Source organism: Sphingosinicella sp. YJ22 (assembly GCF_011320075.1).
GTDB lineage: Bacteria > Pseudomonadota > Alphaproteobacteria > Sphingomonadales > Sphingomonadaceae > Allosphingosinicella.
This window is the reverse complement of sequence record NZ_JAANPA010000001.1, coordinates 109,338-222,336: the sequence shown is the minus strand read 5'-3', so window position 1 is coordinate 222,336 and position 112,999 is coordinate 109,338. Positions and strand designations below refer to the sequence as shown.

Here is a 112,999-nt window from a genome sequence, read left to right as displayed (position 1 = left end):
GGTCGGCGAGCGCGGCCTGGGCCACGTTGACGATGCGGCCTTGGCGGATCATCTCCTCGCGGGTCAGCCGCGGCGCATTGCTCTTCTTGAAGCGGTTCATCGCGCAGCCTCCGACGTCTCGCCGCCGGGCGCCCGTGCGATGCGCGGTGGCAACGGAAGAGCGGCGCAGACTTCGCCGGTCGGCGTCGCGCCGGCGCTCTGCGCGGCCATGATGCTGTAGAGCCCCGCCATCTCGTAATGGACAAGCCGCGTTTCCGCGGCCTCGGCGCCGCGCGCCATGCCGAGCGCCAATCGCTGGCGCTTCAGCCAATATTTCTGTTCCATGGGGTACACCTTCTCTGTGCAGGCGAGAGCACGGAGGTCTCTCTGTCACAGGCGGCCTGCCGACCAAGTTCAGGTGATGACCTGAATATAGGCGCTGGGATCGTAAATAACCACCAATGGCGGCGTCCGACCCTGGCGGCGATGCGGTCGCATTCCGGCCGCCGCATCGCTCAGCCGCCGCATTCATTGCTTTTTCACCCACAATCCCCCATATCCCTCCTGCTGACGTCGCTGGCGACGGGTCCCGCGCGCCTCTTTTCCGAGGCCGCTCTTCCCCACTCATGGCTGACGGCTCCGCGCCGCATCTGCGTGCGCGGACATATTCATCGCGCCGTATGGCGCGCCGCAAACGGGAGCCAAAGATGGCCAAGGAAGAATTGCTCACGCTCGAGGGGCAGATCGACGAGATCTATCCCGACGGCCGCTTCGGTGTGATGCTCGACAACGACCATCGCATCATCGCCTACACCGCCGGCAGGATGCGGCGTTTCCGCATCCGCTCGGTCGTGGGCGACCGAGTCCATGTCGAGATGACTCCCTACGACCTCAGCAAGGGCCGGATCATCTTCCGCGAGCGCACGCCGGGCCAAGGGCCCGCTCCGCGCCGCCCCGGAGCGAAACGATAGACCCTTTTTTTGAAACAAATAGCGCCGCCATCCCTTCTATGAAGGGGCCGTGCGCCTTCAGGACTGACATGCAAACGACACAACGACCCGCACTCCATCCGCCTCTCGCGCTGCTTCGGCCGGCGCCGGTATCGAGGTCCACGCTTTCGCGGCACGAGCTGCGCCGCATCGTCGCCGACCTGATCGGCTGAACACCGCCCTCTCCGGTCCGCCGGGGAGGGTTGCTACATTTCGGAGACCGCCCATGAGCAGAGAAATCCCGAGCCCCTTCCTGATCGCCAAGAAGGATGACGGCGAATTCCACCTCACCGTTCGCACCACCCGCTACAACAGCTGGGGCTATCCGCTGACCGATTCCAAGCCGGTCGGTGAAAGCTTCAAGACCGCCGCCGCCGCCCGCGCTTATGCCAAGGAGCATTACGGCGCCGAAGCCGGCCAGTTCGCGTCCAAATAAAAACCCTCGCCCGACGGGAGAGGGAACGTCGTCGCTCGGCGGCGACCGGGTCAGGGCGCGGCCCGTGGGCCCTCGGTCAGCCCTTCCCGCGCGCACGGGGCCGCACCACGCGCGGCCCCGGCTCTCGCACCTTCTTTCTCGGTCTCAGCATTCCCCCCCTCCTGTGGCAATTGAAGACCGGCGCCGCCCTCTCCCCAGCTGACGGCGCCGGTTCCCCCCTTCCCGCGTCGTGGGGTCAGCGCGAAGCGAGGCTGACGCCGTCGGCCTGGGCCTGGGCGATCGCCACCCGGGCGCGGCCGCGGGCGAGATACATCGACTCGCGGAAGCAGCGGCGCTGCCGGACCCACTCACCGAGGTCGCTGTTCTGGCCGCTGACCTGGCAGATGCGGCGCGCCGCCGCCCGGATACGACCGTCGAGCGCGGCCTGGCCCGACGGCGTCCGCAAATTGAGATCGGCGTAGCTGACCGGCTCGCTGACATGAGTCGACTGGGCCTGCGCATTGCTGGCAGTGAAGAAAATGGCGGCGCTCAAGATGGCGACCGGCACGATAGTCCTGTTCATGACATTCTCCCGTTTCGTCTGTGCCGGCCGGCGTCCGCGAACCCCCGCATCGGCGGACCGACTTCCTCTCATCTATGCCGATTCGTTTTGGTCCACATCGGACGTTTGTCCGACATCTTCGTCGTACGTTCGTCGGTATTCGTCGCACGCCCAACGGGTTATCCGCGTTTTTGAGCTATCGGCGGGAGCGACAGGTGGCGCCGAGCGACGGCCGCATGCTATGCACGAAGGCACGGCTCGCGGTCGCGTACGGTTTGTCAAAGGGGAATGCCCCGATGCACGGCGACGGACAGGACAAGGTCGTATCCCTGATCTACGAGGCGGCGCTCAACGGCGAGCGCTGGACCGATGCGGTGCGCGCGGTGGCGGCGATCACCGGCTCGTCGCAATGCGTGCTCCACTTCTTCGACCAGACCGGCCTCAACGGCGGCCTCGCCCCGATGATGGATCCGGAAGCGGTCGCGTCCTACAAGGAGCGGTGGCGGCAATATTCGCCGCACTGGCGCCACGCCGTGCTCTATCCGGTCGGCCGGATCTTCGATTTCGACGACCGCGAGGAACGCGAGACGATCCGCCACACCGCCATCTACAATGAATGGTGGGCGCCGCAGGGGCTCGGCTTCGGAATGCGCGGCGCCAATCTCGTCGCTGACGACGAAGGCACGGTCATGGCCTCGGTCTACAAGCCGCGCGGCGAGGAGTTTTCAGGCGACGAGCGCCGCCGCTTCGACGGTCTCGTCGACCATCTCGTCCGCGCCGTCGAAATCCACCGCCGCCTCCGCCTCGCCCAGCTCGCCGCGGCGCAGGGGGCCGACTCGGCGCAGTCGGGCTTCCTCGTCGTCGACCGGCGCGGGCGGCTGCTGTCGGACGACGGCCCGACCTGCGCCAGCCTCGCCGAAGCGGGCTTGCTGGTATCCGACGGAGCGCGCCGGCGGCTGCGCACCTTCGACCGCTCGCTGGAGCGCCTCATCGCCGGCAACGGCCATGTCTCCGGTGGCAGCTGCGAGTTGATGGGCGACGACGGCGTGCTTCTCCGCTTCACCGTCGTCCCGGTCCATGGCGAAGCCGAGGCCGCGCCGCACTGGCTGCAGATCGACCAGCCCGCCGCGCTCGTCCATGTCGCAGTGCCCGAGGCGCAGCGCCGCACCCGTATCCAGCGCCTGATCGAGTTCCACCGCCTGACCCGCGCCGAAGCCGACGTCGCGGTCGAGATTGCCCGCGGCGACGGCCGCGCCGCGGTCGCCGAACGGCTCGGAATCCGCGAGACGACAGTGCGCAGCCACTTGACCGCGATCTTCGACAAGCTCGGAGTCCACCGCCAGTCGGAGCTGGTCAACCTCGTCGCCGGCCCGCTTTGACGCTTCCGTTCCGGGCTCGGCAAAGGCACAGGGAGCCATGAGCGTAGCCTTCCGCCGCGAGAGCGATGAGGAGCATCTCGAGCCCAAGTTCGAGCTGCCGATCCCGCCCGGTCCCAATTTCGTCACCCCGCGCGGCCTCGCGCTGATCCGCGCCCGCCTCGGCGAGCTCGAGACCGCCGCCTCGACTGAGGCGGACGACGAGGCGCGCAAGGTCATCGAGCGCGACGTGCGTTACTGGCGCACCCGCCTCGCCACGGCGGAGCCGGCGCCGCCGCCAGCCGCGGGCGAAGCCGGCATCGGCAGCCAAGTCACCTTCCGCCTTGCCGGAAAGGAACGCCACGTCGCTATCACCGGCCATGACGAGGCCGATCCCGACGCCGGCCTGATCGCCTTCTCCGCTCCGCTCGCACGCGCCTTGATGGGCGCAGCCGCCGGCGACTTCGCCGACTTCAACGGCCGCGAGGAGGCGATCGAAATCATTTCGGTCGAGCCGGACGAGCGTGTAGGCACGACGGCATGAGCGAACGCTTCGAACGACACCGCCAGCCCTGGAAGCAGGAAGAGATCGCCAAGCTTCACGCCCTCGCCAAGAAGGGCCAGTCGCTGAAGAGCATCGCCAAGGCCCTCACGCGAAGCGAGGAATCGGTGAAGGACCGGGCCAAGGCCGACGGCCTCTCGATCTCCAAGCTGCGCTAGTCCGCGCCCGCTCGATGCCCCGCATCCTGGTCGACGCAGACGCCTGCCCGGTGAAGGAGGAGATCTACAAGGTCGCCTTCCGCCGCGAGGTGCCGGTCGCGATCGTCAGCAACCAGCGCATCCGCATACCCGACCATCCGCTGATCGAGCGGATCACCGTTTCCGACGCCTTCGACGCGGCGGACGACTGGATCGCCGAGGCCGCAGGCCCGGACACTCTCGTGATCACCGCCGACATCCTGCTCGCCGACCGCGCGCTCAAGGCCGGCGCGACGGTGATCGCGCCGAATGGCAAGGCCTTCACGACCAGCTCGATCGGCGCCGCCATCGCCACCCGCGCGATCATGGCCGACCTGCGCGCCGGCGGCGACCAGATCGGCGGCCCGGCACCCTTCGCCAAGGCCGACCGCTCGCGCTTCCTGTCGGCGCTCGACGAAGCCCTGGTGCGGATCGGGCGGCGGCGGTGACCCTGGCGGCGCGCGGTTGGACCGACTAATTCGGCGCCATGACCGTTCGCGAGCTGATCCGTTCACACGCTGCCTATCGCGACGACATCGGCGATCTCGTCACCCGCCGCCCGCTGCCCGGCCCCAACCTGCCGCTGCTCGACCCGTTCCTGTTCCTCAACCACCACGGCCCGCAGCGCTATCTGCCCAACAATGAAGGCCTGCCGTTCGGCCCGCATCCGCATCGCGGCTTCGAGACGGTGACGTTCATCCTGGACGGCAGTCTCGCCCACAGCGACACCGGCGTCCATGAGAGCGTGATCGACGCCGGCGGAGTCCAGTGGATGACCGCCGGCTCGGGCCTCATCCATGCCGAGCTCTCCCCCGCTTCATTCAAGCGCGACGGCGGCGACATGGAGATCCTCCAGCTCTGGCTGAACCTGCCCGCGCGCCTCAAGATGACCGCGCCGCGCTACACCGGCGTGCAGCGACCCGACATCCCCGCGATCGAGCTGGCCCCGGGCGCGACCGTCGACCTCATCTCCGGCGCGCTCGGCGGCACGAGCGGTCCGATCGCCTCGCTGACCGATACCTTCATGAGCGTCGTTCGCCTCGCGCCGGGGGCGGAGGCCGTCCTCCCCGCCCCGGCCGGGCGGACGGTCTTCCTCTATGTCGTCCGCGGCGAGGCTAAGGTTGCGGGGTCGCTGGTCCCGCAATGGCATCTCGCCCAGCTCGGCGACGGCGACGAGGTCCAGCTGACGAGCCGGGACGGCGCGACGCTCCTCTACGGCCATTCCGCGCCGCTGGGCGAGCCGGTCGTCGCCCACGGCCCGTTCGTCATGAACACTCGGGAAGAGATCGCCCAAGCGATCCAGGACTATCAGGACGGCCGGTTCGGCGATCCGGCCGCGCTTGGCTGACCGCTAGAGCGGGAACGCCGCGCCGACGGTGACGCGCAAGCTGCCGGACGCGCGCGGCGGCGCTTGAGACTGGTCGAGGCTCACCAGTGACAGCTGGCCGCTGCGCTCCCCATGCCGCGAGCATGCGCGCGCATCTGCGGCCAGCCCGGCAAGCGCCGGAACGGCAACGAGGCCAAGGCACAGGGCAGGCAGTCGCAGGCGCATCTTCAATCCCCTTTTGGAGTCGCGCCAACCTCTAGACAGCCGCGAACAGGCGCGGGCCTGCGCTTCGGCGAACCACCGCAGAGCTTCGACAAGTGGCTGGATGGCTGCCCCAAAAGGAAAACGGCGCCCGGTTTCCCGGACGCCGCTCTCATTCTCGCCTTGTGTGCTTAGCCGCGTTCGCCGGAGCGGCGCGGCGGCTGCGCCGGCTGGGTCGTGCCGGTCGGAAAGCCGCGCTTGCGCAGAAGCGCCGCCACGTCCGGGTCGCGGCCACGGAACTGGCGGTAGGCCTCGGCGCGGTCGATCACGTTGCCGGTCGACAGCAGGGTGCGGGCGAAGCGCTGAGCGGTCGCCGGATCCCACACGTTGCCGGCCTCCTCGAACGCGGCCCAGGTGTCGGCGTCCATCGTCTCCGACCACAGGTAGGAATAATAGCCGGCCGAGTAGGCGTCGCTCGAGAACAGGTGATTGAACTGCGGCAGGCGGTGCCGCATCACCAGCTCGCGCGGCATGCCGAGGCTCGCCAGCGTCTCCCGCTCGAACGCGTCAGGATCGGTCACCCCGTCGGGCCGGGTGTGCATCGCCATGTCGACCAGCGCCGACGACAGATATTCGACCGTCGCGAAGCCCTGGTTGAAGGTGCTCGCCTGCTGGATGCGGTCGACCAGAGCCTGCGGCATCGGCGCGCCGGTCTGGTAGTGACGCGCGAAGCGGGTCAGGATCTCCGGAGTCAGCAGCCAGTTCTCGTGCACCTGGCTCGGATATTCGACGAAGTCGCGCGGTGTGCCGCCAAGGCTCGGATAGCGCACGTCCGACAGGAAATAGTGGATGGCGTGGCCGAACTCGTGGAACAGCGTCTCCGCGTCGTCGATGCTGAGCAGCGCGGGCTGCCCGGCTTCCGGCTTGGCGAAATTGTTGTTGTTCGAGCCGAGCACGATGTCGTTGCCGAGCAGGCCCGAGCGCGAGCGGTAGGTCGTCGCCCACGCGCCGGAGCGCTTGCCGGTGCGGGCATAATTGTCGGCATAGAACACGCCGACATCCTCGCCCGCCTGGTTGGTGACGTGATAGGCCTTCACGTCCGGATGCCAGGTCGGCACCTGCCCGGTGATCTCGCGGAACTGGAGCCCGTAGAGCTGCCCCGCCATGTGGAACATGGCCTGGGTCATGTTGTTGAGCTCGAAATAGGGCTTGATCTCTTCCTGGCTGAGATTGAACCGCTGCTTGCGGATCTTCTCCATATAGTAGCGATAGTCCCACGGCTCGATCGTGATGTCGTGACCGAGGCTGCGCGCCATCGCCTGCTGCTCGGCGACCTCCTCGTTGACCCGGGCGACCGCGGCCGGCCACACGCGCATCATCAGCTCCTGGGCGCGCGCCGGGGTGCCCGCCATCGTGTCCTGCATGCGCCACTCGGCATGGTTGGCGAAGCCGAGCAGGCGGGCGCGCTCGGCGCGCAGCCGAACAATCTCGCGGATCGTGGCGTTGGTGTCGTTGGCGCCATTATTGTCGCCGCGATTGACGAAGGCCTGCCACACGCGCTGGCGAAGCTCGCGGTTGTCGGCGAAGGTCAGCACCGGATCGACCGCCGAGCGCGTGTTGATGATCGCAAACTGGCCGGCCGGCAGGCCGCGCTCGCGCGCCGCCGCCGCGGCGGCCGCCTTCACGTCGGCGGGGACGCCGGTGAGGTCGGCTTCGGTCACCGCGATATGGGTGCTCTCGTCGGCGAGAACCTTCTCGCTGAACTGGGCGAACAGGGTCGCGAGCTGCTGGTTGTAAGCCGTCAGCTGCTGCTTCTGCTCGGGATTGAGGTTGGCGCCGCGGCGGACCATCGACTCGTAGAGCCGGGTGACGACTCGCTGCTGCTCGGCGCTGAGGCCGGCGCTCTGGCGGCCGTCATAGACCGCCTTCACGCGGTTGAAGAATTGCGGGTTGAGGACGATCTCGTCCGACGCCGCGGACAGGCGCGGGCCCCATTCACGCTCGAGCCGCTGATAGTCCGGGGTCGTCATGTTGCTGGTCATGACTCCGAACACCGCCTGGACTCGGCCGAGCCGCTCGCCGGAGCGCTCATAGGCCTCGATGGTGTTGGCGAAGGTCGGCGCGGCGCGGTTGTTGACGATCGCGGCGATTTCGGCGCGGCGCTCCGCGATCGCGGCCTCGAAGGCCGGCGGGAACATGTCGGGACGGACGCTTCCGAACGGCGGCACGCCGGCATAGGGACCGGTCCAGTCGGCGAGCAGCGGATTCTGAGCCGGCTGCGCGGCGCTTCCGGAGGTCTGCGCGGTGGCGGGGAGAAGGGTCACGACGCCGCTGATGGCGATCGCAGCGGCACTGGCGAGAAGAATGGGCTTCAATTCAGGCTCCGCAATTTGAAGGGGGAATGTGGCCATTTCCTACACAGACGCGCCTGAACCTCAAGCAACTGTTGTGTTCAGCTAAACCACAGGATGCGGGTCAGGCGGCCTTGAGGCTCCCGACGAAGCTCTGGGTTCGGCTGAGCAGCTTCTGGGCGTCGCCGACTAGGACCGCGGTCGCCTCGCTGAGCCCGTCGGCGGCGTCCGACGCCTGGTCCGAGGCGCCGGCGACGCTGGCGGCGCTGCCCTGGAGGTCGGTGGCGAGCGAGGCGGCGACGCCGGCATAATGCTGGATCGACCCGATCGCCGCGCCCTGGCTGGCGACAGCCTGCTCGACCGCGAGGGCGACCTCGTCGACCGACTTGAAGCTGTCGCGCATGCTGGCGACGATGGCCGCGGTATTGGCCACGGCGCCGGTGATGTCGCCGATCTGCTGGCGCACCCGCTCGGTGGCGTCGGTGGTCTGCTGGGCGAGCGCCTTCACTTCGCCGGCGACGACCGCGAAGCCGCGGCCGGCCTCGCCCGCGCGCGCCGCCTCAATGGTGGCGTTGAGGGCGAGCAGATTGGTGCGCGATGCGATCTCGGCGATGGTCTGCACGACCGATTCGATTCCGGCGACGCTGTGGACGAGCGCAGCGAAGCGGTCGTCGGCGCTGCGCGACAGCTGCTGCACCTGGCCGGTGATCTCCTCCTGCTCGCGGATTCGCGATTCGACGGCGGCGAGCGATCGTCCGAGCGCCTCGCTGTGGCCGATCAGCTCGGCGGCGCCGGTATCGGCCTTGCCCGCCCGCGCGACCAGCTCGGCCACTTCCTGGTGGCTCGCCTGGCTGCTCTCGGCGAGGGTCGCGGCGGCGATCCTCGCCTGCTCCGCCGCGGCGGCGAGACCGGTGATCATCTCGACCACGGTCGATTCGAACTGGCTGGCGATCGCGCGCATCGCGGCGCGGCGCTCGCGCTCGCTCTCGGTCCGCTGCGCGCTGGCTGCTTCCTCGCGTTCGGCCCGCGCGCGCAGCTCCTCGGCCTGCTTCTCGGCAGCCGCCCGCTCGCGCTCGGCGGCGGCATTGGCGAGCGCGACGCCGGCGTCGAACTGGGCGGTGAAGACATGCGCCTGGGCCATCACCGACCGCCCGAGAAGGACGGCGTAGATCGACAGGAACGCGAAAACTTCGACCGGGACCGACGACTCGAAGGAATAGAGCCCGCACACCACCACGCTCGAAGCGAGAAATGCGAGGCTCGCGCCGGGAATGGCGGCGTAACGCAGCGCGCCGACCGCCATCACCGCCGCCATGATCGCGATGATCAGGATCACCTGGTCGCGGTCGGCATAAAGACCGGCGACCGACAGGAACAGGAACCAGCCGAGCGCCACCATCGCCGCCTCAACGATGATTCCGCGGGCATAGGCGGCCGGGCGGTCGATCTTCCAGCCGTCGCGGAGCAGCCGATACCAGCGCCACATCACCGCGCTGGCGATCGAGACGTGCACCGCCCCGGCGGCGGCTATCATGGCGAAGTTCGCATTGTGTCGAAGCGAGAAGCTCATGCTGCCGATCACCAGCAAAGTGACCGCCCAGGTCAGCGGATAGGCGCGGAAGATGAAGCGGAGCTGCGCGAGGACGAGGTCCGCGGGCGCTTCCTGGCGCCTCGCCTCTCCCTCCCGCCTCAATCCGATCCTGTCCAAAAGCTTCATCAACACGCCCGTCGCAATCATCTGCGAGAATCGGCTAGTCCTTTCTGGTTAAAGCGGATTTAACCCACGACCGGGAAATCCGCGCGGCTGCCTGCCGGGCGCGACGGCCAGCCGCAGCCCGGCATCTCGTTGCGGACGCCGCCATGACGTCATTCCGAGCGTGCCGCCGCACGGCAATCCGGCCTTCCTGATCATGGCGGGTTGACGCCGCCGCCATTGCCGCCATTTTATGGGGGCATGACCAACCGCGCCGCCTTCACCGATCGCGCTGCCGCTTCCGCGGCCGCCCCGGCGCGCGTCCATGGTCAGGCCTGGCATTGGTGGTGGAACGACTCCCCCCGGGCGGCCTTGCTCGAGCGATGGTGAACGCGGCTCTCTAAGAACCGTATCGACACCCGCAAAAGGCCCGCCCCCGGCGGGTTTTTTTGTGCCTTTTTCCGCGCTCTTCCAAGGACTTCCACCATGTATATCGATACCCGCATCAGCGCCGGCGTCGCGCTCCTCGATGCTCCCCAGCCCGCCGCCCTCCTCGCCCGGCTGTGCGGCGGACACTCGCTCGCTGCCGACGAATGCCAGGCCTTGTTCGAGGCACTGGTCGCCGGCGACCTCGGCGACACCGACATCGCGGCTCTCCTCATCGCGCTCAAGGTCAAGGGCGAGACCGGCGACGAGCTGATCGGCGCCGCCCGCGCGCTCCGCGCCGCCGCGCTGCCGTTCGAGCGGCCCGATTATCTGTTCGCCGACAGCTGCGGCACCGGCGGCGATTCCTCCGGCACGATCAACCTGTCGACCGCCGTCGCCTTCGTCGCGGCCGCCGCCGGCCTCCCCGTCGCCAAGCATGGCAACCGCTCGGTGACGTCGAAATGCGGCTCGGCCGACGTGCTCGAGCGGCTCGGAGTCCGGCTCGACGTCGATCCCTGCGTCTCCCGCCGGGCGCTCGACCAGATCGGCATCTGCTTCCTGTTCGCGCCGCATTACCATCCCGGCCTGCGCCATGCCGGGCCGGTGCGCCGGGCGCTCAAGGTGCGCACGGTGATGAACATGCTCGGGCCATGCGTGAACCCGGCCCGGCCGGGGGTGCAGCTGCTCGGAGTCGCCGATCCCGCCTTGCTCGAGCCGGTCGCCACCACCTTGATCGGCCTGGGGGTCACCCGCGCGATGGTCGTGCACGGCGCCGGGCTCGACGAAGTCGCCCTTCACGGCGACACGGACGCCGTCCACGTCCGCCAGGGTGTCGCCACCCGCGTGACTTTGAGCCCCGAGCAGGCCGGCATTGCGCGCGCGCCGCTGCAGGCGCTGGCTGGCGGCGGGCCCGAGGAGAATGCCGAGCGGCTGAAGGCTCTGCTGATGGGCTACGGCACCGCCGCCGAGAATGACGCGGTCGCGCTGAACGCCGGCGCGCTCCTGATGACGGCCGGTCTCGCCGCAACCCTGGCCGAAGGCGCCGACCTCGCCCGCCAGGAGCTCGCCTCGGGCCAGCCCTACCAACGTCTCAAAGCTCTCGTGGACATCACCAATGACTGACACCGTCTCCGTTCTCGACACCATCGTCGCCCGCAAGCGCGCGGACGTCGCCGCGCGCCTTTCGGGCACGTCGCTTTCCGATCTCCGCGCCCAAGCCGCGCCAACCAGCCGAAGCCTCGCCGCCGCCCTCACGCGGCCGGGCGCGCGCTTCATCATGGAGGTGAAGCGCGCCTCGCCCTCCGAAGGCCTGCTTCGCGGCGATGCCGACCCCGCTGCGCTGGCCCGCGCCTATGCCCCCGCCGCCGACGCGATCAGCGTGCTGGTCGACGAGCCCTTCTTCCGCGGATCCTACCGCGATCTGGAGGCGGTCCGCGCGGCCTATGACGGCCCGATCCTCGCCAAGGACTTCGTCATCGACCCGCGCCAGGTGCCGGAGGCGCGGATCCACGGCGCCGACGCCGTGCTTGTCATGCTGTCCGTGCTCCCGGATGAGGCCGCCCGAGCGATCATCGCCGAGGCCGAACGGCTCCGAATGGACGTTCTGGTCGAGGCGCACAACGAGATGGAGGTCCGCCGCGCGGTCGCCCTGGGCGCCCCGATCATCGGCATCAACAACCGCGACCTGAAGACCCTGCGAGTCGACCTCGCGACCACCGAGCGGCTCGCCCGGCTGGTGCCGCCAGACCGCCTGCTCGTCGCGGAATCCGGCATCGCCAACCGCACCGACGTGCAGCGCCTCGCCCCCTATGCCGACGCCTTCCTCGTCGGATCGTCGCTGATGAAGGCGCGCTGCCCCGCCCGCGCCGCCCGGGCCCTCGCCTTCGGCCGGGTCAAGGTCTGCGGGCTCACCCGTACCGCCGACGTCACCGCTGCGCTCGCCGCCGGCGCCACCTATGCCGGCTTCATCTTCGTCCCCGGCACGCCGCGAGCGATCACGCCGGGCCGCGCGCTTCCGCTCGCCGAGCTTGCCCAAGAGGCCGGCGGACGCACCGTCGGCGTGTTCCGCAACGCGCGGCTGATGGACGTCGCCCGAACCGCGCTCGACCTCGATCTCAGCGCCGTCCAACTCCATGGCGAGGAGGAGCGCCGCTACCTGCTCGGACTGCGCAACCTGCTGCCCGATGACGTCGAGATCTGGGCCGCCTGCGGTGTCGGCGTCGAGCTTCCGGAACGGATCGGCGCCGATCGCCTGCTGTTCGACACCGTCAGCGGCGGCCGCTCGGGCGGCACCGGCCGCGTGTTCGACTGGGGCCGGGTCGAGCGCCGCCCGGACCTGTCGCGCTCGCTCCTCGCCGGCGGCCTCAATCCCGGCAACGCCCGCGCCGCGGCTCGGCTCGGCGCCTGGGCGCTCGACGTCGGCTCCGGGGTCGAGGTCACTCCAGGACGGAAGGACCCGGCGCGGCTCGCGGCCTTCTTCGAGGCGCTACGCCCCGCCGCACGGATGGAGCTGGTATGCGCCTAGACGGCCGCTTCGGCGCCTTTGGCGGCGCCTATGTCCCCGAGATCCTGATGCCGGCGCTCGAGCAGCTCGAGGTCGCCTTTCTCGATGCGCAGGAGGATGAGGCGTTCGCCGCCGAGCTCGGCGCCCTCCTCGCCACCTATGCGGGGCGCCCGACGCCGCTGACTTTGTGCCGCAACCTCGGCACCGACAAGGCGCGCATCTATCTCAAGCGCGAGGACCTGCTCCACGGCGGCGCCCACAAGACCAACCAGGTGCTTGGCCAGGCCCTGCTCGCCCGGCGGATGGGCAAGACCCGGCTGATCGCCGAGACCGGCGCCGGGCAGCATGGCGTGGCGACCGCCCTTGCCGGGGCGCTGTTCGGTCTGGAGACGCGAATCTACATGGGCGCTCATGACGTCGAGCGGCAGAAGCTCAACGTCTTCCGGATGGAACTGATGGGCGCCGAGGTGGTGCCGGTCGAGAGCGGCCAGCGCGGCCTCAAGGACGCGATCAACGAGGCGCTGCGCGACTGGACCGCCAGCTTCGCCGACACCCATTACCTGCTCGGCACCGTCGCAGGTCCCCACCCCTTCCCGCTCATGGTCCGCGAATATCAGCGGGTCATCGGCCGCGAGGCGCGGGCTCAGATCCTGGCCGCTGAGGGCCGGCTCCCCGACGTGGCGATCGCCGCGGTCGGGGGCGGCTCCAACGCGATCGGCCTGTTCGCCGATTTCGTCGACGACGAAGGCGTGCGGCTGGTCGGCGTCGAGGCCGCCGGCAAGGGCCTCGACGGCGGCGAGCATGGCGCGACCCTGCTTCGCGGCCGGCCCGGAATCCTCCACGGGTCGGAGACCTACGTCCTCCAGGACGAGCACGGACAGATCAGCGAGAGTTGGTCGGTCTCGGCCGGCCTCGACTACCCAGCCGTCGGCCCCGAACATGCCTTCCTCAAGGACAGCGGCCGCGCTGACTATGTCGGGGTCACCGACCGCGAGGCGCTCGACGCCTTCGCCCTGCTCGCCCGCTCCGAAGGCATCATCTGCGCCTTCGAATCCGCCCATGCGCTCGCACATGCGCTCAAGGTCGCGGACCAAGTCACTGAGGAAACGATATTCGTGGTCAACCTCTCCGGCCGCGGCGACAAGGACATGGAGCAGGCCCAGCGGCTCCTCGGAGCCCTCGCATGACCGCCCGCTATGCCGCCATGTTCCACCGCCTCCGCCAGCGCGGCGAAGGCGCTTTCGGTGCGTTCGTGATGCTCGGCGATCCGGACCTTGAAACCAGCGCCCGCATCTTGGACCTGCTCGTCGACGCCGACGCGGACATGATCGAGGTCGGTATCCCCTTCTCCGATCCCGTCGCCGACGGGCCGACGATCCAGGCCGCTGCCGAGCGCGCGCTGAGCCAAGGCGTCACGCCGTCGCAATGCTTCACGGTGCTCGCCGCGTTCCGCCGACGCCACCCGGAGGTCCCGGTAGGAATCCTCACCTACGCCAACATCGTCTCAGCGCCCGGTCGCGACGCCTTCTACCGCGCCGCGGCCGAGGCCGGGGTCGACAGCGTGCTGGTGGCCGACGTTCCGGAGATGGAAGCGGCGCCGTTTGTCGCCTCGGCGATCGGCTCCGGCATCGCCCCGGTCCTGATCGCCGCCCCCAACACGCCGCGCCGGGCGCTAGCGCGCATCGCCCGAATGGGCCGCGGCTACACCTATTGCGTGGCCCGCAGCGGAGTGACCGGCGCCGAGCGCGCCATGGAGCTCGACCACGGCGCATTGCTCGGCGCACTCGCCGAACTGGGCGCGCCGCCCGCCGTGCTCGGCTTCGGCATCTCCACGCCCGACCATGTCCGAGACGCGCTTGGCGCCGGCGCCGCGGGAGTCATCAGCGGCTCGGCAATCGTGAAACTGGTGGAGTCAGGCGATTTGCCCGCGGTCAGCGCCTTCGTGGGCGAGATGAAGGCCGCCACCAGGGCCTAGCCGCTTCGGTTTCCTTTCGCTACGCAGCCGTCATGAGCTTGCCACCGATCTTCGATCGCCTGCGCCTGCCCGCGGTCGGCGCGCCCCTGTTCATCGTGTCGAATCCCGACCTCGTCATCGCCCAGTGCAAGGCGGGCATCGTCGGCAGCTTCCCGGCCTTGAACGCGCGGCCGCAGAGCCTCGTCGACGAGTGGCTCCACCGCATCACCGAGGAGCTCGCCGCGTGGGACCGCGACCATCCGGACACGCCCGCCGCGCCGTTCGCGGTCAACCAGATCGTCCACCGCTCCAACGACCGGCTCGAACAGGACATGGCGACCTGCGCCAAATGGAAGGTGCCGATCGTCATCACCTCGCTGGGCGCGATCCCGGAGATCAACGATGGCGTGCACTCGTGGGGCGGCATCACCCTTCACGACATCATCCACGACCGCTTCGCCCGCAAGGCGGTGGACAAGGGCGCCGGCGGCCTGATCGCCGTCGCGGCCGGCGCCGGCGGCCACGCTGGCACCCTGTCGCCCTTCGCTCTGGTCCAGGAGATCCGCGAATGGTTCGACGGGCCGCTGCTGCTGTCCGGCTCCATCTCCACCGGCCGCTCGATCCTCGCCGCCCAGGCGATGGGCGCCGACCTCGCCTATATCGGCTCGCCCTTTGTCGCGACCCGCGAGGCCCACGCCGCCGACGCCTACAAGCAGGGCATCGTCGAGGCCCGCGCCTCGGACATCGTCTATTCCAACCTGTTCACCGGGATTCACGGCAACTATTTGCGCGCGTCGATCGCGGCGGCGGGCATGGACCCCGACAATCTGCCCCAGGGCGACGTCAAGACGATGAACTTCGAAAGCGCGACGGGGGCCAAGGCCTGGCGCGACATCTGGGGCTCGGGCCAGGGCATCGGCGCGGTCAAGGAAGTCCTCCCCGCCGGCGAGTTCGTCGCCAAGCTCGCCGCCGAATATGAGGAAGCGAAGCGCGAGCTGCTGGCGAAATTCTAGTTCCCCCCCTTTCGCCGAAGGCGATGGGGAGGAACCGGGCTTATGCCGCCTTCTGGAGGTGGCGCCTTCCGAGCAGCTCGGCGATCTGCACCGCGTTGAGCGCCGCGCCCTTGCGCAGGTTATCCGAGACGCACCACAGGCTGAGGCCGTTCTCGACGGTCGGGTCCTCGCGCACTCGGCTGACATAGGTGGCATATTCGCCGACCGCCTCGACCGGCGTCACGTAGCCGCCATCCTCGCGCTTATCGACGAGCATGATTCCGGGCGCCTCGCGCAGGATTTCCTGGGCCTGCTGCGCGGAAATCTCGTCCTCGAACTCGATGTTGATCGCTTCCGAATGGCCGACGAACACCGGCACGCGCACGCAGGTCGCGGTCACCTTGATCCTGGGGTCGAGGATCTTCTTGGTCTCGACGACCATCTTCCACTCCTCCTTGGTCGAGCCGTCGTCGAGGAAGGAGTCGATGTGGGGGATGACGTTGAAGGCGATCTGCTTGGTGAACTTCTTCGCCTCGGCGCTGTCGCCGACGAAGATGTTGCGGCTCTGCTCGAACAGCTCGTCCATGCCCTGCTTGCCGGCGCCGGAGACCGACTGGTAGGTCGCGACGACCACCCGCTTGATGCGCGCGAAATCGTGGAGCGGCTTCAGCGCCACCACCATCTGCGCGGTCGAGCAGTTCGGGTTGGCGATGATGTTCTTCGCGCGGTAGCCGTCGATCGCCTCCGGGTTCACCTCCGGCACGATCAGGGGCACGTCGGGGTCCATGCGGTAGAGCGAGCTGTTGTCGATCACGGTGCAGCCGGAGGCGGCCGCGCGCGGGGCATGGGCCTTGGACGCCGCCGATCCGGCCGCGAACAGGGCCATGTCCCAGCCCTCGAAGTCGAAATGGTCGATATTCTGGACCTTCAGCAGCTTGCCGCTGTCGCCGAAGTCGATCTCGTCGCCCTGCGAGCGTGACGAGGCCACTGCCGCGACCTCGTCGACGGGGAATTGCCGCTCGGCCAGGATGTTGAGCATCTCGCGCCCGACATTGCCGGTCGCGCCGACCACGACCACCCGATAACCCATAGTCTCGTCTCCAGCGGAAAAGCGCCGCCCGCCGCACAGGCGGGCGTCATGTGAACGCGATATGGCGTCGGCTCTCCCGCCGACAAGCCATGATCAGCGCGGATCGAGCACGTTTCGCTGCAGGAAGCGCTCGATCGTCCGCCACATATGGATCTCGCGCCCCTCCCCGCTGACCCGGTGGGTCGCGCCCGGATAGACCATCATGTCGAACGGAACGCTGCGCTGCTGCAGGGCGCCGATCAGCACGGTCGAATTCTCGAACACGACATTGTCGTCGGCCATTCCGTGGATCAGCAGCAGCGGGTCGGCGATGCGGTCGACGGCGACCGCGTTGGACGCGGTGTAGGGCGCGGCGTCGGTCGCGGGGTTGCCGAGATAGCGCTCGGTATAATGGGTATCGTAGAGCTCCCAACGAGTCACCGGCGCCCCGGCGATGCCGGCGGCATAAGTGCCCGGCGCGCCCTGCAGAAGACGGAGCGTCATGTAGCCGCCATAGGACCAGCCATAGACCGCGATCCGATCGGCATCGACATAGTCCTGGCCGCGCAGCCACTGCACCCCGGCGAGCTGGTCGCGCACCTCGACCCCACCCATCGCGCGGTTGATGGCGTCCTCGAACGCCTTGCCGCGGTCGGGCGAGCCGCGGCCGTCGACCGAGAAGACGATCCAGCCGCGGTCGACGAGATATTGGTGGAGCGGGTTGGTCCAGGCGCGGGTCACCTGCCGCCCCGCGCCGGGGCCGCCATAGACCTGGACGAAGACGGGGTAGCGCCGGCCCGGCTCGCGCGGTGGCGAGAGCAGCCGATAGTGGAGGTCGGTGCCGTCCTCGGCGCGGATCGTTCCGAAGGTCGGAGTCGCGTGGCTGGCGAGGTGCGGCGCGTAGGGATGGTCCGGCCCGAGCCGGTTTTCCTCGACCCAGGCGAGGCGGCGGCCGCTCGTGTCGGCGAGATAGACCTGCTTGGGCTGGTCCGGGTTGGAACGGAAGATCAGCGCGCGAGTCGCCGCCCCGTCCATCTCCGCCTCGTTCCACCAGCCGGCCTCGGTCACCCGCTGCGGCGTGCGCGGGCGGCGCATGTCGACCCAATAGAGATGGTCCTCGAGCGGCGTGTCCATGTTGCCGGTGAAGTAGATTCGGCCGGTCCGCTCATCGACGCCCTCGATCTCGCGAACCATCCAGCGGCCGCGGGTCAGCTGAGTCCAACGCCCGTTCCTGAAGCGGTAGATGTGGGAGAAGCCGTCACGCTCCGACGTCCAGATCAGGCTTCCGTCGTCGAGCGGACGCAGGTTGGAATGGAGGTTGAGCCAGGTCTCGGCCGTCTCGCTGAACAGGATCGTCGAGCGGCCGGTCGCGGGGTCGACGCGGAGCATGTCGAGCCTGCGCTGGTCGCGGCTCTGGCGCTGGACCAGCAGGGCGCTGCCGTTGGCGGTCCAGTCGACGCGGGCGAGGTAATAGTCCGTGTCGGTGCCGAGATCGACCTTGACCCGGCCGCGGCCGTCGGGCGCCATCACATAGAGCTCGACCACCGCGTTCGGCGTGCCCGCGGCGGGATAGCGCTGTTCGAACACGCGCGTCCCCTCGGCGCCGATCGCGGTGCGGGTCACCGTGCGCACCTGCGCCTCGTCGACCCGAGCGACGGCGATGTAACGGTCGTCCGGCGACCACCAATGGCCGGTATTCCGGTCCATCTCCTCCTGCGCGACGAACTCGGCCGAGCCCCAGCTGACCGTTCCGGCGCCGTCCTGGGTCAGCTGCCGCTCGGCGCCGCTGGCGGCGTCGATGACGTGGAGGTTTTGCCCGCGCACGAAGGAGACGTAACGGCCGGTCTCGGACACCTGCGCGTCGAGCTCGGTCGCCTCGGTCTCCGTCAGTCGGCGGACATTGCCGTCGAGCGCGGCGAGATAAAGGTCGCCGTCGAGCGGCACCAGGATCGCACGGCCGTCAGGCGACCAGTCGTAATTGACGATTCCGCGGACGCCGGAGACCCGCGCCCGCTCGCGCCGCATCATCTCTTCCTCGGACAGGGCCGCGCCGGTGCCGAGCCGCTCGCCGTCGACCAGCATGCGCGCCTGGCCGGTCGTCGTGTCGACCGCCCACAGATCGTAGCGGTCGCGGTCGCTGTCCCGGTTGCGCAGCATCGTCGCATAGCGGCCATCGGGGGACAGCTTGGGCAGCCGCGGCGCCGGGCCCGACAGCGACGGGCTCGCGAACACCCGCTCGAGCGTGAGCTGCGACGGTTGTTCCTGAGCGGCGGCGGGAGTCGGCAGGATCGCAAGAACCGCCAGGATGACCGGTCCCGCTCGCCTGATGCCGTACGCCATGCCCCGCTTGCCCATGCTCACCTCCGTGGTTTTGAGGCGGGATGTAACCGGCGCGCCGGCACCGCACCAGCCATGGTGCGCCTGTTGCCGACTTATGGTACGACTCGGGCCGGCGGTCCTCCGGCCCGCCCGCGCCGGAGGCCCCGCTGCAGGTGATGCAGGAGAGGCTCGCCATGGCTGTAACCGATTCAGTGACGACTCCTTCAAAGGATCCGGCCAAAGCCGGGTCGGATGCCGCTTATCCCGTCCGCCGAGTGACGACCGACGATCTCAAGGCGTCGCTGCGGGACGGCTATCGCGATTTCATCGAGCATCGCGGCGATCTCATCTTCATCGGCCTGATCTATCCGTTGATCGGCCTCGTCGCCGCTGCCGCCGCGCTCGGCGGGACGCTGTCCCAATATTTCTTCCCGATCGCGTTCGGAGTCGCCTTGCTCGGGCCGGTCGCCGCGACCGGCTTCTACGAGATCGCCCGGCGCCAGGAGGAAGGGCTGGAATCGGACTGGTCGCATTTCCTCGACATCGTGAAGCGGCCGTCCTTCGACTCGATCACCGCGGTCATCGCGATCCTGCTCGTCATCTTCGGCTTCTGGATCGCCACTGCGGGGCTTCTCTATGCGGCGCTTCTCGGGCCGCCGCCCGGGGCCATCGGCGATTTCGTCGCTCGCCTGGTCACCACGACCGAGGGGTGGAGCCTGATCCTGATCGGCAATCTCATCGGCGCCGCCTTCGCAATTCTGGTGCTCGCCGTGAGCGTCGTCTCCCTGCCGATGCTGGTCGACCGCGACATCGGGGCTCGGTCGGCAATCGCGACCTCGGTCGCCGTCGTCCGAGCCAATTTCGGCGTAATGTTCCTGTGGGGCCTGACCGTTCTCGTCCTGCTGGTGCTCGGCTCGCTGCCCTTGTTCGTCGGCCTCGCCTTCGTGCTGCCCTGGCTCGGCTATGCGACCTGGCATCTCTACACCCGGGCGGTCGACCGCAGCACACTGCCCCCGCCGGCGGAATGACGCTGGCCCTGGCGGGCTGACCTGTTAGGTTCCCCCCCGCACCAACCGAAGGGGGGGAACGGTGGGGACACGGTTCATCGGGTTTGCCGGCATCCTGCTGGCGCTGCTTGCCGTGCTCGTCTTCAAGGGCGCGCTGGTCGCGCCGCCTGCGGTGCCCGAGGCCGCGGCGCCGGGCGCGTTCGACGCGGCCCGCGCCTTCGCCCGGCTCGAGCGCATCCTCGCCGACCGCCAGCCCCATCCGGTCGACAGCGCCGCCAACGACCGCGTCCGCAACCGCCTCGTCGCCGAGCTGGGTGCCGCCGGCCTCCAGCCGCGGGTCACCGACACGATGACCTGCAGCAATTTCGCCGACGCCCCGAGCATCAATTGCGCGCGGGTGCGCAACGTCGTCGTCACCATCGGCCCGGCCGAGGGCCGCCACCTGTTGCTGGTCAGCCATTATGACAGCAACGGAGCCTCACCGGGGGCTGCGGACGACGGCATCGGCGTGGCGAGCATGATCGAGATCGCCGCTCTGTTGCGGGGCGAGCAGCTTCGGCGGCCGGTCACCTTCCTGTTCAACGAGGGCGAGGAGACCGGGCTCAACGGCGCCCGCGCCTTCCTCGATTCCGATCCGGTGGCGCGGCAGGTCGACACATTGATCAATCTCGAGGCGCGCGGCACCGAGGGGCCGGCGATCATGTTCGAGACGAGCCGGCCCAACGCCGGCGCCATCGCCGCCTTCACCGCGGGCAGCCGCCGTCCCTTCGCCAACTCGCTGAGCACCGACTTCTACCGCCTCATCCCCAACTCGACCGACGTCGCTGTGTTCGAGGACCGACCCTGGACGATCCTCAACTATGCGATCATCGGCAACGAGACCCGCTATCACAGCCCCGGCGACGAGCTCGCCGCGCTCGATCGCCGAAGCCTCCACCACATGGGCAGCGAAGCGCTCGGCGCGGCGCGCGCGATCGCGGTCGAGGGCGTGCCGAGCGCGACGGGCGAGCGCATCTATGCCGACTTCTACGGCCTGTTCCTGGTCGTCTTGCCCCTGCTGCTCGGGCTGATCCTGCTCGGACTGCTCATCCTGTTCTTCGCCCTGCTCGGATGGCGGCGCAAAGCGCTCGGGCTCCCGCTCCTCACCGCCCTCGCCGCAATCTCCGGCGCCGGCTTGCTCGCCTTCGCCGTCGACTGGCTGACCAGCGCCTTGCGCCCCGGCGACTATTGGCGGGGCTATCCCCTGGTCACCTTCGCCTTCATGTACGTCGTGGCGTTGTCCAGCGCTTGCGCAGCGCTGCTGACGATCGGCAAGCGCGCCGATCGCGCGCAGCTGCGCATCGCCGCCTGGCTGCTCTTCCTCCTCGCCGGCGCTCTCGCCTGCCTCGTCGCACCGGGCGCGGCGATCTACTTCATTTTCCCGCCTTTGCTCGTGCCCGCCGGAATCCTCCTCGGCCGCGTGCATCCCGCCGCCGGGCGGATCGGCGCGATTGCGGCCGCGCTCCTGCTGCTCGTCACCTTCGCCGAGATCCTTCACCTCATCGAGCTCCTGCTGATCGACGGGCCTTACTGGATCCTCGCGCCGCTCGCGGTCCTCGCCACCTTGCCCCTCCTCGTCGAGGCGCGGCCGGACGGGAAGACGAGACCGCTGCTCTGGGGAGGCGTCGCCGTGGCCGCCGTGGCGTGGGCGGCGGTTCTGCTGGTGCCGCGCTCGACGCCTGACCGGCAGCAGCTCTTCACCATCGAATATATCCGCGACGACGCCGCGCGCTGGGCGATCAGCAACAAGCGCGTCGGGCTGCCCGGCCCGTTCGAAGCGATGGGGGACTGGGCGTTGACCGAACTCCCCTATTCCAGCCGCCGTCGCTGGACCCTGGCCGCGCCGGCGCTGCCGGTCCCCGCCCCCGCGATCGAGGCGGTTTCCGCCCCTGCTGCGGAGGGACGCTTGGTCACGCTCACCTTGCGCGCCAATGGCTCGAACTCGGTGGCGCTCAGGCTTCCGCCCGAAGTCCGGCTGCTTCGCGCCGGCATGCCGGGCCAGGCGCTGCCCGTCGGCGAGGGCGCCGAAGACAGCCCCTCCTGGGTGCGCTGCGTGGGCCGGAGTTGCGACGGCATGCGTCTCGAGCTGCTGCTCGGCAACGCCGAACCGGTCGATGCGCAGCTGATCGGCACCCGCGCCGGCCTTCCGCGCGAGGCGCAGCCGCTGGTCGCCGCACGCCCCGCCAATTCCCGGCCGCAATATGGCCCGGACTCGACGATCGCGATCGCCCGGGTTCGGCTCTAGATACGAAAAAGGCGGCCGCTTCGAGCGACCGCCTCTTCGTTTCGCGACTGCGCGAGAGGATCAGCCCTCGGCGGTCTCGGTCTCCTTCGGCGCGGCCGCGGTGGCCTGCTTGCCGGTGGTGCGCGGGTCGCGGCGCTCGGCGATGCGCGCCGACTTGCCGGTGCGGCCACGCAGGTAATAGAGCTTGGCGCGACGGACGGCGCCGCGGCGGACGACCTCGATCGAATCGACGTTCGGGCTGTAGAGCGGGAAGACGCGCTCGACGCCCTCGCCGAAGCTGATCTTGCGGACGGTGAAGCAGCTGCCCATGCCCTTGTTGGCGCGGGCGATGCAGACGCCTTCGAAATTCTGGACTCGGGTGCGCTCGCCCTCGACCACCTTCACCCCGACGCGCAGCGTGTCGCCGGGACGGAATTCGGGGATCGGCTTGGCCGAGGTGTACTGCTCGATCTGCTCGGCCTCGAGCTGCTGAATGAGGTTCATTTCAGTCTTCCTGTTCTCGTCGCTGCGCGCCAGAGGGCGGTGGCCTTCGTGCGCCCCCGTGGCGCTCGATCAGGTCCGGCCGCCTTAGCCGTGTATCGTCTTCCGCCCTCTGCTTACGCCAGGCGGCGATCTTCGCATGATCCCCCGATCGCAGCACTTCGGGGATCGTGCGCCCTTCCCATACTTGAGGTCGGGTATAATGCGGATATTCGAGTAGGCCGCTTTCGAAGCTCTCCTCGTCGCCGCTGGAAGGCGCGCCCATTACGCCGGGAAGCAGGCGAATGCAAGCATCGAGGAGGACGAAAGCGCCCGTTTCCCCACCGGAAAGCACATAGTCGCCGATCGACACCGGGATGACCGGCCGCGCCTCGAACAATCGCTCGTCGAAGCCTTCGAAACGGCCGCATAGGACGGAGACGCCGGGGCCGGCCGCGAGCTCGCGCACCAGCGCCTGGTCGAGCGGCCGCCCGCGCGGGCTCATCGCAAGCATCGGCACGTCCGGATCGCGCGCCAGGACATGGTCGACGGCCGCGGCGAGCACGTCCACCTTGAGCACCATCCCGGCCCCGCCGCCGGCCGGCGTGTCGTCGACCGAGCGGTGCTTGTCGGTCGCGAAGTCGCGGATCTGCACCGTGTCGAGCGACCATGTGCCGTCCGCGAGAGCGCGGCCGGCCAGGCTGTGGCCCAGCGGCCCGGGAAACATCTCCGGGTAGAGCGTGAGGATGGTGGCGGCCCAGGTCACGGCTTGGTCCAATTCTCAACCTTCAGATCGGGCACGTCGTCAAAGTCGCTCTCGTTGTTGGTAATCACCGCGGCCTCGATGCTGAGTGCGTGCGCCGCGAGCAGTCGATCGAAGCGGGTGCGCCTGAACGGCAGCCGGGCGTAAGCGCGCGCGGCCGCTTCGTCGAAGGGGAGCAACGGGATTGCCGCGAGGAACGCATCGAGGAGTTCGGGCGGAGGCGGCCGTCCCGAATGCGAACCGAGAGCGATTTCAGCGAAGCTGATGGCAGAAATGGCTATTTCGCCCGGCGAGCATCGTTCCATTCGCACGGTGAGCGGGGAATCGCGCTCGGCCATCGCGTAAATCGCGACGTTGGTGTCGATGAGATATTTGATCACGCATCACGCTGCTTGGCATGTGCGGCGATCGTGCTCGGCCGCTCCTCGAACTCGCGGAGCTCCCTAGGAATCGGCTTCAGCCAAGGCGCCTTGCCGGCAAACCCGCTGACGTCGATCGTTCGCCTCGGCGGCGCCTTGGCGCGAATGTGCAATTCGCCCTGCTCCTCGGTCACCGTCCACTCGCGGTCGGGCTCGATCCCGAGCGCAGCCGGCATCCGGATCGCGACCGAATTGCCCGACCTGAAGCTCTTGGCGGTATATTCCTTGCTCATCCGAGCCTCCGTATATACGGCCTGTATATACATTCGCTTTCGCCAGGCTTCAACGCGGTCGCGGCGCCGATTGGCGTCATTGCGGCGAGACGTTCGGCATCGGGCGGAAGCGCAGCGCCTGGATGGTCGGCGGGCTGGTCGGCGCGAGCAGCACTTGCCCGCCAAGGCGGCCACGCTCGCAGGTCCATTCGAAATAGCCGTTCAATGCGCCGCTCGGCGTGATCGGCGCGTCGGTCTGGCAGGCGCCGACCTGCTGGCGAATCTCGCCGAGGACGCGGCCCCAATTCTCCGGCGAGCGGTCCATCAGGAAGTTCATCGCAAGCCGGCCGCGGATCGGCTCGATCGAGCCGGCCTGGTAGGCGGCGCCGGCCGCGCGGTAGGTCGCCGCGAGCGCGTCGCCGACCGCTTCCGTGCGCGTCGGCAGCAGGCCCGCTCGAAGCAGCTCCTGGGCCGCCTCCATCACCTGCCGCGACGGCGCGGTGTAGGTGCGGCTGGAGAAAGCGAACAGGCCGCTATTGTGCTCCGGCAGAAGCAGCATGAACGAGCCGTAGCCGGGATAGCCGCCGCTGTGGGTGAGCATCTGGCGGAAATTGCAGTCCTGCAGCGCGATTAGGCCCATGCCGTAGGCGCTGACCATCGGGCATTGCGCGCCGCCGCTCGACGGACGCGTCGAGATTGTCGGGAAGTTCAGCCCCTGCCCCATCTCGCGCACCGTCGAGCGCCGCACCGGGCCGCTCTCCGGGTCGTCGCGCGCCGGCCAGGCGGACAGCAGGAAGCCGATCCAGCGGGCATAGTCGTTGGCGCTGGTCTGCACGCCGCCCATCGAACCGAAGGTGCCGTGGGCCATGTCGGGCTCGCGCGCCCAGGCCTCGTTCTCCCAGCGATAGCCGATGGCGCGGCGCTCGAGCGGCGATTCCGAGATGTCGTAGCCGCTCGACGCCATGCCGAGCGGGCGCATGATCGTCTGCTCGATATAGTCCTTGTAGGGCCGGCCCGAGACGTTGGTGATGATCCGGCCGAGCAGCGCGTAGCCGAAGTTGGAATATTCCATCTGCAGCTGCGGCGCGCGGGTGAACGGAACGCCCGCGCGAAGCATTCGGGTGAAGTCCGCCTCGCTCAGCACCTGCTGGCGGTCGCCCCACGGATCGTCGGTGACGAAGCCGGGCACATGGGCGAGCAGGTCGCGAACCCGGATGCGGGGAGAGTCCGCGGTCGGATAACGCCAGTTGCGCATTTCCGGCACATATTGCTCGGCGAGGTCGTCGAGGCGCAGGCGGCCCTCGTCGCGCAGCTTCAGGATGGCGAGACCGGTGAAGGCCTTGGACATGGAGGCGATGCGGAACAGGCTGTCGCCGGTGACCGGTTGCGAACCGTTCGGCTCGTGCGCGCCGAAGCCTCTGACATGGACCAGCCGGCCGTCCTGCACCACGCCCCAGACGAGGCCCGGCACGTGTTGGCCGCGCTGGAAGGCGGCGAATTGCGCGTCGAGGGCGGCGAAGACCTGCTCGCGGGTGCGCGGCGCCTCGGCGGCGGGCTGGGCCGCCGGCGCCTGTGCGGCAGCGGGCGGGGCCAGGACCAGTGCGGTGCCGAGCAGTGCGAGATATTTCTTCATGGCGTCCCCTCCCCGATTGCGGTTTTGCCGGGACTTAGCGCGCCCTTCCCGGCGGCGCCAGCAGGTGACCTAGGCGGTTCAGTCACCCAAAGCGGAACCGCGCGGTCGTTCCGGCGCTGTCACGGGAATGAGCGACTTCGACTATGACTGCCTGGTGATCGGCGGCGGCCCGGCGGGGCTGACGGCGGCCATTTATCTGACCCGCTACCATCTCTCGCTGAGGGTGATCGACGCGGGCAAGAGCCGCGCGGGCTGGATCCCGTGCACCCACAACCACGCCGGGTTTCCCGACGGGATCAGCGGCAAAGAGCTGCTTTGGCTGATGCGCGAGCAGGCGCAGAAATACGGCGCGTCGATCGAGACCGGGCGGGTGACGCGGCTGGACCGGATCGAGGGCGGCTTCCAGGCGACCTGGGGTTCGGGCTGCGTCAGAGCGCGCAAGGTGCTGCTCGCCACCGGAGTCACCAACCGCCGACCGGCAATGGATGAGGATCTGCACGATTCCGCGCTCGCCAAGGGGCTGATCCGCTATTGCCCGGTCTGCGACGGCTTCGAGGTCACCGACAAGAAAGTGGGCGTGATCGGAAGCGGCGGCCGCGGCGTCGCCGAGGCGGTGTTCCTGCGCGGCTTCACCGAGGACGTCACTCTGATCGCCCCCGATCGCGCGCACGATCTCAGCGCGGAGGACCGGGCGAAGCTCGCGGAGTTCGGCATCGCCAGCGTCGACGGCCCCTGCCAGGCGGTGGCGGCGTCCGGCGACACGATCACCATCGCCACGCCCTATGGCGAGCATCGCTTCGACAGCGTCTATCCGGCGCTCGGCTCCGACACCCATACCGAACTCGCCGGTCAGGTCGGCGCCGCCCTCAGCGCGGACACCGGCTGCATCGTGGTGGACAGCCACCAGCGCACCAGCGTGACCGGCCTCTACGCGGCCGGCGACGTTGTGCTCGGCCTCGACCAGATCAGCCACGCCATGGGCGAGGGCGGCGTCGCCGCGACGACGATCCGCAACGACCTCGCGAACGAACGGCCGATCCTGCGCGAGAAGCTGCGCGGCAACTCGATCCGCTGATCAATAGCGGTCGGCGTCGATCTGCTTGACGTCGTAGCTGAAACTGTCCGGGGGATAGATCAGCATCGACGCATTCCACGCCGCATAGGCATTCTTGAGCTCGGCGAGCTTCGCCGGTTCCTCCGCCGACCGGTCGGCGCGCTCGCGCTCGTCATAGGCGAGGTTGAACAGATGCTCCTTGCCGCCGAGCAGAAGGTATTTCCAGTCGCCATCGCGAACCGCTTCCTGGGTCGCGGTCCGATGGCGCCAGAACAGCCGGCGCGAACGCACGCTCGCATGTCCCCGGAGCACCGGCATCAAATCCTCCCCGTCGGACGGAAAAGCCGGGTCGGGCCGCCCCCCCACCGCACCGAGCAGCGTGGGGAGGAAATCCATCGTCGTCATCACCTGCGGCGAGACGGTGTTGGCGGCGACCCGTCCCGGCCAGCGCACGATCAGCGGCACGCGAAGCCCGCCTTCCAGCAGTTCGCCCTTCGCACCGGTGAACGGCCAGGTGTCCGAGAAGCGCTCGCCGCCATTGTCGCTGGTGAACACGACGATCGTATCGTTGGCGAGGCCGAGCCGGTCGATCGCCGCCAGCACCTTGCCGACATTGGCGTCGAGGCTCCCGACCATCTGGCCGTATATCTCGAGATTGCCCTGGTTGCGGTCGAAATCGTCGGTCCACGCCGCGGCGGCCGCTCGGTCGCCGGGCGCCACCCAGGGGAAGTGAGCGGCGTTGAAATGAAGACTGAGGAAGAACGGGCCGGTGCCGGCGCCGATCCACGCTGCCGCTTCGTCGCCGAGCGCATCGGTGAGATAGCCCTCGACCCGGACCGGCTCGCGATTGCGAAAGACGAGGTCGCGCGGGACGATCCGGCCGCTGGAATCGGTCTGCTGATAATAATTGGTGCCGCCGAACGGATAACCGAAGAAATAGTCGTAGCCGAAGGCGAGCGGCCCCGCCTCGGGTGCCACCCCGACATGCCATTTGCCGATCAGCGCGGTTCGGTAGCCCAGGCCCTTGAGCAGCGACGGCAGGGTCGGGTGGCCGTCGGGCAGGCGAACCTCGAAATTCACGTCGTTGATCGGCTCCTCGAGCCCGACGCGAAGACGCTGCTGGTAACGGCCGGTGATCAGCGCCACCCGGGTCGGCGAGCAGACGCAGCTGTTGGCGTAGCCCTGGGTCAGCTTCACGCCCCCGGCCGCGAGTCCGTCGATCTTGGGCGTCTCATAGTCACGCCGGCCGTAGCAGCTGAGGTCGGCATAGCCGAGATCGTCGGCCAGGATGAAGACGATGTTGGTCGGCCGCGGGTCGCATCCGGTCAGCGAGCCGGCCAGCGCAAGCGACGCGGCGCCACGCAATACGTCGCGCCGCGTCGCCCCGAGATTCTCCATCTCGCCCCTCCCCTTTTGCCGCGGTCATCCTACCCCGAGACCGTGCCCGACAAAAGGCGAAGGAGCGTCAGGCTTAGAAGCGCAGGCCGAGGCCGACCATGACCTGGCCGCGGCTCAGGTCCGCAAGCGTGTCGGTGTCGAACTCGAACTCGCCATAGTCGATGTGGACATATTCGAGGCGGCCGTAGAGGCCCGCCGCGACCGCCACTTCGCCGCCGACGCCGAGATGGTAGCCGCCGAAATCGTCGGACACGTCGAAGCCGCCGGCGCCGCCATCATCATAGCTGACGTCGACAGTGCCGTTCGAATAGCCGCCCTTGGCGTAGAGCAGCACCCGGGGCACCGGATTGAAGCCGGCGCGGACCCCCGCATAGAGATTGCGCCCCTGGTCGATGCAGCCTTCGTCGCCGCCGAACACTTCCTGGCAGGTGCGTAGATTGGAGCCTTCAAGGCCGGCATAGGCGCCAACGACGAGCGGTCCGAGGCCGAGATCATAGCCCACCTCGCCGCCATAGCTGATCGCGCTTTCGCTATCCTCGGTGGCGAGCGGGTCGCCCGTCTCGATCGCCGCCTCGACGGATTCATAAGCGAGCCGCGCCTCGACGCGCGGGCCGCTGAATTGGGCATGGGCCGGGACCGCGACCAGGAACGTGGCGGCGGCAAAGGCAGAAAGACCAAGCTTCACGATGCTATTCCCTTAAACAGGCCGGGCGCGTTCGCCGCGGCGGGGGGACCTAGCAAAGCGATTGCGGCGAAAGCGCGACCGATTGCGGCCGGTCAGGCGAGAAATGCCGGATCCACGACGACCCGTTCGCCATCGAGGTCGGCGATGCCCGGCCGGAACGGCACCAGGCCGCGCTTGCCGTCGGGCTTCTCGATCTCGATGAGGTCGCCGGCGCCGAAATTCTCGACCGCGAACACAGTGCCGAGCGGCTGCCCTTCTTGGTCCACGCAGGGAAGGCCGATCAGGTCGGCATGGTAATATTCCCCCTCCTCGAGCGCCGGCAGCGCCGAGCGGGGAATGGTGACGAGCTGACCGCGAAGCGCCTCGGCGCCGTTGCGGTCGGTGATCTCGGCGAAACGGGCGACGGGCTGACCGCCGCCCCGGATCGACTTCAAGGTAAGCGGCCGGCCTCCCACGGAGACCTGCTTGTGCCGCTTCAGGCTGTCCACGCTCTGGGCGAACAGCTTGATGCGCACCTCGCCGCCGACGCCATGGGCTCCGGCGACGGCGGCGAGGGTGACCTGACTTTCGTCCGACAAGGCTTATTCCGCCTTTTCGGCCTCCGCCTTTTCGGCGTCCTCGGCGGGAGCGGCCTCGTCGGCGCCCTCGGCGGGCTCGGAGGCGGACTCGCCCTCGTTGGTGGCTTCAGCCTCGGAGGCCGGAGCTTCGGCCTCGGCGGCCGGAGCCTCAGCCTCAGCGGCCTCCGGCGCAGCCTCGGCGGCCGGAGCCTCAACCTCGGCGGTCTCCGTCACAGCCTCTTCGGCCGGCGCGGCCGCGGCCTCGGCGGCCGCCTCGGCGGCATCAGCCTCGCGCTGGGCACGCTCCTCGGCGCGCTCCTTGGCCTTGTCGCCCGGGACAGCCTTGTTCGGGTTGCTGCGCGCGGCGCGCTCGCGGACGCCGGCAGCGTCGAGGAAGCGGGCGACGCGGTCGGTCGGCTGCGCCCCGACGCTCAGCCAATGCTTGGCGCGGTCGGCGTCGAGCTTCACGCGCTCGGGCGAATCCTTCGGAAGCATCGGATTGTAGCTGCCGATGCGCTCGATGAACTTGCCGTCACGAGCGGTGCGGGAGTCGGCCACGACGATCTTGAAATAGGGACGCTTCTTGGCGCCGCCACGGGAAAGACGAATTGAAACAGCCATTTATTTGTCCTTTCTAATTCTAACTCTGATCACTTGAATTTCTTCGGGAGGTTGAACGGCGCGCCGCCTCCGCCCAATCCGGGAAGACCGCCGGGCGGGAGCGCGGCGCCCGGGCCGCCTGGTCCGCCGAGGCCGCCCAGACCGCCGAGGCCACCGCCGCCGCCGAACATCGCGGCGAGCTTGCCGAGGCCGCCCATCTTGCGGATCTTCTTCATCGCGTTGGCCATCTCCTGGTGCATCTTGAGGAGACGGTTGACGTCTTGGACCGTGGTTCCGGAGCCCTTGGCGACGCGGATCTTGCGCTTGGCGTTGAGGAGCTCGGGCTTGGCCCGCTCCTTCGCCGTCATCGAGCCGACGATGGCGTCGAGGCGGGCGAGCATCTTGCCCTGGCCGTCGATCGCGTCGACCTGGCCCTTCAATTTGCCCATGCCCGGCATCATTCCGGCGAGCGCGCCGAGGCCGCCCATGCGCTGCATCTGCTGGAGCTGCATGCGCAGGTCGTTCAAATCGAACTGGCCCTTGGCCATCTTCTTGGCGAGGGCGTCGGCCTCCTCGGCCTGGATCGTCTCCTGCGCCTTCTCGACCAGGCTGACGATGTCGCCCATGCCGAGGATGCGGCCGGCGACGCGCCCCGGGCTGAACACCTCGAGAGCGTCCATGCCCTCGCCGACGCCGGCGAACTTGATCGGCCGGCCGGTGACCGCACGCATCGACAGCGCCGCGCCGCCGCGGGCGTCGCCGTCCATCCGGGTGAGGACCACGCCGGTGAGGGCAACCTCCTCGGAGAAGATCTTCGCGGTGTTGACCGCGTCCTGGCCGGTCATCGAGTCGGCGACGAGCAGGATCTCGGTCGGGCTGGTCGCAGCGGCCACCGCCTTCATCTCGTCCATCAGCGCCTGGTCGACGGCGAGCCGGCCGGCGGTGTCGAGCATGAGGACGTCATAGCCCTGCAGCTTGGCGGCCTGGACCGCTCGGCGCGCGATCTCGACCGGCTGCTGGCCGGGGACGATCGGCAAGGTCGCGACGTCGGTCTGGCGGCCGAGCACGGCGAGCTGCTCCTGCGCGGCCGGGCGTTGGACGTCGAGCGACGCCATCAGGACCTTCTTGCGGTCCTTCTCGCTGAGACGCTTGGCGAGCTTGGCGGTGGTGGTGGTCTTGCCCGAGCCCTGCAGGCCGACCATCATCACGATCGCGGGCGGAGTGACCGCGAGGTCGAGCGCCGCTTCCTCGGCGCCAAGCATCTCGACCAGAGCGTCGTTGACGATCTTGACGACCTGCTGGCCCGGAGTGACCGAGCGGAGGACCTGCTGGCCGACCGCCTGCTCGGTCGCCTTGTCGACGAACTCGCGCACCACCGGGAGCGCCACGTCCGCCTCGAGCAGGGCGATCCGCACCTCGCGCATCGCCGCGCGCACGTCGGCCTCGGTCAGCGCGCCGCGGCCGCGGAGGCGGTCGAACACGCCGCTCAGGCGATCGCTCAGGCTCTCGAACATCCGCAATCAACTCCAAACGAAAAACGCCGGCGGGCGAACACTCGCCGGCCAGCGCGCACCCCCCGGAGGGCGCATTTCCACCCCTCGCAAGGGATGTGGCGCGGCCCATATCGCATCGGCCCGACCAGCGTCAAGCGAAGCGGCGCCTTTACGCCTTGTTCACCCCGTTCTGCCTAGGACTTGTGGTCAACTGGAAGCAGGCAGCGAGTAGATGGCTCGTGCGAGTGCAGGCAAGGGAAGTGGTCACCGCCCGTCGGTGATGCGGGACCTTGCCATCCTGCTTCTCGCCCTCTCGCTGCTCGCCCTCTATCTCAGCCTCAGCCGCAATCACGCGGCGATCGGCGAGGCGCTGACGCGGATCGGCGCCGACAACAGCAACATCATCGTCGGCCTCCTGCTGCTCAACATCGCCCTGACCCTCTACGGCTGGCGGCGCTATCGCGACACCGCGCGCGAGCTGGTCGAGCGCAGCCGAAGCGACCATCTCTCGCTCTCCGGCGGAGCGATCGACCCGCTGACCGGCTTCCTCGACCGCCGCGGCTTCGTCCAGGCCGCCGCCGCGATGGTCGCGGGCGCGAGCCGCAAGGGCGACACGGTGGCGCTGCTCATCGTCGACCTCGACGGCTTCAAGCATGTCAACGAGGTCCACGGCCATCTCACCGGCGACAACCTCCTGCGCTGCGCCGCCGAAGTCATCCAGCACACCCTGCCCCGCTCGACCCTGACCGCGCGGCTCGGCGCCGACGAATTCGCCGCCGCCTTCCCGGTCGGCGAGGACGGGCCTGCCGAGGTCGGCCGGCTCGCCGACTGCATCGTCGAGCGGCTGGGCTCGCCGTTCAACCTCGGCGGCGTCCACACCCATGTCAGCGCCTCGATCGGGGTCGCCCAATCCGGCCCGGACGGGCGCAGCGTCGAGGCGCTTCTCCGCCGCGCCGGAATCGCCCTCAGCACCGCCAAGAAGCTCGGCCGAAGCCGCTTCGTCTGGTTCGACGCGACGATGGAGCGGGAGCTCGAGGCGCGCAACGCCACCGAGGAGGGGCTTCGCGCCGGCATCCCCAAGGGCGAGATCATCCCCTATTTCGAGCCTCAGGTGGACCTCCAGACTCAGAGCCTGCACGGCTTCGAGATGCTGGCGCGCTGGGCGCATCCCGAGCGCGGCCTGGTCGCCCCCGACGAATTCATCTCCGTCGCCGAGGAAGCCGGGCTGATCGGCGACCTCTCGCTCGCGGTGATGAAGCAGGCCTTCGCCGAGGCGCGCGAATGGGACCCGCGACTCAGCCTGTCGGTCAACATCTCGCCGGTCCAGTTGAAGGACCCGTGGCTGGCGCAAAAGATCACCAAGCTGCTCGTCGAAACCGGCTTCCCGCCCGAGCGGCTCGAGATCGAGATCACCGAAAGCTCGCTGTTCGAGAATCTCGGTCTCGCCCAGGCGATCGTGTCGAGCCTCAAGAACCAGGGCATCCGCCTCGCCCTCGACGATTTCGGCACCGGCTATTCGTCGCTGGCGCACCTGCGCGCCCTGCCGTTCGAGCGGATCAAGATCGACCGAAGCTTCATCACCTCGATCAACGACAATGCCGACAGCGTCGCCATCGTCACTGCGATCACCCGCCTCGCCGAAAGCCTCAAGCTCGCCGTCACCGCCGAGGGGATCGAGGACGAGGCCGTCGAAGGACGGCTTCGCCAGATCGGCCGCTACCAGGGCCAGGGCTGGCTGTTCGGCAAGCCGATGCCCGCCGCCGATGCCCGCGCCTTGCTCAAGAGCCGGGGCCTCCTGGTCAGCCCCGGCGCGCCCAAGCCGCACGAGGCGCCGTCCTCCGCCGCCCGCCGCGCCACGCACAACCGCTGACCGCTGACCGCTGACCGCTGACCGCTGACCGCACAGGTGGACTTGGCGCCGCCCGCCACCTAGATCGCGCGAGCGATGGGAACCCGCTTTCACAAGATGCATGGCCTCGGCAACGACTTCGTCGTGCTCGACGCGCGCGAGGCGCCGGTGGCGTTCGACGCCGACCGGGTGCGGACGATCGCCGACCGCCGCACCGGGATCGGTTGCGACCAGCTCATCGTCCTCGAACATTCCGACCGCGCCGACCTGCGCATGCGCATCTTCAACGCCGACGGCGGCGAGGTCGAATCGTGCGGCAACGCATCGCGCTGCGTCGCTCTGCTGGAAGGGGGCGAAAGCACGATCGAGACGAAGGGGGGCATCATCCGCGCGACCGCAAACGACGGCGGCGCAACCGTCGACATGGGCAAGCCGCGCTTCGGCTGGGATGACATTCCTCTCGCCTATGCGATGGAAACGGCCCCGATGCCGGTCGGCTGGGAGGATCTCCATAACCCCATCGCCGTCAACGTCGGCAACCCGCACGTCGTCTTCCTGCTGGAGGATTCGTCCGCGATCGATCTCGCTCGGCTCGGCCCGCTCATCGAGAAGGACCCGCTTTTTCCCGAAGGGGTCAATGTCAACGTCGCCGAGACCCGCATTGGCGGGATGAACCTCGAAGGCGTGCGCAGGAACGGGCTGGATCTTCGCGTGTGGGAACGCGGCGCGGGGCTGACCCAGGCCTGCGGCAGCGGCGCCTGCGCGACCGCCGTCGCGGCCATCAAATATGGCCACATGACTTCGCCCGTCGCCGTGAACCTCCCCGGCGGGACCCTGGTCATCGAGTGGGCCCCCGGCGAAAGCGTGCGCATGAGCGGCGCCGCCGTCCACGTCTTCACCGGCGAGATCGAGCTGTGAGCGTCGAGGTCGTCACCCTCGGCTGCCGCCTCAACGCCGCGGAGAGCGAGGCGATGCGCGCGCTGGCCTCGGGCGAGGACGACCTCGTCATCGTCAACAGCTGCGCCGTCACCAACGAGGCGGTGCGCCAGACCCGCCAGGCCATCCGCAGGGCCAAGCGCGCCCGTCCGGACGCCCGCGTCATCGTCACCGGCTGCGCCGCCCAGGTCGAGCCCGAGACCTTCGCGGCGATGCCCGAGGTGAGCCGGGTGCTCGGGAACAGGGAGAAGTTCGAAGCCTCCTCCTTTCTGTTCCCCCGCACCGTTCGGGCTCGGGCCGAACGACCGTGGGACGTCGAGGGTGAAGCCGAAATCCGAGTCTCCGACATCATGGCGGTCACCGAGACTGCCCCGCACCTCCTCTCCGGCTTCGCCGAGCGCGCCCGCGCCTTCGTCGAGGTGCAGAATGGCTGCGATCATCGCTGCACCTTCTGCATCATCCCATATGGCCGCGGGAACAGCCGCTCAGTGCCTGCCGGCCTCGTCGTCGACCGCGTCAAGGCGCTGGTCGACGAGGGTTTCCGCGAGATCGTCCTGACCGGTGTCGACGTGACCAGCTACGGCCCCGACCTTCCCGGCGCGCCGTCGCTCGGATTGCTCGTCGAACGCATCCTCCGCCACGTTCCGGCGCTCGAGCGGCTGCGCCTATCGTCACTCGACTGCATCGAGATGGACGACCGCCTGTTCGACCTCGTCACCGGCGACGAGCGGGTCATGCCGCACCTCCACCTGTCGCTTCAGGCCGGCGACGACATGATTTTGAAGCGCATGAAGCGCCGCCACAGCCGCGCCGAGGCGGTCGCCCTGGTCGAGCGGTTGAAGATGCGCCGTCCCGAGATCGCGATCGGCGCCGACATCATCGCCGGCTTCCCGACCGAGACCGACGACATGGCTGCCAACAGCCTCGCGCTGATCGACGATTGCGACATCGTCATGGGCCACATCTTCCCCTATTCGCCAAAGCGCGGCACCCCGGCTGCGCGCATGCCGCAGGTCGCGGCGGCGGCGATCAAGGAAAGGGCGCGGCGGCTGCGCGAGGCAAGCGCGCGGCGCAAGGCGGGCTGGCTCGAGGGCATGGTGGGGACCACGCAGCGTGTGCTTGTCGAGAAGGGTAACCGTGGCCACGCGGAGAATTTCGCGCCCGTCCAGGCGGCTCGCGGTGGCGAGGTGGGTACGATTGTCGAGGTGAGTGTGACTGGAGTGGAAGGCGAAACGCTCGTCGGGGTGCCGGCATGACCGACACGAGTTGGGCGGAGAAGATGCGGGAAGGCTTCCGGCGCACGTCGGACCGGTTCGGCGACAATCTCACCGGCCTGTTCAACAAGGCCGCGCTCGACGAGCAGTCGCTGGACGAGCTCGAGGAGGCGCTGATCGCGTCCGACCTCGGCCCCTCCACCGCCGCCAAGATCCGCGACCGCCTCGCTGCCGAGCGGTTCGAGCGCGGGGTCACCGAGGTCGAGGTGCGCCGCGTCGTCGCCCAGGAGCTGGAGAAGATTCTCGCGCCGGTCGCCGAGCCGCTCGAGATCGACGCCTTCCCGCGCCCACAGGTGATCCTCGTCGTCGGAGTCAACGGCTCGGGCAAGACGACGACCATCGCCAAGCTCGCCAACCAGTTTCTCGACCAGGACTATTCGGTCCTGCTCGCCGCCGGCGACACCTTCCGCGCCGCCGCGATCGAGCAGCTGAAAATCTGGGCCGATCGCATCGGCGTTCCGATCATCTCGGGGCCCGAAGGCGGCGACAGCTCGGCGATCGTTTTCGACGGGGTCAAGAAGGCGACCGAGGAGGGCATCGACATCCTCATCGTCGACACCGCCGGTCGCCTCCATAACAAGCGCCACCTGATGGACGAGCTCGCCAAGATCCGGAAGGTTCTCGGCCGCCTGAATCCAGCCGCGCCGCACGACGTCGTGCTCGTCCTCGACGCCACCACCGGGCAGAATGCGCTGGCGCAGATCGACGTGTTCCGCGAAGTGGCGGGCGTGACCGGCCTGGTCATGACCAAGCTGGATGGCACCGCGCGCGGCGGAGTCATGGTCGCGGCGGCGGACAAATATGGCATGCCGATCCACGCCATCGGCATCGGTGAAGGCATGAACGACCTGCGCCCGTTCGACCCCAAGGAGGTCGCGGGCGCCATCGCGGGAATAAGGGGAGTAGATTGACCGACGCCGCCACCACCAAGCCCGCCGGTCCCAGCGCTGGCGCGCGGCTGCTGATCGATCTCGGTCCGCTGCTCGTCTTCTTCCTGACCAATGGCTTCGCCCCGGTCGCCGATCAGCTCAGGGTCTTCTACGCGACCGGCGCCTTCATGGCCGCCATGTTCGCGGCGATGATCTACTCGCAGATCCGCTACAAGCACATCTCGCCGCTGCTGCTTTTCTCGGGCGCGATGGTGCTCGTGCTCGGCGGGATCACCATCTGGCTGCACGACGAGACCTTCATCAAGGTCAAGCCGACCATCTATTACGTCCTCGTCGCCGGCCTGCTCACCTTCGGCCTCGTCACCGGCCGCAACCTCCTCAAGATGGTGCTGGAGTCGGTCTATCCGGGCCTGTCCGAGCGCGGCTGGAAGCTGCTCACCCGCAACTGGATCGGCTATTTCCTGGTGATGGCGGTGGTCAACGAGGCGGTGTGGCGCACCCAGAGCACCGACTTCTGGATCGGTTTCAAGCTGTGGTTCTTCCTCCCGGCGACCTTCGTCTTCGCGCTCGCCAACGTGCCGATGCTGATGCGCCACGGGCTCGAGGCCGGCGAGGTCAAGGAAGATCCGCCCGTCCCGCCGGTGCAGTGAGAGCCGACCCAATGGATTCCGTCCTATCGATCCGCGGCCTATCGAAAACCTACAAGTCGGGCACGGTCGCTCTGAAGCCGGTCGATCTGGAGATTCGCCGAGGCGAGATATTCGCCCTGCTCGGCCCCAACGGCGCCGGCAAGACGACCTTGATCAGCATCGTCTGCGGTCTGGTGAATCCGTCGGGCGGCACGGTGACCATCGACGGTCACGACATTGTCCGGGACTATCGCGCCGCGCGCACCAAGATCGGCCTCGTGCCGCAGGAGCTCCATACCGACGCGTTCGAGCCGGTATGGTCGACGGTCTCGTTCAGCCGCGGCTTGTTCGGCCGGCCGGGCGACGATGCCTATATCGAGAAGGTACTCCGCGACCTGTCGCTGTGGGACAAGCGACGGACGATCATGAAGGAGCTGTCCGGCGGCATGAAACGCCGGGTGATGATCGCCAAGGCGCTCGCCCACGAGCCCGAAATCCTGTTCCTCGACGAGCCGACCGCTGGCGTCGACGTCGAGCTTCGCCGCGACATGTGGAACCTGGTTCGGCAGCTTCGCGAGCGCGGCGTCACCATCATCCTCACCACCCATTATATCGAGGAAGCCGAGGAGATGGCCGACCGCGTTGGAGTCATCAACAAGGGCGAGCTGATCCTGGTCGAGGAGAAGGACGCGCTCATGCGCAAGCTCGGCAAGAAGGAGCTGACGCTTCAGCTCGCCGAGCCGCTCGCCGCCGTGCCGCCGGAGCTTGCCGACTGGAACCTCACGCTGAACGGCGACGGCACCGAGCTTCACTACGTGTTCGATCCCAAGGGCGAGCGCACCGGCATCCCCTCCCTGCTGACGGCGATGCGTGACTCGGGCATCCAGTTCAAGGACCTCAACACCCACCAGAGCTCGCTGGAAGAAATCTTCGTCAGCCTGGTGAGCGACCGAAGACTAGGGGAGGCACGGTCATGAGCGTCGGCGCGTTCAACCATCGCGGCGTGCTGGCCGTCTACCGCTTCGAGATGCACCGCTTCCGCCGAACGCTGTGGACCGGCCTTGCGGTGCCGGTGATCACCACGTCGCTCTATTTCGTCGTGTTCGGGGCGGCGATCGGCAGCCGAATGACCGAGATCGACGGCATCGCCTATGGCAGCTTCATCGTCCCCGGCCTGATGATGTTGTCGCTGTTCACCGAGAGCATCTTCAACGCGAGCTTCGGCATCCACATGCCGCGCTTCACCGGAACCATCTACGAGCTTCTGTCGGCGCCGATGTCGGCGTTCGAGACGGTGCTCGGCTATGTCGGCGCGGCGGCGACCAAAGCGACGATCGTGGCTTTGGTGATCCTCGCCACCGCCAACCTCTTCGTCGACGTGCAGATCGCGCATCCCTTCCTGATGCTCGCCTATCTGCTTCTGGTCGCGGCGACCTTCTGCCTGTTCGGATTCATCATCGGCATCTGGGCCAAGGGGTTCGAGCAGCTTCAGGTCATTCCGCTGCTCGTTGTAACGCCTTTGACCTTCCTCGGCGGCGCCTTCTACTCGATCGACATGCTCGCCGAGCCATGGCGCACGATCACCCTGTTTAACCCCGTCGTCTACCTGATAAACGGCTTCCGCTGGACCTTCTTCGGCACCGCCGACGTGCCGGTCGGCTACGCGCTTGCGGCGACCTTCGCCTTCTTCCTGCTCTGCCTCGCCGTCATCGCCTGGATCTTCCGCACCGGATACCGGCTGAAGGCCTAGCTCGCTTCGCTCCCTTGCAAATTGTTACGGCGGGGTCACAACTGGCCGGGCAGGCAGGGGAGATACCGTCATGGCGAAGATATTGGGCAATTTTCACCTCGCGCTGGGGATCGGCGTCGTCCTGCTGATCCTCACGATGTTCGGGCTTCACGGCGGCCAGCTCGGCGACGGCAGCTATCAGTGGGCGCAGTTCCTGCGCTACCTTCACGTCATCGCGGGCGTGCTGTGGATCGGCTTGCTCTATTATTTCAACTTCGTGCAGATCCCGACCATGCCGAAGGTGCCGGCCGAGCTGAAGCCGGGCATCAGCAAGCATATCGCGCCCGCGGCCTTGTTCTGGTTCCGTTGGGCGGCGCTGGCGACCGTGATCCTCGGCCTCGCGGTCGGCGACATGCAGCAGGGCGGCTACACGGTCCGTGCGCTGACGCTCGAGGAAGGCTATCGCACCATCGGCATCGGCATGTGGCTCGGCCTCATCATGGCGGCCAATGTGTGGTTCATCATCTGGCCGAACCAGAAGCGAGCGCTCGGTATCGTGGCGGCCGAGGATGACGTGAAGTCGCGCTCCGCCTCGACCGCGATGATGGCGAGCCGCACCAACCTCATCCTGTCGATCCCGATGCTCTACTGCATGGTCGCGCAGGTCCATATCGGCGGCTGAACCCGAAGAGATGCGGCGGCCGCGAGAGCGGCCGCCGCCGAAGCGTCAACCCTCCTGGTCGGCGCGGGCGATGCCGTTGCCGTCGAGATTCTGGGCGACGAAGTCCCAATTGACGATGTTGCCGAGCACTTTCTCCGCGAAGTCCGGCCGCGCGTTGCGGTAGTCGATGTAATAGGCATGTTCCCACACATCGAGCGTGAGGAGCGGCTTCATGCCCTCGTGGGCGACCGGGCTGTCGGCGTCGTGAAGCGAGGTGATCTTGAGCGCGTCGCCGTCCAGGACCAGCCACGCCCAGCCGTTGGAGAAGTGGCCGACCGCCTCCTTCTTCAGCTCCGCGAGCAGATTGTCGGTCGAGCCATAGGCTTGGTCGATCAGCTCGGCGAGCTTGCCGCTCGGGCGCTGCCCCTGCGCCGGCGCGAGGCACTGCCAGTAGAAGCTGTGGTTCCAGATCTGCGCCGACTGGTTGAACAAGGTCTTGTCGCCCTCCGCCTTGGCGTGGGCGATCAGCCGGCTGAGCGGCATCGCGCCGAGATTCTTCTCGCCGACCAGGCCATTGGTCTTGTCGACATAGGCCTTGTGATGCTTGCCGTGGTGATATTCGAGCGTCTCGGCCGACATGAACTCGCCGAGCGCGTCCTTGGCGTAAGGAAGTTCGGGCAATGTATAGGGCATCATGTCCTCCTGAGGCTGGGATTTGCGGCCTCGCTAGCCCAGCCTCGGAGGAACGGCACCCCCTTTTTTCGGCTCAGCCGATGTTGGTCTGGCTCGCCGGCACCACGCGGAAGCGCCGCAGGTCCTCGCGCGGCGCCGACCAGTCCGGAGCGAGCTCGCTCGCCCGGCGATAGTCGTTATAGGCGGCGCGCACGTTGCCGAGCAGCTCCTGCGCCATCGCCCGGCCGTAATGGGCAAGCGCCGGCCGGCGCGTGTTGTGCTCGAGCGCCTGGCTGTACATCGCCACAGCTTCGTCCGTCCGGTCGCGCCGAAGAAGCGCCGATCCGCGATTGAGATAGGCCTCGGCCTCGCCCGGGTCGCGGCGCAAAGCCTCGTCGAAATCGCTCATCGCACCTTCGGCGTCGCCCCGGCGGAGCCGCAGGATGCCGCGGTTCACGTAGGTCGCCGTGACGTCGCGCGGCATGATCGCCGCTTCCTCCAAGGCAGCGTCGCAGCGACGCAGGTCCTGTACGCGCGGCATCATCGGCGAGTCTGCGGCCAGATAGCAGAGGCGTGCGGAGCTCGAGCCGATGACGGTAACGCCGGCAATCGCGGGGAACGGAAGCACCGCGAAGGCGGCGGCGATGAGAACATGATGCTTGGCCATGATCCTTCTCCTTTCTCGAAGGAGCCCACCGCCCGCGATCATAGCACTTTTGCGCCGCCAGCCCAACCGAGCCGCGCGGTTTCTTCGGCGCGCTTGATGCGCCCGCGCCGCTCCCGCATAGGCCGGTCAGCACAGCCGCAGGAGGCACGGTTTGACGGAGATTGTCCCGGGGCTCGACGTCGATCCGATCCTGCTCGGGTTCATCGACGGGGAAGCGCTGCCCGGCAGCGGCGCTGGGCGCGACGCCTTCTGGGAAGGCGCGGCCGAGCTGCTTCGCGCGCTGACGCCCGAGAACCGGCGCCTGCTGGCGCGCCGCGAGCAATTGCAGGCGCGGATCGACGCCCGCAATCAAGCCCTTCACGGGCACGTGCCGACGCCCGCGGAGGAAGAAAGCTTCCTGCGCGAAATCGGCTACCTGGTCGATCCGCCCGCGCCGTTCACGATCGGGACCGCGAATGTCGATCCCGAGATCGCCGACATTGCCGGGCCGCAGCTGGTCGTCCCGGCGAGCAACGCCCGCTACGCGCTCAACGCGCTCAACGCCCGCTGGGGCAGCCTCTACGACGCGCTGTATGGCACCGATGTCCTCGGCGACCTGCCGACGGGCGGCGGCTACGATCCCGAGCGCGGGCAGCGCGTGATCGATGCCGGACGCTCGCTCCTCGACGAGATCGCGCCGCTGGCGAGCGGCAGTCATGCTGACGTCTTTGCCTATCGCGTCGAACAGGGCGCGCTGGTGAGTGACCTGGGTCCGCTCGCCGACCCATCCCTCTTTGCCGGATGGCGAGGCCAGGCCGACGCGCCGGATGCCCTCCTTCTGCGTCATCACGACCTTCACGTGGAAATCGCGATCGATCGGGAGAGCCCGATCGGCAGCCAGGACAAGGCCGGTGTCGCCGACATCCTGCTCGAAAGCGCCGTCACCACGATCATGGACTGCGAGGACAGCGTCGCTGCGGTCGACGCGGAGGACAAGGTCGGCGTCTACCGCAACCTGCTCGGTTTGATGCAGGGCACGCTCGCCGCCAGCTTCGCCAAGGGCAACGGCAGCATGGTCCGGACGCCGGCGGAAGACCGAAGCTACAAGGGACCGGGCGGCGGCACCGTGACGCTCAAGGGCCGTGCGCTGATGTTCATGCGCAATGTCGGGCATTTGATGACCAACCCGATGGTCCGGATCGACGGGGAGGAAGCGTATGAGGGGCTGTGCGACGCCCTGTTCACGTCGCTGATCGCTCTTCACGACGTGCGCGGCAAGCGGGCGAACAGCGCGGCCGGATCGATCTACATCGTCAAGCCGAAGATGCACGGTCCCGAGGAAGCCGCGTTTGCCGACACATTGTTCGACCGGGTCGAGAACCTGCTCGGCCTGCCGCGCCACACGATCAAGATCGGCGTGATGGACGAGGAACGGCGCACCTCGCTGAACCTCGCCGCCTGCATCCATGCGGTGAAAGACCGGGTCGTCTTCATCAACACCGGCTTCCTCGATCGCACCGGCGACGAGATTCACACCTCGATGCGGCTCGGCCCGATGATCCGCAAGGGCGAGATGAAGTCGAGCACCTGGCTCGCCGCCTATGAGAACAACAATGTCGACGTCGGCCTCGCCTGTGGCTTCGAGGGCCGCGCGCAGATCGGCAAGGGCATGTGGGCGATGCCGGACCGTATGGCCGAGATGATGGCGGCCAAGATCGCCCACCCGCAGGCGGGCGCCGACACCGCCTGGGTGCCCTCCCCCACCGCGGCGTCGCTTCATGCCATCCACTATCACCGCACCGACGTGGCCGAGCGGCAGCGCGAGATTGCCGGTCGCGCGCCGGCGAAGCTGCGCGACATGCTGGTCATTCCCGTGGCCGAGGGCCACAATTGGTCGCCAGAGGAGGTGCGGGAGGAGCTCGACAACAACGTTCAGGGCATCCTCGGCTATGTCGTGCGCTGGATCGACGCCGGAGTCGGGTGCTCGAAAGTGCCCGACATCCACGACGTCGGCCTGATGGAGGACCGCGCGACCTGCCGGATCTCCAGCCAGCACATCGCCAACTGGCTGAGTCACGGGATCGTCTCCGACGAACAGGTCAACGAGGCCCTGCTACGCATGGCGGCGGTGGTCGACCGGCAGAATGAGGGCGATCCAGGCTACCGCCCAATGGCGGCCGATCCGCAGGGAGGCCTCGCCTTCCAGGCCGCCCGAGCGCTCATCTTCGAGGGCGAGGCACAGCCGTCCGGCTACACCGAGCCCCTGCTCCACGCCCACCGCCTGAAGCTCAAGCAAAGAGACTAAAAAAGAGGCGGCCGAAGCCGCCTCCGAGTGGGACCTCAGGACAGAGGTCTTGATCCTTCCACCGCTTGGCGGCGCGCCGAAGCGCGGCCGCGAGGGCCGTGGACACCCCCTCCAAACCGCTTAGTCACCGCCCTCGGCAAAACCTGTCGCTGCAGCCGAAAAATTTTTGTGGTCAGGCGGCGAGGTCCGGAGCGCCGTCGATCCAGTGCCGCGTCGCCTTGATGCGCTCCACTTCGCGCGCCGCCGTCGCGGCCGCGAGACCGCCCGCGCCCGCGGCCGCTTCCTCGTAGACCGCGATGCGCCCATCGACATCGTCACGCAGCGACGCCTTCGCCTGCCACGCCGCGAACCGCACGCGGCCGCTCGGATGGCTCTCCGCGCAGCTCTCGACGAGATCCAGCCCGTTGCCGCCACCGCAATGGGCGGCGAGCCTGATCAGGGTCTCGAGGCCGGTGTGGTTGACGATCGACGCCACCTCGGAGCGATCGACGTCGAAGCGATACTGGTCGCGAAAATCGGAAACCGCGGACAGCGCGATGATGTTGAGCGACACCGACAGCGAGTCCGGCGGCAGCTGGCGATGCACGTCGACATGCTTGCGGTAGAGCATGACCTTGCCTTCGCTCAGCGCCGACCGCTCTACGAAGCGAAGGTCGACCTTCTCGCCGGGATAGCCGACGACCTGGCCATACTCATATTCGTAATAGTCGCTCCAATAGCCGGGCCCGTGATAGCCGACCGTCAGGAACGAGAAATTGTGGTCGTGCGGGACGTCGTAGAAGAACGGCTCGCGGCCGCTATTGGCGAGGGCGCTGTCGCCTTCGGCCGGCCAGAAGTTCGCCCGGAGCGCGAACGTCCGCGCGCGGTGCAGCAGCAGCACCTGGGTGGTGTAGTAATTGTTCTTGAGCTGCCCGGCGCAGCGCTGCTTGAGCTCCTCGATCACGAGATCGCCGATGAAGCGGCGGTTGTTGGCCAGCCGCTTGAGCGCCGGCCCCCATTCCGCGACGCAGCCCTCGTCCTCGGGATCGAACGGGCCGGCCTCGAGCATCTCGACGAGGTCGCCGAGCTCGATCGAGTCCGCGGCTTCGGTGTCGATCACGCGAGGCATGGCACGTCCTCTCTTTCGGTCGCTTCATCATCGGCAACCAGCAGCGCCAGGGTCTGGGCGGCCGCCTCGCGCACGTCAGGATGGTCGTCGCTTCGTGCCATTTCCCGCAGGTGCGGAAGGGCGCGGTCCGCGTCGAGCCCGAGGAAGTCGCGCATCGCCGCCCAGCGCATGTAGAAATGCGGGCTCTTCAGCATCGCTTCGAACACGGGCGCCGCGTCCTGGCGGTCCATGCTGCGCAGCAGGGACAGCATCAAATGGGCGCGCGAGCTCGCTTCGTCGGTGCTGCTTGCGCCGACGAACTCGAGGGTTTCGGAATCATATTGGACGGACAGCGGCGCCGCGTCGACCTGGGTGGTCGCGTGCAGATAGACGATGTCGGACACGGCGTGGTCGATCACGAAGGTCTGCCGGCCCCCGTCGAGCTCGAGTGTCTCGCCGTCCCGCATCCGGCGGCGCTCGGCGCGGCGGCACCTGGTGCCTGCCGAGGAGCTGAAATCCCCGTCGACCTCGGGCGCTTCCCAGATCGACAGGGTCGCGTCGCCCGACCTGAGGAATTTGTAGAGGGAGCGGGTTCCCGGAAGGATGATCGAGGCTCCGCCCTGGCGGAACACGCGCTTGGCGGCGACCGCTTCGGCGGACACGACGGACAGGAAGATCATCAGCTCGGGCCGGTCGAACAGCAGCAGGCCGGTATGAACCGGGCTCGATCCGTGGCGCAGAGGCGGGCGGAAGAAGGGGTCCGAGCGCGCCGCCTGGATCAGGGGCGCGAGGCACGCCGCCACCGCGTGCTCGTCGTCGAGGAAGGTTCGGGCCGCGTCGAGCACCGCCGCGGCGCTTCGCCCCCCTGCGGCCGAGAGATCGGCCTCGAGACGGCGCAGCTCGGGCAGCGACGCGACGTGCCGCGCCACGCCTTCGGCGAGCGCCATCGTCCTGGCCTGCGCTCCGGCGTCGCCGAACCATTCGGCCAGGCTATCGCTGGCTTTCACGCTCCTGTCCTCCCCGCGAAGGTGGGCGGGAGGGGACGCCCGCCCCTCCCCATCCCGTCAGGTCGTGATGAGCGCGATGACGACGCCGACGCAGGCCGCGCCGCCGACTTCCTTCTGCTTGGCGGAACCATGCACCCCGACCCGGGTCCGCAACTCCGGGATCCTTCCGATGTCCATCTTCTTCACGTCGTCCTCCTGTCCTCTGGAGGAGGTTCGCCGTCGACTGTTGCCGCGGCATCGCCACCCCGTCGGCAACAGTCTCGAAAGGGAAGGATTCCTGTCCGGGGTTAGCGACTAAGTTGTGGACGCAACTGGGGAAACTCCCGGGAAACAGGCGGGAAAAGCTGTTTATAAGTCGACTTCGCCATCCATCCGCGCCTCGTCCTCGTAGGCCCGTCGCAGGTCCTCCAGCCGCCGCAATTCCGCCTTATGGCGATGCCGGCTGCGAAGCAGGAACAGGATCATGAGCGACAGGACCGAGAGCGTGATGACGCCGCGTTGCGAGCCCGCCCATTCGGCCAGGCCAGTGAGCACGGCGTTGGGGTCCCCGCCGGTCGTCGCTGCGCGTTTCAGAATCACGGCGAGCGGGACGATCAGCGGGAAAGCGACGAGGCTCAGCGTGTTTCGGCGCAGATTGGCCTTGGTATGGCGAATGCTGCCGGAAAGGAAACTGTCGCGATCCGTCGTCACGAGGTCACGAGTCACCTGGCGGATCATCCGCCGTTTCCAGGTCAGCCAAACCGACGCGACGATGAGGACCAGCGCCGCGGCCATCAGCAGCGGGCTGCGCGCAGCGAAAGCGGCGACGATGCTGCCTCCGATCACCAGAGCGACCATCGCCAGATCGACATAGTCGACAAGCCGGCCGCGCCAACGCGCCCTGCCGGCGAGCCGCTGAAGCTCCTCCTGCTCGGCAGCGTCCGGCTCGGCGCGCCACAGGGTCGCCAGGTCGTCGAGGTCGCCCGTGCTCATGAGCGAGTCTCCATGATGGCCTTCAGGGCGGCCCTGGCGCGCTGGCAGCGAAGCATGGCCGCGTTGCTGGTGATGCCGAGCACCTCACCGATCTCGGCATAGCTGAACTCTTCGAGGGTGAGCACGATCGCCTCGCGCTGCGGGATCGGCAGCTTCTGGATCGATTCCACGAGGCGCTGCTTCATGTCGTTCTGTACCGCGATCTCGTCCGGCCGCGGCCCGGACGACGGCAGATCCGGCGACAGCTCCTCCTGTCTCGGCTCGCGGGCACGGCGAGTCACGTGCGAAATGGACCGTTTCTGAGCGACCGAGGCGACGAAGGTCTTGAGAGAGGATTCCCCGCGGAAGGTGGCAAGCGCCATCCACAGCGCGAGCATGATGTCCTGAACCAACTCACGCCGCAAAGCCGGGTCGATCTCGTAGGACAAGGCGATGCGGTTGATCAGTGCGATGTGATGCTCGCGCGCGTGGTCGAACAGGCTCTGCCTGTCCCCCGGCGTCCCGCCGGACGAGGGGTCTAGCGGTTCTATGCTCACCGTTGCCACGCGGGCCTGAGGAGAGATGGGAACAAAGCGGCATCATGATAGACGAGGTGCGGGTTCCCGCAAGTCGCGCGGGCGATTTGCGCCGAAGCGGGTCAAATAGTCGTCCCGGGCCCGTCGACGATTGGGGCCTGTTCTTCTCGCCCGGTGCGGTCTAGCCTCCGCCCCAGGGGAAATCGGGAGGGGAGCAATGGCCGACGCGGGCACCCGGGCTGTGCAGCAGGAAGGGCGCCGCGGCCTGATCGGCGTTCGCCGGACGCTCCGCCAGATCGGCGTCGCTCGGCTGATCCTGACGCTGCTGCTGCTTGGCATCGCGCTCACCGTCGCTCGCTCCAGCTGGACGATGCCGCTCACCAGCGATGCCGAACGCGCGCTTTACGACCTGCGCTTCTTCTGGGCGGCCGACCGGCTCGGCCAGGACGACCGAATCACGCTCGTCACCTATACCGACCAGACTCTGGAGCAGCTCGGCAAGCGCTCGCCGCTCGACCGGCGGATGATGGCCCAGGCGCTTCGCGCGATCGACCGCATGAACCCGCGCGCGATCGGCATCGACATCCTGATCGACCAGGCCCAGCCCGAAGATGCCGAGCTGATCGCCACGATGCGCGCGATGCGCACGCCCACCTTCCTCGCGTTCACGACGACGCAGGCCAATCCCGAGCAGATGCAATATTGGCAGGAGCAATTCCTGAGCAACTTCCTCGATCAGGTGCGTTCGGGCCCGGTACGGCCGGCGAGCATCCAGTTCCGGCCGGACAACGCCGACGGCGTGATGCGGCGCTGGCCGGAGCTGGACCCGCATCTGCCGACCTTCCTGGCCAGCGCGATGGCGCCCGAGCATCGCGCCTTCGTCGGCTATCGCGGCGCGATCGACTATCGCCTCACCGACAGCCCCGAGATCCAGCCGTTCACGGAGCTTCCCGTCGAGATGCTGGCCTCGCTCGCCAGCGGCGACCTGCCCCCCGAGGAAAGCGCGGCGATCGCCGAGAGTCTTCGGCCGACGATCGAGGGCCGCTACATCATCCTCGGCGGCAACATCCAGCTGCTCGACGACTTCGAAACGCCGATGTCGCGGACCCGGCAGGATGGCCAGACCTTCACCAAGGGCATGATCATCCACGCGCACATGCTGTCGCAAGTGCTGGACGGGCGGATGCCGAGGCCAATCCCGGATTGGCTGCTGTGGGCGATCGCGGTGGCGATCGTCGCCGGCGGCGTGCTGACCGCCGTGCTCGAGGGCCGCGGCTGGATTCTCGGACTCGCGGTCATCGTCCAGGTCGCGCTGATCGCCGCCGTGCCGTTCTTTTTGGAAGCGAACGAGGTCGAGACCATTCACCTGCCCGCCGCGGGCTGGGGCGCCGGCTGGCTGCTTGCCGTGCTCGGCGCCGGCATCGCCGCACGCGCGGTCGGGTCGGAGCAACGCAAGTTCGCGTCCTCGGCGCTCGGCAAATATCTCCCCGCCGACGTCGCCGCCCAGATCATGCGCGATCCCGAGCGGCTCGCTCTGAAGGGCGAGAAGAAGCAGATCTACGCCCTGTTCACCGACCTCGAAGGCTTCACCAAATTGAGCCACGGCATCCAGCCGGAGCGATTGTCGGCGCTGCTCAACCATTATCTCGACACTCTGAGCGACACCGTCCTCAGCCATGGCGGCACGATCGACAAGTTCGTCGGCGACGCCGTCGTCGCCTTCTGGGGCGCGCCGATCAGCCGGCCGGACGACGCCGAGCGCGCCGTGCGGGCAGCGATCGCCATGTTCGAGGCCGGCGAGGAGTTCCGCCGAACCGCCGATGCCGACCTCCCGACGATCGGCCGCACCCGAGTCGGCCTCCACCTCGGCGACGTCGTGGTCGGCAATTTCGGCGGGCAGAAGCGAATCCAATACACCGCGCTCGGCGACGGCATGAACACGGCAGCACGGCTGGAATCCGCCAACAAGGCGCTGCAGACCAGCATCCTCGTCAGCACCGCGGTCAAGGACGTGACCGACACCGACCTCTACCGGCCGATGGGGCGCGTCGTCCTCAGCGGCCGTCCCACCCCGATCGAGATCTGGGAGCCGGTCCCGCACATGGACGCGGAGGTCCGCGCCCGCTTGCGCGACCTGTGGCAGCGTTACGATGGCGGCGACCACACTGCGCTCGGCGACATCGAGCGGGTCGCGGCGGAGCATCCCGACGACGCGGCCCTGCACAATTTCGTGTTTCGAATCCGCGAGGCGGGGCCCGGCGGTGCCTTCGTTCTGGAGTCGAAATAGCGCCGGCGCCGGCGCTCGGAATTCGACGAAGGCGGCGCGCGCCGCGTCGAATATGACGGAGCCGTAATTCTGCCGTTCAGCCTGAGCGGCGTATAAGCGGCCTCAAGACGGGTCTCGGAGGGCGACATGTCGAAGATATCCGCAACGCGCCTGGCGCAGTTCGCGCTTCTTGCAGTCGCGGCCGGCGAGATTTCCCATGCCGCCGCCGAAGTCCTCATCCTGCGCACCGACGGGCCGAGCGCGCGGCGCCTGTTCCGCGTCGGCGCGCATGTGCCGGACACCCACGTCTTCAACCTGCGCACCGGCGACCGCGTCACCGTGCTGGCGCAGGGCGGGACGCGCACCTTCCGCGGACCGGGCGCGTTCAGCGTCGTCGCCCCGCCGCAGGGCTATCGCACCGACAACGGCGTGGCGGTCCGCGTCCAGACCGGCGTGGTCCGCACCGAGCCGGTTGTCCCGGGCGTCGATCCGACTGACATCTGGCAATTCGATTCCCGCCAGAGCGGCAATGTCTGCGTGCCGGCCGGCGCGCTCCCGACGCTGTGGCGCCCGGCCGACCATGGCGGCACCCGTCTCACCATCCGCACGCTGGCGGGCGACGCCCAGTCGTTCGACTGGCCGGCGGGGCAGACCAGCTACGCCTGGCCGGCGAGCCTGCCGATCGCCAGCGGTGCCACCTTCACGTTGAACTGGGACAGCGACGCACGTCCCGTACGCATCCGCACGATTATGCTCGGCGAGAGCGAGGCCGACAATCTCGACACGCTGGCGAGCACTTTCATCCGAAACGAGTGTACCAGCCAGCTCGACACGTTCATCGCGACGCGGACGGATCCCGAGGCCCCGGTGGGCGACGCCGATGCGCGGCGCACACCGGCGCGCGAGCCGGCGGCACCGCGCCGGTGACTCGGAGCCGCAGGCAGGGCGCGGGATGCCGCGCCGCAGGATTTTGTGTATAGGACCTGCAAGGCAGGTCGGAGGGAGGTCAGATTGACTTGGAGTCCACGCAAGCGGCGGCTTGTCCAGTTCGCCGTTCTCGCCATCGCGGCAGGTGAAATCTCGGCTGCGGCGGCGGAAGTGCTCATTCTGCGCTCGGCGGGACCGTCCGCGCGCAATTACCCGGCCGGCCGCCGGGTCGCCGACACGACCAGCTTCACGCTTCGTCCGGGCGACGTCGTCGTGGTGCTCGCCAACGGCGCGACGCGCACGTTCCGCGGCCCGGGCTCGTACAGCGCCACCGGCCCGGTGCGCCGCGGCCCGCAAATGGCCGGCGGCAGTAACGTTCGCCGCCAGACCGGAGCAGTTCGCACCGACCTCCCGGCGGCTGCGGTGGCCCGCCCAGCGGATATCTGGCAGTTCGACGTGACCCAGAGCGGCCGCGCCTGCGTGCTGTCCGGGCAGCGTCCGGTCCTGTGGCGCCCGCAGAGCGACCGCGCCGTCCGCCTCACCATCACGCCGCAGAACGGTGCGGCTCAGACGGTGAACTGGAATGCCGGCCAGGCGACTCTCGAATGGCCCGCCAGCGTGCCCGTCGCCGACGGCGCCAGCTATCAGCTCAACTGGAACGGCGCGGTCAATCCGGTGCGTGTGACCACGCGGACGCTGACCGGCCTGCAGATCGGCAATGTCGATGCGGTGGCGACCGCGTTCCTCGACAACAATTGCCGCTCGCAGCTTGACGTCCTGATCGCGACCCGCGCCGCATCCGACGAGCCCGCCTGAGCGAAACCGCCGCGCCGCCCAGCCGGCGCGGCCCCTATTCGCCGGTCAGCTTCCTTGGCTGGTCAGTCGGCGCGGCGGCGGATGACGAGGTTTCGGATTTCGGTCATGTCTTCCATCGCGAAGCGCACGCCCTCGCGCCCGAGGCCGCTGTCCTTGACGCCGCCATAGGGCATGTTGTCGACCCGGTAGCTCGGCACGTCGTTGATCACGACACCGCCGACGTCGAGCCGGTCCCAGGCGTCGAACATCTGGAACAGGTCGCGGGTGAAGATGCCGGCCTGAAGGCCGAACTTGCTGTCGTTCACCACCTCGAGCGCATGGTTGAAGTCGCTGAAGCGGATCAGGAAAGCGACCGGGCCGAACGCTTCCTCGATGTTGATCTTGGTGTCGCGATCGACATTCTCGAGCAGGGTCGCCTCCAGCATCGCGCCGTCGCGCTTGCCCCCGCACAGGAGCTTGGCCCCCTTCCCCACCGCTTCCTGGATCCAGGAGTCGAGCCGCTTGGCCTCCCCTTCGGAGATCATCGGTCCGATGAACGTGTTGCGATCCTTGGGATCGCCGGCGACCAAAGTCTTGGTCTTGGCAACCAGCATGTCGCGGAAGCGGTCGTAGACCGAGTCGTGGATCAGGATGCGCTGCACGCCGATGCAGGACTGGCCGGACTGGTAGAAGGCGCCGAAGATCACCCGTTCGAGCGCGTCGTCGAGATCGGCGTCATGATCAACGATCACCGCCGCGTTCCCGCCCAGCTCAAGCACCACCTTCTTCTTTCCGGCCTTGGCCTTGAGGTCCCAGCCGACGCCCGGCGAGCCGGTGAAGCTCAACAGCTTGAGGCGGTCGTCGGTGGTGAACAGGTCGGCGCCGTCGCGGTGCGCCGGCAGGATCGAGAAGGCGCCCTTGGGCAGGTTCGTCTCGGCCAGGACCTCGCCGATGATGATGGTGCCGAGCGGAGTGCGGCTTGCCGGCTTGACGATGAACGGGCAGCCGACGGCGAGTGCCGGAGCGATCTTGTGCGCGGCGAGATTGAGCGGGAAGTTGAATGGCGAGATGAAGCTGCACGGCCCGATCGGCACGCGCTTCCAGATGCCCTGATAGCCCTTGGCGCGGGGCGAGATGTCGAGCGGCTGGACCTCGCCGGTCATCCGCACCGATTCCTCGGCGGCGATGCGGAAGGTGTCGATCAGGCGGGTGACCTCGCCTTCGCTGTCCTTGATCGGCTTCCCCGCCTCGACGCACAGCGCATAAGCGAGCTCGTCGAACCTTTCCTTGAAGCGGTCGACGCAATGCTGGAGCACCGCCTGGCGCTCGTAGCTCGCCATCCGCACCATCGGCTCGGTCGCCCGAACCGTCCCCTCGATCCCTTCCAGGATCGTCGCCGCGTCCGCCTGCGCGACGCGGAACGCGACCTCGCCGGTGAACTTGTCGGTGACTTCAAGGTCGGCATTGGGCTGCCGCGCCGCGTTGTTCACGTAGAGCGGGTAAACGTCCTTCAGCTTCACCATCTGATCCCCCAATCGATCCGGCGGATCAGGCGGGCTGCGGCTGGGCCGGCATCGCGGCGGCCGGCGCGCCGACCTTGGCGCTCAGCTCCCTCAAATCCTTGTTCAGGATCTGGTCGTTCTCGCTGTAGTCGACGGGACAGTCGATCAGGTGCACGCCCGGCGTGTCGAGGCAGGTGTGAAGCAGGTCCGGAAGGCTCTCGGCGCTCTCCACCCGATGCCCCTTGGCGCCGTAGCTCTCGGCATATTTGACGAAGTCCGGGTTGCCGTAGGTCAGGCCCCAATCCTCGAAGCCCATATTCGCCTGCTTCCAGCGGATCATGCCGTAGCTGTTATCGTTCAAGATCAGCACGGTGATATTGAGGCCCAGGCGGACCGCGGTCTCCATCTCCTGGCTGTTCATCATGAAGCCGCCGTCGCCGCAGATCGCCATCACCTTGCGGTCCGGATAGACCATCGCCGAGGCCATCGCCGAAGGCAGGCCGGCGCCCATCGTCGCCAGCGCGTTGTCGAGCAGAACGGTGTTGGGCTGGCGCGCCGGATAGTTGCGCGCGAACCAGATCTTGTAGACGCCATTGTCGAGGCAGATGATTCCGTCCGCCGGCATCGCCGCGCGGACCTGCTTGACCAGGTGTGGCGGGAAGACCGGGAAGCGCATGTCGTCGCACAGGCTTTCGGTATGGTCGACCTCAGCCTTGTGCGCGGCGAGCATCCCCTCGAAATTCCACCGGCCCGACGGCACGATGTCGTTCTTGATCTGCCAGATGGCGTTGGCGATGTCGCCGATCACCTCGATCTGGGGGAAATAGACCGGGTCGACCTCGGCCGTGTTGGTCGACACGTGGATCACCTCGGCGCCGCCCAATTTCATGAAGAAAGGCGGCTTCTCGATCACGTCGTGGCCGACATTGATAATGACGTCCGCCGCCTCGATCGCCTTGTGGACGAAGTCGCCCGACGACAAAGCGGCGCAGCCGAGGAAGAGCGGGTGGTTCTCGTCGACCACGCCCTTGCCGAGCTGAGTGGTGATGAACGGGATGCCGGTCTTCTCGATGAACTGGAGAAGCATCCGGCTCGTCATCTTGCGGTTGGCGCCCTGCCCCAGCACCAGCACCGGCGAGCGCGCTTCCTCGATCTTCTTGACCGCCGCGCGCACCGCTTTCTCGTCGGCATGCGGCCGGCGCACCAGGCTGCGCGGGATCGGCCGCGAATCGGTCTGCTCGTCAGCGACGTCCTCAGGGAATTCGAGATGGGTCGCGCCGGGCTTCTCCTCCTCGGCCAGGCGATAGGCTTCGCGGATTCGGCTGGGGATGTTGTCCGCGGATGCCAGCTGGTGCGTGTACTTGGTGATCGGGCGCATCATGTCGACGACGTCGAGGATCTGGAAGCGGCCCTGCTTCGATTTCTTGATCGGCTTCTGGCCGGTGACCATCATCATCGGCATGCCGCCGAGCTGCGCATAGGCCGCCGCAGTGACGAAGTTGGTCGCACCCGGCCCCAAGGTCGCCATGCACACGCCGACCTTGCCGGTATGACGGCCGTAGGTGGCGGCCATGAAGCCCGCGCCCTGCTCGTGCCTGGTTAGGATCAGCTTGATCTTCTTCGACCGAGACAGGCTGTCGAGCATGTCGAGATTCTCTTCGCCGGGGACGCCGAAGACATATTCGCAGCCTTCTTCCTCGAGGCATTGAACGAACAGGTCGGAAGCCTTCGTCATCTCGCCGTCTCCCCTTTGTGGCGATGCTGGACAAGGACGCAACACGAACGAGGCTGACGCGGCGAGACTGAGGATTGCCGGTTGATCCCCCCGAACCTGCTCGACTCTAATCACGATTCCGGCCCCTGTCACCCGATCCATTGGCGCTGTCCCGATGCGGCGGGCTGCGGGACTTGGCCATTGATTGCGGCTGCGCTTTTGCCCATAGTTTTGCCCGCACGTGGGAGTTGGCGCTTCACAAGGCGCCTTGTGCATGGGGGTCGGATGGGGGGCAGCCGTAACATCGCGGTCGGCTTGGCGGGCACCGCCCTGTCGCTGCTTGCAGGCTTCGCTCTGTTCATCGCGGCCGACGGCGCGGGCGCGGTCGCCCAGCAGCAGCCGCTTGCCGAAGGCACCTTCGTCGGCGTCGCCACCTGCGGCGGCACCACCTGCCACGGCCGAAGCGTCCCCAACAGTGAAGGCGAAGGCGTCGTCCGCCAGGACGAGCTGATGATCTGGCAGGACCCGGCCAGCGCCGCGGGCGCGCACAGCCGCGCCTATGCCGTGCTGGAGGACGACCGCTCCGAGCAGATCATGCAGCGGCTGCGGTCGAGCAACGGCGCCGACTGGCGCAATGCGGCGGCGAGCAACGAGCCGCGCTGCCTCGGCTGCCACTCCACCGCCGGCGATCCCGACGGCGGCGCGGCCTACCGCCCGGCGACGTTCCGCGCCGAAGGCGTCGGCTGCGAATCCTGCCACGGCCCGGCGGCGCGTTGGCTGACGTCCCATTATACGGTGCGCGGCGACCATCAGGCCAATCTCGACCGCGGCCTGCGCCGGCTCGAGGATCCGGCGGTGCGCGCCAGCGTCTGCCTCGACTGCCATTTCGGCAACGAGGCGCGCGAGCAGTTCGTCACCCACGAGATGATGGCCGCCGGCCATCCGCGCATCTCGTTCGAGCTCGACCTGTTCACCACGCTCCAGGCGCATCACAACGAGGACCGCGACTACGACCAGCGCAAGCGCCGGGTCGGCAACGCCCAGGTCTGGGCGATCGGCCAGGCGGAGGCGCTCAAGCGCTCGCTCGACCTCTACCTCAGCGACCGCGGCCGCCAGGGCATCTTCCCCGAATTCTACTTCCTCGATTGCCATTCGTGCCACCGGCCGATCAGCGACGACCCCAACCCCAATGTCCGCCGCGACCTGTTCAACCTCACCCGCCGCATCCCGCGCGGCGTGCCGCCCTACAATGACGAGAACATGATCATGCTCGCCGCGGCCGCGCGCGTCGTCGCGCCCCAGCGCGCGGCGCGGTTCGAGGCGGCGAGCTCCGATTTCCATGCCGCGATGGGCTCGTCGGCCGGCAACGCCCAGCGCATGGTCGCCGCCGCGCGCCGCCTGCGCGGGGAAGCCGACGCGCTCGGCGCCGCCTTCGCCGGTACGCCGATCGGCCGCGCCCAGGTCTTCGCCATGATCGACGCGATCACCAGCCGCGCGATCACCGAGCGCTACACCGATTATGCCGGCAGCGTTCAGGCGGTGATGGCGACCGACACCTTGCTGTCGTCGCTCGTAGCCTCGGGCGAGATCAGCCAGCAGGCGGTGATGGGTATCCGCGGCGACATCAACAGCGCCTATCAGGCGGTGCGCGAGCCCAATGTCTACGACCCAGGCAATTTCCGCGCGAGCCTCGGCCGCGCCGCAGCGGCGATCAGAAGGCTGAGATGAACCGCGCCACATCGATGATCGCCATTGCGGCCATGTTGCTCGCCACCTCATGCGGCGGTGGCGGCGGCTCGATTCCCGCTCCCCCGCCGCCCACGCCGACGCCAACCCCGCCGCCGACGACCGTGTTCGCCGTGCCGGCCCAGCAGGCGCTCAGCGTCGCCAACATCCAGCAGATCATCGCCCAGGGCGTCGCCGAGGCGCAGGCGCGCGGCATCCGCGCCACCTTCGCGGTGACCGACCGGGTCGGCAACGTCCTCGCCGTGTTCGTGATGAACGGCGCCAATCTGCAGGTCGACGTGCCGCGCGGGCCCAACGGCAGCATCCACGACCTCCAGGGCGTCGGCAACCGGCCCGGTCTCGACAACGTCCCCGCAGCGGTCGCCGCCGCCATCGCCAAGGCGATCACCGGCGCCTATCTGTCGTCGGGCGGCAACGCCTTCTCGTCGCGCACCGCCAGCATGATCGTGCAGGAGCATTTCCCGCCCTCCGCGGTCGCACGCGGGCTGGAGAGCGGCCCATTGTTCGGCGTCCAGTTCAGCCAGCTGCCCTGCTCCGACCTGTCCGCCCGCTTCAACGCTCTGGGCGGGCCCTCCGCACTGATCGGCCCCAAGCGCTCGCCGCTCGGCCTGTCCGCCGATCCGGGCGGCCTCCCGCTCTACATTGACGGCGTCGTCGTCGGCGGCATCGGCGTGTTCGCCGACGGCCTCTACGGCTTCGACCCGGAAGTGCGCGACGTCGACCGCGACGACGAGGAAGCGATCGCCGTCGCCGCGAGCCAGGGCTTCGCCGCGCCGGATGCGATCCGGGCAGAGCGGATCACCGTCGACGGCACGTCGCTGCGCTACAGCGACATGGGCGTCGCCGATCTGCTCAGCAATCCCGCCGCGGCGCCTGGCTTCGCCGCGATCAACGGCAGCGTCGGCAACCTCACCAGCGTCAACGGCTATTACGACGCGGTCGGGGGCGTGCGGCCAGGCACGGCCTATGGCAGCGAGGCGTCCGGAATCCGCGCCTCGACCGCCGCCGAATTCTCCAACCGCGACGCCTTCGTTCTGTCAAACGGCAGCGGCGCCAACCGCTACCCGATCCGCGCCGGCACCGAGGGAACGCCCCAGTCGCTCACCGCGGCCGAGGTGACGGCCGTGCTCGAGGAAGCGTTCAAGGTGATGAGCGCGGCGCGCGCGCAGATCCGCCAGCCGCTCGACAGCCGCGCCCAGGTCTCGATCAGCGTGGTCGACACCAGCGGCGCTGTGCTCGGTCTCGTCCGCTCCCCCGACGCCCCGATCTTCGGCATCGACGTGTCGCTGCAGAAGGCGCGCACCGCGATGTTCTTCTCGAGCATGATCGCCGCGCAGCAATTGCTCGGCAATCCCGACCCCGACGTGTCGATGTTCGTCGGCGCCGTGCGCACGTTCCTCGGCGATCCCAATGCGCTGACCGGGCAGTTCGCTTTCTCGGACCGCGCCAACGGCAACCTGTCGCGGCCCTATTTCCCGGACGGCGAGCTCGGCCGCCCGCCGGGGCCGTTCTCGCGACCGGTCCAGGAGTTCAACCCCTTCTCCACCGGTCTGCAATCCGCCCTGATCGAAGGCAACGTCATCCAGCACGTGCTGTTCGTGCTCGGCGCGGGGCCCGACACGCCCCAGCAATGCACGCAGAACCCGAACCCGGCGCTGCTCGCCAACGGAATCCAGATCTTCCCCGGCTCGGTGCCGATCTATCGCGGCAGCACCCTCGTCGGCGGCATCGGCATATCGGGCGACGGCATCGACCAGGACGACATGATCAGCTTCCTCGGTCTCCACAATGCCAGCGCGCGCGTCGGCTCGATCAACAATGCACCGCCGGCGATCCGCGCCGACCAGATCGTCGTGCCGGGAATCAATGTCCGCCTGCGCTGGGTCAGCTGTCCGTTCGCGCCGTTCATCGGCTCGAACGACCAGAATGTGTGCCAGGGAAAATGACGCTGGGCTCCTCCCTCATCGCGCTCGTCGCGTCGATGATGCAGCCGCCGGTCGCGGAGGAGCAGAATGCGTCGCAGCCCGCGCCCGCCGGCCAGGCCGGGCAGCCGCCCGAGGTCGAACCGCCCGCCAACACGGAAGGGCTTGGCGAGGACCAGCGCCGCCGCCCGGGCGTGCCGCAGGAAGCGCTCGAGCCGCCGGTCGAGCAGGTCAATCCCGGCGCGATCCGCTCGCCGCCGCCGGAAGCCTATCCCACCGACCATATCCCGATCCCGGACCGCTGGCGGCTCATCGACTCGTTGCGCATCAGGGGCGTCGGCGACCTCGGCTTCGCCCGCGAGAATTATCTCGATCCCTACAACCAGAACACGTTGAAGGGCGACCGGCCGATCTGCACGCCGGCGCTGCGCGACCAGCAGGACGAGGTTGGCGAACGCCATCGCCGCACACTCGGCTGCCGCGTGTTCGACAGTCTCGGCCTCGGCGGCGACGATTGGTTCTTCGTCGGCAGCGCCATCTCCGACACGGTGCTTGAGCCGCGCTCCTTCCCGATCCCGGTCGGAGTCCAGACGACCGACCGGCCGGGCAGCGTCGACGTGTTCGGGATCGGCGACAGCCTCGTCGCCGCGCAGACCGTCATCCTCAGCGCCGCGCTGATCAAGGGCAACACCGCCTACCGCCCGCCGACCGTCGAGTATCGACTGACGCTGGCGGCCCAGATGAACTATGTCGACGTCTCAGAGCGGCGCGTGCTGTTCGTCGAGCCGTCGCGCGGCACCAGCCGCCTCGACACCTGGATCGGCGTCCAGGAAGCCTTCATCGACTATCACTTCCGCGACGTCTCCGACCGCTACGACTTCGACTCGATCCGCGTCGGCATCCAGCCGCTCCAGTTCGATTTCCGCGGCTTCCTGTTCAACGACCAGAACCTCGCCGTGCGCCTGTTCGGCAACCGCGACAATAATCGCTGGCAGTACAATCTGATCGGCGTGTGGCGGCTGGAGAAAGACACCAATTCCGGCCTCAACGACGTCACCGCGAGCCCGCGCAACGACTGGATCATCCACGCCAACGTCTTCCGCCAGGACCTGCCGGTCGTCGGCCTGACCAGCGAAGCGAGCCTCACCTGGAACATCAACCGCGAAGGCCAGGACATCCATATCGACGACAACGGCTTCCCGGTGCGGCCGGCCCTGTTCGGCGATCTGAGGGGCCGCAATTACGACGCCGTCTATCTCGGCTACAATGCCGACGGCCGCATCGGCCGCATCAACCTGTCCGCGTCGCTCTCCTATGTGTTCGGCTGGGAGCAGCACAACGTCTTCACCGGCCGCCCCGCCGACATCAGCGGCTACTTCGCCGCGTTCGAGCCGAGCTACGACTTCAACTGGATCCGCCTGCGCGGCGCCGCGATGATCTCGAGCGGCGACGGCGATCCCTATAACGACACCCATGCCGGCTACGACGCGATCTTCGAAAACCCGATCTTCGCCGGCGCCGACACCAGCTACTGGATCCGCCAGACCATTCCGTTTGCCGGCGGCGCGCGCGCGGTGTCGCTCAACGGCCGCAACGGCATCCTCGCCAACCTCCGCTCGTCCAAGGAGGAAGGCCAGTCGAACTTCGTCAACCCCGGCACCCTGCTGCTCGGCGTCGGCGCCGACCTCGACATCACCCCGGACTTCCGCCTGTCGGGCAACGTCAATCACCTATGGTTCCACCGCACCGAGGTGCTCGAGGCGCTTCGCGTCGAGGGCACCATCCCCAACGAGATCGGCTTCGATATCTCCGCGGCGGCGATCTACCGGCCGAACTTCAACCAGAACCTCGTGTTCCGCGCGTCCGCCGCGGCCCTGATCCCGACGGCGGGCTTCAACGATCTCTTCACCAATGAGGGCCGCCACGATTTCTATTATTCGATCCTGTTGAACGCGATCCTGACTTATTGAGATGAGCACGATGGGGGCGACGATCGCAGCACGGTTCGGCAAGTTCGCGATGGCGGCGGCGGTCGTCGTCGCGTCGGCCGTGTTCGGCGCGACCTATGTCGGCGCGGCGGAGAAGGAAAAGCCGGTCGTGCGCGACTACAGCCTGGTCCGCGCCGCCCCTGCCCCGCGCACCCAGGATTGGGCCGCCGCCCGCGCCAAGAGCGGCGAGGCGCGCACCAGCGGCTGCATGTCGTGCCACTACGACAGCGACGCCCACACCATGCACCGCTCGCCCGCCGTGGTGCTCGGCTGCACCGACTGCCATGGCGGCAACCCGCGCATCGCCGGCGATCCGAACCTGGCGCATGACGATCCGCGCTACGTCGCCGCGCGCGACCAGGCCCATGTGCTGCCGCGCTATCCGGGCGGCTGGCACTGGCCGTCGAGCGCCAATCCGGCGCGCAGCTACACCCTGCTCAATATCGAGGCGCCGGAATTCGTCCGCTTCGTCAATCCCGCCGACTATCGCGTGGTGCGCGAAAGCTGCGGCGCCTGCCATATCGAGATCATCGAGGCCGCGGAGCGGTCGCTGATGGCGACGGGCGCGATGCTGTGGGGCGGCGGCGCCTACAATAACGGCATCCTGCCCTACAAGAATTACATCACCGGCGAGGCCTATACCCGCACCGGCCAGAACGCCGTAATCGTGTCGCCGCCGAACGGCCAGCCGACCGCCGAGCAGCGCGCCCGAGGCGTGCTCGGCGCGCTCTATCCGCTCCCGACCTGGCACGTCTTTCCGCCCGCCGACGTGTTCCGCGTGTTCGAGCGCGGCGGGCGCAACATCGGCACCCAGTTCGCCGAGATCGGCCTGCCCAATCCGAGCGGGTCGATCCAGCGCCTCGAGGAGCCCGGCCGGCCCGACATCCGCCAGTCGAACCGCGGCCCCGGCACCGGCCTGCGCGTCGCCATCGCGGTGCTCAACATCCACAAGACGCGCCTCAACGACCCGTACATGTGGTTCATGGGCACCAACGACCAGCCGGGCGACTACCGTCATTCGGGCTGCGCCGGCTGCCACGTCATCTACGCCAACGACCGCCAGCCGCAGCACAGCCTGACCTATGCCCAATATGGCCGCGACGGTCAGACCCAGACCTGCGACCCGACCATCCGCAACCTCGCCCAGCACGACGCCCACACCGAGAAGCATCGCCGCGAGGCGCCTCTCCCGGTGACCGGGCAGCGCGCAGCCGGCTCACCCCTGTCGACGACCTGTGGCGAGAGCGCCGAGGCATCGCCACCGGCGGAGGCGCATGGCGAGGATCATGGCGATTCCGGCGACGCAACCGGCGCGGCTCCGGCCGACGCCAACCACGCGACCATGCGCGAGCGCGGCCACCCGGTGCGCCACGTCTTCACCCGCGCCATTCCGACCGCCCAGTGCATGACCTGCCACATGCACCAGCCCAATATCTTCCTGAACAGCTATCTCGGCTACACGATGTGGGACTATGAGGCCGACGCCGACCTCATGTGGCCCGGGCCGGAGAACCGGCTGCAGATGCCGGAAGGCTTGACCGCTGAGCAACAGGAGCGGTGGCGCGAAACCTACCGGCAGCAGCGCTATCCGAGCGCCAGCCAGACATTCGAGATCCTCGACCGCAACCCGGAGGCCGCCGCGCCGCGCGGCCTGTGGGGCGACGTCGACTTCCTGCGCGAGGTCTATGAGCAGATCAATCCGCGCGCGCGGATGACCCAATTCGCCGATTATCACGGCCACGGCTGGAACTTCCGCGGCATCTTCCGCCGTGACCGCGAGGGCAATCTCGTCGACGTGCGCGGCGAGCGCATCGACGTGACCGGCGCCGACGGCCGCCTTGCCAGCGCGGAGGAGATCCAGCGCCGCGAGGTGTTCCAGCGCAGCGGCGAGACGCTGTTCCCCGAGGTCGGCAACAATAACGGCCGCGCCGTCCACATGATGGACATCCATGCCGAGGTCGGCCTGCAATGCGCCGACTGCCATTTCGCCCAGGACGCGCACGGCAACGGCTTCCTCTACGGCGAGGTCGCCAACGCCATCGAGATCGGCTGCCGCGACTGCCACGGCACCGCGCGCGACTATGCCAATCTGCGCACGTCCAACGTGGCGGCGCCGCCGCGCGGACGCAATCTCGAGCTGATCCGCAACGAGGACGGCCGCCGCCGCTTCGAGTGGATGGAGTGCGGCCAGGCCCAGCAGATGGTCGCCGACGCGATCGAGCGCGGCGAGCAGATCCTTCCGCGCCAGCTGACCTGCCCCGACAATCGCCAGGTGCTGATCCAGCGTTCGATCGTCGACCCGAACCTGTTCTGGGTCGTCAGCCAGGTACGCGACAGCGTCGACGGCACGTTGCGCGACGCCCGCTGCCCGGAGGAATGGGAAGAGCCCCGCACCACCGGTCCCTGCTTCAGCATGCGCTCGGCGCGCTCCAAGCTGATGAGCGCGAGCAGCGCCGACCGCACCGACGGCCATGCCCCATTCGGCGAAGGCGTGCCCGACAACGACCTCGCCCACCCCGAAGGCGACATGGCCTGCTTCACCTGCCACCTGTCGTGGACGACGAGCTGCGCCGGCTGCCACTTGCCGATCGAGGCGAACTTCCGCACCTCGATGCACCATTTCGAAGGCGCGCAGACCCGCAACTTCGCGACCTACAATCCGCAAGTGGCGCGCGACGAGATGTTCCAGCTCGGCCGCCACCAGACCACCAAGGTCGGCGAGCCGGGACCGAACGGCGAGCCCCGCGGAATCGTCGCGCCGATCCGCTCGACATCGGCGTTGATCCTGTCGTCGACCAATCTCAACCGCGAGCGAATCTACATCCAGCAGCCGCCGATCGCGGCGTCCGGATACTCGTCACAGGCGTTCGCGCCGCATTTCCCGCACACCGTGCGGCGCACCGAGACCAAGACCTGCTCCGACTGCCATGTCAGCCAGAACAACGACAACAATGCGATCATGGCGCAGCTGCTGCTGCACGGCACGAACTTCGTGAACTTCGTCGGCCTGCACAATTGGGCGGGGCTCGAGGGCGGCTTCCAGGCGACCCGCGTGACCGAGTGGGAAGAGCCGCAGGCGGTGATCGGCTCCTATCTCCACCGCTTCGCCTATCCCGATTTCTACCGCCTCCATGTCGAGCGCAACGGCCGCCAGCTGATCAATTGGGAACGCGGCAACCGCCTCGACCGCAACCTGTCGGGCGAGACCCAGCACAACGAGGAATTCGCCAACATCCACCAGGGCACCGGGGGCGCGGTGCGCTGCTTGCAGATGCGCGGCGAATATATGTTCGTCGCCGAAGGCCGCGGCGGCTTCCAGGTCTATGACATCGCCAATATCGGCAACAAGGGAACCTCCGAGCGCATCGTCACCGCGCCCTTCTCGCCGCTCGGACACAACACGCGCGTGCCTAGCCGCAACGCGACCTGCATGGCGCTCGCAACCAACCAGCCGATCGATCCGCAGCGCAACGAGCGCATGGCTCAAACGGTTCGGGCGAATGCGGACGGCACCACGGTTTCGTTGCTCGAGGAAAACCAGGAGCAGCGCTTCCACCCGATCTACAATTATGCGGTGGTGACCGATTCCGAGGAGGGCCTGATCCTCGTCGACGTCCGCACCATGGCCGACGGCGAGCCCCGCAACAATTTCCTCGAGCGCACCCGCTTCGCCAATGGCGCCACCGCGTGGAACGAGAATGGAGTCCTCGCCGGCGCCCGGCACATCACACTGGCGGGCACCTACGCCTACGTCACGACCGCCTCCGGCCTCGTCGTGCTCGACCTCGACAATCCGCTTCAGCCGCGCGTGACGGCGACCCTGCCGCTTACCGACGCGCGCGCCTCGGCGGTGCAGTTCCGCTACCTCTGGGTCACCGACGCCGAGGGGCTTAAGCTGTTCGACGTCACCGACATGGCGCGTCCGGAGCCGGTGGCGAGCGGCACGGTGCGGCTGGAAAACGCCCAGCGCATCTATCTCGCCCGCACCTACGCCTATGTCGCCGCCAAGCATCAGGGCCTGGCGATCATCAACATCACCCGCCCCGACGCCCCACAGCCGCCTGTCTTCTTCACCGGCCAGCACGGGCAGCTGCTCAACGATGTCGAGGACGTCATCGTCGCGTCGACCAACGCGTCGCTGTTCGCCTATGTCGCGGACGGACGAAACGGAGTGCGCGTCATCCAGCTAACTTCGCCGGAGAGCCAGCCGGCGCTCTACGGCTTCTCGCCGCGGCCGGCGCCCGAGCTGATCGCCTGGGCGCGGACGCCCTCGCCGGCCCTGGCGCTGTCGAAGGGGCTCGACCGCGACCGCGGCGTCGACGAGACCGGTCACCAGATGGCGGTGTTCGGGCGCCTCGGCTCGCGTCCGTTCAACCGGGCGGAGATGGAGCAGCTGTTCGTCAGCCGCGGCCGTGCGGCGAGCACCGGCCGGCTCTACCAAGTCGACGACACCGGCAGCATGGCCGACTGGGTCGAGGCGACGCGGCGGAATTGACGGGAGGGGCTTAGGCCTCGTCCGGGAAAGCGTCCGGATCGAGCTGGCGCATCAGCTGGACGAAGGGAAGTGTCTCGGCGTCGAGCGCGGCGGCTTCGGCGGCGGCGATCGACTCGTCGAAATGGCAGAACAGCGCCTCGACCCGCGCCTGATGCTCCTCGTCCAGGCCGTCGAGCTCGCCATTGGCGAGGCATTCGCGGCGGCCGCGGGCGAATTCCGGCTGAATCCTCAGCCAGGCGACGTAGCGTCCGCGATAGTCGTCCTGATCGGCTTCGGCGATGTCGCTGCCGCGCCGCGCCCGCGCAAGCGCGGTCATGATGTCGAGATTCTCCTCGGCAAACAGGTTCGGCCCGTCGAGCCGGTACATGGCCGGGTCCATGCCCGAGGAGCCGATGTCCGCCAGCGCCAGGGCGCGCACGACGCCATGCTCGACCAGGAAAGGCTGTACGACGGTCGCGCACTCATGGTCCCAGCCGGGGATCGTGCCGATGATCGCCGACGCGACGATGCCCTGCTCCTCGGGCTGGAAGTCGACATCGAGCTCGGTCATCGCCTCGATCGCCTCATAGGCGCTGGCGACCTCGTTGCGGCCGGCGTGGCGGCGGCGATAGACCGAGCCGTCGTCGCGATGCTCCGGCGACCAATATTGGACGACGTCGTGGAACGCCGCGGCGATCACCAGCAGCAGCAGGTCGCGGTCCGACATGTCGATAGCGATTCCGATCGCACGGGCGCGGTTGATCACGCCGGCGGTATGCTCGCTATTGTGGTAATGCATGTGATCGGGGACGCGGCCGCTCTCGAACCGCGCGCGGATCACGTCGAGCGCGAGCGCCTCCGCCTTGGCTTCCGCTGCGGCATAGATGCTCGGGGCGCGGTCGAGGCTATCGGCTGATCCGATCTTTTGAATCGCCGACTTGCTCCCGTTGAGATCCAACTAAGCCGCCCCGATCATCTGGCCGCCGTCAGTCGCGCCACCGGCGTGACCGTCGTGTGCCATCTCTGTCCCCTGGCCTGACGCCTGACCAGCATCGCCGGAACGCCCTGGTTCAGGTGATAATCATGACACATCGAGCAGCTCGATTCCACGGCTTCGCGCCGTCCGCCTTCACCGCCGTGGCAGGACTGGCAACTCGCCATGTTCGGAAGCATCAGGTCCGTCGCCGCACGCGAACTTCCGGCCTGGACGTGACAGCTGAGGCAGGCCTGGTCGCCTTCGAAAGCAGCGCCGCGGGGGAAAGCCGGTGTCTCGCGCGGCCATTCGGTGCGGCGGTGGGGAGCGTGGCTGAACCAGCCGTGCAGGAGATAGCGGGTCGGGAAGGCGACCGGCCGCACGTGGAAGTCGAGCGGCCCGCGCTGGTCGACGACATGGCATTCGCCGCACGCGCCCTGCGGCTGGAACACCGCCTGGATCGCCTGCACCGCCGACGTGTTCGCTCCGGCGCGGGCGCGGGCATATTGAAGCGCGGCGCGAACCTGGCCGATGTCGCCGGGGCGGCGGCGAGCGGCCGAGCTCAGCTCCTGCGGCCGGGCCGGCGCGCGGCCACGATAGAATTCGCGCAGATCGGCGACGACCTGGTCCGGAGCGCCGTGGCGCAGAGTGCGCACGACATTGCCCTGCTGTTCGAAGCCGAGGCTGTGGCAGGAACTGCAATCCTCTTCCATGTTGATCGGCTGGAAGCTCGTCCCGTCCGGCGTCGCGGTGTGGCAGTCGGCGCAGCCGAGACCCGGCCGTCCCCCGTAACGCTGGCCGAGCCGCTGGGTCATCCGCGCGACGCCGCCTTCGGGATCGAGGTGCATCTCGTGCGGGAAGGCGAGATTGCTGTTCTCGCGGGCGCCGCGCAGATCGACTCGCGACAGCAGCGGCCGATCGCCGTCCCAGTTGATCAGTGCGAGGGGCCGGAACTCGGGATGACCCTCGGGATCGGGCCGCGGCGCGTTGCGCCCGAAGTCCACGACATTGCCGAAGCGCACGCCAGTCAGCCGGCTGTTGAGATCCGCGTGGCAGCCGGTGCAGTCGCTCTGGACCGTGTCGGCGAGCCGAGTCGGGCCCTCATGCTCGCGGTGGCAATCGACGCAGCGGCCGGCATTGTGGCCGAACGCCTCGGCAACGGTCAGCTGAAAGCGGGCGAAGCCGGTGAGATTCGGTTGCGAGCGGGCGAGGCGCGCGGCCGCTTCCTCGGGCCGGCGCTCGGTGTCGCCATGATTGGTGATGTCGCCATGGCAGCCCATGCAGGATTCGTCGCGGACGGGCTCGAACGGGCGGACATGGCAGGCGCCGCAATTATTCTCCAGGCTGGCATGCGCCTGGCTGAGATGGCCGCTGATCCACAGCCGGTCCGCCGCGAATCCCGCCACCGGCCTGACCTCGACGCGTTCCTGCCGCTCCGCCTTGGCCTTCCGGCCGTCCCCGCGGACCGGCTGCTGTTCGGTCTGGGCCTGGGCCTGCTGGCGCTGGCCGACGAACCATAAAGGCCAGGCCAGGAACACCGCCAGCACGACCACGGCCAGCACATAGGAAGCGACTCGCTTGCCCGGCATGACCGCGCCCGCGGCAAAGCGCGCGACGTCGGCGCGATCCTTCTCGTCGGCCGCGCTTTCGCCGACCTCCTCGACCTCGACCCTGATCTCCTCGCTGCCCGCGGCGGTCGGCGCGAAGCGCAGCAGATTCTTGCCGATCCTGAGGTCGCCGCCGGTCGCGAGGTCGATGATGCCGGAGGTGACCTTGCGGCCGTCGAGCTCGACTCCGACGCCCTCCTCCGCGGAGACCTGAAGCTGCATCGGCGCGACCCGTTGCACCACTGCGTGGCGGAGCGCGGCATTGAGATCCGCCAGGCGGATGTCGCTGGACGGATGGCGGCCGATCGTGAGCGTATCGCCCTCGACCGTGATCGCCTTCACGATCCGCCGGCCCTGGGCGCTGTAGGATATCCGCTCGACGAGGAAGGTCATCGGGCCATCACCAGTAATAGAAGACGCTGAGGATGTGGACGGAAAGAGCGGCGATCAGGGCGAAGGTCGTCGGCACGTGGATGAACAGCCACACCTCGAGCCGCGCCTTGATCTTGAGCTGCCTCCGGATGCGCGCCAGCGCCGCCGCCTTGCGCTCGAGCAGTTGCACCACCGCACGGATCGCGTCCTCCTGCTCCCCCGTCGCGGTGGCGAGGCGCGCGCGCATGTCCTGCAAGGCGCGGGCATTGCGGCAGTTGCGGTCGCTGCCCGACAGCCGCGCGAAGATGCCGGCGCGGAACGGGTTCTCCTTGAGCGAGGAGCGGACGATCTCGGTGTCTTCCAACAACTGCGCCGCGATGTCGATCTGGCGGTCGAGCTTGGCGATCGTCTCGATCATCTGCGAGCGGGTCATCTCGGAGCGATTGTCGCTGAGCGCTTCGGGCAGGGTCGAATAGGCGATGATGCCGTAGATCCCGGACAGGATCACGATCATCATCAGCACATAGGCCAAAGTGTGCACGTTCCAGCCGAGCTGGAAGCCGGTGTGCAAGGTTGCGATGACGATGAGCGACAGGCCGAGATAGACATGCGCCGACGTCCACGCCTTCAGCGAGAAATAGCCGCGCGTCATCGCCCGCTTGCGCACGCCGAGCATGGTCAGCCACAGGATCAGAAGCGCGCCGATCGTGCCGAGCGTATAGCCGTACCAGCTGCCGCCATTGTGGCGCGGCTCGACGTCCACGCCGAGATAGACGATCAGCGCCGCGATCGAGAGGCCGAGCGCGATCTTGAGCCAGCGATGATTGCGATGCTGCAGGAAGCCCTCATGCGCCGAGGACCGGCTGCGCTCGATCTGCTTTGCCCCCCGGGTCGCCATCTAGAGCGCCGCTCCCCTGCCCGCCGTCACGCTCATGCCTCCAGCCGCGCCACGGTGAGGAACTCCTCCGGCTTGACTCGAATCGCGGCGCCGGTCGGGCAGGCCCGCACGCAGGCCGGTCCGCCGGGGATCCCCGAGCACATGTCGCACTTGATCGCCCGCTTCTTGGTCAGCTCGGCATCCTTCTTCTCGTCGCCGGTCAGCGGCAGATTGGCCTTGGCCCATTTCTGGCTGGGTTCGCCCGGCCCGGGTCCCCGCCCGAAGAACAGCCAGGACAGCAGGTTCGGCTTTTTGGGCGGGACCATCTCCATTCGGATGACGCCGTAGGGGCAATTGCGCTGGCAATTGCCGCAGCCGATGCAGCTGTCGTCGATGAACACCTCGCCGTCCGGGCCGCGATGGATGGCGTTGGGCGGACAGTCGGCCATGCAATGCGGATGCTCGCAATGGCGGCACGAGGTCGGCACGTGGAGATGGGCGTAGGTCTTGCCGGCCTCGCGATTGAGGCGCGACAGGCCGTCATGGCTGTCGGCGCACGCCTTCTCGCAATTGTCGCAGCCGACGCACAATTTCTCGTCGATCAGCAGCACGTCGGTGGCGTCGCCAATGCCCTGCTCGACGAGGAAGGTCGCGACCGACGAATAGAGGTCGACGGCGCCGCTGAAGCTCTCCTTCTTCGCCTCGATGAAGGAGTTGAGCCGCTGGCGGTTGGCCATGTCGGTCTCGAACCGCTCGCGCAGCCGCGCGTTGCGGGCGAGCAGCGCGCGCATCTTGTCGCCGTTGAGGCGGATCACCTCGGACTTGATCGCGGCGCGCACGGTCGCGGTGCGGCGGCCGCCGTCGAGCAGCGCCATCTCGCCGACATAGGAGCCCGCCGGCAGATAGGAGAGGAAGACCGGGCGGCCAGCGACAGTGCGCTCGACCACCATCGAGCCGACTCGGATGACGAAGACATCGTAGCCTTCCTCGCCTTCGTTGATAATCGCCTCGCCGGCTCTCACCCGAACGATCTTGTAATCGTCGAGGACGTCGGCGAGGTCGGCCGAAGTCAGGCCCGACTTGAATATCTGCAGCAATTGCCGCTCGACCGAGATGCGGGTGACCGCTTCCTTGGCCGCCGGCACCGCGGCCATCAGCTTGAGCGCGGAGAGACGCGAGACCTCGACGATGATCGCATCCTCGGCGGCGCGGACCGTGGCGCCGCGGGGGCGCCCCGAGATCAGGCCGACCTCGCCGAAGATCGAGCCGGTCTCGATCGGCACGGTGATGCTGCGGTCCCGGGGGTCGACCTCGACCAGCACGCTGCCCGAGGCGATCGCGAACAGCGACGAGCCCGGCTCGTTGCGCTCGAATACCGTGTCGCCGGCGCGGTAGAAGCGCACGTCGCTGTCGAGCATGAACTCGCGCATCTGCAGCGGCGACACCCCGTTCAGGATGATCACGTTCTCGCGCAGGAACTCGAGCCATTCGTCGACGCTTCGGCGGCCCGGCAGGGCGCTGAACTTGGCGGCGAGAAGCGGCGTGTCGACCGGCTCCAGGCTGGTGTTGCCGTTGATGAACTCGACGACGTCATAGCCCTGGTTCATGCAATGCTTGATCAGCGGATAACCGGCCAGAGCGCCGACCACGAAGATCCCGGGAACGGTGCTTTCGAACTGCGGCGACAGCTTGGGATAGGCTTCCCGGTCGGGACTGCTGAACTCGATCCCGGTGCCCGGCTTGATCACCTTTTTGGGCTTGCCGCCGTCCGGGTCCTCCTGCTCGATGAAGGTCGCGCAGCAGCCTTCGACGAAGGCGCGCGGCGGTGCGGAGCCCATGCGCGCGATGATGCGGTCGCAGCGGAAGCGCTGCGGGCCGTCGCGGGTCTCCACCGTCAGCCAGCCATTCTCGACCAGTGCGGGAGTCGTCTCCGGCATCACCGTCAGCCGGCCCTCGTCGCGCGCTGCGAACATCGCCTGCACGTTGGGGCCCTTGGCGCGCGAGAAGTCGGCGGTGCGGTTCAGGATGGTGACGACGTTGTCGAGCTTGGGGTCCTCGAGCAGGCCGAGCGCATTCTCGATGCCCGCGTCGCCCGCTCCGACCACGGTGATATGCTCGTTGTCATAGGCGTTGGGGTCGTCGAGCTGATACTGGACGTGCGGAAGGTCGCCGCCGGGAACGCGCATGCGGTTGGGATTGCCCTGGGTGCCGATCGCCAGGATCACCTTCTCGGCGCGGATCTCCTGGACCTGGTCGGAACCGGCGCCCGCGACATTGGGACCGTGGGGCTCGCCGGGCTTGTCCGGACGCTGCCAGCGGTTGGCGGCGCCTTTCACCTTGAGCACGAAGTCGCCATCCTGCCCGGTGATCGACAGCACCTCGGCATTGATCAGCGCGTCGATCGCGAACTCCGCCGCGAGATCGTCCCAGAGGCCGAGCACCGCCTCGCGCTTGCCGGCGTCGAACTTCATGTCCGAACGGCGCGGCAGCTGGACGGGCGTCGCCATCACATGCTTGCCCTTCTGGTATTTGTAGATCGTGTCGGAGAGGTGGTCGGACTTCTCGATCAGCAGGTGCGAGATGCCAAGCTGCTTGGCCCGGGCCGCGGCGCTCAACCCCGCGGGACCGGAACCGACGATGGCAATCCGAACCTTCTGTTCCGACACGCGATCCCTTCCCCCTTAGGACCTGCGAAGTGGCAAAAGGCCGGCGGTCGTGCGCCGTCGGCCCCTCATCGGCCGCACAGTCTAGCAGCTAATCCGCGTTCCGCCAGACCTTGACGTGCGCCGATATGCTGAAATGATCGCGGGTCTATGGCCGACACCACGACGCCCGCGCGGCGCATCCAGCCCGCCACCATCGCGCTTGCCCTCGCGGCCTTGCTGGCGCTCGTCACGATCGTCATCGCGCTCACTCGGTCCGACGAGCCGGGCGCCCAGCCGCGAAGCGTCGCCTCGGCCGCGCCGGACCAGCAGGCCGGCAATATCGAGCAGATGATTGCCAGCCTCCGCCAGCGCATCGCGAGCGACCCGGACAATGCCGAGGCGTGGTTCCTGCTCGGCATGGCCTATCGCGACACCGAGCAGGTCCAGCCCGCCGCTCAGGCGTTCCGCCGCGCGATGGAGCTTCAGCCCGACAACGTCATGCACGTCGCCTATCTCGCGGAATCGCAGCTTCTGCTCGGCACCGAGCCGGGCCTCGCCGAGGCGCGCCGACTGCTCGACCGGGCGGCGACGCTCGACCCGCGCGAGCCGATGGTGCGCTTCTACCGGGCGACGTTGAAGGACCGCGACGGCGACCCGCGCGGCGCGGTCGACGATCTCGTCGCCCTGCTCGGCGACGCCCCGGCCGGCGCCGGCTGGGAGCCGCAGGTCCGCGGTGCCGCCCAGGCGATCGCCCGCCAGCACGATATCGACATCGCCGGCCGACTGCCGGAGCCGCGCCCGGCGCCGGCTTCGACCGCCACCGCAGCCATTCCCGGCCCGACCCGCGAGCAGATGGCGGCGGCGAGCGCCATCCCGCCGGCGCAGCAGAACGAGATGGTCAAGGGCATGGTCGACCGCCTCGCCGCCCGCCTCGAGAGTAACCCGCGCGACGCCGAAGGCTGGGTCCGGCTGATGCGCTCGCGCATGGTGCTCGGCGAGCGCGACGCCGCCGGCGCGGCCCTGCGCAGCGCGCTCGCGGCGTTCGACGGCGACGCCGAGACCCAGGGACAGCTGCGCACCGCCGCCCGCGAATTGGGCGTACCGGGCGCCTGACGCGGCGCGGCTTGACAGCCGCCCCCCTCGCCCCATATGCGCCACCCCTGCTCTTCGAGCGGCCCCTTCGTCTAGCGGTCTAGGACGTCGCCCTCTCACGGCGAAAACACGGGTTCGAGTCCCGTAGGGGTCACCAGAACTGCCGAAATCGGCGGAATCGCGGAAAACCGCCACTTTCACGATCGCTTTACCCGTCCTTGCATACAAAGGATGCGTACAAAGTGATCCGAATGACAGCACCGTCCAAAGACCCCCGCACCGGTATCTATTATTTCCGCAAGGTGATCCCGCCAGAGTTGCGACCCGCCTTCGGCAAGCGGGAATACAAGGTCAGCCTCGGCACCCGCGATCCGGTGGAAGCAAAGGCGCTAATGCCCGAGCGCGCCGCTGCCTATGAGCGGCTGGCCATCAATGCCAAGGCATTTCTCTGTGGTGGGGTGAGCGCGCAGGCGAACCACTACGTTGAACGGTGGCTTCAAGAAACGCGCCGTGATGGACTGTGGCTGCGAATGGCCGTACGCAAAAATGGCATCGTACCAGCGCCTCGCTGCCGAGCGTGGCATCGCCGGGCCGGCTCCTGACTATGTCTTCGAGCCGGAGAGTCGATACGGCGAGGATGACGCCGTGATGCTCCGCACCTTCCAGGGCGAGCGCCGGCTGCCATACCGGATTTGCCTGCAGGAGGTTAGTCGGTTGGCGCCGGAAGCGTTCGCATGACCCTCGGGTCTCGTGTTGCAGCGCCATGGATTGCCGACCGACGAGACCCTCCGTGAGGCAATCGCGCGCCAGTTACAGCGCCGGACGCTCGAAGCGCTCATTGAGGCCCTTCAGAAAGAAAACACCCGCGAGGTCGCGACTTGGTCCGGGCCACCACCGCTCGTTGTCATTCAGGGCGGTCTATCGGCATCCGCCGATGCCCCCGTTCACGTCGCGGGGCCCGTAGTGGGTCTCACGGTGAGCCAAGCCTTTGAAGCTTGGCGAGACTATTCCAAGGGCCGCTCCCGCAAGCCGCAGCTGGTACAAGAGTGGGATCTGGCGGTCCGGCGGTTCGTCGCCATGTTCGGTGACATCGACATGGACCATATCCGCCCGCAGATGGTTCGCGACTTTCGCGAGAAGCTGCTCGAGCTGCCCGGACGGACGAAAAAGTCGATCAAGGCGCTCCCACTAGATAATGAGGCTGCGGTGGCCGCCAATGAAGGCCTGCCGACGCTCGCACCGGCGACGGTAAACAAGGCCCTCTCTGCGCTACGATCGATAACCGAACACGTCATCGACAAGATGTCGAAGGTACCCCTCCAGCTGAATGCGGCGAAGCAGGCCAAGTTCGTGGAGGTGGAGGAGAGCTAGGAGAAGCGGCTGCCGTTTGACGAGGATGACATGGAGGCGATCTTCCGCGACCTCGTCATCGAAGACGCTACGGGTATCAGGCCAGGAGACGCTGTTCTGGATCGACCTCCTCGCCCCCTTCACGGCTGTCGCCTGGAGGAAGTCGGTACCCTTCGTCCATTCAACGTTCGGTCGGAGCAGGGGATCTGGTTCATCGCGACCGAGCGAGACCGCGCTCAGGTTCGTGCAGACAAGGACCAGGATGAGAAGAGCCTTAAATCCTCGAACTCCGATCGGGACATCCCGGTCCACCCGGTTCTGCTTCGCGCCGGCTTCATCGAATTTGTCGAACGTCGTAAGGCCGAAGGAGCCGAATGGCTGTTCCCCGACTTCAAGCCCAACAAATTCGGGAAGCGGACCTCCAGGGTATCGAGACTCTTCGCCCGATATCTCGAGGACATCGGCATCACCGACGACGAAAAGGTATTCCATTCCTTCCGCCACTCGATCCGCCGCAACCTTCGCGGTCGAGCCAAGGAAGAAATGGTTGACCTGATCTGCGGCCATTCCGACGGGAAGGTCGGGCGCCGCTACGGCCGCGGTGCAGACATGCGGCCGTTGAGGGAGGTGATCGAGTTGATCGATTATGGCGGCCCTGATTGGTCAAAGGTCGTCGCACATGCGCGTGGTCTCGGTGGCCTAGACCCGGAGGCGACGGAAGTCACCCGCGGCCTCCAATTCCGACTGCCGGTTTGATGATTGGAACTACCCCCTAGCGCGCACCAGCGCCAGGGGGTGGTTCGATCGGTCAAGGCCGGTTTCGTCGCGCAGCTCGCCCCCGCGTTAAGCGCGAATGGTCGAATCTGGCCGGAAGCCGACGGTCCGCTCCTAGCGGAGATGTCGTGAATGCGGTCGCTCATTCATGAGGAACAGCTGCGATTTATATCGTGCTGCAGGGCCCCGCCGAGACTGTTTCCAAGGCGAGATACCTGTCCGGGAATCGTGAGGCGAGCTTTCTCCCCTTGCAGTTTCAGTCCGATGCTCATTCATTTTCGATCCTGGGAAAACCTGTTACTCACCTCCTCGCCGTCCTTCACTCTTGTGCCAGACGGGCCATCCCCGGTCGGAGAAGTTGCTTGAGAAGCAAGTTGTTCGTTGCTGCCACCCTCCTCGCCGCTTCCGCTCCAATTGCTCTCGCCGCGCAGCAATCCGGATCATCCGCCCGCCTGCCGGCTTGCGCCCGCGGGCCAGGCGACGATCGATGCATTCAGCTCTACGAGCGCGGCGTGCGTCGAAGCGACGCGGGCACGACTGTCACCCGTCCGGGGGGCTCCACCGACCGGATCGCGAGCCAGCGCATGGGAGTGTGGGGTTTCGACGCGTCAGGCATGGATCGCAATGTCCGCCCGGGCGCAGACTTCTTCGCCTTTGCAAACGGCAATTGGGCGCGCACCACGCAGATTCCCGCCGACCGCTCGAGCTTCGGCTCGTTCAACGTGCTTCGCGACCTGTCCGAAGCGCGGGTTAGGCAGCTGGTGGAGAATTACAGGGTCAACGACAGCAATGCCGACCGCGCGAAGGTCGCGACGCTCTACGGCAGCTTCATGGACGAGGCGCGAGTCGAGCGGCTCGGCGCCAGGCCGCTTCAGCCCCACCTGCAGCAGATCCGCGCGGCGCAGAGCAAGGACCAGATCGCCGCGTTGATGGGCCGGTCGATGAGCGGCCCCGGCGCCAGCTTCTTCAGCATGGGCGTCAATGACGATTCGCGCGATCCGGAGCATTATGCGCTGGGCCTACGCCAGTCGGGCCTGGGCCTTCCGGACCGCGACTATTATCTGGAAGAGAGGTTCGCGCCGCAGAAGGCGCGCTACCAGCAATATGTCGCGCAGATGCTAGGCCTCGCCGGTTGGGAGCAGCCGGAGCAGGCGGCTGCCGCGATCGTCGCGCTGGAGACGGAGATCGCCCGCGCCCACTGGAGCCGCGCCGAGAGCCGCGACCGCGACCGTACCTACAATCCGATGACTCCGTCCGAGCTGCAGGCGCAGGCGCCGGGCTTCCCGTGGGCGACCTTCTTCCGTGCCGCCGGAGTCGACCACGCGGAGCGTGCGATCGTCGCGCAGAACACCGCTGTCCCCCGGCTCGCCGAGATCTTTGCGAATGCCGACGTCGGGACGCTGCGCGCATGGCAGGCCTTCCACACCGTCGAAGACGCGGCGCCGCTGCTTTCGCGGCAGTTCGTCGACGCGCAGTTCGACTTCCGCTCGCGCTTCCTCCAGGGCCAGCCGCAGCAGCGCGAGCTTTGGAAGCGGGCAGTCGCATTCGCCGAGGACGCGATGGGGGAGGCGATCGGCCGCGACTATGTCGAGCTTTACTACACGCCCGAAGCACAGCGGCAGATGGCAGAGCTGGTCGCCAATCTTCGCACCGCGATGCGAAGCCGGCTCGAGAACCTCGACTGGATGACACCGGCCACGAAGCGGGAGGCGCTCGCCAAGCTCGAGACCTTTACCGTCCGCATCGGTCACCCCGATGAATGGCGCGATTATTCGGCGCTGGAGGTTCGGCCGGGCGATCTGTTCGGCAATGCTCTGCGCTCTCGGGCGTTCGAGTGGGGGCGGGACCGTCGGCGAATCGGCCAGGACGTCGAGCGCGGTGAGTGGGGCATGACGCCGCAGACGGTGAACGCCTATTATAACCCGCCACGGAACGAGATCGTTTTCCCGGCCGCGATCTTGCAGCCGCCCTTCTTTGATCCGCAGGCGGATTCGGCGATCAACTATGGCGCCATCGGCGGAGTGATCGGCCACGAGATCATCCACGGCTTCGACGATCAGGGCCGCAAGTCAGACGGTCGCGGCGTGCTTCGCGACTGGTGGACCCCCGAGAATGCCGCGGCGTTCGAGGTGCAGGCAGCGCGCCTCGGTGCCCAATATGAAGCGGTCGAGTTCCCGCAGCTTCCGGGCCAGCGCATCAACGGGCGCGTGGCTATGGGCGAGAATATCGGCGACCTCGGTGGCCTCACCATCGCCTACGAGGCCTATCGCAATTCCCTCAACGGTCGCGAAGCGCCGGTGATCGACGGATTCACCGGCGACCAGCGCTTCTTCCTCGCCTGGGCTCAGGTTTGGCGGACCTTGTTCCGGGACGATGCTCTCCGGCAGCAGCTTGCCACCGGACCGCACTCGCCCGGCATGATCAGGGCCTACGCACCGCTGCGCAACATCGATGCGTGGTATCGGGCGTTCGACATCCAGCCCAGCGATCCACTCTACATCCCGCCAGAGCAGCGCGTCCGCATCTGGTAACCGGCTTCGAAGGCGGCTGCCCCCTCACAGGGGTGGCCGTCGAAGCCCGGGGTTGATTCGGCGCGACATGATCGCGCACCGGCGGAGGGCGGCGAACGGACGTGCTGCGCCGAGTTTCGAGCGTCACCGTGTCTCAGACCACGAAGTCACGTGCGGCCGGCTTCCGCTTCGTCGCTGACGACAATGCCCGCATTGGGTCGAGATCAGACTTAGCAAAGCTGGCTGAAAGAATTTCCGGCTTTTGACGCGGCGAATGCAGCCCAGAACGGCCGCAATAGGGGCTTAGCGGCGCACGCCGCGCTCGGCACCGGCGCAGACCCACAGCTGAAGATCCATACCGAAGCCACTCGAGGGTGGACCATTCGCCCCGGCTTGTGAGCTGGAACAATCCGCGTGGTCGATCAATTGTTACGCATCCAGCCTGCTGCGGACCTCCGAGCAAAGGGCGGACCAGGGGTTTCAGAGACCGCTCCAGCTTTGGAGCCTAAGGAGCAGCCTGTGCGCGTCGGTACCTTGGCCACAGCCATCAAGGCTTTTGCAGCCCAATTCTCAAGCTCGTTCCTCAGCGTCGCCATTGTCGCGATCTGCTTCACGGTGGTCGCCTGCGGCACGCGCGAGCGCGAGGTGGATATCGCCGCGAAAAACGGCATTCTCCTCATGGGAAATGGCGCCGAGCCCAAGGCGCTCGATCCGCATCTCGTCACCGGCGTTCCGGAGAACCGCATCATCTCGTCGCTGATGGAAGGCCTGATCTCCTACCATCCAAGCAACGACCTCGAGCCGGAGCCCGGCGTCGCCGAGCGCTGGGAGCATAATGCGGACTTCACCGTCTGGCGGTTCCAGCTGCGCGAGAACGCCCGCTGGAGCAACGGGGAGCCGGTCACGGCTGGCGACTTCGTCTACAGCTGGCAGCGTATCCTGAGCCCTGCTTTGGGCGCTGAATATGCGTCGATGCTCTACGTCATCCGCAACGCGGAGGCCTTCCACCAGGGCCAGATCAACGACTTCAGCCAGGTCGGCGTCAGGGCGCTTAACCCGCGCACGCTGGAAGTCACGCTTGCGGGACCGACGCCTTATTTCCTCAACATGCTGAAGCATTACAGCTTCTTTCCGGTCAACCCGCGGGTGGTCGAGCGGTTCGGAGGCATGACCAACCGCCAGAACAGCTGGTCGACGGCGGAGAATTATGTCGGCAACGGGCCCTTCCGCCTCACCCAGTGGACCACCAACCAGGTCATCAAGGTCGCCAAGAGCCCCACTTATTGGGACGCGGCGCGCGTCAGGCTGAACGAGATCCACTTCTTCCCGATCGAGAATGTCCGGACCGAGGAGACCGCGTTCCTCGCCGGCAGGCTGCATCTCACCAGCACCGTGTCGCCGGACCGGATTCCAACCTTTCAGCGCGAGAATGCCGAACAGCTGAAGATCGATCCCTACCTCGGCCTTTACTTCTTCCGGATCAACGTGACGCGTGAGCCCTTCAACGATCCGCGCGTCCGCGAGGCGCTTAACCTTGCGATCGACCGAAGGATGTTGGTGGAGCGGGTAACCCAGGGCGGCCAGGCTCCCGCCAGCGGCATCGTTCCCCCCGGCCTGCAGAACTATCCGGCCTCCCAGCAGGTGCAGTTCAATCTCCAGCGCGCGCGCCAGTTGCTGGCGGAGGCCGGCTTCCCCGGCGGTCGAGGTTTTCCCCGCAAGGAGATCCTGATCAACACGTCCGAGGCCCACCGCAAGATCGCGGAAGCCATCCAGGCGATGTGGCGCGAGAATCTCGGCATCGACGTCGGCATCTACAACCAGGAATGGAAGGTCTATCTCGATAGCCAGAGCCAGCTGAACTACGACCTGTCACGGGCCGGCTGGATCGCAGATTACGCCTACCCGATGACGTTCCTCGAGATCTTTACCACGGGCAACGGCAATAACGATACGGGATGGAGCAATGCGCAATATGATGCGCTGATCCAGCAGGCCCGCACTGCGTCGACCGAGCCGCAGCGCATGCAGCTGATGCAGCAGGCCGAACGGCTGCTGCTGACGGAGCTGCCGGTGATCCCGATCTACTGGTATACGCGAATCTATCTGAAGGATCCGCGCGTCCAGGGTTGGAATCCGACGCTGCTCGACAACCGTCCCTACAAATATGTCTCGATCAGCAGCGGTTGAGCAAGAGATGCGCGCTGATCGGAAAGGCTCGGCCAGACCCGCCGGGCACCGGACTCCATAAGCCATGGCGAAGTTCATCGCCCTGCGGTTTCTGCAAGGCCTGCTCGTGCTGCTGGCCATCTATGCCATCACCTTCTTCCTGGTAGCGGCGACCCCCGGCAGCCCGTTCAGCTCGGAGCGCGCGATCCCGCCCCACATCCTGGCCCAGATCGAAGCCTTTTACGGCTATGACAAACCGGTCCTGGAACGTTTCTGGACGTCACTGACCAATACGCTGAGCGGTGAATTCGGCCCCTCGGCGGTTTATGCCAACCGGTCGGTGACCGACATCATCGCCGAATCCTTCCCGGTTTCGTTGAAGCTGGGGTCCATCTCGCTGCTCGCGGCCTTGCTTATCGGCATCCCCACCGGGATCGTAGCGGCGGTCAGGCGCAACACCTGGCTCGATTATGTGCCGATGTCGGTTTCGATGGCTGGTATTTGCCTGCCCACCTTCGTGATGGGCCCCTTGCTCGCACTGGTGTTCGGCTTGATCCTTCGCCTCCTGCCGGTTTCCGGCTGGTATGGTCCTGAATATATCATTCTGCCGGCTGCAACTCTCAGCCTCTATTACGCCGCCTATTTCGCGCGTCTCACGCGCGGCGGCATGCTGGAGATGCTCAACCAAGACTTCGTCCGCACGGCCCGGGCCAAGGGCGTCCCTGAGTGGACCATCGTCTGGAAGCATTGCTTGAAGGGCGGGCTCATCCCCGCGATCACCTTCCTGGGACCAGCCCTTGCCGGGATCATTTCCGGATCGTTCGTGGTGGAGACGATCTTCCAGATACCCGGTCTCGGCCAGTGGTTCGTGAAGGCGGCGCTGAACCGCGACGATTTCCTGATCCTGGGGCTGACCGTGCTGTTCGCGGCCTTGATCGTCGTCATGAACCTGCTGGCCGACATCGCTCACGTCGCCCTCAACCCGCGGCTGAAATATGAGTGATCTGATGCGAACCGGGAGACCGCGGCCATGAGCGGTTCGGTAGAGGCCGTGCTGGGCGCAGACGAGGATGTCGGGCGCGAACCGGCCACGCCGGAGATCGAACGTGGCGCTTCGCTCTGGCGGGACGCATGGCATCGGCTCGGCAAGAACAAGCTGGCGCTGATCAGCCTGTTCGTGTTCATCGCCATCGCGCTGTTCTGCGTCGTCGGGCCCTTCCTCTCCCCTTGGGATAGCCAGCAGCAGGATCTCATGATAGGGGCGCAGGGGCCCTCCGCGACCCACTGGTTCGGCACCGACACGCTCGGCCGCGACCTGATGGTCAGGGTGATGGAGGGCGGGCGCATCTCCCTGATGGTCGGCCTGATCGCGACCTTGGTCGCCCTGCTGATCGGCGTCCTCTACGGTGCCACCGCCGGCTATCTCGGCGGGAAGACCGACGCAGTGATGATGCGTCTGGTCGACATCCTCTATGCGCTGCCATTCACCATCTTCGTGATCCTGCTGATGGTGGCGTTCGGCCGGTCACTGTGGCTGATGTTCGTCGCGATCGGCTTCGTCGAATGGCTCAGCATGGCGCGCATCGTCCGCTCCGGCGTGATGGCGCTGCGCAAGCAGGAGTTCATCGAAGCGGCCGTCTCGCTCGGCTACAGCCATCGCCGCATCATCCTGAAGCATCTGATCCCCAACGTGCTCGGCCCAGTGATCGTCGTTGCTACCCTGACGGTGCCGGCGGTCATGCTGCTCGAGGCTTTTCTCAGCTTCCTCGGCCTTGGCGTTCAGCCGCCCAACGCGTCCTGGGGAGTGCTGATCAACGAGGGCCAGCAGAACATGGAGATCTTCCCGTGGCTGCTGATCTTCCCCGCTTTCTTCTTCGCGCTGACCCTGTTCTCGCTAAACTTTTTGGGCGACGGCCTGCGTGACGCGCTCGACCCCAAGAGCGCGAGGGATTGACCGCTATGGCGCTCCTCCACGTCCAGGACCTCAAAACCTATTTCTTCATGCGGGGCGGGGTCGTGCGCGCCGTCGACGGCGTCAGCTTCGAAGTCGAACGCGGCCAGACGGTCGGCATCGTCGGTGAATCCGGCAGCGGCAAGTCGGTCAGCTGTTACTCCATCCTCCGCCTGATCGATGAGCCCGGACGAATCGTCGGGGGGTCCGTGATGTTTGACGGCGAGGACCTGCTCCAGGCCACGAACTCCCGGATGCGGGAGATTCGCGGCGGACGGATCTCGATGATCTTTCAAGACCCGATGACCTCGCTCAATCCGTTCCTGCGCATCTCGACCCAGATGGTCGAGACGCTGAGGCTGCATACCGACCTCGATCAGCGCGCGGCGCTTCACAAGGCAATCGCCGCGCTCGAGGAGGTGGGGATTGCCGAAGCGTCGAAGCGCATTCATTCCTACCCGCACGAATTCTCCGGCGGCATGCGCCAGCGGGTGATGATCGCGTCCGCCTTGCTTACCGAGCCGGACCTGTTGATCGCCGACGAACCGACGACCGCGCTCGACGTCACCATCCAGGCGCAGGTCCTCGATCTCCTCAAGCAACGGCAGGAACGGCTGGGCACGGCGATCATCCTCGTCACCCACGATCTGGGCGTCGTGGCCGGCACGTGCGAGCGGGTGAACGTGATGTATGCCGGACGCGACGTGGAGAGCGGCACCGCCGATCAGATATTCTACGACCCGCATCACGCCTATACCCAGGCGCTCCAGAAGGCGATCCCGTCGCTCCAAACGAAAGGAGACCTGCTATATACCGTACCGGGGATGCCTCCCGACCTCAGCAAGCCGGTCCAGGGTTGCGCTTTCTATCCGCGCTGCCCCTATCCCAAGCTCGCCCCGCCTGACGGCCCGCCACCCGAGCTGGTCGTGCTTACCGAAGGCCATTGTGCGCAGGACTGCCAGTATTGCGATCGAAGCAAACCGATCGAGGACGTGCTGACCAGCGACGTCACGGAGGCGTTCGAATGACCGACGCCGCCATCAGCGAGCGCAAGGAGACGGGCGAGAGCGGGCCCCGGGAAGATTTTCTCGTTCTGGATTCGGTCAGCCAGCATTTCGATCTCGGCACGGGGTTCTTCGGGCGCGGGAGCCGCGGGGTCATCAAAGCCGTCGACAACGTCTCGCTCTCCATCCGCCAGGGCGAGATCCTCGGCCTCGTCGGCGAGTCCGGCTGTGGGAAGACCACGCTCAGCCGCACCATCATGCAGATCATCCGGCCGACTTCGGGGCGGATCTTTCTGGAAGGAAAGGAGCTCAGCTCCCTTTCCGACCGGGAGGTTCGTCACGAGCGGATCAATTTCCAGATGATCTTCCAGGATCCCTACGCGTCGCTCAACCCGAGAATGACGGTATTCGACGCACTCGCCGAGGCGATCCGGACGCGCCACCCCGGGGTCCGCGGGACGGCGCTGCGCGAACGGGTCGTCGAGCTCCTCAGGCTGGTCGGCCTCAGCCCCGCCCAGATGAAGAAATACCCGCATGAATTCTCCGGCGGGCAGCGGCAGAGGGTGGCGATCGCGCGCGCCCTTGCGCCGGAACCGAAGCTGATCATCGCCGATGAACCGGTGTCGGCTCTGGACGTCTCGATCCAGTCGCAGATCCTCAACCTCCTCAAGAAGCTGCGTCGGGACATGGGACTGACGATGATCTTCATTTCCCACGATCTGTCGGTGGTCCGCTACATCGCGGATCGAATCGCGGTCATGTATCTGGGGCGGATCGTCGAGCTGGGGGACGCGGAAACCGTCGTCGATGATCCGCTCCACATCTACACGCGCGCCCTGATGAGCGCGATCCCGCAGCCTGATCCTCGGATCGAGCGTAGCCGGAAGCGCGTCATCTTGAAGGGCGATCCGCCTTCGCCTCTCAACCCGCCGACCGGCTGCAGCTTCTGGCCGCGAAGCCCGATTCCTCACGATGAGCGGATGAAGGTGGTCGAGCCCGAGCTGGTCGAGTTTCACCCCGGCCATTTCGCACATGATTGTCCCTTCTGTCTGCAACGCGCAGCCTGACGGAGGCCGCACCCGGTTGCTTTAGGTGCGGTCCTAGACGTCCGTCCTGGGTCGAAACACGGACATAACCAGGCGAGCTGAACGACCGTCCGGTATACGTCGCGGCGAACGCGGTCCGAAGCGGCCGCGATGGGCGCTAAGCGGAAAGGCACGAAATGGCCGAAATCAGCCCGTCTCCCTTTCGCAACGGGCGAGAGTAAGCATACGAAGGCGCGACCGTTGACGCTCATGCCGTTTGAGCGCGTTTGACTGGCTCGAGCCACTTTGCGGCAGCAACAAAGCTGCCGCAGAACCATTTCGATCGCTCGCCCGTTACCCTCCATATCTCACAACAATTAGGAGGCTGACGTGAACCCTCGCGACGACGATCAATCTATCGATTCCGTCCGGACCGAAGGCAGCATGAAGAAGATGGGCGGCGACTGGAAGGAAGGTGCGGGCAATCTCCTCGGCGACGAGAAGCTGGAGCGCGAGGGGCAAGGAGATCAGGCCTAGGGCAAGCTCCAGAATGCCTGGGGCAGCGTAAAGGACAAGGCGAGCGAGATCACTGGCGGCGACCAAAACCGCTGACCGAGCGAGGGCCGCCGGAACCGCCGGCGGCCCCAGCCGTCTTCATCAGGCCGGCCGCGCTCAGATGCGGCCGTCCTCGCACCACTCGGAGACAACCGTGATCAAATGGGCCATCATATTTGCCGTGCTCGCGCTTGTGCTGGCGGTCCTCGGCTTTGGCGGCCTCGCAGGCGCCTTCATCGATATTGCTCAGATTTTATTCTGGCTCGCCGTCATCATTGCCGTCCTGCTGTTTGTCCTTGGCTACACAGTCTACAAGAAAGTGACGTGAGCCGCCGGGCACCGGCGTGCGAACTTCGTCGGTATCCCCGCACCAACCTCAGACCGCGCGATCTGGCAATCCCAGCGCGCAACGACGGCGGCATGCGCGCGCCAACGTCCGCCGAGGGAAAGCTGATCTAGATGGAAATTCTGTTCGACTTCAGCGTTGAGCCCCGAATGTCAGCAAAGGGTCGAAAGCGGTCATCGCCAAACCAGCTGAACGAACGCCCGGTTTTCGGCACCGCCGGCGGCGCCTCTAGCGTCCGGTATGGGCGCTTAGCAGTCCGGCAGGATCTGGCCGAAAGCCGACGAGCGACATTTCGGTGACTTCCGGCCAGAGCGGACGGAAACACACAGCTCAGACGTTTGACTGGCCAGATAGCTCAGTCGTCGTCCCGATCACGATCACGGTAGTAGCGATACGGCGGTTGTCGCGGTTCCGGTCGCGCCTCGCACGGCGATCGTCGCGGCACACGCGGCGCTGAACGGAGCGCGCGCAATGCCACCTTCGGAGTAGGTATCGACGACGGCTGGCCGGCTTCCGGAACTCCACCGGCGCCGCGGCATTACAAATATTGCATTCAGACGAATGAGCAACCGCGAGCGCATCGCGGCTAATGGGGAACTGATTAAGGTCTCTCTTCGTCCGGCTCATTGATCCCGAGGCTTCGCGCCTCTGTGAGCAGAAAGGAACCGCAGTGGCCGCCGAAGCCCGCACCCGACGAACCGAAGCGATCCACCCGGTACATGCCGTGCTGCTTGCCGGCTCGCTTCCGCTCTTTCTGGGGACGCTGCTGAGCGATTGGGCTTACGGCTCGACCTACGAGGTGCAGTGGGCCAATTTCGCCTCCTGGCTCCTTGTCGGGGCGCTGCTGTTCAGTGGGCTTGCGCTGCTCTGGTCGTTCATCGAGCTGCTTCGAGCGGACAGGCGCGGGCGGCGCAACGTGATGGGCTTCCTGCTGCTCCTGGCGACTTGGGTCGTCGGCTTCATCAACGCGCTGGTCCACGCGAAGGACGGCTGGGCAGTGATGCCCGAAGCACCGATCCTGTCGATCATCGTCGCGGCGCTCGTGATCGGGGCGATCTGGTTCGCTTTCTCCGGCTCGCGCTCGGGAGAGACGCAATGAACCGGATCAAACTTTCAAGTGCGGTGGCGGCGGTCGGCCTGTTGGCTGCTTGCGGCGGCGATCCGGACCCCAGCCAATATGGGCCCAATCCCGAGCTGCCGGCCCAGCAGCGGGGGCTCCTGCCCAGCATGGCGGTCGCAAGCCCGGCTGGCTGGGGCGATCAGCGTCCGACCGTGCCGCAAGGCTACACGATCACAGCCATCGCCACCGACCTCAAGGTGCCGCGCCAGGCCCTGATACTTCCGAATGGAGACATCCTGATCGCCGAAGGCAAAGGCGGCAAGGACGCGCCGGCGCTGCGGCCGAAGGACTTCATTGCAGGATATGTGATGGAGCAGGGATCGAGCACGACCGAAGGCGGCGACCGCCTCACCCTGCTTCGGGACGCCGACGGTGACGGGAGGTACGAAGGCCGCGCAGTGTTCGCAGAAAACCTCAACGCACCCTATGGCCTCGCGCTCAGCGGCAACGCTCTCTACGTCGCCAACCAGGATGCGCTGGTCCGGTTCGACTACCAGCCGGGCCAGATCCGAGCGAGCGGTCCGCCGGTGACGGTCACGAGCCTGCCGGCCGAGATCAACCATCATTGGACCAAGGCGCTCGCCGTCAGCCCGGACGGACGCCGGCTCTACGTCGGCATCGGCTCGAACAGCAATGTCGGCGAGCGCGGCATGGCGGTGGAGGAAAACCGGGCGATGATCTGGGAGGTGGATGCCGCCACCGGTTTCCATCGCCCCTTCGCCACCGGCCTTCGTAATCCGACCGCACTCGCCGTCCAGCCGGGCATTGGCCAGCTCTGGGCGGTCGTGAACGAGCGCGACGAGCTCGGCCCCAACCTCGTTCCCGATTATCTAACGTCCGTTCGCCAAGGCGCCTTCTATGGATGGCCGTACGCCTATTGGGGCCAGAATGAAGACCCACGCGTCCGACCGCAGGATCCCCAAAAGGTCGCCGCCACAATCCGCCCCGACTACAGCCTTGGTTCGCATCACGCGCCACTGGGTCTTGCCTTCTCGGTCCCCGCGATGGGTGCGAATTTTGCCGAAGGCGTCTTCATCGGCGAGCATGGCAGCTGGAACCGCAACACTCCGGTGGGTTATCGCGTGGTGTTCGTGCCCTTCCGCAACGGCCGCCCGGCAGGAGCTCCAATCGAGTTCGCGACCGGCTTCCTCGGCGAAGACGCTGCGCGCGGACGACCCGTCGGGGTCGCCGTGGACCCGCGCGGAGCGCTGATCATCGTCGACGATCTGTCCAATACGGTTTGGCGCGTGGCGCCCGTCCGACCACAAGCCGCCGCTGCGCCGGCGAGCGTCCAATGATGCTTTTCGACTGAGCAGGAGCCTCTCGGCAAAAAAAAGCCACCCGGGATTGGCTGTGATTCCCGGGTGGCCCCAATCGATAAGACTCAGGTCGTGCCCTTCATGCTGTGCTTCAGCTGGCTGGCGCGGTCGTGGCCTTCGCGAACCGAGCGGAACGCCTCTTCGATGATCGACTTGGCCTGCACCGACAGGCGGTCGTCCTGCAGCGCCGTCTCGTACTTGCCCTTGATATAGTCCTCGCCGTTCTCGACCTCCTCGACGATCTGCTTGTCGCTGTCGCCGGCGACGGCGTCCTTGAGGTTGAGCCAGGCGCGGTGCATCGCCGCGGCCGTGGAGCCGTCGTCCTCGGGATCGCCGCCGAGCTGGCGTACGACCTGCTGGAGCTGGTTCACGCACTGTCGGCGCTCGGTCGCGAATTGCTGGAACATCGACTTGAACTGATCGCTGCGCGCATCCTTGGCGGCTTCCTCGAAGCCGTTGGCGCTGTCGATCGTGGTGGTGATGAGGCTGTTGAGCACGCTTACGTCATGGTCGGTATCGGCCATCCGTTCTCTCCTTCATTTGGGGTGTTAATCATTAACGATCCGCAGCCCGAAGGGTTCGCAACGGCGCGCTCTCTTTCTCCACCGAACGGAAAACAGCAGTGAAGTGGGTCCTGCCGAGTGGGGCAGGCAGCGGCGGCCGATCAGATCAGGAGCGCGGGGAGTCCCTGCCAGGCGATTGCGAGGAACGCCGTCGCGCCCGACAATGCAGCGATGGTATGGATCCATCGTCGTTCCGGGTCGGTGGCGCCGACCCTGCCCGCCCAGCCACGCAAGGTGAGAGTCGTGGCGGCGGCGAGGCAGACGAAGGTCACGAGAGCGGTGACGACCCGCGCGGTCGTGCTGGTCAGGAAGATGCTCGCGGCGACGTAGACCGCGAAGAAATGGACGGTCCAGACGATCAGCCCGCCCAGCAGATAGGCCCAGGTCCGCATTTTCAGAAGCCGCCCGGCACGAGACGGGTCAGCAAGGCTGAGGCCGCACCCTGTCCCGCAAGGTACCAGGTGAACAAGGTGATCAGGTCGAACGTGTTGTTGCATGGCTTGATGATCAGCGCGCGGCCGGTGCGAGCGGCCAGGTAGACCGCCATCAGCGCGAGGATGAAGACGAGGCAGCCCTGCAGCGTGAACAGGGCATGGATGATCGCCCCCTGCCCGCTCGCGTCTCCGGTCAGACCGGTCGCTCGCCAGCTCCACAAGTCGAGGATGAAGGCGGCGCCGGCCGCGACCATCCCCCAGAGCAGCAGCCCGCTTGGCGTCCATTCCGAGACGTCCTCGCGGGCCAACAGGCGGCGGCCGAGCCAGGCAAGCAGCGCTGCGAGCGCATAGAGACCGACGATCGGGAACAGCCACCAGCCCTGGGCTTCAACCATCCAGAATTGCGGGTGAATGCCGTAGAGGTAGAAATAGCTGAATACCGCCATCAGGAAGATCATTCCGATGACGACCAGAAGAACGATCATCGCCCACCAGCCATGGGTGCGGGGGCCGGTCACGTAAGTCGGCAACATGATACCCGCGCCGACATCGGCCTGCTCGACCGCGATTGGCCGATCGGTGTCCCACAGCCAGCGAAGCACGCACAGGACGGCCAACACGCCACTGAAAAGCGCGACGCCATAAGCTTGGATGGTCAGGATGACGAAGAACCCGGCGGTGAACACGGCCGCCAGCAAAGGCCATGCCGACGGGCCGGGCATGATCTGGACATATTCCGGTTCGGCGCGCACCGGACTGGTGATGATCGTCTCGCGGTGGCCGGTCGGCGCATTGGGAAGGAAATAGCGTCCTTCCTCGACGTCCTTGCAGATGCCTGGATCGTCCCACAGCGGATAGCGGCTGTTCACCACCGGAATGGAGCGGGTCGAATAGAGGCCGGTCGGAAGCCATTCGAGCGTGCCTCCTCCATAGACGTTGCCGGCATCGTCCTCGACAGTGAAACGGAAATTGCGGGCAAGCTCGATCAGGAACAGCAGCACGCCCGCCGCGAAGATGAAGGCGCCGATCGTCGAGATCATGTTGGTGATCTCCCAGTCGCGTCCGGGCAGGTAGGTGTAGACGCGCCTCGGCATGCCCATGAGGCCGGTGAGGTGCATCGGCAGGAAAATGACCTGCATGCCGACGAACATCAGCCAGAACACCCACTTGCCGGTCCGCTCGGACAGTGGCCGGCGGCTGGTCATCCCCATCCAATAGTAGAAGACGGCGAACAGCGGAAACACGGCGCCGCCGATCAGCACATAGTGAAGGTGCGCGACGATGAAGTGGGTGTCGTGCACCTGCCAGTCGAACGGCACCAAAGCCACCATCACGCCGGTGAGGCCGCCGATCACGAAGGTGACGAGGCCGCCCAGGACGAACAGGGTCGGCGTGTTGAAGACCGGCTTGCCGCTCGCGAACGTGGCGATCCAGGAGAAGACCTGGATGCCGGCCGGGACGCTGACCGCCATGCTCGCGGCCGCGAAGAAGCCCACCGACAGCGCCGGCATGCCGGTGGCGAACATGTGATGCGCCCAGACGCCGAAGCTGATGAAGCCGGTGGCGAGAAAAGCCAACACGATGAGGTTGTGACCGACCAGGCGGGTGCGGGCGAGCGCCGGGATCATCATCGACACCAGCGCGGAGGCCGGCAGGAAAATGATGTACACTTCCGGATGGCCGAAGAACCAGAAGAGGTGCTGCCAAAGGACCGGGTCGCCGCCGCGCGTCGGATCGAAAAAGGGCCAGTTCAGCGCCCGCTCCAGCTCGAGCAGAAGCGTGGCGAGGATCACCGAAGGAAAGGCGATGACGATCATACCGGCAAAGACGAGCATGCCCCAGGCGAAGATCGGCATCTCGCGCAGGCTCATGCCCGGCGCACGGGTGCGCAGGACGCCGACGATGATCTCGATCGCGCCGGCGATCGCGCTGATCTCGATGAAGCCGATGCCGAGCAGCCAGAAATCGGCGTTGATGCCCGGCGAGTAGGTCGTGCTGGTGAGCGGCGGGTACATGAACCAGCCGCCGTTCGGCGCCAGGCCGAAGAAGATCGAGGCAAAGAAGCAGAGGCCGCCGACAAAGTAGGCCCAGAAGGCGTAGGCTGAGAGACGCGGGAACGGGAGATCGCGCGCGGCGAGCATCTGCGGGAGAAGCAGGACTCCGAGCGCCTCCATGATCGGCACGGCGAACAGGAACATCATGATCGTGCCGTGCATCGTGAAGAACTGGTTGTAGGTCTCCTGGGGAAGGATGCCCTGGAGCGGCAGCGCGAGCTGCGCGCGCATGACCAGCGCGAGCACGCCGGCAAGTACGAAGAAGAGGAAGGCGGTGGCGATGTACCACACGCCGACATAGTTGTTGTTGACGGCGGTCAGCTTCGCGATTCCGGTCGGCGCCGCCCAGATCCGGTTGAGCTCGTCGAACTCGCCCGCCGGCCTCTCGCCTGTGGTCGGGAAACGTTCGTAAAGAGCCGGATCGAAGCCGGTTTCCGAGCTCACCTCTGGGCCTCGAGATAGACGGCGAGCGCACGCAGATCGTCGGACGAAAGCATGGAATAGGGCGGCATTCGGTTGCCCGGCTTGATCGCCTGGCTGTTGCCGATCCAGCCCATCAATGTGCCGCGATTGTTGGGCAGGATGCCCGCGCCCAACGTCTGGCGCGTTCCCAAAAAGGAGAGATCGGGACCCGCAATCCCGTTGGCGCCGGTGCCGGCGATCCGGTGGCAGGCGGCGCAGCCGGCGGTCTGGAACAGCTGGGCGCCGCGGGCCAGATCGGGGTGTGCCGGCAACGGCGGTCGGGCGCCGGCCGTCCGCGCGGCCATCAGCCGGGCGAAATCCTCTGGCTCGTGGGCGACGACCACAAATCCCATCAGCGCATGCGGGCCGCCGCAATATTCGGCGCATTGTCCGCCGAACACGCCCGGCTCGTCCGCCTGGATCCTCATCATGTTGGTTCGCCCCGGAATCATGTCGAGCTTGCCCGACAGACGAGGCACCCAGAAACTGTGGATGACGTCCGCGGACTCGAGCTCCAGCACCACCGGCTGGCCGACCGGGATGTGCAATTCGTTGGCATCGTGCAGGACGGCCTGCCCGTCGCGGCCGAGATAGGCGATGCGCCACCACCACATTTCGCCGGTGACCTTCACGCGCATTTCGTCGCCGCGGATGGGGGCGGTCAGGCTGCCGGTAAGCGAGAGACCCCACACTAGCAACGCCGACAGGACGACCGCCGGGAAGGCGACGCCGCCGATCCAGATCGCGCGCGTGCCGCCCAGCCTCCCCTTGCGCCTTGCGCTGCCGAAGAGCGCAACCCAAAGCGCCGCGACGACGACAAGCAGCACCAGCGCGGCAATTGCGAACAGCACCCAGCTGAGCATCGCCAGGGGATCGGCGTAGGGGCCCGCCGGGTCGAGCACGGGCGGCGGCCAGCCGCCGAGCGCGTCACCGACCGCCGAGCGTGTAGAGATACGCGGCCACATCGCGCGCCTCCTCCTCCGTGAGCGGCATGGCGGGCATGCCCGTTCCTGGCACATATCGCGGCGCATCGCGCACGAACTCGGCCAGCACGTCGGCACGGTTCGGCAACCGGCCGGCGATCAGGGTCTGTTGAGCAAAGGCCTCGAGCGACGGCCCCACCGATCCTTCCGGCCACACCCCAGGTATGCGGTGGCAGCTGCCGCAGCCTGTGCGGTTCATCGCCAGACGGCCGCGTTCCGGATCAGCTTGCGGCATCGGATGGCGGTCGACGGGGGGTGCCTCGCAGGCGGCTATGCTCAACATCGGCAGCAATGCAGCGAAGGAGCGCCAAGGCGACAATATGAACCCCTTCTCCCGGACCCCAGGTGCGAGCGCCGTGCAATCGGAACCGTGCGTGCCACGGTAGGTTCCGCGATCATGGCCCCCAAAACGAGACGATGGTGGAGGAGCTCCGTCCCGGCGCTCGTCCTTGCGGCGACGCTGGTAGCGTGCAGTGCCGTGGAAACGGTGTCGGACGATCGCTTCAGGGCGACGGGAGAGGTCATCGCGCTGAGCGGCGGCGACGCCGGTGCGGTCAATGCGTGCCTCACCTGCCATGGTCTCGACGGACTCGGCAACGGCGCAGGGGCGCCGCGTCTCGCGGGCCTGGAATTTGGGTACCTCAATCGTCAGATGGAGAGCTATGCAGCGGGCCTGCGCCAGCACCCCCAGATGCAGTACATAGCCGGCAAGCTGTCGGCCGCCGATCGTCAGGCCGTCTCTGCATACTACGCGGCCATGCCGTTTCAGCCTGGTGCGATGCCGCAGGGCCCGGCTCCGGCCTTGTGGGTTTCCGGCGATCCGGCACGCGGGCTGCAGCCTTGCGCAATTTGCCACGGCCTTCGCGGCGAAGGCATCGGGCCTGCCAATCCCGCTCTGGGCGCGCAGCCGGCCGCCTACCATGTCGAGCAGCTCGAGAAATGGCGGCGGTCGGAACGGCGCAACGATCCGATGAACGTCATGCAGGTCATCAGCCGCCGGCTGACCCCGGCCGAGCTCTCGGCTCTCGCGGCTTATGCCGGTGCCCTCCCCGGGGGTCCTCCGAGTCCGGGATCTCCGGAATCATTCCCCGAAGTACGTCGTGCCGATCCCAGAAATGGTGTTTCAGCGCCGCGCCCACATGAAGCGGCACAATGAGCACGAGCAGCCATGCGAGCAGGTGGTGCACGTCCTCCGCCACATCCATGATGGCCCAGCGGGTGGCGATGTCGAGCTGGTCGAAAGGCAGCTGCGGCCACGGCACCAGGCCAGCGAGGTAGAGCGGCCCGGGCTCCGCGACCGACGACCACATTGCCCACCCGGTCAGGGGCAGCCCGAAGAAGGCGAGATAGAAGAGATAGTGGATCGCGTAGGCGATCTGCGTCTGGACGCCCTGCTCGTCGGCATCATTGTGAGGGCCCGGGATCAGCAGCCGCCAGCCCAGTCGGCCAACCGCGAGAACCAGGATCGGCAGGCCGACCGCGCTGTGCACCTGGTAGGCCGCAAGCTTGTCGCCGCCGACTCCCATGAAGCCGATGTAGAAGCCCCATCCGAGCTGAAACAGGACGAGGAAAGCCATCACCCAATGGAAGGTGATCCCGACCGGGGAGTAGCGACCCTCGTCGGTATGCTTGCGCGCCCAGGATCGCAGCGCGTCGATCATGCCCGCGCGGGCTCGCGCTCTTCCCCGAGCAGTTCGTGCATCCGGGCCAGCGCTGCAATCAGGTAGGCCGCCGCTCCCGGAACCCACATGATGATTCCGCCGAGCTGCTGGTCCTCGAGCGGCGACATCCCCCACGCTGCCGTAGTCAACGCGTGCGGCGCGTAGAACGCGCTCGTGCTGAAGCTCAGCAACGCCCCGAGCAGGCCCATCTGGACCATGTAGGTCAACAAGGCGACGATGGCTCCGCCCGGTGCTGCCCACCTGACGCTCGCCCAGAAGCCGGTTGCCGTCGCGAGCAGGCTGATTTGCATCGCCCAGTAGACGAGATCGTTCGAGAGCGCGGCCGCATAGAGCGGAGGAGCGTGCCATGCCCACAAGGCGAAGGCGCTGAGCGCCATCCAGACCGAAAGCGATCCTGGTAACGTCGCCAGCCGTTGCCGCGGGACTGAAGCGGCGAGCAGGAACGCCATGAGCGTCGTCAGGAGGACGTGATGCGCGCTGCGCGCTGCGAACAGTGCGGAGGTCAGCGCGCAGAGCGGCGATACGAAAAGCAGCAGCACGACCGCTATCGCAGCAGCGAAGCGGGTCCGCTCGCGCGGGTATTTGGCGGTTCGGACAAGCCCGAGAGCAGCAGCGAGCAGGAGAATGGCGAGCAGGATCGGATCGAGATTCCAGCGGGCGAAGAGCTCCGCTGGCTGCGGCGCCCCGCCACAATAAGGCAACCAGATCTGCTCGCTCATCGGCGCAGCCACCTTCCCCGCTCAAATTGCAACCTCTCGACGTGCTTCTAGGTTCCGTCAGAAGCACTGAATTGAGCAAAGCCCATATTGCGAGCTGATGCGCGGCTGACACGGCGGTTCCAATCTTGGGACCGCAGAGGGCTAATCATTCGAGCTCAGCTAGCTGCACACCCTGATTCGGGCGCTTAGTTTCCAGACGAGGCGTTTGCTGCCAGTTGGATTTGCCGCCTCAGCACCCGGAGGGCGCCACGCCGAGCAGACCGGCCTGGCGGCCGGTCTCGTTGGTTTTCTGTTGGTTGGCGCGGCGACGTCGCTGCCCGAGATCAGCTCGATAACCGCAGCGGTGAAGCTTCTGCGTTACCAGATGGCGATTGGAGACGTCTTCGGGACCAACATCTTCAACATCATGCTGATCTTCCTCGCCGACCTCGTCTATGACGGTGGGCCGGTGCTGGCGGCGCCCGGGAGGTTTGAGATCGTCGGCGCATCGATCGCAGTACTAATGACCGGCATCTACGTGGTCGGGCTGCTCGAGCGCCGCGACCGAGCGGTGTTGCGCATGGGCTATAACACGATCGCGGCGGTGATCGCTTTCTGGCATTAGAATCGCGTTGCTCGCCAAGGTCTCCGGCTAGATCAGCAGCTCAGGCAGGCCCTGCCACGCCAGTGCAAGGAATGCCGCCGCGCCGGACAGAGCGGCAATTGTGTGGATCCAGCGCCCAACCGTTTCCCCCGTACCGACCCGAGCAGCCCAGCCATAGATCGCCAGCGCCCCGGCGGCGAGCAGGCACACGGCAGTGGCCACCGCCGTAACGGCGCGCGTCGTGTCCGACGTGAGGAAGATGATTGATGCAGCATAGACGACGAAGAAATGCACCGCCCACACGACGAGTCCGCCGAGCGGATAGGCCTAGGCGCGCATCTCACGACACTCCCGGGAGGAGGCGGGTGAGAGCCGCGGAGATCGCGCCCTGCCCCGCAAGATAAAGACTGAACAAGGTGACCAGATCGAATGTGTTGTTGCGCGCTTCATCCGTTGGCTGAAGGCCAATGGGGTCAGCGACGTGCCCGACGAGGCGCTGGGTCGCGCGTTCCTCGAGCGCTACGAGGACTTCGGTCCCTTTCTCGAGATCTTCAAAGACCGCGAGGGGACGGGCGGCTACCCGAGGACCGTCCCGGCCTACGTCTATCTCCTCCTCCACACGCTGTCGCACCAGATGATGCAGTCGCTCGCGGACACGTCGGGCGTCGATCGCGACGGGATCAGTTTTCCGTCGTTTCATGTTCTTGGTGCCGCCTCCCGTAGGGGTCACCAAACCGCCTAGAAACGGCGGTTTTCCCGGATTTAGGCCGATTTGATCTGCTCGCTGTTACGGCAGACCCGAGCCAGTCGGGGAGGTTTGGACGCCGTCCCGATCGAGACGACGATGCACATGACCACCCTTCGCCTGCCAGCGGGCGCAATGGCGCTGGTCCCGGCCCGTCCGGCCGCCTCGTCAATCCTCGTTGCCGTGGTCCTCGGCGTCCTCGGTGACGCCGCCGCGCTCGCTTTGGTGCTCGTAGGATTCCGCGCTGCGCAGAGCAAAGGCCTCTGGGCCCACGCCCCTCCTCCGATCGCGACTCCCGCGGCAAGATAGGCGAGATCGAGCTCAAAACGCGCGCGGCGCATATGATCGTCGCGGTTCGATTCGATCGTCATAGTCATCCCTCCTCGAGGCAGTATGGCTCCCCGCGCGAATTGCGCGTTGATATGGATCACCGAGACGGCGCCGCGGCAGTCTAGGCCGGGCAGCGAATGGGAGGCGTGACGGCGTGAACATCCTGTTCTTCGGTAAGCTTGGCGATCGGATCGGCCGGGAGGTGAGCATCGAGCCGCCGCCGGCCGGCTTCACGGTTCGCGAGGTGCGCGAACTTCTGGCCTCGCTCTACCCGGATTTGGCCGAGGACTTGACGAGCCCTTCGCTCAAGGCCTGCGTCGAAGATGCCATCGTCGCCGATGAATTTCGTGTCGGGGCGGGCGGCACGGTCGAGTTCTTTCCGCCGCTGTCGGGCGGGTGAGCGGAATGATCGAGGCCCGACTGACCGATTTGCCGCTCGACCCGGCCGCCGAGCTGTCGCGCTTCATGGCGAAGCTCGCCGACGAAGGCGCCGTGGTCAGCTTCGCCGGAATCGCGCGGCCGCGGAACCGGGACGGCGCGGACGTCGAGCGTATGTTCCTCGACCATCATCCCCGCATCACCCAGAGCTCCATCGACGACATCGCGCAAGCTGCCAGCCGGCGCTTCGCGGTCGGCGCGATCACCGCCGTACACCGCTTCGGGGAAGTCCTGCCCGGCGAGACGATCGTGTTCGTCGCGGCAGCCTCGCTTCACCGCCGCGCCGCGTTCGAGGCGGCCGACTATGTGATGGACCGACTCAAGACCGACGCGGTGTTGTGGAAGCGCGAGGACTCGGTTGACGGCTCGCGCTGGATCGAGCCTACCGAGGCCGACCGCGCCGACAGGGCGCGGTGGAGCGAGTGATGCCCGGCATTGACGAGAGCCTGACCTTCCATCCGCTGCGCATCGCGGTGCTCACCGTGTCGGACACGCGCGACGCGGAGAGTGACAAGTCCGGACGCCTGCTCGTCGAGCGGCTGAGCGCGGCCGGCCACGCGCTGGCCGGCAAGGCGATCGTCAGGGACGAGGTCGAGGCGATCCAGGCGCAGGTACGGGCCTGGGTCGCGGACGACGGCGTCGACGTCATCCTGTCGACCGGCGGCACCGGATTCGCGCCGCGCGATGTCACCCCGGAAGCGGTGCGGCCGCTGTTTTGGCGCGAAATGGACGGCTTTTCGGTCGTGTTCCACCAGGCGAGCCTCGGCACGGTGGGCGTGTCGACGCTCCAGTCGCGCGCGTGCGCCGGCCAGATCGACGACACGTTCATCTTCTGCCTGCCCGGCTCGACCGGCGCCTGCCGGGACGGCTGGGACCTCGTCCTGTCGCTCGAGCTGGACAGCCGATACCGGCCCTGTTCGCTGGCGGGCCAGGTTCCGCGCCTAAGGGCGCTGTGCGGATGAGCCGGCTCACGCACATAAGCGACGACGGGCGCGCGGCGATGGTCGACGTTTCCGGCAAGGTGCCGACCCAGCGCGTGGCGACCGCCGAAGGCACGCTGCGCTGCGCCGCGGCGACGCTAGACAAGGTGCGCGCCGGCGAGACTCCGAAGGGCTCGGTGATCCAGACCGCGGAGCTGGCCGGGATCATGGCCGCCAAGCGCACCGCCGACCTCGTCCCGCTATGCCACCCGCTGCCGCTCACCAAGGCGGCAGTGACGATCTCGATCGACGACGCCCTGCCCGGCTTCCGGGTCGCGGCGGAGGTGCGAACGCTCGGAGCTACCGGAGTCGAGATGGAGGCGCTGACCGCGGTCTCGGTCGCGTGCCTGACCCTGTTCGACATGCTCAAGGCGGTCGATCGCACGATGGTCATCGATAGCATCCGGGTAACCTCGAAGAGCGGCGGCAAGTCCGGCGACTGGGAAGGCGGCGGCGCGGCGTGATCCCGTTCGACCAAGCGCTCGAGCGCGTCCTCGCAATCGCCAAGCCGCTCGGCGCCGAGGAAGTGCCGCTGGCCGAAGCGCATGGCCGGGTTCTCGCCGCCCCGATCACCGCGCTGGTGTCGGCGCCGCCGGCCGACGTGTCGGCGATGGACGGCTATGCGGTCCGCGAGGCCGACCTCGCCGCCCTCCCCGCGACATTGCCCATCGCCGGCGAATCGTTCGCCGGTCGCGGTCACCACGGCGGGATCGAGCCGGGAACCTGCGTGCGCATCTTCACCGGTGCTCCGGTCCCGCCCGGCGCGGACCGGGTGATCGTCCAGGAAGTGGTGCGCCGCGAGGGCGGAACGGCGGTGGTCGAGGCGCCGCTGTCGCCCGCCCGCCACATCCGCGCCGCCGGATCCGACTTCCGCGTCGGCGACGTCCTGCTGGACAGCGGGACGTTGCTCGGGCCGCGCCAGCTGGTGGCGGCGGCGGCTGCCGATCTCGGCCGGCTGTCGGTGACTCGCCGGCCGAAGGTGATGGTGCTGAGCACCGGCGACGAGCTCGCCGAGCCGGGCACCGCCCGCGCGCAGCCACAGGCCATCCCCGAAAGCCTCTCGGTCGGCGTCGCCGCTCTGGCGGAGACGTGGGGGGCTGACTTCATTGGCCGCGTGACACTTGCCGACCGGCTCGAGGAGATGGCGCAGGCGGCGGCGCTGGCGCTTCGCGACGCGGACGTCGTGGTGGTGACCGGCGGCGCCTCCGTCGGCGAGAAGGACTTCGCCAAGCCGATGTTCGCCGAGCAGGGGCTGGAACTGGTCTTCTCGAAGGTCGCGATCAAGCCGGGCAAGCCGGTGTGGCTCGGCCGGGCGCGCGGCCGGCTCGTGCTCGGCCTCCCCGGCAATCCCACGTCCGCGATGGTCACGGCGCGCCTGTTCCTCGCGCCGCTCGTCGCCGGACTGGCCGGCCGCGACCCGCGTTCCGCGCTGTGCTGGCGCAGCGCCCGGCTTGCCGATGGCCTGTCGCCGACCGGCGACCGCGAGACCTTCGCTCGTGGGAGGATCGAAGGCGAGACGGTGCGGGTGCTTTCGAACCAGGATTCGAGCGCGCAGAAGACGCTGGCCGATTGCGATAGGCTGGTCCGGCTGCCGCCCGGCCCCGCTGCCGTCGCGGCCGGGACGTTCGTCGACGTCCTCGACTTCTGACTCGCTCAGGTCAGCAGAAGCTTCAATCCGGCGACGACGAGCACGAGACCGAGCGCCTGGAGCAGCCGTTCGCGCGGCAGCCGCGCCACGCCGCCCCAGATTCCAAGCAGGGCGCCGGCGGCCACCGCGGCGACGAAGATCGGCAGCTCCGGCGGCAGCGCCTGGACGCCGGCGACATTGCCCGCGAGACCGGCGGCTGAGTTGAGGACGATGAACGCGGCGGCGACGCCCGACGTCCTGCGCGGCTCTTCCCAGCCAAACAGGATGATGAGCGGGCTGAGGAAGATGCCCCCGCCTGTGCCGGTGAGGCCGGCGAGCAGGCCGAGCGCCGCCCCCGCCGGGAGGGTGACCGCGAGCGACGGCCGCCTGGTCGCGCGCGCTGCGAGCCGCTCCGGTTGCCAGAACAGCCGCGCCGCGGCGGCGATCAGGACGATTCCGACGAGCGGCCGGTAAAGATCGGGCGGCAGCTGGACGAGCCCGCCGACGAAGGCAGCGGGGACGGCGGGGACGGCGAAAGCGGCGAGGAGACGAAAGTTCGTCTGCCCGCCGCGGGCGAAGCTGAAAGCGGCCAGCCCCGCGACGACCAGATTGAGGGCAAGCGCGGTCGGGCGCATCGTCTCGGGCGCGACCGAGAACAAAGTCATGATCGCCAGATAGGCCGACGCCCCGCCATGGCCGACCGAGGAATAGAGCGCGGCAGCGATGGCCATCATCAGCGCGACCGCCACGACACTGGTCACGTCCATGATGCCCCCTAGGCGGCGCGATGGCCCTCGGCCATGTCCGCCAGGCCGGCGCGGTCCAGCACCTCGACTCGGCTTTGCGTCTCGAGCCGGATCAGCCGGCGGTCGCGAAGCTCGGCAAGCATCCGGCTCACCGTCTCCTTGGTGAGGCCAAGATAGTCGGCCATGTCCAGCCGGCTCATCGGCAGGTTGAAGCGGGTTTCGGTGCGGCCACTCACCCGCTCGCCGCGCTGGAGCAGGTTGAGGAAGAAGCTCGCCACCCGCTCGGCGGCGGTCTTGCGCCCGAGCAGCACCATCTGCTGCTGGGCCGCGGCCAGCTCGTGCGCCGCCATCTTGTAGAGCTCGCGCTCGACACTCGGATTGGCTTCGACGAAGCGGTCGAACGCTTCGCGCGAGAACCACCACAGTTCGGACGGCCGAAGCGCCTCGATCGTAAAGGCATATTCCTCGTCCCGGGTGATCCCGAGAAAGTCGCCGGGGAACATGAAGCCGGTCACCTGGCGGCGGCCGTCGCCGAGCAGAGTGTAGATCTTGAGAGCGCCGAGCGTCAGCATGAACACCCGCTTCGCCGGGTCGCCTTCGTGGAGGACGGGCTGATCGGGCTGGAGCCGCTGCATATTGCCCATCCTGCGCATGTCGGCGAGCGTCCTCGCCTCGAGGCTGCGGCAAATGGTGATCGGCCGGACCGGGCAGTCCTCGCACGGATGCCCCGCCGGCAAGGTCGTCAATGCTCCGGTCGGACTGTAGGGCAAGGTCACCTCGGGCGACGCGGAGGGATGATTTGGCTCAACGCGGAAATAGCCGATTGCGCCCGGCCTTCAAGCCGGGCCGGCCGCGCGGTGCCGTCAACCGCCGGTGACGCTCATGTGGCGGGCCACGACTGGGGCGGCACCGGCGGCGATTCGGAAGTCATGGCGCCGCGGCTTGCCGGCGAGGAGCCGGTCGAGAAGGTTTGTCACGGCCTCCGCGCCGCCCTCGCGCAGCGCGTGTCTGAGCTCGACCTTCTGGTCATGACCGAGACAGCCATAGACAGTCCCCGTCGCCGCCACCCGAATGCGGTTGCAGCCGTCGCAGAAATTGCGGGTGAGCGGCGTGATCAGCCCGAGCCGGGCACCGAGGCCGCCCACGTCATAATAGCGCGCCGGTCCGCCGGTCCGCGCGAGCGACGCAGTTAGCGTGAAGCGTTCCTCCAGGCGCCGCTTGACCCGGTCGAGCGGCAGGTAATGGCTGGTGCGGTCCTCCTCGACCGTGCCTAGGGGCATCGTCTCGATGAGGGTGAGGTCGAGGCCTTCGCCGGCGCACCACAGCAGCATCGCCTCGATCTCGTCCTCGTTGAGGCCGGCGAGCGCCACCATGTTGATCTTGACGGCGAGGCCCGCGGCGCGGGCGGCCGCGATCCCGCGCAGGACCTGCCCGACGTCGCCGCCGCGGGTGATGTGAGCGAAGCGCTCGGGCCGGCGGCTGTCGAGGCTGACATTAACCCGCCGAACGCCGGCCGCGTGGAGCGCATCGGCGAATCGCTGGAGCTGGGTGCCGTTGGTGGTGAGGGTGAGCTCGTCGAGGCCGTCGCCGATCCGCTTTCCGATCCAGCCGACGAGATCGAGGACGCCGCGACGAACCAGCGGCTCGCCTCCGGTCAGCCGGATTCGCCTGACCCCGCGGGCGATGAAGATGTCGGCGAGCTGGGCGACTTCCTCGAGCGTCAGGATGTGGCGCTTGGGGAGGAATTGCATGTGCTCGGCCATGCAGTAGCGACAGCGAAGGTCGCAGCGGTCAGTGACCGAGATCCGCACATAGCTGATCCTCCGGCCGAAGCTGTCGATCAGTGCCGAGTGTGCGCCCACGCCACCCTTACTCATCAAAACGAACCTTTGGCCAATGCGGGTCGCGAGCCGACTGGCGCTTGGTTCGCCTGTCCTTTGATCTGAAATCGACCGGACTGCCGGCGGGCAGGTTAGCCAGTCGGGTCATGTCCATGCAAGCCATCAGCCCGGATTGCCGCGCCCGCTATGGCGGCGGCGCCGTGCCGCGCTACACCAGCTATCCCGCCGCCCCTCGATTCAGCGCAGCGGTCGGCGAAGCGGCCTATCGGGGCTGGTTGCACAGGCGGACCCGGCGACCGCCCTCTCCGTCTATGTCCTTTAGATGCGATGGCCCTCATAGCTGGTTACCCACGAAAACCCCCCAGCCTGGGATTTGCCGCCTCGCACTTTGTGTTGCCCGAGCACCGCGATTCGAGCCACGAAGGGCGCACCTCCCTCTCCCCTAGGGGTCACCACCTTCGCGAAATTCAGGCCTTCAGGCCCCTGCCCTCTGCGCGAAATGCCATGACGCCCGGGCCAACATCGGCACGCGGGCGGCCATCTCCGCAGCCTTGGCGCTCGACGCATTGCCTTCGATCCAGCGCTTCTTGATGCCCTGGACGATACCGAGCAGGCGGAACAGGTTGTAGGCGAAATACCAGTCCATGTCGGGCACGCCGTCGCGGCCGGTCTCGGCGCAGTAGAGCTGCACCGCCTCGTCGAGGGTCGGGATGCCCGCCTCGACGCAATCGACCCCCTTGAGGCCCGCGCTGCCGGCTTCGGCCGGCATTTCCCATTGCATGGCAAGATAGGTGAAGTCGGCGAGCGGATCGCCGAGCGTCGACAACTCCCAGTCGAGCACCGCCCTCACCCGCGGTGCGTCCGGCGCGTAGATGAGGTTGTCGATGCGATAGTCGCCGTGGATGATCGAGACCCGGCTCTGCTCCGGCACGGTGCGGCCGAGGAACTCGATCAGCCACTCGGCCTCCTCGATCCGCTCGGTCTCGGCGGCGCGATATTGCTTCGTCCAGCGCCTCACCTGGCGCTCGAAATAATTGCCGGCCGCGCCATAGTCGTCGAGGCCCACCGCGCCAGGCTCGATCATGTGGAGGCGGGCGAGCGTGCGGATCATCTCCTCATAGACGGGCCGCCGCTCGCCGGGCGCGAGCTCGGGCAGCGCCCCGTTCCAGAAGGTGCGGCCCTCGACCATGTCCATCACATAGAAGGGCGCGCCGATGACCTCCGCGTCCTCGCACAGGGCATAAGGGCGCGGCACCGGGAAGCCGGTCGGGTGGAGCGCGGCGATCAGGCGATGTTCGCGCTCGACGGCATGGGCCGACGGCAGGATCGGCCCGAACGGCTTGCGGCGCAGCACATAGGCGCCGCTCGCGGCATCGATGCGATAGGTCGGGTTGGACTGGCCGCCCGCGAACTTCTCGACGGTGAACGGGCCAGAGAAGCCCGCGACCTCTCGTTCCAGCCAGGACCGAAGCGGCTCGAGGTCGAAATCGGCCGTCAATTCGCGCCTCTCGTCATCATCTCGTCCCCTTCCCGCGCCCAGCGCCGCTGCGCCAGCCGCACCGGCTGGAAGCGGGCGTCGACCAGCGCCGTCTCGAAGAACTCGCTCTCGCCGAGATTGCTTCGCACGTCGATGACGAACCAGTCGGTGCGCACCTGCGGCTGCTGCTGAACGTCGAGCGGGATCGGCAGGCCGCGCAGCATGCCGGTGCGCCAGAATTCGACGGCGTTGTTCCAGCCCGCCGCCGGGCGCATCGCCAGAACGCGGCGCGCGGCCTCCTCGCTCAGCCGTCCCTGCACCAGCGCCGACAGCAGCAGCGCCTGTCCGGGCAGGAGCGTGTTGACGTTGATCGGCGACAGCTCCGCGACCGGGAGCGCGCACAGCCAGGGGCGGACCCGGGCGAAATGCTCGGGCCGCATAGCGGGCAGCACGCGCAGCTCGCTGACGTCTGCGAACAATGTATTGGCCGTCCGGAACGGCTGCGGCCCGGACGCATAAGCGGAATCCTCGGCGCCGCCGGGCCCGGCGATCGTGTCGGTGTCGGCCCAGTCCGCAGCCGCCTCGGCGATTCGGCGGGCGTCCGGCTCGGGAACGCCGCGCAGCATCATCAGTGCGACGAACTGGTCGACGCCGGAGCCGCGGCGGACGAGATTGTCCGGCTCGCCTTGCACGACGCTGTTGACGTTGAAGCAATTGCCGCCGTCGCGCAGCCGCGCCTCGACCGCGCCTCCGCCCGGCATCGGCACCCGGCGGACGCCGCCGTTCCAGTCGCCGGCGAGCGTGGTCTTCGTCCGGTCCTGAACGACGAGGTCGTTGACGATGAGCATTCCGAGCTGCTCGGCGCCGATCGCCGAGTGGCGCGCCTGGTCGAGCGCCACGACGTTGGCCGCGACCATGCGCGACAGCCGCAGCTTCTCGAGCGACGCCGCGGCGATCGCCCCGGTGATCGCGACCAGGATCAGCACCGCGAGCAGTGCGGCGCCGCGCTCGCGCTGCGGGATCGGCCGCCTCATGGACCGCTTCCGACGAGGAAGAGCTGCCGGACCGCGCCGAACCGCGCCGAGGTGACGATCATCTCCACCGCGACCGGCAGCTCGCGCGGATCGGGCCGGTCCCAGCTCTCCTGCCACGCGCCTTCGCGGTCGCGGTAGCGCAGCGCGACGCCCTGCACCTCGTCGATCAGCGACGCCACCGACGCCGCGCCGCCGCCGTCGACATGGGCGAAGCCGATCCGGTAGATCCGGCCGGCCTGAAGCCGATACTCGACCCGCTGCAACGACGAGCGCGCCAGCGCGTCGGGATTGTCCCAGCCGCCGCGGACCAGCACGAAGAGCCGGGTCTCCTGCCCCCCGGTGCCATAGAAGCTGCGTTGCGGCTGGCCATTCTCGTCGCGCCAGGGGCGCGGCACCGCCTGCGCGAAGTCGGCGCCGAGCAGGGTGCCGGCGCGGCGGATGGCGCCGAGGCTGGCGAGCTGGCGGTCGGCCATGTCCTGCGCGCGCACCGAGAAGGACAGCAAGGCGACGCTTCCGGCCGTGATCATTCCGAAGATCGCCAGCGCGATCAGCATCTCGACCAAGGTGAAGCCGGCGGTGCGGGGCGGGCGCGCGGTCATCCCGCCGGCCTGAACAGGGTCATGGTCGCCTGCCCGACTCCTGACGCGCCGGTGACCCGGATGGTGATCAGCTGGATCCGCGCCTCGGGCGAGCGCTCGGTGAGCCGCACCCAGCGCCATTGGCGGCCGGCGTTGTCGACCATGCCGCTCTCGGTCCCGAACCCCGGCGGCACGGGATCGGTCATCGCCTCGACCGCGAGATTGCGGGCAACGGTCTGCGCAAGCGCTTGCTCGGTCAGGCGCGCGCTGTTCGCCGCGGTCGCCCCGCCGAGCCGAAGCAGGGCAAGCGCGGCGAGGCTGAAGATGGCGAGCGCCACCAGCATCTCGATCAGGGTGAATCCATTCGCCGGCACTGAGCTGGTGCGAGCCGCCCCGCGGCTCGCAGCCATGCCGGGGGCATGGCGGGCCAGCTCATGCCGAGCGAATTCAGCGCTGGATCTTGATCTCGCCATCACCGCCAATCTCGATCCGCACCCGCCGCTCCCCGCGACGCAGGGTCACTTCCAGCGGGTCCGCCGACCCCGTCGAGTCGAACACCGTGCGCGCCTGCCCGGCAGCGCCGAGATCGGGCGCGGTTCCGTCCTGCCAGGCGAAGCGGCCGACCTCCTGCCACGCGCCGCCGCGGCTGCGCGCGATCGCATAGCCGCCGGGACTGACCTGGAGCGAGGTCGCGCGCGACTCGATCAGCGCGGTTTCCTGTGCCGCCTTGGCGCGCGCCGCGAAGGTCTCAGCCTCGACCCGCAAGCCGCCGCCCGGCTCCGGCATCGCCAGCACGGCCGCCGCTGCGACCAGTCCGACGATGACGAGGACGACCATCATCTCGACCAGGGTGAAGCCGGCGCTCATCCGCCGGTCCCTGGCCGACTTTTGTGTCCGCCGCATTACCGGCCCTGGACGACGAACCGCAGGCGCTGGCCGGCGCGGTCGACGTCGAGCTGAAGGCTGGTCCCGGCAGCCAGGCGCGCGAGCTGCTCGACATGACTCTGGGTCATCGCCGCACCGTTGACGGAAAGGATGGTGTCGCCCGGCCGCAGTCCCGCCTGCTCGAGCGCCGGTAGGGCGACGCCGGGGCGCCAGCTGTAGCCGGAAACCTGCCCGTTCACCTGCCGCGGCGAAAGCGCCTGGAGATAGCGGCCCAGCTCCGCGCGCTGCGCATTGGGTGGCGGCGGCGCGGCCACCTGGACCGCCGGTTGCGGCGACGGGACCCCGACGACGACCGCCCCTGCCCCCGGCGAGGGCGTCAGCGGCACGGCCGGTCCGCCGAAACCGAGCCGGTAGTTCACCGAGCCGGCGGCCAGGATCGCCTCGCGCAATCGCACCCCCTCGAGGCGCAGGCCGGGCATGACCTCGCGGCCAATCGCCACGTAACGCTGGCTGCCGTCGGGAAAGCCGATCACCGCGCCGCCGGCCATCACGCCATGCAGGATCAGTCCGTCGGCAAGTCCGCCCGGAGCCGCGGGCGCGGCGGCGGGCGGCGGCGCCTGCACGACCGGGATGGGCTGGGGAGCGGCAACCGCCGGAGCGGGACGCTGATCGGCGGGAACCAGCTCGACGGCACTGCCCCCGGAGCCCGAAGGCCACAACAGATAGGCAAGGAGCAGGGTTGCGGCGACTGCGCCGGCGATCACCACCCGCTTTTCGCGCGGCTGAAGCTGCAATGCCGCCCGTGGCATCATGTCGCCAGGTTAATCCCCTCGAGGGCTTCGGGCGACTCCTGAATCACCGCGGCCTTCCTCGCGGCGCGCGCCGGGTAGAAACGGTCGAGCAGGGTCCGGGCGAGCGTCTCGGCATCCTCGCCGAACAGGTCGGGTATTTCCGGCGCGCCCAGCGCCGGCGCGCCCGCCGTGTCGATGGCCACGGTGGCAAGGCCGAGCAGACGCTGGATCGGTCCGCGGGTCACCGCCGCCGTCTGCAGCTTGTCGTAGGGAATGACCCAGATGCGGCGGCGGATGAGGCCGGAGCGAACGACGAGCGCCGCGTCCATCAGGCCGTAGCGCGCTCTCCGCCACGCCAGCGCCTGCCCCAGCGCGATCAGCACCGGCACCGCCGCGACGGCGGTCAGCTCAAGGCGGATCAAACCGAGCAGCGCGAGCAGCGGCGCGGCGGCGAGCCACGGCCCGCAGCGGCGGAGCAAGGCGCGGCGCGGCGTGCGCTGCGGCGGACGCTCGGGCGGCCGGGGAAAGCCGAGCCGGTCGAGGACTCGGCCGATCTCCTCGGCGCGGGCGAAGGGCGCGGCGACCTGGACCCCGCCGTCCTTCCGGTCGGCGCCGAGCGTCTGGAACGACAGGCTGGAGAAACCGAGCCATCCGCTCAGCCAGCGCCGGTCGAGCCGAGCCGCCTGGGTGCGCCGCGCGGGGATCAGCACTTCCGACAAGGTGAACAGCCCGCGCCGGCGGCGCAGGCCAGCCACCCCCGCGGTGAGGCGAAAGCCGAAGTCGCGCGCCAAGGTCCGCGCCACGCCGGTCACGAAACCGAGGAGCACGACCAGGGCGAGGAGGAGCGCCACGCCGGCAAAGCCGATTTCCCCGGCGGCGGCGGCCGCCTCGACGGCTTGCTCGTCGCTGAAACCGGCCTCATCGGCCCAGGATTCCATGTCGACCAGCCCGACATCGTCGAGATATTGCAGAGCGCCCAGGGCGACCGCGATGAACAGCAGCGAGAAGTTGAGCAGCCCGAACAGCAGGATCCGCGGCACCGCCATCTCGAAGATGACCTCCTCCGCCGGTGCCTCCGTTGGCCGACCGCCGGCCGGTCGCCGCTCCTCCCGGCCGCGGATGGTGTCGCGCAGGCGCTGCGCCTCGCCGAGCGACACCATGTCGAGCTTGCCTTCGTCCGCCGCCGAGCCGCCCGTCTCGATCCGCACCCGGGCGGTTCCGATCAGCCGCGCGAGCAGCGGCCGCTCGATCGCCACGTCCTGGACCCGGTCGAACGGAATGACCCGGCGCTGGCGGCTGAGCAGACCCTGCTCGATGATGATCTCGCCCGGCAGCAGTTCATAGGTGAAGCGGCGCCAGCTCAGCACCGCGATCGCCGCCATGATCAGGAGGCCCACGCCGATCGCGCCGAAGACGCCGGCGGCCGCCAGCGCTCCGCCTTCGCGCGTCGCGGTCATGATTCCGAACAGGCCCGCCGCCGCGCCCGGAAGCGCCTTGAGGCTGCCGCCGATCATCGCGGCCGGGTGCAGCCGCTGCCGTTCGCTCACAGCAGGTCTTGGCGGATCTTGCCGCGGATATGGTCGCGGATTCGCTCGGCATCGGCCTGGGCGAGGCCCGGCAGGCGGACCGCCGCGCCGCGCGTGCCGGCGGTGTTGAGCACCAGAGTGGCGAGGCCGAGGGCGCGCTCCAGCGGCCCCTGCGCAAGATCGATATGCTGGACCCGGCCGAACGGCACGAGCGACAGCGCGCGGACGAGGAGGCCGTGTCGGACGGCGAGCTCGTCCTCCTCCATGCGATAGCCCCAGGCGGCATAGCGCCGCATCGGCATGCGCCACACGCCGATCAGGATCAGCACCAAGCCGGCGCCCAGCGCCGTACCGAACGGCAGCGGGTTGGCCTCCGCCGCAACCAGCTCGCCGACCAGGAGGAGAGCGGCCAGGACCGCGCCCGCGATCGCGAAGCGGATGCGCAGCAGGGTGACCTGACTGGGATGGAGCGGAGTCATCCGTCCTTCATCCCCGCAAAATCACGGGCCGACAAGCCGGGCTTTTCGGAGCCGCAACGGCTGCTAAGAGTTCAGCGCAGGCCGAGCGGGCGAGGGAGAGTCAGCCTTATCATGTTCAAACGTTCCTTCATGCGGGCCGTACTGACCGGCGCGCTGGTCGCGCTGCTCGGCCTGGCCGGTTACTGGATCTACCAGCGCAGCCGCCCGCCCGAGCCGCAGGCGGTGCCCGAATATGACCCGGCGACGCTCGCCGGGCAGCGGCCCGACCTCGATGTGCCGTTCGTCTCGACCGAATATGACATCGTCCGCGCGATGCTCGACCTTGCCGGCACCACTGCCGATGACGTCGTCGTCGACCTCGGCTCCGGCGACGGCCGAATCCCGATCATCGCGGCGCGCGACAAGGGCGCCCGCGGCCTCGGAGTCGATCTCGACCCGGCGCGGATCCGCGAATCGACCGCCAACGCGCTGCGCGCCGGAGTCGGCGACCGAGTGACGTTCCGCCAGCAGGACCTGTTCGTGACTCCGCTCGGCGACGCGACGGTGCTGACGCTCTACCTGCTGCCCGAAATCAACATGCAGCTTCGGCCGCGCATTCTCGGCGAGATGCGGCCGGGCGCGCGGGTGGTCAGCAACACGTTCGACATGGGCGACTGGCAGCCGGACGCGCGCCGCAACGTCCAGAACAGCAACATCTTCCTGTGGATCGTCCCGGCCCGGGTCGAGGGACGCTGGCAGCTGCGCACCGGCGAGGGCGAGGCCAGGCTGACGCTGCGCCAGCAATTCCAGCAGGTGTCCGGCACGATCGAGGCGAACGGCCGCTCGACGCCGCTACGCGACGTGCAGCTACGCGGGCCGCAGATCGCCTTTGCGGCCGACCTCGGCGGCGGATCGCGACGCTTCGTCGGCAGGGTCGACGGCGCGGCCATGGCCGGCGAGGGCTGGCAGGCCGCGCGGATCGGCAACTGAGCCCGCGGTGCCCATCGTCCTTGCCGGGCTGCTGCTTTCCTTCTTGGTCATGCTGCTGTTCGGCGGCACCGAGTTCGACCGGGGCCTGTTCGTGCTGCTCCACGCCGAGGACCGTCCGGACCTCGCCGCGGCCGGGGCGATCGCCGAGCAGGTGACCGGCCCCCTCGTCCTCGCGGCGATGGGCGGAGCAGGCGCCGCCTTCCTCGCCGTGCGGCGGCAATGGCGGGGCGCCCTGCTCCTGATCGCGATCACCACCGGCGCGCTGGTGCTGGCCGAATATCTAGGCAGCCTGACCGCGTCGCTCCGCCCGCTGCCGGCCGAACGGATGGCGCAGACGCAGACCTCGCTGTTCCCCAATAGCGCGGTGGCCAGCGCCGCCGCGACCTGGCTCGGGCTCGCCTTCCTGCTCACCCGGCACCGGCCGTGGCGGCCGATCTGGGCGGGCCTCGCCGTGTCGCTCGCGCTCGCCGTCGGGGCGCTTGAGCTCGTCAACGGCCTCGCCTGGCCGAGCGACGTGATCGGCGGCTGGGCGCTCGGGCTCTTCTGGCCGCTCCTTCTGCTCTGGCTGGCCGGCGCGGACCTCGGCGACGGAACGCCGCGGCCGGTGCGCCGATCAGCCGCGCCGGAGAATGACGGTGACGTTGTTGGCCGGCATGTCGACGACGCTCTCAAGTGAGAAGCCGACGGCCCCCGCTTCCGCCACGACATCCTCGAGCAGGCGCAGGCCCCATTCGGGATTGCGGGCCCTGAGGGACTCGTCGAACGCCTCGTTGCTCGGCGCGGTCGGGACGCCGGTGCGGCGGTAGGCGCCGTAGAGGACCAGAGGCGCTCCGGCCGACAGGACACGCGACGCGCCCTGCAGCAGGCCCAAAGTCGCCGCCCACGGGCTGATATGGACCATGTTGATGCACAGCAGCGCATCGGCGCGGTCGAGCGGCCAGTCCTCGCCGGCCGCGTCCAGCATCAGCGGCGGCAGCAGATTGTCCGGAGCCTCGCTGCGCCACGCCGCGATCGACGACAGCGCCAGCGGATCGGGATCGGTCGGCTGGAAGGTCAGCGCCGGAAAGGCGCGGGCGAAGTGGAGCGCGTGCTCTCCCGTTCCGCTCGCCACCTCAAGCACCAGCCCGGCCGGCGGAAGCACGCCGCGCAGCACCTCGGTTATCGGCACGGCGTTGCGCGCCACATGTGGCGCCACGCGCCGCTGCGGGCCCGCGCCGGGCTCGAACACGAAAGGCTGCGGCGGTTCCGCCATCACTCCGCCGCTTGGGCCGGCTCCGGATCCTTCCACACCAGCACCGGCTTGCGCGCCGCCAACGTCTCGTCGAGACGGCGGCGCGGCGCGTGGATCGGCGCCGCCTTGAGGCTCTGGTCGCCGGCCTTGGCCCGCTCGGCCACCGAGCGCAGGGCGCCGATGAACTGGTCGAGTGCCGCCTTGGACTCGGTCTCGGTCGGTTCCACCAGCATCGCGCCGTGGACGACCAGCGGGAAGTACATGGTCATCGGGTGGAAGCCCTCGTCGATCAGCGCTTTCGCCAGATCGAGCGTGGTCAGGCCCTCGCCGAAGCCTTTGTCGCTGAACAGCGCCTCGTGCATGCACGGGCCGCTGCCGCCGAACGGCGCGTCGAGCACGCCGTCGAGGCTCCTGAGGATGTAGTTGGCGTTGAGCACCGCGTCCTCGGCAACTTGGCGAAGTCCATCTGCGCCGTGGCTGAGGATGTAGCTCAGCGCCCGCGTGAACATCCCCATCTGGCCGTGGAAGGCGACCATTCGGCCGAAGCTGCGGCCATGATGCTCCTCGGCCGTCTCCTCCTCGACCAGGGCATAATGGTCCCCCTGCTTCTCGACGAAAGGCAGCGGAGCGAACGGGGTCAGCGCCTCCGAGAAGACCACCGGTCCGGAGCCCGGGCCGCCGCCGCCGTGCGGGGTGGAGAAGGTCTTGTGGAGGTTGATGTGCATCGCGTCGATGCCGAGGTCGCCCGGACGGACCCGGCCGACGATCGCGTTGAAATTGGCGCCGTCGCAGTAGACGAAGCCGCCGGCTTCATGGACCGCCTCGCTGATCGCGATCATGTCCGGCTCGAACAGGCCGCAGGTGTTAGGGTTGGTGATCATCACGCCGGCGACGTCCGGCCCGAGCCGCGTCTTCAGCGCCTCGAGGTCGACGCGGCCGCGGCTCGTCGCCGGGATGTCCTCGACCCGGTAGCCGGCGAATGCCGCCGTCGCAGGATTGGTGCCGTGGGCGCTTTCCGGAACGAGGATGACCTCGCGCTTGTCGCCGCGCGCTTCCAGCGCCGAGCGGATCGCGAGCAGGCCGCACAGCTCGCCATGGGCGCCGGCCTTGGGGCTCATCGCCACCGAATGCATGCCGGTCAGCTTGACCAGCCACTTGCCGAGCACGTGGATGAGCTCGAGCGCGCCCTGCACCGTGTCGAGCGGCTGGAGCGGGTGGATGTCGGCGAAGCCCGACATCCGCGCGACTTTCTCGTTGAGCCTCGGATTGTGCTTCATCGTGCACGAGCCGAGCGGGAACAGGCCGAGGTCGATCGCGTAATTCTGCCGGCTGAGGCGCGTGTAGTGACGCACCGCCTCCGGCTCGGACAGGCCCGCAAGACCGATCGTCCGGTTGCGGTCGAGACCGCCGAGGCGCGAGGCGCCCGCGGGAATCGCGGCGAAATCGACGCCGGTCGTGTCGGTGTCGCCGATCTCGAACAGCAACGCCTCTTCGAGCATCAGCGCGCGGTTGCCGGTAAAGGTGCTCGCCTTGGTCTCGCCGGCCTCGGGCGCAGTCGGGCGCCAGCCGCTCTGGTTGATGGTCACGCCAGCACCTCCTCGAGCGCTACGCTGAGCGCTTCAACATCCTCGTCGGTCACCGTCTCGGTCACCGCCACAACCAGTCCGTTCTGAAGCCCGGCGGCGTCCGGATAGAGCCGGCCGAGCGACACCCCGCCAAGCACGCCCCTTTCGGCCATCGCGCGCACGGCGGGGCGCGCTTCCTTGGGCAGGCGAAGGGTGAATTCGTTGAAGAAGCTGTCGTTGATGACGCTTACGCCGGGCACCTTGGCGAGCCGCTCGGCCGCGGCGACCGCCTTGGCGTGGTTGAGCGCGGCAAGCTGGCGAAGGCCCTTCTCTCCGAGCAACGTCATGTGCGCGGTCCAGGCGAGCGCACACAGCACCGAGCTGGTGCAGATGTTCGACGTCGCCTTCTCGCGGCGGATATGCTGCTCGCGGGTCGACAGGGTGAGAACGAAGCCGCGCTTGCCTTCCGCGTCAACCGTCTGGCCGGTGAGGCGGCCCGGCATCTGGCGGACCAGCTTCTCCGAGCAGGCGAACAAGCCGACATAGGGCCCGCCGAACTGAAGGCCGACGCCGATCGACTGGCCCTCGCCGACGACGATGTCGGCGCCCATCTCGCCCGGCGAGCGGATCGCGCCGAGCGCAACCGGCTCGGTGACGACGGCGACCAGCAGCGCCTTCCTGGCGTGGCACGCCTCGGCGAGCGCGCTGAGGTCGTCGATGCGGCCGAGGATGTCGGGATATTGGACGACGACGCAGGACGTATCGTCGTCGATCGCCTCGATCAGGTTCTGCGTGTCAGTCTCGGCACTCAGCTCCGGCACGCGCGTGTCGAGCACGTCGCCGGTGAACTTCGCCATCGTGTTCGCGACCGAGACATAGTGCGGATGGAGCCCGCCCGACAGGATCGCCTTGGCGCGCTTGGTCACGCGCCGCGCCATGGTGATCGCCTCCCAGCAGGCGGTCGAGCCGTCATACATCGACGCGTTGGCGACGTCGCAGCCGAACAGGCGCGCGACCTGGGTCTGAAACTCGAACAGGACCTGGAGCGTGCCCTGGGCGATCTCCGGCTGGTAGGGCGTGTAGCTGGTCAGGAACTCGCCGCGCTGGATGATGTGATCGACGCTTGCCGGGACATGGTGACGGTAGGCGCCCGCGCCGAGGAAGAAGGGCACCTCGCCCGCGACCAGGTTCTTGCGCGCCATCGCGCCGAGCTGGCGCTCGACCGACAGCTCGGAGGCGTGGTTCGGCAGATCGGCGATCGCGCCGTCGAGCCGCGCCGCTGCGGGCACGTCGACGAATAGATCGTCGACCGACCCGGCGCCGATGACGCCGAGCATCTGCTCGCGGTCGGTCTGTGAGAGGGGAAGATAACGCATGCGGGTTCAGCTCGCTGCTTGGGGTTTGTGCATCCTGAAGCGGAGGCGGACATAGTCGGCGTGGAGGCTGCCGTCCGGCTGGCGCAGCTCCGGCGCCAAGCGGTGCTCGACGGCGGCGGCGATCGCCTCGCGCTGGTCCTCGGGGACGCCGACAACGTCGAGCAGGCCCGAGCGGAAGGTCTTGATCCAGCCGCGGATGCCAGCGGGGAGCGGTGTCGACCTGGCGACCAGATCGGTCTGGATTCCGGTGAAGCCCGCGGCGCGATAGATCGCCTCGAAGTCCGCGGGGCTCGCATACCATTGCGGGTCTTCCGCCGGCAGCGAATAGCCGCGCCCGGCGAGCTCGTCGCGAAGGCCGCGGCGCAGGATGGCGAGATTGCCCTCCCCGCCCATCTCGCCGACGAAGCGCCCGCCGGCGCGGAGCAGGTTGAACACGCCGCGCGCCACCGCCGAAGGATCGAGCATCCAGTGCAGCGCCGCGTTGGAGAAGGCCGCGTCGAACTGGCCGAACCGTTCGACCTGACGGTCGAGGTCGAGCGTCTGGCAATCGGCGACGAAGGCGTCGATGCCCCTCGCCCGCGCCGCCTCGACCATGTCGGCGGAGGCGTCGAGGCCGATTGCCTTCGCGCCGGCTCGGGCGATCCGCTCGGTGAGCACCCCGTCCCCGCAGCCAATGTCGATCACGAACTCGCCCGGCTTGGGATCGAGCAGGGCCAAGGCCGCGGCGCCCAGCGCCGGCACGAAACCGGCATTCTGCGCGTAGTCGGCGGCGGACCAGCGTGATGCGGCGTTGACCATCGGTTCGGCTCCCGCGGCGCCCTTGGCTTACTGGTCGGCGAGGAAGGCGCGGTAGGCGTCCGCGTCCATCAGGCCGTCGAGCTCGGACGGATCGGCGATGCGCATCTTGAAGAACCAGCCCTCGCCCTCGGGGTCGGTGTTGACCAGGCTCGGCTCGTCGGCGAGCGCGGCATTGCCCTCGATCACTTCACCGCCGACCGGCGCGTAGATGTCCGACGCGGCCTTCACCGACTCGACCACCGCGGAGTCGCCGCCCTTGTCGACCTGGCGGCCCGCCTCGGGCACTTCGACGAAGACGATGTCGCCGAGCTGGCCCTGGGCATAATCGGTGATTCCGACGGTGCCGGTGTCGCCGTCGACGCGCACCCACTCATGATCCTTGGTGAAATAGACGCTCATGCCGAGGCTCCCTTGCGATGGTAGCGATGGGGGACGAAGGGCATCTGAGCCACTTCGGCCTTGAAGATCTTGCCG

The 112,999-nt window shown here is 67.8% G+C and carries 110 protein-coding genes and 1 tRNA gene (2 of these 111 only partly in view); 55 read left to right on the top strand and 56 right to left on the bottom strand.

The genetic code is table 11. The annotated features are described in order from the left end of the window. Positions 1-100, bottom strand: partial view of a hypothetical protein gene (locus G7B71_RS01135; RefSeq protein WP_166036976.1) — the 5' portion only. Its footprint begins 146 nt before the window's first position; only the first 100 of its 246 coding nucleotides appear in the window; the start codon lies at positions 98-100; its stop codon lies beyond the left edge, outside the window. Beyond that, positions 97-324, bottom strand: a complete 228-nt coding sequence (locus tag G7B71_RS01130; protein ID WP_166036974.1) for a hypothetical protein — start codon at positions 322-324, stop codon at positions 97-99. Before G7B71_RS01130 ends, G7B71_RS01135 begins: the two co-directional genes overlap by 4 nt. Positions 325-686: 362 nt before the next feature. On the opposite strand from G7B71_RS01130, the gene infA reads away from it, so the two are divergent. Together infA and G7B71_RS01120 are read left to right on the top strand one after the other, a co-directional pair. Further along, on the top strand, positions 687-950 hold the full coding sequence (gene infA / locus G7B71_RS01125) for a translation initiation factor IF-1 (RefSeq protein ID WP_166036972.1): 264 nt from the start codon (positions 687-689) through the stop codon (positions 948-950). 244 nt (positions 951-1,194) lie between these two features. Beyond that, complete coding sequence (locus tag G7B71_RS01120) at positions 1,195-1,404, top strand: hypothetical protein (protein ID WP_166036970.1); 210 nt, start codon at positions 1,195-1,197, stop codon at positions 1,402-1,404. Positions 1,405-1,639: 235 nt separating this feature from the next. Here the strand turns inward: G7B71_RS01120 and G7B71_RS01115 are convergent, their stop codons facing one another. Further along, positions 1,640-1,966, bottom strand: a complete 327-nt coding sequence (locus G7B71_RS01115; RefSeq protein WP_166036968.1) for a UrcA family protein — start codon at positions 1,964-1,966, stop codon at positions 1,640-1,642. A gap of 275 nt (positions 1,967-2,241) precedes the next feature. Here G7B71_RS01115 and G7B71_RS01110 point away from each other — a divergent pair, with 275 nt between their 5' ends. From G7B71_RS01110 to G7B71_RS01090, 5 genes are read left to right on the top strand one after another with little or no spacing between them, the layout of a single operon-like run. Further along, positions 2,242-3,324: a helix-turn-helix transcriptional regulator gene (locus G7B71_RS01110; protein ID WP_166036967.1), complete on the top strand. Its 1,083-nt coding sequence runs from the start codon at positions 2,242-2,244 to the stop codon at positions 3,322-3,324. Between the two features lie 37 nt (positions 3,325-3,361). Then, positions 3,362-3,844, top strand: coding sequence for a GreA/GreB family elongation factor (locus G7B71_RS01105; RefSeq protein ID WP_166036965.1), 483 nt, complete (start codon positions 3,362-3,364; stop codon positions 3,842-3,844). Beyond that, the gene (locus G7B71_RS01100; protein WP_166036963.1) at positions 3,841-4,020 is read left to right on the top strand and encodes a hypothetical protein; all 180 of its coding nucleotides are present in this window, start codon (positions 3,841-3,843) and stop codon (positions 4,018-4,020) included. The genes G7B71_RS01105 and G7B71_RS01100 overlap by 4 nt, the downstream gene beginning before the upstream one ends. A 14-nt stretch (positions 4,021-4,034) precedes the next feature. Beyond that, a complete protein-coding gene (locus G7B71_RS01095) occupies positions 4,035-4,487 on the top strand; it encodes a YaiI/YqxD family protein (protein WP_166036961.1) in 453 nt (150 codons plus the stop codon). A 38-nt stretch (positions 4,488-4,525) separates the two neighbouring features. Further along, positions 4,526-5,386, top strand: a complete 861-nt coding sequence (locus tag G7B71_RS01090) for a pirin family protein (RefSeq protein ID WP_166036959.1) — start codon at positions 4,526-4,528, stop codon at positions 5,384-5,386. A gap of 3 nt (positions 5,387-5,389) precedes the next feature. Here the strand turns inward: G7B71_RS01090 and G7B71_RS01085 are convergent, their stop codons facing one another. The 3 genes from G7B71_RS01085 to G7B71_RS01075 form a co-directional block, all read right to left on the bottom strand. After that, complete coding sequence (locus tag G7B71_RS01085; RefSeq protein ID WP_166036957.1) at positions 5,390-5,590, bottom strand: hypothetical protein; 201 nt, start codon at positions 5,588-5,590, stop codon at positions 5,390-5,392. A gap of 167 nt (positions 5,591-5,757) precedes the next feature. Then, positions 5,758-7,941 (bottom strand): M3 family metallopeptidase, encoded by a 2,184-nt coding sequence (locus tag G7B71_RS01080; protein WP_243406034.1) that lies wholly within the window; start codon positions 7,939-7,941, stop codon positions 5,758-5,760. Between the two features lie 100 nt (positions 7,942-8,041). Then, positions 8,042-9,634: a methyl-accepting chemotaxis protein gene (locus G7B71_RS01075; protein WP_166036953.1), complete on the bottom strand. Its 1,593-nt coding sequence runs from the start codon at positions 9,632-9,634 to the stop codon at positions 8,042-8,044. A 462-nt stretch (positions 9,635-10,096) separates the two neighbouring features. On the opposite strand from G7B71_RS01075, the gene trpD reads away from it, so the two are divergent. The 5 genes from trpD to G7B71_RS01050 are packed head-to-tail and all read left to right on the top strand — an operon-like array spanning position 10,097 to position 15,506. Continuing rightward, on the top strand, positions 10,097-11,158 hold the full coding sequence (gene trpD / locus G7B71_RS01070; RefSeq protein WP_166036952.1) for an anthranilate phosphoribosyltransferase: 1,062 nt from the start codon (positions 10,097-10,099) through the stop codon (positions 11,156-11,158). Continuing rightward, positions 11,151-12,560, top strand: coding sequence for a bifunctional indole-3-glycerol-phosphate synthase TrpC/phosphoribosylanthranilate isomerase TrpF (gene trpCF / locus G7B71_RS01065; RefSeq protein ID WP_166036950.1), 1,410 nt, complete (start codon positions 11,151-11,153; stop codon positions 12,558-12,560). The genes trpD and trpCF overlap by 8 nt, the downstream gene beginning before the upstream one ends. After that, positions 12,551-13,726: a tryptophan synthase subunit beta gene (gene trpB, locus G7B71_RS01060; RefSeq protein WP_166036948.1), complete on the top strand. Its 1,176-nt coding sequence runs from the start codon at positions 12,551-12,553 to the stop codon at positions 13,724-13,726. Before trpCF ends, trpB begins: the two co-directional genes overlap by 10 nt. Beyond that, positions 13,723-14,514: a tryptophan synthase subunit alpha gene (gene trpA, locus G7B71_RS01055; RefSeq protein ID WP_166036947.1), complete on the top strand. Its 792-nt coding sequence runs from the start codon at positions 13,723-13,725 to the stop codon at positions 14,512-14,514. The genes trpB and trpA overlap by 4 nt, the downstream gene beginning before the upstream one ends. A gap of 32 nt (positions 14,515-14,546) precedes the next feature. Further along, positions 14,547-15,506, top strand: coding sequence for a nitronate monooxygenase family protein (locus G7B71_RS01050; RefSeq protein ID WP_166036945.1), 960 nt, complete (start codon positions 14,547-14,549; stop codon positions 15,504-15,506). A 40-nt stretch (positions 15,507-15,546) separates the two neighbouring features. Here the strand turns inward: G7B71_RS01050 and G7B71_RS01045 are convergent, their stop codons facing one another. After that, positions 15,547-16,575 (bottom strand): aspartate-semialdehyde dehydrogenase, encoded by a 1,029-nt coding sequence (locus G7B71_RS01045; RefSeq protein WP_166036943.1) that lies wholly within the window; start codon positions 16,573-16,575, stop codon positions 15,547-15,549. A gap of 93 nt (positions 16,576-16,668) precedes the next feature. Continuing rightward, a complete protein-coding gene (locus tag G7B71_RS01040) occupies positions 16,669-18,909 on the bottom strand; it encodes a DPP IV N-terminal domain-containing protein (RefSeq protein ID WP_243406033.1) in 2,241 nt (746 codons plus the stop codon). A 158-nt stretch (positions 18,910-19,067) separates the two neighbouring features. Between G7B71_RS01040 and G7B71_RS01035 the strand changes: the two genes are divergently transcribed. Both G7B71_RS01035 and G7B71_RS01030 read left to right on the top strand, forming a co-directional pair. Beyond that, the gene (locus tag G7B71_RS01035; RefSeq protein WP_166036941.1) at positions 19,068-19,901 is read left to right on the top strand and encodes a DUF2189 domain-containing protein; all 834 of its coding nucleotides are present in this window, start codon (positions 19,068-19,070) and stop codon (positions 19,899-19,901) included. A 61-nt stretch (positions 19,902-19,962) separates the two neighbouring features. Next, positions 19,963-22,164, top strand: coding sequence for a M20/M25/M40 family metallo-hydrolase (locus G7B71_RS01030; protein WP_166036939.1), 2,202 nt, complete (start codon positions 19,963-19,965; stop codon positions 22,162-22,164). A gap of 60 nt (positions 22,165-22,224) precedes the next feature. Here the strand turns inward: G7B71_RS01030 and rplS are convergent, their stop codons facing one another. The 5 genes from rplS to G7B71_RS01005 form a co-directional block, all read right to left on the bottom strand. Further along, the gene (gene rplS, locus G7B71_RS01025) at positions 22,225-22,647 is read right to left on the bottom strand and encodes a 50S ribosomal protein L19 (RefSeq protein ID WP_166036937.1); all 423 of its coding nucleotides are present in this window, start codon (positions 22,645-22,647) and stop codon (positions 22,225-22,227) included. A 1-nt stretch (position 22,648) separates the two neighbouring features. After that, positions 22,649-23,389: a tRNA (guanosine(37)-N1)-methyltransferase TrmD gene (trmD, locus tag G7B71_RS01020; RefSeq protein ID WP_166036935.1), complete on the bottom strand. Its 741-nt coding sequence runs from the start codon at positions 23,387-23,389 to the stop codon at positions 22,649-22,651. Next, a complete protein-coding gene (locus tag G7B71_RS01015) occupies positions 23,386-23,766 on the bottom strand; it encodes a type II toxin-antitoxin system VapC family toxin (RefSeq protein WP_166036933.1) in 381 nt (126 codons plus the stop codon). Before G7B71_RS01015 ends, trmD begins: the two co-directional genes overlap by 4 nt. Continuing rightward, a complete protein-coding gene (locus tag G7B71_RS01010) occupies positions 23,763-24,038 on the bottom strand; it encodes a hypothetical protein (RefSeq protein WP_166036931.1) in 276 nt (91 codons plus the stop codon). Before G7B71_RS01010 ends, G7B71_RS01015 begins: the two co-directional genes overlap by 4 nt. A 76-nt stretch (positions 24,039-24,114) precedes the next feature. Continuing rightward, complete coding sequence (locus G7B71_RS01005) at positions 24,115-25,650, bottom strand: serine hydrolase domain-containing protein (RefSeq protein ID WP_166036929.1); 1,536 nt, start codon at positions 25,648-25,650, stop codon at positions 24,115-24,117. A 127-nt stretch (positions 25,651-25,777) separates the two neighbouring features. Here G7B71_RS01005 and G7B71_RS01000 point away from each other — a divergent pair, with 127 nt between their 5' ends. After that, positions 25,778-26,725, top strand: a complete 948-nt coding sequence (locus G7B71_RS01000) for an NAD(P)/FAD-dependent oxidoreductase (protein WP_166036927.1) — start codon at positions 25,778-25,780, stop codon at positions 26,723-26,725. Here G7B71_RS01000 and G7B71_RS00995 read toward each other — a convergent pair whose 3' ends face one another. From G7B71_RS00995 to ffh, 5 genes are all read right to left on the bottom strand, one after another. Beyond that, a complete protein-coding gene (locus tag G7B71_RS00995; protein WP_166036925.1) occupies positions 26,726-28,102 on the bottom strand; it encodes a sulfatase-like hydrolase/transferase in 1,377 nt (458 codons plus the stop codon). Positions 28,103-28,175: 73 nt separating this feature from the next. Next, a complete protein-coding gene (locus tag G7B71_RS00990) occupies positions 28,176-28,787 on the bottom strand; it encodes a porin family protein (RefSeq protein ID WP_166036923.1) in 612 nt (203 codons plus the stop codon). A 92-nt stretch (positions 28,788-28,879) separates the two neighbouring features. Beyond that, a complete protein-coding gene (gene rimM, locus G7B71_RS00985) occupies positions 28,880-29,365 on the bottom strand; it encodes a ribosome maturation factor RimM (RefSeq protein ID WP_166036921.1) in 486 nt (161 codons plus the stop codon). A 3-nt stretch (positions 29,366-29,368) separates the two neighbouring features. Continuing rightward, positions 29,369-29,965 (bottom strand): 30S ribosomal protein S16, encoded by a 597-nt coding sequence (gene rpsP, locus G7B71_RS00980; protein ID WP_166036919.1) that lies wholly within the window; start codon positions 29,963-29,965, stop codon positions 29,369-29,371. 29 nt (positions 29,966-29,994) lie between these two features. Next, on the bottom strand, positions 29,995-31,458 hold the full coding sequence (gene ffh, locus G7B71_RS00975) for a signal recognition particle protein (RefSeq protein ID WP_207774684.1): 1,464 nt from the start codon (positions 31,456-31,458) through the stop codon (positions 29,995-29,997). 211 nt (positions 31,459-31,669) lie between these two features. Here ffh and G7B71_RS00970 point away from each other — a divergent pair, with 211 nt between their 5' ends. The 8 genes from G7B71_RS00970 to G7B71_RS00935 all read left to right on the top strand — a co-directional run bounded on the left by G7B71_RS00970 (position 31,670) and on the right by G7B71_RS00935 (position 39,426). Next, a complete protein-coding gene (locus G7B71_RS00970) occupies positions 31,670-33,307 on the top strand; it encodes an EAL domain-containing protein (protein WP_166036915.1) in 1,638 nt (545 codons plus the stop codon). Positions 33,308-33,382: 75 nt separating this feature from the next. After that, complete coding sequence (dapF, locus tag G7B71_RS00965; RefSeq protein ID WP_166036913.1) at positions 33,383-34,204, top strand: diaminopimelate epimerase; 822 nt, start codon at positions 33,383-33,385, stop codon at positions 34,202-34,204. Beyond that, entirely contained in the window at positions 34,201-35,478 is a 1,278-nt protein-coding gene (gene mtaB, locus G7B71_RS00960) for a tRNA (N(6)-L-threonylcarbamoyladenosine(37)-C(2))-methylthiotransferase MtaB (protein WP_166036910.1), read from the top strand. Before dapF ends, mtaB begins: the two co-directional genes overlap by 4 nt. Further along, positions 35,475-36,407, top strand: coding sequence for a signal recognition particle-docking protein FtsY (gene ftsY, locus G7B71_RS00955; protein ID WP_166036908.1), 933 nt, complete (start codon positions 35,475-35,477; stop codon positions 36,405-36,407). The genes mtaB and ftsY overlap by 4 nt, the downstream gene beginning before the upstream one ends. Next, positions 36,404-37,036: a septation protein A gene (locus G7B71_RS00950; RefSeq protein WP_166036906.1), complete on the top strand. Its 633-nt coding sequence runs from the start codon at positions 36,404-36,406 to the stop codon at positions 37,034-37,036. Before ftsY ends, G7B71_RS00950 begins: the two co-directional genes overlap by 4 nt. A gap of 11 nt (positions 37,037-37,047) precedes the next feature. Next, positions 37,048-37,992, top strand: a complete 945-nt coding sequence (locus G7B71_RS00945) for an ABC transporter ATP-binding protein (protein WP_166036904.1) — start codon at positions 37,048-37,050, stop codon at positions 37,990-37,992. Continuing rightward, positions 37,989-38,765 carry an ABC transporter permease gene (locus G7B71_RS00940; RefSeq protein ID WP_166036902.1) on the top strand — a complete coding sequence of 259 codons (777 nt, stop codon included), beginning with the start codon at positions 37,989-37,991 and terminating at the stop codon, positions 38,763-38,765. The genes G7B71_RS00945 and G7B71_RS00940 overlap by 4 nt, the downstream gene beginning before the upstream one ends. A 70-nt stretch (positions 38,766-38,835) precedes the next feature. Beyond that, entirely contained in the window at positions 38,836-39,426 is a 591-nt protein-coding gene (locus tag G7B71_RS00935) for a urate hydroxylase PuuD (protein ID WP_166036900.1), read from the top strand. A gap of 45 nt (positions 39,427-39,471) precedes the next feature. Here the strand turns inward: G7B71_RS00935 and G7B71_RS00930 are convergent, their stop codons facing one another. Both G7B71_RS00930 and G7B71_RS00925 read right to left on the bottom strand, forming a co-directional pair. Beyond that, a complete protein-coding gene (locus G7B71_RS00930) occupies positions 39,472-40,098 on the bottom strand; it encodes a superoxide dismutase (RefSeq protein ID WP_166036898.1) in 627 nt (208 codons plus the stop codon). Between the two features lie 73 nt (positions 40,099-40,171). Further along, on the bottom strand, positions 40,172-40,744 hold the full coding sequence (locus tag G7B71_RS00925) for a tetratricopeptide repeat protein (RefSeq protein ID WP_166036895.1): 573 nt from the start codon (positions 40,742-40,744) through the stop codon (positions 40,172-40,174). Positions 40,745-40,895: 151 nt separating this feature from the next. Between G7B71_RS00925 and G7B71_RS00920 the strand changes: the two genes are divergently transcribed. Continuing rightward, complete coding sequence (locus G7B71_RS00920) at positions 40,896-43,028, top strand: malate synthase G (protein ID WP_166036892.1); 2,133 nt, start codon at positions 40,896-40,898, stop codon at positions 43,026-43,028. 172 nt (positions 43,029-43,200) lie between these two features. Here G7B71_RS00920 and G7B71_RS00915 read toward each other — a convergent pair whose 3' ends face one another. From G7B71_RS00915 to G7B71_RS00900, 5 genes are all read right to left on the bottom strand, one after another. After that, positions 43,201-44,136, bottom strand: a complete 936-nt coding sequence (locus G7B71_RS00915) for a transposase (protein ID WP_166036890.1) — start codon at positions 44,134-44,136, stop codon at positions 43,201-43,203. Beyond that, the gene (locus G7B71_RS00910) at positions 44,124-45,122 is read right to left on the bottom strand and encodes a HEAT repeat domain-containing protein (RefSeq protein WP_166036888.1); all 999 of its coding nucleotides are present in this window, start codon (positions 45,120-45,122) and stop codon (positions 44,124-44,126) included. Before G7B71_RS00910 ends, G7B71_RS00915 begins: the two co-directional genes overlap by 13 nt. A 57-nt stretch (positions 45,123-45,179) precedes the next feature. After that, entirely contained in the window at positions 45,180-45,308 is a 129-nt protein-coding gene (locus tag G7B71_RS15755) for a hypothetical protein (RefSeq protein WP_279338387.1), read from the bottom strand. Positions 45,309-45,470: 162 nt separating this feature from the next. Continuing rightward, entirely contained in the window at positions 45,471-46,094 is a 624-nt protein-coding gene (locus G7B71_RS00905) for a hypothetical protein (protein ID WP_166036886.1), read from the bottom strand. Beyond that, on the bottom strand, positions 46,091-46,630 hold the full coding sequence (locus tag G7B71_RS00900; RefSeq protein ID WP_166036884.1) for a sigma-70 family RNA polymerase sigma factor: 540 nt from the start codon (positions 46,628-46,630) through the stop codon (positions 46,091-46,093). The genes G7B71_RS00905 and G7B71_RS00900 overlap by 4 nt, the downstream gene beginning before the upstream one ends. A 196-nt stretch (positions 46,631-46,826) precedes the next feature. Here G7B71_RS00900 and G7B71_RS00895 point away from each other — a divergent pair, with 196 nt between their 5' ends. From G7B71_RS00895 to G7B71_RS00885, 3 genes are all read left to right on the top strand, one after another. Continuing rightward, positions 46,827-48,896, top strand: a complete 2,070-nt coding sequence (locus G7B71_RS00895) for an adenylate/guanylate cyclase domain-containing protein (protein ID WP_166036882.1) — start codon at positions 46,827-46,829, stop codon at positions 48,894-48,896. A gap of 126 nt (positions 48,897-49,022) precedes the next feature. Then, a complete protein-coding gene (locus G7B71_RS00890) occupies positions 49,023-49,802 on the top strand; it encodes a hypothetical protein (protein ID WP_166036880.1) in 780 nt (259 codons plus the stop codon). 84 nt (positions 49,803-49,886) lie between these two features. Further along, complete coding sequence (locus G7B71_RS00885) at positions 49,887-50,618, top strand: hypothetical protein (protein ID WP_166036878.1); 732 nt, start codon at positions 49,887-49,889, stop codon at positions 50,616-50,618. A 62-nt stretch (positions 50,619-50,680) separates the two neighbouring features. On the opposite strand, the gene G7B71_RS00880 is transcribed toward G7B71_RS00885, so the two are convergent. Then, positions 50,681-52,120: an aldehyde dehydrogenase family protein gene (locus G7B71_RS00880; RefSeq protein WP_166036876.1), complete on the bottom strand. Its 1,440-nt coding sequence runs from the start codon at positions 52,118-52,120 to the stop codon at positions 50,681-50,683. A gap of 25 nt (positions 52,121-52,145) precedes the next feature. Beyond that, entirely contained in the window at positions 52,146-53,834 is a 1,689-nt protein-coding gene (locus G7B71_RS00875) for an acetolactate synthase large subunit (RefSeq protein ID WP_166036874.1), read from the bottom strand. A gap of 264 nt (positions 53,835-54,098) precedes the next feature. On the opposite strand from G7B71_RS00875, the gene G7B71_RS00870 reads away from it, so the two are divergent. From G7B71_RS00870 to G7B71_RS00855, 4 genes are read left to right on the top strand one after another with little or no spacing between them, the layout of a single operon-like run. Then, complete coding sequence (locus tag G7B71_RS00870; protein ID WP_166036872.1) at positions 54,099-55,541, top strand: multiheme c-type cytochrome; 1,443 nt, start codon at positions 54,099-54,101, stop codon at positions 55,539-55,541. Continuing rightward, positions 55,538-57,505: a heme-binding protein gene (locus G7B71_RS00865; protein WP_166036870.1), complete on the top strand. Its 1,968-nt coding sequence runs from the start codon at positions 55,538-55,540 to the stop codon at positions 57,503-57,505. The genes G7B71_RS00870 and G7B71_RS00865 overlap by 4 nt, the downstream gene beginning before the upstream one ends. Beyond that, positions 57,502-59,451: a hypothetical protein gene (locus G7B71_RS00860; RefSeq protein WP_166036868.1), complete on the top strand. Its 1,950-nt coding sequence runs from the start codon at positions 57,502-57,504 to the stop codon at positions 59,449-59,451. Before G7B71_RS00865 ends, G7B71_RS00860 begins: the two co-directional genes overlap by 4 nt. 10 nt (positions 59,452-59,461) lie before the next feature. Continuing rightward, on the top strand, positions 59,462-63,964 hold the full coding sequence (locus tag G7B71_RS00855; protein ID WP_166036866.1) for a hypothetical protein: 4,503 nt from the start codon (positions 59,462-59,464) through the stop codon (positions 63,962-63,964). A gap of 10 nt (positions 63,965-63,974) precedes the next feature. Here the strand turns inward: G7B71_RS00855 and G7B71_RS00850 are convergent, their stop codons facing one another. The 4 genes from G7B71_RS00850 to G7B71_RS00835 are packed head-to-tail and all read right to left on the bottom strand — an operon-like array spanning position 63,975 to position 70,438. Continuing rightward, complete coding sequence (locus G7B71_RS00850; RefSeq protein WP_166036864.1) at positions 63,975-64,901, bottom strand: HD domain-containing protein; 927 nt, start codon at positions 64,899-64,901, stop codon at positions 63,975-63,977. A 14-nt stretch (positions 64,902-64,915) separates the two neighbouring features. Then, entirely contained in the window at positions 64,916-66,916 is a 2,001-nt protein-coding gene (locus tag G7B71_RS00845; protein WP_166036863.1) for a cytochrome c3 family protein, read from the bottom strand. Positions 66,917-66,923: 7 nt separating this feature from the next. Next, positions 66,924-67,793 carry a hypothetical protein gene (locus G7B71_RS00840; protein ID WP_166036861.1) on the bottom strand — a complete coding sequence of 290 codons (870 nt, stop codon included), beginning with the start codon at positions 67,791-67,793 and terminating at the stop codon, positions 66,924-66,926. Between the two features lie 32 nt (positions 67,794-67,825). Further along, positions 67,826-70,438 carry a cyclic nucleotide-binding domain-containing protein gene (locus tag G7B71_RS00835; protein WP_166036859.1) on the bottom strand — a complete coding sequence of 871 codons (2,613 nt, stop codon included), beginning with the start codon at positions 70,436-70,438 and terminating at the stop codon, positions 67,826-67,828. Between the two features lie 147 nt (positions 70,439-70,585). Here G7B71_RS00835 and G7B71_RS00830 point away from each other — a divergent pair, with 147 nt between their 5' ends. The 15 genes from G7B71_RS00830 (at position 70,586) to G7B71_RS00760 (ending at position 85,608) form a co-directional block, all read left to right on the top strand. Then, positions 70,586-71,530, top strand: coding sequence for a tetratricopeptide repeat protein (locus tag G7B71_RS00830; RefSeq protein WP_166036857.1), 945 nt, complete (start codon positions 70,586-70,588; stop codon positions 71,528-71,530). Positions 71,531-71,590: 60 nt separating this feature from the next. Further along, positions 71,591-71,666, top strand: a tRNA-Glu gene (locus tag G7B71_RS00825). 94 nt (positions 71,667-71,760) lie between these two features. Continuing rightward, a complete protein-coding gene (locus G7B71_RS00820; protein ID WP_166036855.1) occupies positions 71,761-72,111 on the top strand; it encodes a DUF6538 domain-containing protein in 351 nt (116 codons plus the stop codon). Positions 72,112-72,277: 166 nt separating this feature from the next. Further along, positions 72,278-72,880: a hypothetical protein gene (locus G7B71_RS00815; protein ID WP_166036853.1), complete on the top strand. Its 603-nt coding sequence runs from the start codon at positions 72,278-72,280 to the stop codon at positions 72,878-72,880. Positions 72,881-72,910: 30 nt separating this feature from the next. Continuing rightward, positions 72,911-73,615, top strand: coding sequence for a tyrosine-type recombinase/integrase (locus G7B71_RS00810; protein WP_166036850.1), 705 nt, complete (start codon positions 72,911-72,913; stop codon positions 73,613-73,615). A gap of 530 nt (positions 73,616-74,145) precedes the next feature. Continuing rightward, positions 74,146-76,164, top strand: coding sequence for a M13-type metalloendopeptidase (locus tag G7B71_RS00805; RefSeq protein WP_243406032.1), 2,019 nt, complete (start codon positions 74,146-74,148; stop codon positions 76,162-76,164). 498 nt (positions 76,165-76,662) lie between these two features. After that, positions 76,663-78,330 (top strand): peptide ABC transporter substrate-binding protein, encoded by a 1,668-nt coding sequence (locus G7B71_RS00800; RefSeq protein WP_207774683.1) that lies wholly within the window; start codon positions 76,663-76,665, stop codon positions 78,328-78,330. Between the two features lie 64 nt (positions 78,331-78,394). Then, a complete protein-coding gene (locus G7B71_RS00795) occupies positions 78,395-79,312 on the top strand; it encodes an ABC transporter permease subunit (RefSeq protein WP_166036848.1) in 918 nt (305 codons plus the stop codon). Positions 79,313-79,339: 27 nt separating this feature from the next. After that, positions 79,340-80,263 (top strand): ABC transporter permease subunit, encoded by a 924-nt coding sequence (locus G7B71_RS00790; protein ID WP_166036847.1) that lies wholly within the window; start codon positions 79,340-79,342, stop codon positions 80,261-80,263. Between the two features lie 62 nt (positions 80,264-80,325). After that, positions 80,326-81,288, top strand: coding sequence for an ABC transporter ATP-binding protein (locus tag G7B71_RS00785; protein ID WP_207774682.1), 963 nt, complete (start codon positions 80,326-80,328; stop codon positions 81,286-81,288). Continuing rightward, a complete protein-coding gene (locus tag G7B71_RS00780; RefSeq protein WP_207774681.1) occupies positions 81,204-82,331 on the top strand; it encodes an oligopeptide/dipeptide ABC transporter ATP-binding protein in 1,128 nt (375 codons plus the stop codon). Before G7B71_RS00785 ends, G7B71_RS00780 begins: the two co-directional genes overlap by 85 nt. A gap of 348 nt (positions 82,332-82,679) precedes the next feature. Next, positions 82,680-82,826: a CsbD family protein gene (locus G7B71_RS00775; protein ID WP_166036588.1), complete on the top strand. Its 147-nt coding sequence runs from the start codon at positions 82,680-82,682 to the stop codon at positions 82,824-82,826. Positions 82,827-82,998: 172 nt separating this feature from the next. Further along, on the top strand, positions 82,999-83,172 hold the full coding sequence (locus tag G7B71_RS00770) for a DUF1328 domain-containing protein (RefSeq protein ID WP_166036843.1): 174 nt from the start codon (positions 82,999-83,001) through the stop codon (positions 83,170-83,172). A gap of 688 nt (positions 83,173-83,860) precedes the next feature. After that, positions 83,861-84,289 (top strand): DUF2231 domain-containing protein, encoded by a 429-nt coding sequence (locus G7B71_RS00765; protein ID WP_166036841.1) that lies wholly within the window; start codon positions 83,861-83,863, stop codon positions 84,287-84,289. Next, a complete protein-coding gene (locus G7B71_RS00760) occupies positions 84,286-85,608 on the top strand; it encodes a sorbosone dehydrogenase family protein (protein WP_166036839.1) in 1,323 nt (440 codons plus the stop codon). Before G7B71_RS00765 ends, G7B71_RS00760 begins: the two co-directional genes overlap by 4 nt. A gap of 86 nt (positions 85,609-85,694) precedes the next feature. Here the strand turns inward: G7B71_RS00760 and G7B71_RS00755 are convergent, their stop codons facing one another. The 7 genes from G7B71_RS00755 to G7B71_RS00725 all read right to left on the bottom strand — a co-directional run bounded on the left by G7B71_RS00755 (position 85,695) and on the right by G7B71_RS00725 (position 92,526). Further along, positions 85,695-86,153, bottom strand: coding sequence for a PA2169 family four-helix-bundle protein (locus tag G7B71_RS00755; RefSeq protein WP_166036837.1), 459 nt, complete (start codon positions 86,151-86,153; stop codon positions 85,695-85,697). Positions 86,154-86,293: 140 nt separating this feature from the next. Next, complete coding sequence (locus G7B71_RS00750; RefSeq protein WP_166036835.1) at positions 86,294-86,584, bottom strand: hypothetical protein; 291 nt, start codon at positions 86,582-86,584, stop codon at positions 86,294-86,296. Positions 86,585-86,586: 2 nt separating this feature from the next. Then, the gene (locus tag G7B71_RS00745; RefSeq protein ID WP_166036832.1) at positions 86,587-89,124 is read right to left on the bottom strand and encodes a cbb3-type cytochrome c oxidase subunit I; all 2,538 of its coding nucleotides are present in this window, start codon (positions 89,122-89,124) and stop codon (positions 86,587-86,589) included. Further along, positions 89,121-90,107 (bottom strand): cytochrome c oxidase subunit II, encoded by a 987-nt coding sequence (gene coxB, locus G7B71_RS00740; RefSeq protein WP_166036830.1) that lies wholly within the window; start codon positions 90,105-90,107, stop codon positions 89,121-89,123. Before coxB ends, G7B71_RS00745 begins: the two co-directional genes overlap by 4 nt. Next, entirely contained in the window at positions 90,070-91,047 is a 978-nt protein-coding gene (locus G7B71_RS15595; RefSeq protein ID WP_243406031.1) for a c-type cytochrome, read from the bottom strand. The genes coxB and G7B71_RS15595 overlap by 38 nt, the downstream gene beginning before the upstream one ends. 67 nt (positions 91,048-91,114) lie before the next feature. Then, positions 91,115-91,786, bottom strand: a complete 672-nt coding sequence (locus tag G7B71_RS00730; protein WP_166036826.1) for a cytochrome b — start codon at positions 91,784-91,786, stop codon at positions 91,115-91,117. Next, the gene (locus G7B71_RS00725) at positions 91,783-92,526 is read right to left on the bottom strand and encodes a cytochrome c oxidase assembly protein (RefSeq protein ID WP_166036824.1); all 744 of its coding nucleotides are present in this window, start codon (positions 92,524-92,526) and stop codon (positions 91,783-91,785) included. The genes G7B71_RS00730 and G7B71_RS00725 overlap by 4 nt, the downstream gene beginning before the upstream one ends. Positions 92,527-92,731: 205 nt before the next feature. Between G7B71_RS00725 and G7B71_RS00720 the strand changes: the two genes are divergently transcribed. Next, positions 92,732-93,130: a hypothetical protein gene (locus G7B71_RS00720; protein WP_279338386.1), complete on the top strand. Its 399-nt coding sequence runs from the start codon at positions 92,732-92,734 to the stop codon at positions 93,128-93,130. A gap of 27 nt (positions 93,131-93,157) precedes the next feature. On the opposite strand, the gene G7B71_RS00715 is transcribed toward G7B71_RS00720, so the two are convergent. Then, positions 93,158-93,403 (bottom strand): hypothetical protein, encoded by a 246-nt coding sequence (locus G7B71_RS00715; RefSeq protein ID WP_207774680.1) that lies wholly within the window; start codon positions 93,401-93,403, stop codon positions 93,158-93,160. 187 nt (positions 93,404-93,590) lie between these two features. On the opposite strand from G7B71_RS00715, the gene G7B71_RS00710 reads away from it, so the two are divergent. From G7B71_RS00710 to glp, 6 genes are all read left to right on the top strand, one after another. Further along, the gene (locus G7B71_RS00710) at positions 93,591-93,851 is read left to right on the top strand and encodes a hypothetical protein (RefSeq protein WP_207774679.1); all 261 of its coding nucleotides are present in this window, start codon (positions 93,591-93,593) and stop codon (positions 93,849-93,851) included. A 487-nt stretch (positions 93,852-94,338) separates the two neighbouring features. Continuing rightward, the gene (locus G7B71_RS00705) at positions 94,339-94,584 is read left to right on the top strand and encodes a MoaD/ThiS family protein (RefSeq protein WP_166036820.1); all 246 of its coding nucleotides are present in this window, start codon (positions 94,339-94,341) and stop codon (positions 94,582-94,584) included. 5 nt (positions 94,585-94,589) lie between these two features. Next, the gene (locus tag G7B71_RS00700) at positions 94,590-95,048 is read left to right on the top strand and encodes a molybdenum cofactor biosynthesis protein MoaE (protein WP_166036818.1); all 459 of its coding nucleotides are present in this window, start codon (positions 94,590-94,592) and stop codon (positions 95,046-95,048) included. Then, positions 95,048-95,584, top strand: a complete 537-nt coding sequence (gene moaB / locus G7B71_RS00695; RefSeq protein WP_166036816.1) for a molybdenum cofactor biosynthesis protein B — start codon at positions 95,048-95,050, stop codon at positions 95,582-95,584. Before G7B71_RS00700 ends, moaB begins: the two co-directional genes overlap by 1 nt. Continuing rightward, positions 95,581-96,066, top strand: a complete 486-nt coding sequence (gene moaC, locus G7B71_RS00690) for a cyclic pyranopterin monophosphate synthase MoaC (protein WP_166036815.1) — start codon at positions 95,581-95,583, stop codon at positions 96,064-96,066. Before moaB ends, moaC begins: the two co-directional genes overlap by 4 nt. Further along, positions 96,063-97,250: a gephyrin-like molybdotransferase Glp gene (glp, locus tag G7B71_RS00685; protein ID WP_166036813.1), complete on the top strand. Its 1,188-nt coding sequence runs from the start codon at positions 96,063-96,065 to the stop codon at positions 97,248-97,250. The genes moaC and glp overlap by 4 nt, the downstream gene beginning before the upstream one ends. 5 nt (positions 97,251-97,255) lie before the next feature. On the opposite strand, the gene G7B71_RS00680 is transcribed toward glp, so the two are convergent. The 11 genes from G7B71_RS00680 to G7B71_RS00630 all read right to left on the bottom strand — a co-directional run bounded on the left by G7B71_RS00680 (position 97,256) and on the right by G7B71_RS00630 (position 106,586). Beyond that, positions 97,256-97,996 (bottom strand): sulfite exporter TauE/SafE family protein, encoded by a 741-nt coding sequence (locus G7B71_RS00680; RefSeq protein WP_166036811.1) that lies wholly within the window; start codon positions 97,994-97,996, stop codon positions 97,256-97,258. An 8-nt stretch (positions 97,997-98,004) separates the two neighbouring features. Beyond that, positions 98,005-98,721 carry a helix-turn-helix domain-containing protein gene (locus tag G7B71_RS00675; protein ID WP_166036809.1) on the bottom strand — a complete coding sequence of 239 codons (717 nt, stop codon included), beginning with the start codon at positions 98,719-98,721 and terminating at the stop codon, positions 98,005-98,007. A 117-nt stretch (positions 98,722-98,838) separates the two neighbouring features. Next, entirely contained in the window at positions 98,839-99,852 is a 1,014-nt protein-coding gene (moaA, locus tag G7B71_RS00670; protein WP_166036807.1) for a GTP 3',8-cyclase MoaA, read from the bottom strand. Between the two features lie 439 nt (positions 99,853-100,291). Further along, positions 100,292-101,314, bottom strand: a complete 1,023-nt coding sequence (locus G7B71_RS00665; protein WP_166036805.1) for a phosphotransferase family protein — start codon at positions 101,312-101,314, stop codon at positions 100,292-100,294. Then, positions 101,311-102,327: a type II secretion system minor pseudopilin GspK gene (gene gspK / locus G7B71_RS00660; RefSeq protein WP_166036803.1), complete on the bottom strand. Its 1,017-nt coding sequence runs from the start codon at positions 102,325-102,327 to the stop codon at positions 101,311-101,313. Before gspK ends, G7B71_RS00665 begins: the two co-directional genes overlap by 4 nt. After that, on the bottom strand, positions 102,324-102,926 hold the full coding sequence (gspJ, locus tag G7B71_RS00655; RefSeq protein ID WP_166036801.1) for a type II secretion system minor pseudopilin GspJ: 603 nt from the start codon (positions 102,924-102,926) through the stop codon (positions 102,324-102,326). Before gspJ ends, gspK begins: the two co-directional genes overlap by 4 nt. After that, a complete protein-coding gene (gene gspI, locus G7B71_RS00650) occupies positions 102,923-103,315 on the bottom strand; it encodes a type II secretion system minor pseudopilin GspI (protein WP_166036799.1) in 393 nt (130 codons plus the stop codon). The genes gspJ and gspI overlap by 4 nt, the downstream gene beginning before the upstream one ends. A gap of 37 nt (positions 103,316-103,352) precedes the next feature. Continuing rightward, a complete protein-coding gene (locus tag G7B71_RS00645; RefSeq protein WP_166036797.1) occupies positions 103,353-103,772 on the bottom strand; it encodes a prepilin-type N-terminal cleavage/methylation domain-containing protein in 420 nt (139 codons plus the stop codon). Between the two features lie 35 nt (positions 103,773-103,807). Next, a complete protein-coding gene (locus G7B71_RS00640) occupies positions 103,808-104,602 on the bottom strand; it encodes a PDZ domain-containing protein (RefSeq protein WP_166036795.1) in 795 nt (264 codons plus the stop codon). Next, positions 104,599-106,128, bottom strand: coding sequence for a PH domain-containing protein (locus tag G7B71_RS00635; protein ID WP_166036793.1), 1,530 nt, complete (start codon positions 106,126-106,128; stop codon positions 104,599-104,601). Before G7B71_RS00635 ends, G7B71_RS00640 begins: the two co-directional genes overlap by 4 nt. Further along, a complete protein-coding gene (locus G7B71_RS00630) occupies positions 106,125-106,586 on the bottom strand; it encodes a PH domain-containing protein (protein ID WP_166036791.1) in 462 nt (153 codons plus the stop codon). Before G7B71_RS00630 ends, G7B71_RS00635 begins: the two co-directional genes overlap by 4 nt. Positions 106,587-106,697: 111 nt before the next feature. Between G7B71_RS00630 and G7B71_RS00625 the strand changes: the two genes are divergently transcribed. Further along, positions 106,698-107,555 carry a class I SAM-dependent methyltransferase gene (locus G7B71_RS00625; protein WP_207774678.1) on the top strand — a complete coding sequence of 286 codons (858 nt, stop codon included), beginning with the start codon at positions 106,698-106,700 and terminating at the stop codon, positions 107,553-107,555. A 7-nt stretch (positions 107,556-107,562) separates the two neighbouring features. Further along, a complete protein-coding gene (locus tag G7B71_RS00620) occupies positions 107,563-108,231 on the top strand; it encodes a phosphatase PAP2 family protein (RefSeq protein ID WP_166036789.1) in 669 nt (222 codons plus the stop codon). On the opposite strand, the gene G7B71_RS00615 is transcribed toward G7B71_RS00620, so the two are convergent. The 6 genes in view from G7B71_RS00615 to gcvT are tightly spaced (at most 27 nt apart) and all read right to left on the bottom strand, a layout consistent with a single transcriptional unit that may run on beyond the window. After that, complete coding sequence (locus tag G7B71_RS00615) at positions 108,169-108,807, bottom strand: DUF938 domain-containing protein (protein WP_166036787.1); 639 nt, start codon at positions 108,805-108,807, stop codon at positions 108,169-108,171. The genes G7B71_RS00620 and G7B71_RS00615 overlap by 63 nt on opposite strands. After that, complete coding sequence (gene gcvPB / locus G7B71_RS00610; RefSeq protein ID WP_166036785.1) at positions 108,807-110,372, bottom strand: aminomethyl-transferring glycine dehydrogenase subunit GcvPB; 1,566 nt, start codon at positions 110,370-110,372, stop codon at positions 108,807-108,809. The genes G7B71_RS00615 and gcvPB overlap by 1 nt, the downstream gene beginning before the upstream one ends. Further along, positions 110,369-111,727 (bottom strand): aminomethyl-transferring glycine dehydrogenase subunit GcvPA, encoded by a 1,359-nt coding sequence (gcvPA, locus tag G7B71_RS00605; protein WP_166036783.1) that lies wholly within the window; start codon positions 111,725-111,727, stop codon positions 110,369-110,371. Before gcvPA ends, gcvPB begins: the two co-directional genes overlap by 4 nt. 6 nt (positions 111,728-111,733) lie before the next feature. Beyond that, on the bottom strand, positions 111,734-112,525 hold the full coding sequence (locus G7B71_RS00600; protein WP_166036781.1) for a class I SAM-dependent methyltransferase: 792 nt from the start codon (positions 112,523-112,525) through the stop codon (positions 111,734-111,736). A gap of 27 nt (positions 112,526-112,552) precedes the next feature. Continuing rightward, positions 112,553-112,924: a glycine cleavage system protein GcvH gene (gene gcvH / locus G7B71_RS00595; protein WP_166036778.1), complete on the bottom strand. Its 372-nt coding sequence runs from the start codon at positions 112,922-112,924 to the stop codon at positions 112,553-112,555. Next, positions 112,921-112,999, bottom strand: the end of a protein-coding gene (gene gcvT, locus G7B71_RS00590; RefSeq protein WP_279338385.1) for a glycine cleavage system aminomethyltransferase GcvT. 1,034 nt of this gene lie beyond the right edge of the window; the window shows 79 of its 1,113 coding nt (coding positions 1,035-1,113); its start codon lies off the right edge, out of view; the stop codon is at positions 112,921-112,923. Before gcvT ends, gcvH begins: the two co-directional genes overlap by 4 nt.

Coding starts and splice junctions, on each gene's coding strand:
- G7B71_RS00830 (WP_166036857.1), top strand. CDS start 70,586: ATGGCCGACACCACGACGCCCGCGCGGCGCATCCAGCCCGCCACCATC.
- dapF (WP_166036913.1), top strand. CDS start 33,383: ATGGGAACCCGCTTTCACAAGATGCATGGCCTCGGCAACGACTTCGTC.
- G7B71_RS01090 (WP_166036959.1), top strand. CDS start 4,526: ATGACCGTTCGCGAGCTGATCCGTTCACACGCTGCCTATCGCGACGAC.
- G7B71_RS01040 (WP_243406033.1), bottom strand. CDS start 18,909: ATGGGCAAGCGGGGCATGGCGTACGGCATCAGGCGAGCGGGACCGGTC.
- G7B71_RS01100 (WP_166036963.1), top strand. CDS start 3,841: ATGAGCGAACGCTTCGAACGACACCGCCAGCCCTGGAAGCAGGAAGAG.
- G7B71_RS01130 (WP_166036974.1), bottom strand. CDS start 324: ATGGAACAGAAATATTGGCTGAAGCGCCAGCGATTGGCGCTCGGCATG.
- trpD (WP_166036952.1), top strand. CDS start 10,097: ATGTATATCGATACCCGCATCAGCGCCGGCGTCGCGCTCCTCGATGCT.
- trpA (WP_166036947.1), top strand. CDS start 13,723: ATGACCGCCCGCTATGCCGCCATGTTCCACCGCCTCCGCCAGCGCGGC.
- G7B71_RS00760 (WP_166036839.1), top strand. CDS start 84,286: ATGAACCGGATCAAACTTTCAAGTGCGGTGGCGGCGGTCGGCCTGTTG.
- gcvH (WP_166036778.1), bottom strand. CDS start 112,924: ATGAGCGTCTATTTCACCAAGGATCATGAGTGGGTGCGCGTCGACGGC.
- G7B71_RS00870 (WP_166036872.1), top strand. CDS start 54,099: ATGGGGGGCAGCCGTAACATCGCGGTCGGCTTGGCGGGCACCGCCCTG.
- G7B71_RS00930 (WP_166036898.1), bottom strand. CDS start 40,098: ATGCCCTATACATTGCCCGAACTTCCTTACGCCAAGGACGCGCTCGGC.
- G7B71_RS00790 (WP_166036847.1), top strand. CDS start 79,340: ATGAGCGGTTCGGTAGAGGCCGTGCTGGGCGCAGACGAGGATGTCGGG.
- G7B71_RS01000 (WP_166036927.1), top strand. CDS start 25,778: ATGAGCGACTTCGACTATGACTGCCTGGTGATCGGCGGCGGCCCGGCG.
- G7B71_RS00700 (WP_166036818.1), top strand. CDS start 94,590: ATGATCGAGGCCCGACTGACCGATTTGCCGCTCGACCCGGCCGCCGAG.
- G7B71_RS00905 (WP_166036886.1), bottom strand. CDS start 46,094: ATGAGCACGGGCGACCTCGACGACCTGGCGACCCTGTGGCGCGCCGAG.
- G7B71_RS00915 (WP_166036890.1), bottom strand. CDS start 44,136: ATGCCTCGCGTGATCGACACCGAAGCCGCGGACTCGATCGAGCTCGGC.
- G7B71_RS00970 (WP_166036915.1), top strand. CDS start 31,670: ATGGCTCGTGCGAGTGCAGGCAAGGGAAGTGGTCACCGCCCGTCGGTG.
- G7B71_RS00725 (WP_166036824.1), bottom strand. CDS start 92,526: ATGAGCGAGCAGATCTGGTTGCCTTATTGTGGCGGGGCGCCGCAGCCA.
- G7B71_RS00890 (WP_166036880.1), top strand. CDS start 49,023: ATGTCGAAGATATCCGCAACGCGCCTGGCGCAGTTCGCGCTTCTTGCA.
- G7B71_RS01095 (WP_166036961.1), top strand. CDS start 4,035: ATGCCCCGCATCCTGGTCGACGCAGACGCCTGCCCGGTGAAGGAGGAG.
- G7B71_RS00855 (WP_166036866.1), top strand. CDS start 59,462: ATGGGGGCGACGATCGCAGCACGGTTCGGCAAGTTCGCGATGGCGGCG.
- trpCF (WP_166036950.1), top strand. CDS start 11,151: ATGACTGACACCGTCTCCGTTCTCGACACCATCGTCGCCCGCAAGCGC.
- G7B71_RS00820 (WP_166036855.1), top strand. CDS start 71,761: ATGACAGCACCGTCCAAAGACCCCCGCACCGGTATCTATTATTTCCGC.
- G7B71_RS00940 (WP_166036902.1), top strand. CDS start 37,989: ATGAGCGTCGGCGCGTTCAACCATCGCGGCGTGCTGGCCGTCTACCGC.
- trpB (WP_166036948.1), top strand. CDS start 12,551: ATGCGCCTAGACGGCCGCTTCGGCGCCTTTGGCGGCGCCTATGTCCCC.
- G7B71_RS00755 (WP_166036837.1), bottom strand. CDS start 86,153: ATGGCCGATACCGACCATGACGTAAGCGTGCTCAACAGCCTCATCACC.
- G7B71_RS00895 (WP_166036882.1), top strand. CDS start 46,827: ATGGCCGACGCGGGCACCCGGGCTGTGCAGCAGGAAGGGCGCCGCGGC.
- moaB (WP_166036816.1), top strand. CDS start 95,048: ATGCCCGGCATTGACGAGAGCCTGACCTTCCATCCGCTGCGCATCGCG.
- moaC (WP_166036815.1), top strand. CDS start 95,581: ATGAGCCGGCTCACGCACATAAGCGACGACGGGCGCGCGGCGATGGTC.
- G7B71_RS00880 (WP_166036876.1), bottom strand. CDS start 52,120: ATGGTGAAGCTGAAGGACGTTTACCCGCTCTACGTGAACAACGCGGCG.
- ffh (WP_207774684.1), bottom strand. CDS start 31,458: ATGTTCGAGAGCCTGAGCGATCGCCTGAGCGGCGTGTTCGACCGCCTC.
- G7B71_RS15595 (WP_243406031.1), bottom strand. CDS start 91,047: ATGGTAGGCGGCCGGCTGCGCGCCCAGAGCGGGATTGGCAGGCCCGAT.
- rplS (WP_166036937.1), bottom strand. CDS start 22,647: ATGAACCTCATTCAGCAGCTCGAGGCCGAGCAGATCGAGCAGTACACC.
- G7B71_RS00645 (WP_166036797.1), bottom strand. CDS start 103,772: ATGAGCGCCGGCTTCACCCTGGTCGAGATGATGGTCGTCCTCGTCATC.
- G7B71_RS01005 (WP_166036929.1), bottom strand. CDS start 25,650: ATGAAGAAATATCTCGCACTGCTCGGCACCGCACTGGTCCTGGCCCCG.
- G7B71_RS00810 (WP_166036850.1), top strand. CDS start 72,911: ATGGAGGCGATCTTCCGCGACCTCGTCATCGAAGACGCTACGGGTATC.
- G7B71_RS00945 (WP_166036904.1), top strand. CDS start 37,048: ATGGATTCCGTCCTATCGATCCGCGGCCTATCGAAAACCTACAAGTCG.
- G7B71_RS00845 (WP_166036863.1), bottom strand. CDS start 66,916: ATGACCTTCCTCGTCGAGCGGATATCCTACAGCGCCCAGGGCCGGCGG.
- G7B71_RS00630 (WP_166036791.1), bottom strand. CDS start 106,586: ATGACTCCGCTCCATCCCAGTCAGGTCACCCTGCTGCGCATCCGCTTC.
- G7B71_RS00615 (WP_166036787.1), bottom strand. CDS start 108,807: ATGGCGGAACCGCCGCAGCCTTTCGTGTTCGAGCCCGGCGCGGGCCCG.
- G7B71_RS00840 (WP_166036861.1), bottom strand. CDS start 67,793: ATGGCGACCCGGGGGGCAAAGCAGATCGAGCGCAGCCGGTCCTCGGCG.
- G7B71_RS00750 (WP_166036835.1), bottom strand. CDS start 86,584: ATGCGGACCTGGGCCTATCTGCTGGGCGGGCTGATCGTCTGGACCGTC.
- G7B71_RS01110 (WP_166036967.1), top strand. CDS start 2,242: ATGCACGGCGACGGACAGGACAAGGTCGTATCCCTGATCTACGAGGCG.
- G7B71_RS01050 (WP_166036945.1), top strand. CDS start 14,547: ATGAGCTTGCCACCGATCTTCGATCGCCTGCGCCTGCCCGCGGTCGGC.
- G7B71_RS01105 (WP_166036965.1), top strand. CDS start 3,362: ATGAGCGTAGCCTTCCGCCGCGAGAGCGATGAGGAGCATCTCGAGCCC.
- gcvPA (WP_166036783.1), bottom strand. CDS start 111,727: ATGCGTTATCTTCCCCTCTCACAGACCGACCGCGAGCAGATGCTCGGC.
- G7B71_RS00935 (WP_166036900.1), top strand. CDS start 38,836: ATGGCGAAGATATTGGGCAATTTTCACCTCGCGCTGGGGATCGGCGTC.
- G7B71_RS01045 (WP_166036943.1), bottom strand. CDS start 16,575: ATGGGTTATCGGGTGGTCGTGGTCGGCGCGACCGGCAATGTCGGGCGC.
- rpsP (WP_166036919.1), bottom strand. CDS start 29,965: ATGGCTGTTTCAATTCGTCTTTCCCGTGGCGGCGCCAAGAAGCGTCCC.
- G7B71_RS00865 (WP_166036870.1), top strand. CDS start 55,538: ATGAACCGCGCCACATCGATGATCGCCATTGCGGCCATGTTGCTCGCC.
- G7B71_RS01035 (WP_166036941.1), top strand. CDS start 19,068: ATGGCTGTAACCGATTCAGTGACGACTCCTTCAAAGGATCCGGCCAAA.
- G7B71_RS01010 (WP_166036931.1), bottom strand. CDS start 24,038: ATGAGCAAGGAATATACCGCCAAGAGCTTCAGGTCGGGCAATTCGGTC.
- G7B71_RS00995 (WP_166036925.1), bottom strand. CDS start 28,102: ATGGAGAATCTCGGGGCGACGCGGCGCGACGTATTGCGTGGCGCCGCG.
- coxB (WP_166036830.1), bottom strand. CDS start 90,107: ATGTGGCCGCGTATCTCTACACGCTCGGCGGTCGGTGACGCGCTCGGC.
- G7B71_RS00600 (WP_166036781.1), bottom strand. CDS start 112,525: ATGGTCAACGCCGCATCACGCTGGTCCGCCGCCGACTACGCGCAGAAT.
- ftsY (WP_166036908.1), top strand. CDS start 35,475: ATGACCGACACGAGTTGGGCGGAGAAGATGCGGGAAGGCTTCCGGCGC.
- gspJ (WP_166036801.1), bottom strand. CDS start 102,926: ATGACCGCGCGCCCGCCCCGCACCGCCGGCTTCACCTTGGTCGAGATG.
- G7B71_RS01115 (WP_166036968.1), bottom strand. CDS start 1,966: ATGAACAGGACTATCGTGCCGGTCGCCATCTTGAGCGCCGCCATTTTC.
- G7B71_RS00795 (WP_166036848.1), top strand. CDS start 78,395: ATGGCGAAGTTCATCGCCCTGCGGTTTCTGCAAGGCCTGCTCGTGCTG.
- gspI (WP_166036799.1), bottom strand. CDS start 103,315: ATGGCTGCGAGCCGCGGGGCGGCTCGCACCAGCTCAGTGCCGGCGAAT.
- G7B71_RS01085 (WP_166036957.1), bottom strand. CDS start 5,590: ATGCGCCTGCGACTGCCTGCCCTGTGCCTTGGCCTCGTTGCCGTTCCG.
- G7B71_RS00640 (WP_166036795.1), bottom strand. CDS start 104,602: ATGATGCCACGGGCGGCATTGCAGCTTCAGCCGCGCGAAAAGCGGGTG.
- G7B71_RS00680 (WP_166036811.1), bottom strand. CDS start 97,996: ATGGACGTGACCAGTGTCGTGGCGGTCGCGCTGATGATGGCCATCGCT.
- G7B71_RS00730 (WP_166036826.1), bottom strand. CDS start 91,786: ATGATCGACGCGCTGCGATCCTGGGCGCGCAAGCATACCGACGAGGGT.
- infA (WP_166036972.1), top strand. CDS start 687: ATGGCCAAGGAAGAATTGCTCACGCTCGAGGGGCAGATCGACGAGATC.
- G7B71_RS01075 (WP_166036953.1), bottom strand. CDS start 9,634: ATGAAGCTTTTGGACAGGATCGGATTGAGGCGGGAGGGAGAGGCGAGG.
- G7B71_RS00925 (WP_166036895.1), bottom strand. CDS start 40,744: ATGGCCAAGCATCATGTTCTCATCGCCGCCGCCTTCGCGGTGCTTCCG.
- gspK (WP_166036803.1), bottom strand. CDS start 102,327: ATGAGGCGGCCGATCCCGCAGCGCGAGCGCGGCGCCGCACTGCTCGCG.
- G7B71_RS00860 (WP_166036868.1), top strand. CDS start 57,502: ATGACGCTGGGCTCCTCCCTCATCGCGCTCGTCGCGTCGATGATGCAG.
- moaA (WP_166036807.1), bottom strand. CDS start 99,852: ATGAGTAAGGGTGGCGTGGGCGCACACTCGGCACTGATCGACAGCTTC.
- G7B71_RS00875 (WP_166036874.1), bottom strand. CDS start 53,834: ATGACGAAGGCTTCCGACCTGTTCGTTCAATGCCTCGAGGAAGAAGGC.
- G7B71_RS00625 (WP_207774678.1), top strand. CDS start 106,698: ATGTTCAAACGTTCCTTCATGCGGGCCGTACTGACCGGCGCGCTGGTC.
- G7B71_RS01120 (WP_166036970.1), top strand. CDS start 1,195: ATGAGCAGAGAAATCCCGAGCCCCTTCCTGATCGCCAAGAAGGATGAC.